General features: G+C 70.3%; 64 protein-coding genes, 2 tRNA genes and 1 pseudogene. 33 read left to right on the top strand and 34 right to left on the bottom strand.

The window, feature by feature from the left end:
• Positions 1–177: 177 nt before the first annotated feature.
• The 3 genes from rfaE2 to TsocGM_RS15445 all read right to left on the bottom strand — a co-directional run bounded on the left by rfaE2 (position 178) and on the right by TsocGM_RS15445 (position 3,686).
• Entirely contained in the window at positions 178–1,626 is a 1,449-nt protein-coding gene (gene rfaE2 / locus TsocGM_RS15455) for a D-glycero-beta-D-manno-heptose 1-phosphate adenylyltransferase (RefSeq protein ID WP_199756802.1), read from the bottom strand.
• A 119-nt stretch (positions 1,627–1,745) separates the two neighbouring features.
• Positions 1,746–2,693, bottom strand: coding sequence for an ADP-glyceromanno-heptose 6-epimerase (gene rfaD, locus TsocGM_RS15450; protein ID WP_126726361.1), 948 nt, complete (start codon positions 2,691–2,693; stop codon positions 1,746–1,748).
• 180 nt (positions 2,694–2,873) lie between these two features.
• Positions 2,874–3,686 (bottom strand): glucosamine-6-phosphate deaminase, encoded by an 813-nt coding sequence (locus tag TsocGM_RS15445; RefSeq protein WP_126726360.1) that lies wholly within the window; start codon positions 3,684–3,686, stop codon positions 2,874–2,876.
• 202 nt (positions 3,687–3,888) lie between these two features.
• On the opposite strand from TsocGM_RS15445, the gene TsocGM_RS15440 reads away from it, so the two are divergent.
• Positions 3,889–4,179, top strand: coding sequence for a hypothetical protein (locus TsocGM_RS15440; protein WP_126726359.1), 291 nt, complete (start codon positions 3,889–3,891; stop codon positions 4,177–4,179).
• Positions 4,180–4,201: 22 nt separating this feature from the next.
• Here the strand turns inward: TsocGM_RS15440 and TsocGM_RS15435 are convergent, their stop codons facing one another.
• The 6 genes from TsocGM_RS15435 to TsocGM_RS15410 form a co-directional block, all read right to left on the bottom strand.
• Entirely contained in the window at positions 4,202–5,152 is a 951-nt protein-coding gene (locus tag TsocGM_RS15435) for a PIG-L deacetylase family protein (RefSeq protein WP_126726358.1), read from the bottom strand.
• 244 nt (positions 5,153–5,396) lie between these two features.
• Complete coding sequence (locus TsocGM_RS15430; RefSeq protein WP_126726357.1) at positions 5,397–6,062, bottom strand: lysophospholipid acyltransferase family protein; 666 nt, start codon at positions 6,060–6,062, stop codon at positions 5,397–5,399.
• A gap of 146 nt (positions 6,063–6,208) precedes the next feature.
• Positions 6,209–6,892, bottom strand: coding sequence for a tRNA (guanosine(46)-N7)-methyltransferase TrmB (trmB, locus tag TsocGM_RS15425; RefSeq protein WP_126726356.1), 684 nt, complete (start codon positions 6,890–6,892; stop codon positions 6,209–6,211).
• 65 nt (positions 6,893–6,957) lie between these two features.
• Positions 6,958–8,259 (bottom strand): 3-dehydroquinate synthase, encoded by a 1,302-nt coding sequence (locus TsocGM_RS15420; RefSeq protein ID WP_126726355.1) that lies wholly within the window; start codon positions 8,257–8,259, stop codon positions 6,958–6,960.
• A 212-nt stretch (positions 8,260–8,471) separates the two neighbouring features.
• Complete coding sequence (locus TsocGM_RS15415) at positions 8,472–8,930, bottom strand: TIGR03067 domain-containing protein (RefSeq protein ID WP_126726354.1); 459 nt, start codon at positions 8,928–8,930, stop codon at positions 8,472–8,474.
• Positions 8,927–9,790: a fumarylacetoacetate hydrolase family protein gene (locus TsocGM_RS15410; RefSeq protein ID WP_126726353.1), complete on the bottom strand. Its 864-nt coding sequence runs from the start codon at positions 9,788–9,790 to the stop codon at positions 8,927–8,929. The genes TsocGM_RS15415 and TsocGM_RS15410 overlap by 4 nt, the downstream gene beginning before the upstream one ends.
• Positions 9,791–10,135: 345 nt before the next feature.
• Between TsocGM_RS15410 and kdsA the strand changes: the two genes are divergently transcribed.
• From kdsA to malQ, 4 genes are all read left to right on the top strand, one after another.
• A complete protein-coding gene (gene kdsA, locus TsocGM_RS15405; protein WP_233578926.1) occupies positions 10,136–11,020 on the top strand; it encodes a 3-deoxy-8-phosphooctulonate synthase in 885 nt (294 codons plus the stop codon).
• A 158-nt stretch (positions 11,021–11,178) separates the two neighbouring features.
• A complete protein-coding gene (locus tag TsocGM_RS15400) occupies positions 11,179–13,002 on the top strand; it encodes a tetratricopeptide repeat protein (RefSeq protein ID WP_126726351.1) in 1,824 nt (607 codons plus the stop codon).
• Positions 13,003–13,373: 371 nt separating this feature from the next.
• Positions 13,374–14,174, top strand: coding sequence for a sensor histidine kinase (locus TsocGM_RS15395; RefSeq protein ID WP_126726350.1), 801 nt, complete (start codon positions 13,374–13,376; stop codon positions 14,172–14,174).
• A 254-nt stretch (positions 14,175–14,428) separates the two neighbouring features.
• Positions 14,429–16,087, top strand: coding sequence for a 4-alpha-glucanotransferase (malQ, locus tag TsocGM_RS15390; RefSeq protein WP_126726349.1), 1,659 nt, complete (start codon positions 14,429–14,431; stop codon positions 16,085–16,087).
• 83 nt (positions 16,088–16,170) lie between these two features.
• On the opposite strand, the gene glgX is transcribed toward malQ, so the two are convergent.
• A complete protein-coding gene (gene glgX, locus TsocGM_RS15385) occupies positions 16,171–18,348 on the bottom strand; it encodes a glycogen debranching protein GlgX (RefSeq protein ID WP_126726348.1) in 2,178 nt (725 codons plus the stop codon).
• Between the two features lie 223 nt (positions 18,349–18,571).
• Between glgX and treY the strand changes: the two genes are divergently transcribed.
• Complete coding sequence (gene treY / locus TsocGM_RS15380) at positions 18,572–21,679, top strand: malto-oligosyltrehalose synthase (protein ID WP_126726347.1); 3,108 nt, start codon at positions 18,572–18,574, stop codon at positions 21,677–21,679.
• 205 nt (positions 21,680–21,884) lie between these two features.
• Here the strand turns inward: treY and TsocGM_RS15375 are convergent, their stop codons facing one another.
• The 4 genes from TsocGM_RS15375 to TsocGM_RS15360 form a co-directional block, all read right to left on the bottom strand.
• Entirely contained in the window at positions 21,885–22,565 is a 681-nt protein-coding gene (locus TsocGM_RS15375; RefSeq protein ID WP_233578924.1) for a sigma-70 family RNA polymerase sigma factor, read from the bottom strand.
• Between the two features lie 66 nt (positions 22,566–22,631).
• Positions 22,632–23,708, bottom strand: coding sequence for a 23S rRNA (adenine(2503)-C(2))-methyltransferase RlmN (rlmN, locus tag TsocGM_RS15370; RefSeq protein ID WP_126726346.1), 1,077 nt, complete (start codon positions 23,706–23,708; stop codon positions 22,632–22,634).
• A gap of 129 nt (positions 23,709–23,837) precedes the next feature.
• Positions 23,838–24,113 (bottom strand): hypothetical protein, encoded by a 276-nt coding sequence (locus tag TsocGM_RS15365; protein ID WP_126726345.1) that lies wholly within the window; start codon positions 24,111–24,113, stop codon positions 23,838–23,840.
• 920 nt (positions 24,114–25,033) lie between these two features.
• Complete coding sequence (locus TsocGM_RS15360) at positions 25,034–26,167, bottom strand: pyridoxal phosphate-dependent aminotransferase (RefSeq protein ID WP_126726344.1); 1,134 nt, start codon at positions 26,165–26,167, stop codon at positions 25,034–25,036.
• A 294-nt stretch (positions 26,168–26,461) separates the two neighbouring features.
• Between TsocGM_RS15360 and TsocGM_RS15355 the strand changes: the two genes are divergently transcribed.
• The 3 genes from TsocGM_RS15355 to TsocGM_RS15345 all read left to right on the top strand — a co-directional run bounded on the left by TsocGM_RS15355 (position 26,462) and on the right by TsocGM_RS15345 (position 29,391).
• Complete coding sequence (locus tag TsocGM_RS15355; protein WP_126726343.1) at positions 26,462–27,136, top strand: HAD family hydrolase; 675 nt, start codon at positions 26,462–26,464, stop codon at positions 27,134–27,136.
• Between the two features lie 132 nt (positions 27,137–27,268).
• Positions 27,269–28,165 (top strand): hypothetical protein, encoded by an 897-nt coding sequence (locus TsocGM_RS15350; RefSeq protein ID WP_126726342.1) that lies wholly within the window; start codon positions 27,269–27,271, stop codon positions 28,163–28,165.
• 5 nt (positions 28,166–28,170) lie between these two features.
• Positions 28,171–29,391 carry an FG-GAP repeat domain-containing protein gene (locus TsocGM_RS15345; protein ID WP_126726341.1) on the top strand — a complete coding sequence of 407 codons (1,221 nt, stop codon included), beginning with the start codon at positions 28,171–28,173 and terminating at the stop codon, positions 29,389–29,391.
• A gap of 271 nt (positions 29,392–29,662) precedes the next feature.
• On the opposite strand, the gene TsocGM_RS26540 is transcribed toward TsocGM_RS15345, so the two are convergent.
• The 6 genes from TsocGM_RS26540 to TsocGM_RS15310 form a co-directional block, all read right to left on the bottom strand.
• Positions 29,663–33,091 (bottom strand): Rne/Rng family ribonuclease, encoded by a 3,429-nt coding sequence (locus TsocGM_RS26540; protein ID WP_199756801.1) that lies wholly within the window; start codon positions 33,089–33,091, stop codon positions 29,663–29,665.
• 335 nt (positions 33,092–33,426) lie between these two features.
• The gene (locus TsocGM_RS15330) at positions 33,427–34,071 is read right to left on the bottom strand and encodes a TIGR03936 family radical SAM-associated protein (RefSeq protein ID WP_126726340.1); all 645 of its coding nucleotides are present in this window, start codon (positions 34,069–34,071) and stop codon (positions 33,427–33,429) included.
• Positions 34,072–34,256: 185 nt separating this feature from the next.
• Positions 34,257–36,158: a phosphoenolpyruvate--protein phosphotransferase gene (ptsP, locus tag TsocGM_RS15325; RefSeq protein WP_199756800.1), complete on the bottom strand. Its 1,902-nt coding sequence runs from the start codon at positions 36,156–36,158 to the stop codon at positions 34,257–34,259.
• A complete protein-coding gene (locus tag TsocGM_RS15320; protein ID WP_233578922.1) occupies positions 36,155–36,574 on the bottom strand; it encodes an HPr family phosphocarrier protein in 420 nt (139 codons plus the stop codon). Before TsocGM_RS15320 ends, ptsP begins: the two co-directional genes overlap by 4 nt.
• Before the next feature lie 74 nt (positions 36,575–36,648).
• A complete protein-coding gene (locus TsocGM_RS15315) occupies positions 36,649–37,119 on the bottom strand; it encodes a PTS sugar transporter subunit IIA (RefSeq protein ID WP_126726339.1) in 471 nt (156 codons plus the stop codon).
• A 129-nt stretch (positions 37,120–37,248) separates the two neighbouring features.
• Positions 37,249–37,629, bottom strand: coding sequence for an HPF/RaiA family ribosome-associated protein (locus tag TsocGM_RS15310; protein ID WP_126726338.1), 381 nt, complete (start codon positions 37,627–37,629; stop codon positions 37,249–37,251).
• A gap of 216 nt (positions 37,630–37,845) precedes the next feature.
• On the opposite strand from TsocGM_RS15310, the gene TsocGM_RS15305 reads away from it, so the two are divergent.
• Both TsocGM_RS15305 and TsocGM_RS27130 read left to right on the top strand, forming a co-directional pair.
• Positions 37,846–39,006: an L-lactate permease gene (locus tag TsocGM_RS15305; RefSeq protein ID WP_233578920.1), complete on the top strand. Its 1,161-nt coding sequence runs from the start codon at positions 37,846–37,848 to the stop codon at positions 39,004–39,006.
• A complete protein-coding gene (locus tag TsocGM_RS27130; protein WP_233578929.1) occupies positions 38,889–39,662 on the top strand; it encodes an L-lactate permease in 774 nt (257 codons plus the stop codon). The genes TsocGM_RS15305 and TsocGM_RS27130 overlap by 118 nt, the downstream gene beginning before the upstream one ends.
• 94 nt (positions 39,663–39,756) lie before the next feature.
• Here the strand turns inward: TsocGM_RS27130 and TsocGM_RS15295 are convergent, their stop codons facing one another.
• On the bottom strand, positions 39,757–39,984 hold the full coding sequence (locus tag TsocGM_RS15295; protein WP_126726336.1) for a hypothetical protein: 228 nt from the start codon (positions 39,982–39,984) through the stop codon (positions 39,757–39,759).
• A 326-nt stretch (positions 39,985–40,310) separates the two neighbouring features.
• Between TsocGM_RS15295 and TsocGM_RS15290 the strand changes: the two genes are divergently transcribed.
• The 6 genes from TsocGM_RS15290 (at position 40,311) to TsocGM_RS15265 (ending at position 48,323) form a co-directional block, all read left to right on the top strand.
• Positions 40,311–40,799 (top strand): metallophosphoesterase family protein, encoded by a 489-nt coding sequence (locus TsocGM_RS15290; protein WP_126726335.1) that lies wholly within the window; start codon positions 40,311–40,313, stop codon positions 40,797–40,799.
• Positions 40,800–41,041: 242 nt separating this feature from the next.
• On the top strand, positions 41,042–42,367 hold the full coding sequence (locus TsocGM_RS15285; protein ID WP_126726334.1) for a putative sugar nucleotidyl transferase: 1,326 nt from the start codon (positions 41,042–41,044) through the stop codon (positions 42,365–42,367).
• A gap of 67 nt (positions 42,368–42,434) precedes the next feature.
• Positions 42,435–42,755 (top strand): DMT family transporter, encoded by a 321-nt coding sequence (locus TsocGM_RS15280; RefSeq protein ID WP_126726333.1) that lies wholly within the window; start codon positions 42,435–42,437, stop codon positions 42,753–42,755.
• A gap of 140 nt (positions 42,756–42,895) precedes the next feature.
• The gene (locus tag TsocGM_RS15275) at positions 42,896–43,918 is read left to right on the top strand and encodes a DMT family transporter (RefSeq protein WP_126726332.1); all 1,023 of its coding nucleotides are present in this window, start codon (positions 42,896–42,898) and stop codon (positions 43,916–43,918) included.
• Between the two features lie 104 nt (positions 43,919–44,022).
• Positions 44,023–44,682 (top strand): 3-keto-disaccharide hydrolase, encoded by a 660-nt coding sequence (locus TsocGM_RS15270; protein ID WP_126726331.1) that lies wholly within the window; start codon positions 44,023–44,025, stop codon positions 44,680–44,682.
• 326 nt (positions 44,683–45,008) lie between these two features.
• Complete coding sequence (locus TsocGM_RS15265) at positions 45,009–48,323, top strand: sugar-binding domain-containing protein (protein ID WP_158633579.1); 3,315 nt, start codon at positions 45,009–45,011, stop codon at positions 48,321–48,323.
• A 145-nt stretch (positions 48,324–48,468) separates the two neighbouring features.
• On the opposite strand, the gene TsocGM_RS15260 is transcribed toward TsocGM_RS15265, so the two are convergent.
• The 3 genes from TsocGM_RS15260 to tyrS form a co-directional block, all read right to left on the bottom strand.
• Complete coding sequence (locus TsocGM_RS15260; RefSeq protein WP_126726329.1) at positions 48,469–49,422, bottom strand: lysophospholipid acyltransferase family protein; 954 nt, start codon at positions 49,420–49,422, stop codon at positions 48,469–48,471.
• A gap of 220 nt (positions 49,423–49,642) precedes the next feature.
• Entirely contained in the window at positions 49,643–50,710 is a 1,068-nt protein-coding gene (locus tag TsocGM_RS15255; RefSeq protein ID WP_126726328.1) for a Gfo/Idh/MocA family protein, read from the bottom strand.
• A 65-nt stretch (positions 50,711–50,775) separates the two neighbouring features.
• Complete coding sequence (tyrS, locus tag TsocGM_RS15250) at positions 50,776–51,993, bottom strand: tyrosine--tRNA ligase (RefSeq protein WP_126726327.1); 1,218 nt, start codon at positions 51,991–51,993, stop codon at positions 50,776–50,778.
• 181 nt (positions 51,994–52,174) lie between these two features.
• Between tyrS and TsocGM_RS15245 the strand changes: the two genes are divergently transcribed.
• From TsocGM_RS15245 to TsocGM_RS15210, 8 genes are all read left to right on the top strand, one after another.
• Positions 52,175–53,278, top strand: a complete 1,104-nt coding sequence (locus tag TsocGM_RS15245) for a CPBP family intramembrane glutamic endopeptidase (RefSeq protein ID WP_126726326.1) — start codon at positions 52,175–52,177, stop codon at positions 53,276–53,278.
• Between the two features lie 494 nt (positions 53,279–53,772).
• Positions 53,773–53,988, top strand: a complete 216-nt coding sequence (locus TsocGM_RS15240) for a hypothetical protein (RefSeq protein WP_126726325.1) — start codon at positions 53,773–53,775, stop codon at positions 53,986–53,988.
• Between the two features lie 402 nt (positions 53,989–54,390).
• Positions 54,391–57,597, top strand: coding sequence for an amidohydrolase family protein (locus tag TsocGM_RS15235; protein ID WP_233578916.1), 3,207 nt, complete (start codon positions 54,391–54,393; stop codon positions 57,595–57,597).
• Positions 57,598–58,039: 442 nt separating this feature from the next.
• Complete coding sequence (gene pilM / locus TsocGM_RS15230) at positions 58,040–60,511, top strand: type IV pilus assembly protein PilM (RefSeq protein WP_126726324.1); 2,472 nt, start codon at positions 58,040–58,042, stop codon at positions 60,509–60,511.
• Between the two features lie 181 nt (positions 60,512–60,692).
• Positions 60,693–62,483, top strand: a complete 1,791-nt coding sequence (locus TsocGM_RS15225; protein WP_126726323.1) for a hypothetical protein — start codon at positions 60,693–60,695, stop codon at positions 62,481–62,483.
• Between the two features lie 111 nt (positions 62,484–62,594).
• A complete protein-coding gene (locus tag TsocGM_RS15220; RefSeq protein WP_126726322.1) occupies positions 62,595–64,622 on the top strand; it encodes a hypothetical protein in 2,028 nt (675 codons plus the stop codon).
• 613 nt (positions 64,623–65,235) lie between these two features.
• A complete protein-coding gene (locus TsocGM_RS15215; RefSeq protein WP_126726321.1) occupies positions 65,236–69,306 on the top strand; it encodes a type II secretory pathway, component PulD in 4,071 nt (1,356 codons plus the stop codon).
• 514 nt (positions 69,307–69,820) lie between these two features.
• Positions 69,821–70,561, top strand: coding sequence for a YdjY domain-containing protein (locus TsocGM_RS15210; protein ID WP_126726320.1), 741 nt, complete (start codon positions 69,821–69,823; stop codon positions 70,559–70,561).
• Between the two features lie 26 nt (positions 70,562–70,587).
• On the opposite strand, the gene TsocGM_RS15205 is transcribed toward TsocGM_RS15210, so the two are convergent.
• From TsocGM_RS15205 to TsocGM_RS15190, 4 genes are all read right to left on the bottom strand, one after another.
• On the bottom strand, positions 70,588–72,354 hold the full coding sequence (locus tag TsocGM_RS15205) for an ABC transporter permease (RefSeq protein ID WP_126726319.1): 1,767 nt from the start codon (positions 72,352–72,354) through the stop codon (positions 70,588–70,590).
• Complete coding sequence (locus tag TsocGM_RS27665) at positions 72,351–73,145, bottom strand: hypothetical protein (protein WP_126726318.1); 795 nt, start codon at positions 73,143–73,145, stop codon at positions 72,351–72,353. Before TsocGM_RS27665 ends, TsocGM_RS15205 begins: the two co-directional genes overlap by 4 nt.
• 55 nt (positions 73,146–73,200) lie before the next feature.
• Positions 73,201–73,974: a hypothetical protein gene (locus tag TsocGM_RS15195; protein ID WP_126726317.1), complete on the bottom strand. Its 774-nt coding sequence runs from the start codon at positions 73,972–73,974 to the stop codon at positions 73,201–73,203.
• A gap of 311 nt (positions 73,975–74,285) precedes the next feature.
• Positions 74,286–75,998, bottom strand: a complete 1,713-nt coding sequence (locus TsocGM_RS15190; RefSeq protein ID WP_158633578.1) for an SUMF1/EgtB/PvdO family nonheme iron enzyme — start codon at positions 75,996–75,998, stop codon at positions 74,286–74,288.
• 163 nt (positions 75,999–76,161) lie between these two features.
• Between TsocGM_RS15190 and TsocGM_RS15185 the strand changes: the two genes are divergently transcribed.
• The 4 genes from TsocGM_RS15185 to TsocGM_RS15170 all read left to right on the top strand — a co-directional run bounded on the left by TsocGM_RS15185 (position 76,162) and on the right by TsocGM_RS15170 (position 80,621).
• Positions 76,162–78,249, top strand: coding sequence for a VWA domain-containing protein (locus tag TsocGM_RS15185; protein WP_126726315.1), 2,088 nt, complete (start codon positions 76,162–76,164; stop codon positions 78,247–78,249).
• Between the two features lie 155 nt (positions 78,250–78,404).
• Positions 78,405–79,166 (top strand): ISAs1 family transposase, encoded by a 762-nt coding sequence (locus TsocGM_RS15180; RefSeq protein WP_126726314.1) that lies wholly within the window; start codon positions 78,405–78,407, stop codon positions 79,164–79,166.
• The gene (locus tag TsocGM_RS15175; protein WP_126726313.1) at positions 79,106–79,549 is read left to right on the top strand and encodes a transposase; all 444 of its coding nucleotides are present in this window, start codon (positions 79,106–79,108) and stop codon (positions 79,547–79,549) included. Before TsocGM_RS15180 ends, TsocGM_RS15175 begins: the two co-directional genes overlap by 61 nt.
• 490 nt (positions 79,550–80,039) lie before the next feature.
• Positions 80,040–80,621, top strand: coding sequence for a DUF3124 domain-containing protein (locus TsocGM_RS15170; protein ID WP_158633577.1), 582 nt, complete (start codon positions 80,040–80,042; stop codon positions 80,619–80,621).
• 275 nt (positions 80,622–80,896) lie between these two features.
• Here the strand turns inward: TsocGM_RS15170 and TsocGM_RS15165 are convergent, their stop codons facing one another.
• Both TsocGM_RS15165 and TsocGM_RS15160 read right to left on the bottom strand, forming a co-directional pair.
• Complete coding sequence (locus TsocGM_RS15165; protein WP_126726311.1) at positions 80,897–81,079, bottom strand: PEP-CTERM sorting domain-containing protein; 183 nt, start codon at positions 81,077–81,079, stop codon at positions 80,897–80,899.
• Positions 81,064–82,308 (bottom strand): transposase, encoded by a 1,245-nt coding sequence (locus TsocGM_RS15160; RefSeq protein WP_126726310.1) that lies wholly within the window; start codon positions 82,306–82,308, stop codon positions 81,064–81,066. Before TsocGM_RS15160 ends, TsocGM_RS15165 begins: the two co-directional genes overlap by 16 nt.
• A 441-nt stretch (positions 82,309–82,749) precedes the next feature.
• Between TsocGM_RS15160 and TsocGM_RS15155 the strand changes: the two genes are divergently transcribed.
• Positions 82,750–83,955: a carbohydrate porin gene (locus tag TsocGM_RS15155; RefSeq protein WP_233578911.1), complete on the top strand. Its 1,206-nt coding sequence runs from the start codon at positions 82,750–82,752 to the stop codon at positions 83,953–83,955.
• Between the two features lie 91 nt (positions 83,956–84,046).
• Here TsocGM_RS15155 and TsocGM_RS15150 read toward each other — a convergent pair whose 3' ends face one another.
• Positions 84,047–84,721, bottom strand: coding sequence for a nucleoside deaminase (locus TsocGM_RS15150; protein ID WP_199756799.1), 675 nt, complete (start codon positions 84,719–84,721; stop codon positions 84,047–84,049).
• 457 nt (positions 84,722–85,178) lie between these two features.
• Between TsocGM_RS15150 and TsocGM_RS15145 the strand changes: the two genes are divergently transcribed.
• Genes TsocGM_RS15145 through TsocGM_RS15135 form a run of 3 tightly spaced genes read left to right on the top strand, consistent with a single transcriptional unit; the run spans position 85,179 to position 90,847 of the window.
• Entirely contained in the window at positions 85,179–86,459 is a 1,281-nt protein-coding gene (locus TsocGM_RS15145; protein WP_148114878.1) for an endonuclease domain-containing protein, read from the top strand.
• Entirely contained in the window at positions 86,456–87,547 is a 1,092-nt protein-coding gene (locus TsocGM_RS15140; RefSeq protein WP_126726307.1) for a hypothetical protein, read from the top strand. Before TsocGM_RS15145 ends, TsocGM_RS15140 begins: the two co-directional genes overlap by 4 nt.
• A 51-nt stretch (positions 87,548–87,598) precedes the next feature.
• Positions 87,599–90,847 (top strand): helicase HerA-like domain-containing protein, encoded by a 3,249-nt coding sequence (locus TsocGM_RS15135; protein ID WP_126726306.1) that lies wholly within the window; start codon positions 87,599–87,601, stop codon positions 90,845–90,847.
• Positions 90,848–91,175: 328 nt separating this feature from the next.
• On the opposite strand, the gene TsocGM_RS15130 is transcribed toward TsocGM_RS15135, so the two are convergent.
• The 3 genes and pseudogenes from TsocGM_RS15130 to TsocGM_RS26535 all read right to left on the bottom strand — a co-directional run.
• Positions 91,176–91,248 (bottom strand) — tRNA-Ala (locus TsocGM_RS15130).
• A 520-nt stretch (positions 91,249–91,768) separates the two neighbouring features.
• Positions 91,769–91,854: transfer RNA gene (locus tag TsocGM_RS15125), tRNA-Leu, on the bottom strand.
• 125 nt (positions 91,855–91,979) lie between these two features.
• Positions 91,980–92,177: pseudogene (locus tag TsocGM_RS26535) on the bottom strand (hypothetical protein); the annotation flags it as partial.

The raw sequence follows: 92,177 nt of genomic DNA, 5'->3' as shown, positions 1-92,177 counted from the left end.
AGAGCGTTGACGTACACGACGGGTCGCTGGGAGCAGTTCTGGGGCAGGCTCAGCCGGGAGGGATACCCGGTGGCGGCGTAAGCGAGTCCGGAGGGGCCGCGAACCACATCATTCGTCGGTCACACCCCATGGTGCCCAGGGTGCGGGTACGACGAGGACGGCGAGCGGCTGCTGGGATCAGGCCGACTCGGCGGTACGGAGGCGATCGGCGTCGCGGGAAGAGGCGAGGATGGAGGTGGTGCTGAGGCCGGGGACGAGGGGGATGGTGGCGACTCGGCCGCCGTAGGAGCGGACGAAGTCGGCCCCGACGATGCCGTCGGGGGCGTAGTCGCCGCCCTTGACGAGGACGTGGGGCTCGATCAGGCGGATCAGGTCCTCGGGGGTGGGCCCGTCGAAGAGGACGACGGCGTCGACGCAGGAGAGGCCGGCGAGGAGGGCGGCGCGGTGGTCCTGGCCGACGACGGGTCGGGTCGGGCCCTTGAGGCCCCGGACGGAGGCGTCGGAATTGAGGCCGACGATGAGGCTGTCTCCCAGGCGACGGGCCTGTTCCAGGCAGGCGAGATGGCCGGCGTGGAGGATGTCGAAGCAGCCGTTGGTGAAGACGATCGAGCGGCCGGCTCGGCGCTGGTCGAGGGCCCACTGGCGGGCGGCCTCGGGGGAGCGGACCTTGGGGGAACAGCCCCGGAGGGCCCGATCCAGTTCCGAGGCGCGGACGACGTAGCAGCCGGGGTGGCCGACGGCAATGCCGGCGGCGACGCTGGCGGCGCGGCAGGCGTCTTCGACCCGGGAGCCGGAGCCGAGGCAGGCGGCGAGCACGGCGGCCACGGTGTCGCCGGCTCCGGTGACGTCGGCGACCTCGCGGACCTCGGCCGGAAAGTGGTGCAGGCCGCCGGCGGTGGCGAGGGTCATGCCGTCGGCCCCTCGGGTGATGAGCATCGCCTCCAGGCCGAGCCGCTCTCGGAGTTCGCAGGCGGCCTGGCCGACCGAGTCGTCGTCGTCGATCGGCCGGCCGACGGCTCGACGGGCCTCGAGCAGGTTGGGGGTCAGCAGCGAGGCGCCGGCGTAGACGAGGAAGTCGACCTGCTTGGGGTCGACGATGCAGGGGAGGCCGCGGTCTCGGCAGGAGGCGATGGTGGCCCGGACCAGCGCAGGGGTGAGGGCGCCCTTGTCGTAATCGGAGAGGACGACCACATCCTGAGTATCGAGCAGGGAGTCGAGCCGGGCTCGGAGGGTGGCGCCGGCGGCTTGGAAGGCGGGGCGGTCGCCGTCCTGGTCAAGGCGGAGGAGCTGGTGCTGGCCCTGAGAGACGACCCGGGTCTTGCAGATCGTCCGGCAGCCGGGGGGGCCGACGAGGACGCAGTCGGCGACCCCGGCCTCGTTGAGCGCCTGGCGGAGGCGGTCGGCCTCGGGGTCCTGGCCGGCCGCTCCGGCGAGGGTGGTGCGGCAGCCGAGGCCGGCGAGGCTGGCAGCCACGTTGCCGGCGCCGCCGGGCCGGTACCACTCCCGGGTCATGCGGACGACCGGGACCGGAGCCTCGGGGGAGATGCGGGCGACGTCCCCCTCCAGGTAGCGGTCCAGCATCACGTCGCCGATGACCAGGGCCCGCACGCTCGACCAGTCGCTCACGGGAGTCGCTCCTCGCTGAGCCTCCTGGGCCGCCGGCTGCCACCGCCGGCCCGCCCGCCGGGCGGTTCCGTCCGCCTCGGCCCGATCCTCGCCGCCCCGGGATTCGGGGAGGAGCCCCGTCAGCAGGGGGGCGACGACGCGGCGACCAGCCGCGCGATCCCCTCCTCCAGCGAGGTGAACGGCTCCTCGTAACCGACGGATCGCAGTCGGGTCAAGTCGGCCTGCGTGAACGACTGGTACTTGCCCCGCAGCGTGTCGGGAAAGGGGATGTATTCCACCCTCCCTCGACCGAGCTGTTCGATCAGGATGCGGGCGATGTCGTTGAAGCTCCGGCTCTGGCCGGTGCCGACATTGAACACTCCCACCCTCGGCGGCCCCTCGGCAAAGAAGAGGTTGACCCGGGCCACGTCCCCCACGAAGACGAAGTCTCGGCGCTGCTCGCCGGGGCCGTAGCCGTCGGTCCCCTCGAACAGGCGGGCGACGCCGTCTCGGGCGAGCTGCTGGTGGAGCTGGTGGACCATGGACGCCATGCGGCCCTTGAACTGCTCGCGAGGGCCGTAGACGTTGAAGTAGCGGAGGCCGACCACCGTGGTCCTCAGGCGGGGCCGGGCGGCCTCGACGTAGCGGTCGAAGAGGAGCTTGGAGTAGGCGTACACGTTGAGCGGGTCTTCGCAGGCACGCTCCTCCCGGCAGACCGTGCCGGCGCCGTAGACCGAGGCGCTGGAGGCGTAGACCAGGGCCGAGCCAAGGTCGACGGCCCAGCGCAGCAGCTCCTTGGAGAAGGTGAAATTGTTATCCATCATGAAGCGGCCGTCCGACTCGGTGGTGTCGGCGCACGCTCCCTGGTGGAGGATCGCCTGGACCGGGCCGATGGACTTCCCCGACCGGATCAGGTCGCGGAACTCGGCGAGGTCCATGTAGTCGGCCAGGTCGCAGTCCTTGAGGTTGCGGAACTTGTCCCCCTGGCGGAGGTCGTCGACGGCGAGGATGTCCGAAATGCCCCGATCGTTCAGGGCGCGGACGATATTGCTGCCGATGAAGCCGGCGGCTCCCGTGACGATGTGCATGGCGAGGGGATCCGCGGGGGAGATGCGGGGCGAGGGTCGGCCGAGGCGCATCCCGGCCGGCCCGGGGGCGGCCCTCCCCGGGCGCGACCGACGGTAGCAGACGGGTTCAAGACCGTCAACGCGAGCCGGCGACCCGCCGCCGGTTGGTCCTCGAGGGCCCGGCCTCTGCCGACGAGCGGCTTACCGGCGGTCGAGGCCGGCGGCCGCCTCGGGGTCGAGCATCCAGGTCACCCGGGGGCCGGCCGGGCGGAGCAGCGAGCCGGGGACCCGAGCCGAGACCTCCCCGAGCAGCGATCCCGACACCGCTCCCGCCTTGTTCGGGCCGAAGGCCAGCACGAGGATCTCCCGGGCCGACCGGATCGGGGCGATCCCCATGGTCAGGGCCCGCCGGGGGACGTGCTCCTCGCCGCCGAAGTCCTTGGCGGCGTCGGCGATGGTCGTCGGGTGCAGTTTGACCGGGCGGGTGGGCAGGGCCAGGGCGCGGTCGAGGTCCAGCTCCGTCGGCTCGTTGAAGCCGATATGCCCGTTCCGGCCGAGGCCCAGGAGCTGGAGGTCCAGGCCCCCTTCGCCCTCGATCCAGCCGTCGTACGCCCTCCCGTATGCCTCCAGCGCGGCTTCCGGGACGGTGCCGTCGGGCACGTGGGAGCGGTTGGGGGCCAGGTCGACCCGGGAGAACAGGTGCCGGTCCATGTAGAACCGGTAGCTCTGCGGGTCGAGCGGAGAGATGGGGTAATACTCGTCCAGGTTGAAGGTCGACACGCCGGCGAACGACAGCCGGCCGGCGCGGTGCTCCTCCACCAGTCGATCGTACACCGGCACCGGAGTGCTCCCGGTCGCCAGGCCGAGCACGGCCTTGCCCGAGGCCGAGACGCGGTCCCGGATCACCGCCGCGATCCGGTCGGCCGCGGCCGAGCAGGCGTCGATCTTGTCGTCGAAGACCAGGACCGAGGCGCCGTCGATGGAGAAGGAGCGGGAGGGCTTGGGTGCGGGCATCGTCGTCGTGGGGTTCCGTGTCAACGGGGGGCATGGGCCGGTGTCGAGGATCGAGCCCGGTTCGGCGCGGGTTGAGCCAGCATACGTGCCGGGCCGCTTTCGAGGAAGCCCCGGCAGGGATCCCCTGGTATCCGCCGTCTCCTCGTCATAAAATTCGGTGGAGGATGCCGGGCCGGTTCCCGATCTCGACGAGGCAACGGCGATGGCTCGCCTAAGGATCCGCTATCCCTTGCCGGGAGACGAGCCCGGCCACTGGAGCGGAGAATTGCTGCGGGAGGGCGAAATCCCGGAGCTGGGCCAGGCCCTGGATCTCCCTGGAGACGAGCGTCCGCTCCGGCTTCGGGTCGTGGCTCTGCTCTTTCGGGCGACGTTGGCGGTCGTCGGCATCGACGCTGATGTCTTTGCCTCCTGCGTGGAGCCAACGTCGCCGCTGATGACGTCCTCGATCCTCTGCTCTGCGAGCGATTCCGAGCCAAGCCCCGACTCCGGATGATCGGCCGGGAGCGATTTCGGGCTCAGGCCGAGGCCGGGATCGCCTCCCGGATGGCCCTCGGGTCGAGGTGGCCGCCGAGCACGCCGAGGGCCACCTGGATCGGGTCGCTGGCCAGCAAGTCGGCCCGGGTCGGGTCGAACGACTCGATCCGGAAGAGCTCCACCCCCGCGGCGTGGTCGTCGGCCCGGGGCGTCCGGCCCCCGGCCAGGCGATGCCCCTCGGACCATTCCCGGGTCAAGGCGGCGTAGGCGCGGCCGAGGTGGTTGCAGAACTCGGTGTAGTCGGTCAGCTTCACCTGGGAGGCGTGGCAGTTGATCGCCCACTCCTTGGTGCGCTCGGCCTGCTCGTCGTAGGTGAAGAAGGCGTTGGGCTGCGGGAGCGGGCCCCAGGGGGTCCAGCCGCTGAGCACCAGCGTGTCAGCCAGGCCGGCGCCGATCAGGCCGATGGCCGCGAAGCACCGGGTCATCCGGTGCGCCATGTGGGCGTCGGTCGCCGGGGGGATGATCAGGGCCCCGGGGCGTCGCTGCTCGAACCAGCCGACGATCTTGTCCAGATCGGCTGCCGTCGGGCGGTAGCCGGGGCTGCGGTAGGCGTCCAGGTCCCAGCAAACGGGCTCGGCGCCGAGCACGTCGCACTCCAGCCGGAACTCCTTCTCGCGGACGGTGACCTTCTTCTGGTTGTTCAGCCAGGGGGCGTCCACGTTCCGTTCCCCGGCGAAGACCAGCACCTCGATCACCGGCAGGCCACGTTCGACGGCGAATTCATGCAGCAGGCAGGCGGCGGTGATGGCGCCGTCGTCCGGATGAGGGCAGAGCATCACCAGGGGTCGATCGGCCCGGACCGCCCTCCGGATCGGTTCGCGAACGTCGACGAGCTGGCCGTGAGCCCCGCTGGCCAGAACGATGCGGAGCAGGTCGTCGTAGACCGGCTTCCAACGGCTGCTCGAATCGGAGAGGGGGGACTCGGGTTGCATGGGCTCGCCAGGGCGTTGGGGCGGCGACTCGGCCGGGACGCCGATGTCCCGGGCGCCGCCGGGGCGGGCAGGGCGGGGCGAGAGGAGGTCCAATTTTATCAACTGTTCATGTGCGATGGGGCTTGGGTCGGCATTTCCGCCGCATCCATTGTGCGGCCCGCCCGCCCCGGAGTCAACTCGTGATCCGAGGCCCCCTGCCCTGTCTCGCCCGCCCGGCCCGGCCCGGCTCGGTTCCTGATCGCCGTCAGAGGCGTTCGACCCAGGCCTCGGCCTCCTCGGTCGCCCGGGTCATCCGGCGCTCGACTTCGAGGCGGTAGTGCTCGATGCCGTCCCGGTCCACGTCCGGCGGCACCGTCACTGGCGGCGGGACGACGCAGCAGGCGGCCCGGAACGGGCGGGGAACGGCGAAGCGGTCCCAGCTCTTCGCCCGCCAGGGGCGGTGGAAGGCCATACCGGCCCCCACGATCGGCCAGCCGGTCTTCGAGGCCAGGTAGATCATCCCCTGATGCACGTGCCGCCGGGGCCCCCTCGGGCCGTCCGGCGTGACGCAAAGGTGGCCCCGGTCGATCCGGGCGATCATCTCCCGGAGCGCCCGGGCTCCTCCTCGGGTGGTCGATCCTCGCACCACGCCGAAGCCCAGCTTGCGGACGACCCGGGTGATGTACTCGCCGTCGCGATGGTCGCTGATGAGGATCTGCATCTCCGGCCAGGCCCAGTAGTACGCCGGGAAAAGCATGACCTCGTGGAAGAACGCGTAGATGTAGCGCGTTCCCAGCCTCCGGGCGACCTCCGGGTTGACGTTCGGGTCCTCGTACCGGAAATGAAAGCGGCTCGACCCCACCAGGCGACGAACCGCCCACGCCCCGGCCGTCCCGACGGCCGAGAACAGCATCGGGTGCTGGATCTTCATCCCCTTCGGCCTCCGTGCCTGCTCGCGAGCCCGGTTGTTCCGGAGCGTCGAGCAGCCTAACCGATGGGGGAGAACCCGGCCAGATTAGCTGGAGCGGGGAGGGATCGCTGGGCCAGCTCGGGACGGGGAGCGACGCCCGGGGAGGATCAGCGGGCCGAGCCATCCAGCGTCGCTTCGCGGAGCGGAGGTTCCGGGGGCGATCCCCCCTGCCCCACCCGGTATCGCTCCCCGAAGAACGGCCTCCCTTCCTGACGGAACTTGTTGGCGAAGTTCGTTTGCAATTGCCAGGCGTCCCCCGCCTCGACGCGGGATTCGTCGATCGCCTCGAACGCCGGGTGCTCGCCGAGCACGTCGACGATCTCCCGGAAGTACTCCTCCACGTCGGTCATCACCCGGAGCTCCCCGCCGAGGCGGACGACCTGCGCCGCTCGGGAGACGAATCGCTCGTTGACCACCCGACGCTTGCGGTGCCGCTTCTTCCACCACGGATCGGGGAAGTAGACGTGCAGGACCTCGACCGAGCGGTCGGGCACGAACTCGTCGAGGAACTTCTGAGCGTCTCCGGCCACGACCCGGACGTTTCGCAGGCCCGCCTTCACCACCCTCGCCGCGGAGTGCAGCGCGTACTTCTTCGCCAGCTCGACCCCCACGAAGTTCGTCCCCGGCTGCTCCGAGCCGGCTGACGCGAGGAAGACCCCCTTGCCGGGCCCGACCTCCACCTCAACCGGGTGGTCGTTGCCGAAGAAGGTCGGCCAGTCGAGCGGAGGCTGCAACTCGTCCAGCGGAACGAACGTGCCCGTCGTATCGACGGTGATGCGGCGTCGGGGCATGGCGATGGAGGCGTTGGCCTGGCTTCGGGTCGAGTCAAAGCGAGCGCGGGGGGGGACCGACGATCCTACCGCGTCGCCTCGCGCAGCGACCAGAGCAACGCTCCCGGGCGAGATTCCCCGAGCCTGCCTTGCTCGGCCGACTTCGAGCAGCGTCGGGCATGGAGGGGGGGATTGGCGCGGGGGACTCGGGGGGTGCCGAGCGATCGGGCTCGGAGGCGGACGGTGGCGATCGCCTGTCGCATCGCGTCGTAGTCGACCTCGTGCACGTCGATCGGCCGGCCGACGCCGGGGATCATTGTCAGCGTGAGCCGGCCGCCGAGGTGCTGGCGGAACTCCTCCAGGCCGAGGAACAGGTGGTCGGTGTCGTCCAGCGCCGGGTCGTCCAGCGGCAGGCCGAGGTCCGCCAGGCAGCGGAGGACGCGGTCGGCCGCCGAGGGATCCAGCCCCAGGGCGATCGAGGAATAGACCGAGTCGATCGCCACGCCGATGGCCACCGCCTCGCCGTGCCGGAGCGAGAAGCCGCTGAGCGGCTCCAGCTTGTGGGCCGACCAGTGGCCGAAGTCCAGCGGCCGGGCCTCCAGCGCCTCGAAGGGGTCGCCCCCCCGGGTGATGTGGTCCAGGTGCATCCGCACCGAGTCCCGGATCACCGGCCCGGCCGCCTCCGGGTCGCGCCGGGAGATTCGCCGGGCGTCTCGACAGATGCGGTCGAACGCCGCCGGGTCCTTCAGCAGCGACACCTTCACCGCCTCGGAGAAGCCCGAGACGTAGTCGCGATCCGGGAGCGAGTCGAGCAGGGTCTCGTCGTTGACCACCGCCCAGGGGACGGCGAACGCCCCCAGCCAGTTCTTCTTGCCGAACAGGTTGACGCCGTTCTTGACCCCCACGCCGGAGTCGGCCTGGGCCAGCGTGGTCGTCGGCAGCCGGACGAGCCGGATCCCCCGGTGGGCGATCGCCGCCGCGAAGCCGACCGCGTCGAGCACCGCGCCGCCTCCGATCACGACGACGTAGCTGCGGCGGTCCAGGTCCGCCTCGTTGAAGGCCTGGAGCATCCCCTCCAGTCCCTGGATGTCGTTCTTGATCGCCTCGCCGCCGGGCACGACGATCGGCGATCCGACGACGCGGAGCCGGTCGGCGAACCGCTCGGAGAAGCAGCCAAGAGCCTCGATCAGTCCCGGCCGGGCCTCGGCCACGTGACCGTCCACCCAGAACTGCACCCGGGCCGGCCGATCGCCGGAGGGTTCGAGCAGCTCGGCGAGCACCTCGGGCTCGGCGCCGAGTACGTCCCGGGTGAACCGCAGGCGATGGACGAACGGGGCGGAGAACGGTACGTCGAGCCGCTCCTCCGAGGATCCGGTCGGGGTGGTCATCTCGCGGCGCACTCCTACGGCCGGAGGCGGCCCCTCGGCGGGGAAGGGCCGGCACCGGGCCTCGGGTGGTCAAGGGGGGGGAGCCGATTCGGATCGGGTCGAGGAGGGACCGATCGCACCCAGACCACGGGGTCGAGGGGCCGGGTGTTCAACACTCGTCGTTCATTATTTCCCCGGGAATCGACCCGGAGCAAGAGCCTGAAGGCCCCCGGTCACGGGCCCCTCGGTGCATCCGGACCCTCGGGGGCGAGCTTCCGGAAGGTCATCAGCGTCCTCGCGCTCCCCGGCCCGGCCTCGAAGGCGGTTGGGCGAGGGCGGCCGGGATCCGAGGTGCAGAGGATCAGCCGGCCGTCCTCGAACGAGTAGATCCCGAGCACCCGGTTCCCCCGGTTCGGTCCCCCTTCGGGGATCAGGTCGATCGCCTTGGGCTCGGCCTTGGGATCGAGCTCGAACCGGGTGGCCGCGAAGGGCTTTCCCGATCGCTTCCAGACGATCCGGTCCCCCTCGACCACCCGGATGATCTCCCGGATCGCCTCGGGGGGGCCGTCCTCGCCGTTGCGGATCGAGCGCTCGACCGCCCAGGTTCCCTGATGCCGGGCCAGGTCGTCCGGGAGGGACGCCTCGTCCTCCCCGGCCCCGATCAGCAAAACGGCCAGCAGGGCGGCGATCACGGACGGGCCTCGATCGGGTTCCGGAGCGTGCCGAGCCCGTCAATCTCCACCTCGACCACGTCCCCCGGCTTCAGCCAGACCGGAGGCTTCCTCGCCATGCCGACCCCAGGAGGGGTGCCGGTGAAGATCAGGTCGCCGGGCTCCAGGGTCATGATCTGGGAGAGGTAGGCGATCGTCTCCGGCACCCGGAAGATCAATTGCGCGGTGTTGGAGTTCTGCATCAATCGGCCGTTGAGCCGCAGCCGGATCCCCAGGGCGTGCGGGTCGGGAACCTCGTCGGCGGTCACAAGATACGGGCCGACCGGGGCGAAGGTGTCGAACGTCTTGCCGGCCATCCACTGTCCGCCGGGCTTGCGGAGCTGCCAGTCCCGAGCCGAGACGTCGTGCCCGACGGCGAAGCCGGCGACGTGCGCCATTGCCCGGTCGGCCGGGATGTCCCGCCCCGGCCGGCCGACGACGATGACAAGCTCGGCCTCGTAGTCGACCTCGTGGCAGACCTTCGGCAGCAGGATCGGCGCCCCGTGGCCGATCAGGGCGGTCGGGTACTTGCTGAAGAGGATCGGCTCCTCGGGGATCTTGGCGCCGGTCTCGATGGCGTGGTCCCGGTAGTTCAACCCGAGGCAGATGATCTTTCTCGGGTCGGGGACCGGGGCCAGCAGCCGGCTCGACTCCAGGTCGTAGCGGACCGAGCCTTCCGGGGCCGCCTCCCGGGCCCGGGCGATCCCCTCGGGCCCCTGGGCGATCAGCTCCCGGACGCTGCCCGGCAGGGAGGGGTCGGCGGCGTTGAGGTCGACGAGGCGGCCGTCGATCTCGGCGCAGGCCCTCGGGCCTTGATCGGTGGCGACGGTCAGCAGGCGCATCGTCGACTTGTCTCCCGGAACGCGACGAGAGCACGATGGAACCGGGCCCGTGCCCGGCCGGGTGGGTGGAACATGTAAGCTACACCGATCCCCCCTCCGGGACCAGGGGGCGACGGCCTCCGTCCTCCCTCTCCGTCCTCAGAACCGGGCTGGCCGCACCCCGACGGGCTGGTAAGATGCCCGGTCGCCGGGGCGGCCCGCCTCGGGAGAATTCCCGAGAGGCCCCGATCGCCTGGGCCGATCGCGGCGATGGCCCCTCCTCGGGGAGGAGGTCCGGCGGGCCATCTCCGAGAGCGCCCCACCCTTCGAGGCGAGAGGTCCGGGCCCCCTGGGAGGACTGCTGCCGTGGAACCGCTTTTCAACCCCGTCTCCATCGGCCCGACGACCCGGATCGGCCGGGGGGAGCGGCTGGCCCTGATCGCCGGACCTTGCGTCATCGAGCCGGGCGACCTGACCGATCGGATCGCCGACCGACTGGCCGGGATCGGTCGGGAGCTGGACATCCCGGTCGTCTTCAAGGCGTCGTTCGACAAGGCCAACCGCACCTCGAAGTCCAGTTTCCGGGGGCCGGGGGTCGACGAGGGCCTTCGCGTCTTCGAGCGGGTCAAGGCCGCCACCGGCCTGCCGGTGACGACCGACGTGCACGAATCGATCCAGTGCTCCCCCGTCGCCGAGGTCGTCGACTTGCTCCAGATTCCCGCCTTCCTCGCCCGCCAGACCGACCTGCTCCGGGCCGCCGCCGCCACCGGACGGCCGGTGAACGTGAAGAAGGGGCAGTTCATGGCCCCCTGGGACATGGCCCACGTCGTCGCCAAGCTCGCCGATGCCGGGGCCGCCGGCGTGCTGCTCACCGAGCGAGGGACCACCTTCGGCTATGGCCGGCTGGTCAACGACTTTCGCTCGATTCCCATCATGCAGGGCACCGGCGCGCCGGTCGTCTTCGACGCGACCCACTCGGTCCAGCTCCCGGGAGCCGGCCAGGGGGTCACGGCCGGCGAGCGGGAGATGATCCCCTTCCTCGCCCGGGCCGCGGTCGCCGCCGGGACCGACGCCCTGTTCCTGGAGGTCCACCCGAGGCCCGAGGAGGCCCTCTCCGACGGCCCGAACTCGCTCCGGCTGGACGAGCTGGAGGGCTTGCTCCGGACCTGCCTGCGGATCCGGGAGGCGATCGAGGCCGGGATCGAACCGCTTGGGGCGCCCGAACCTTCGGCCGGCGGCGGGCGTAGCTGAGGGCGGCGCGGCCGCCTCGCAACGCCCCCCGGCTCGCCGAGTCGCCCGCGATCAGTCACAATGGAGGGCGAAGTGTCCCGGCCCGTCCCCGGATCCGGGACCTCGGCCACTCCTCGCCCCCTCGTCGCAACGCGACGACGCCCCGGAGAGCGACCCCCGTGCGAAGGCGACACCCACGCTGGCCCGGCCCGATCGGCCTGGCAATGGTCCTCGGCGCGATCACCCTCGGCTGCGGCGGCAGCGACCGCGACCGTCTCCCGATCGTCCCTCCTCCCCGAGGCGGGGCTGATTCCCCGGCCGGGGCGGCCGACTCCGGCGGCGGCAGCGACCGCAACCCGCTCCGAGGCATGGCGATGGACCCCGCGATGCGGGAGGCCCTGCTGCGCAACGTCGTCAGCCTGCTGGAACGCGCCCCGATGACCCCGGGCGGCCAGAACATCGACATCGCCACCGCCAACCTCAACCAGTACTTCCGGAGCACGCCCGACGCCGAGTTCCTGCTGACCGACGCCGCCCGCTCCTACCTCACCGAGCAACTGGCCGACTCCCCCTTCCAGGTCAAGGAGTTCGAGGACCGGCAGTTCGGGCTCAAGGACGCCCGGCACATCGAGGACTGCCTGCTCTACCACAACATCGCCGCGCGGGTCGCCGGCGGGGGCACGACGCTCGATCGCGTCCGCCGCCTCTTTGACTGGACGGTGCGGCACGTCCAGTTGGTTCCCCCCGAGGGCCCCTACCCCGACGTGCTCATCGAGCAGGGGATCAAGCCGGTCCCCACCCGCCCCTACGACGTGCTCGTCCGGGGCTTTGCCTCGGAGATCCCCGGCGACGCCTGGGCCGAGCGCTCCTGGGTCTTCCTCGCCCTCTGCCGCCAGATTGGGGTCGACGCCGCGATGATCGGTTACGACGTCGAGGGGCGAGAGACCCCCTATTACTGGCTCTGCGCCGCCCTGGTCGACGGCACCCCCTACCTCTTCGACACCCGGATCGGCCTGGAGATCCCCTCCCCCGACGGCCAGGGGGTCGCCACGCTGGAGCAGGCCGCCAACGACCCGAGCCTCCTGGACGGCCTGGACCTGGCCTCCCCGCCGATCCCTTATGAAACCGAGGCCGCCGACCTGGGCACGATCCGGGTCTTCCTCGACTCCAGCCGGGGGTACTTCGCCCCCAAGATGCGGCTCCTCCAGAACGACCTGGCCGGCGCCAACCGGATGGTCCTCCATCGCGACCCGACCGAGCAGCGCGACGCTTGGACCGCCGCCCTGGGGGATCGGCTCGCGTCCGTCGAGCTCTGGGAGCTCCCCCTGACCGTGGAGTTCCGCCTCTTCACCGACGGGGCCTACGTCCAGGCCATCCAGTACGTCAACTACTACTTCGACCCCCAGTTCCCCCTGCTCGGCCCCCGGCTCCGGCAGCTCCGAGGCGACCTCGCCGAGGCCAAGCAGGAGTTCACTCGGGCCCGGTTCCGCCGGGATCTCTCCGAGGCATCGGCCCCGCAGCTCGCCCCCCAGGTCCGGCAGGAGATCCACGAGTCGATCGACCTGTACGCCACCTACTTCCTCGCTCTCACCCAGCTTGACGACGAGATGCCCGACCAGGCGATCAACCTCTTCGAGCAGGCGCTCCGCCTTCCCCCCCAGGACACGATCCTCGTCAAGGGCCGTCCGGCCACCCTGCTCCGCCTCGGCGCCGAGACCAACCTCGGCATGCTCTACGAGGCCAAGGGGGACGTCCGTCGCGCCGTCTCCCACTATGCCGCCAGCAACACCACCCCCCAGTCCCAGGGCAACCTTCTCCGCGCCAACGCCCTCGTCTTCGCCGACCCCTTCGGTCCGGCCCCCCCCGAGCCCGGCCCCGGGGCCGGCTCCCCGGCCGAGGAACCTCCCTCCGACGCCGAGGCCGATCCCTCCGTCTCTCCGAACGACGGCTCCTCCGGGCCGGACGCCGCTGCCGAGCCCGACCCCTCCCCGGCGGCTCCCTGAGCTTCGCTCCCCTCCCCCCCGGGGCTTGAGCCGGTCATTCCGGGCCGGGTCCGCTCCGAATCTTCCCGGAAGGGCGGCGGGGAGGCTGGGGTCGACACGCCCCCCGCATCCCCGCCGGGATCGAGGCTCTCGATCCGGAAATGCCCCTCTCCTCCTCCCCTGCCCTTCCTTGTTCCCTTCGTTCGCAGAGCGATTCCCTTGCCGAACCGAGCAGCCCTCGGGGCCCTGGCCTTCCCCTTCCCACACCCCGACCTGGCCTCCCGGCTGGATATCCGCCCTTTCCGGTGACGATAGAAGAATCGGCGCAGGCCGATCGAGGCCCACCTCGCCAGCCAGGTAGCCATCCAGCCCAGCCAGGAGGGCGACTCGCCATGCCGTCGCACCCCAATCGGCCCGAGGGGTCGCCGATCGACGCGGAGGCGCTTCGCGAGGAGGTCGAGGCCCTCCGTCGCCAGGTGGTCGAGCTCCAGCGGGTCAGCGCCCTGGGGATGCTCGCCGGGAGCGTCTGCCACGAGTTGAACAACGCGATGATGCCCGTGCTCAACTACGCCAAGCTCGGCCTCCGCAGCAAGGACCCGGACTACCGGGATCGCGCCTTCCAGAAGATCCTGGAGGGTGCCCAGCGCGCGTCCGCCATTGCCGGGGGCATCCTCGGCCTGGCCCGCCCCCGGGCCGATCGCCGCAGCGTTACCGACCTGGTCCGGCTGACCGAGGAGGTGGTGCTGCTGGTCGCCAAGGACCTCCAGAAGCACCGGATCGCCCTCGACTACCGAGCCGAGGGCCGTCCGTACTCCCGAACGAATCCGGCCCAGATCCAGCAGGTCCTGCTCAACCTCGTGATCAACGCCCGTCAGGCGATGCCCGACGGCGGCGAGCTTCGCATCCGGGTGGGCACCGACCCCGCCGGCCGCCGAGCCGAGCTGTCGGTGGCCGACACCGGTGTCGGCATCGCCCCGGAGGACCTCCGCCGCATCTTCGAGCCCTTCTTCACCACGAAGACCGGCCCCGATGCCAGCGGCCTGGGTGGAACCGGCCTCGGGCTCCCCGTCTGCCGGGAGATCGTCGAGGCCCACCACGGCCGCCTCCGGGCCGAGAGCCGCCCCGGGGCCGGCTCGACCTTCACGCTCATCCTCCCCACCTGCCCCGCCCCCGCCCGACAGGGAGCCGCCTGACGACCGCCTCGATTCGGTGGGGGCCGACGCGAGATCCGCCCCCCGATTCGGGCCCCGGCTCGCCTCGAGCGCGGGCGAGGGGGACCGGGCTTCGGCCTCCCCGATCGGTTCGGGCGCTCCTCTTGGGGAGCCGGACACCTAGTCCAGGAATCCCCCCGCCAGTACGATCGGGGGCGACCGCTGGCGACCCGCTCGACCGCCTCACCCGCCCGATCGAAGTCCCCAGACGCCCCATCCCCGAGGAGCCCCCCGAGATGGACCTCCCCCGAGCGAGTGGGATCCTGCTGCACTTGACCTCCCTGCCCGGCCGGTTCGGGATCGGCGACCTCGGCCCGGCGGCCGACTGGTTCCTCGACGTCCTGGTCGAGACCGGCCAGCGCTGGTGGCAGATGCTCCCCGTCGGCCCCGCTGGCGCGGGGGATTCGCCCTACGCTTCCCCCTCGTCGTTCGCGGGCAACCCGATGCTCATCTCGCCGGAACTGCTCGCCGAGCAGGGGCTGCTCACCCCCGAGGAGCTCGCCGACGTTCCCGAGCTGCCGGCCGACCGCGTCGACTTCGCCGCCGTCGGTGCCGCCAAGGGCCGCCTGCTCCGCCTTGCCGCCTCCCGGTTCCGGCCCGACGACGGGTTCGACGCCTTCCGCCATCGCGCCGCCGACTGGCTCGACGACTACTGCCGCTACAACGCCCTGAAGCGGCGTTTCGGCGGCCTCCCCTGGAGCGAGTGGGACCGCGAGCTCGCCGACCGCGTCCCCGACGCCCTCCGCCGGTGCGACCGAGAACTCGCCGACGAAATCGCCTTCGTTCGATTCGAACAATATATGTTCGAGCGTCAGTGGGAATCCTTCCGGGACCGCTGCCGGGCCCGAGGGATCGGCCTGATCGGCGACCTCCCCATCTTCGTCGCCTTCGACGGCGCCGACGCCTGGGCCCACCGCGACCTCTTCCGGCTCGATGCCAACGGCCGCCCCTCGCACACCGCGGGCGTCCCCCCCGACTACTTCAACGAACTGGGACAGGACTGGGGGAATCCGCTCTACCGCTGGGACTCCCATCTCAAGGACGAGTTCGCTTGGTGGTCCCGCCGCGTCTCGACCGCGCTCGAGCGGTTCGACCTGCTGCGGTTCGACCACTTCCGGGGGCTGGAGGCCTGCTACTCGATTCCTGTCGAGGCCGAGAACGCCGCCGACAGTCGATGCGGGTGGGAGCCTTCCCCCGGGCACGCCCTGCTCTCGGCCGTCCGCCGGGCGCTCGGGGGCCGCCTGCCGCTGATCGCCGAGGACCTCGGCGTCATCACCCCCGGTGTCGAGGCCCTGCGGGACGACTTCGGGCTTCCTGGCATGCGCGTCCTTCAGTTCGCCTTCGGCAACGATCCGCTGGCCGACGCCTACCTGCCGCACGCCTACATCCGGAACTGCGTCGCCTACACCGGGACGCACGACAACGACACCACCCTCGGCTGGTTCACCTGCCCCCCCGGTTCGACCACGCAACCGATCGAGGAGATCGAGGCGGAGCGTTCCTTTGTCCGGCGCTACCTTGGCCCCGGCTGGTCCGACGACGTCCCCCGCGGCTTCGTGCGCCTGGCCTGGGGATCGGTCGCCGACACCGCCATCGCCCCCTTGCAGGATGTGCTCGGCCTTGGCTCCGAGGCCCGCATGAACACCCCCGGGGTCGGCGAGGGAAACTGGGGCTGGCGATTCCGAGCCGACGCCTTCACCCCGGAGATCCGCTCCTGGCTGGCCGAGCTGACCGCCGTGTTCAACCGCTGGAACGGCCCGATCCCCCAGGCCTACCGCACTCGCCTCGGATCCTCCGGAGTCGAGGCGCCCGGCGCTCATGCCTCCGGGGACGACCCCCGCTCTCAAGCACCAGCACCGGCCGCCAGGACGCCTGATCCCGGATCGGGGCGCTGAGCCATCCTCCGAGGGCCCGCCTCCCGGGCCGATCCCTCGGGGAGGCCCCCGGGAGGACCGGCATGACTCGGACCGTATCCCGGTCAGCGGGCGATCAGGACGATCGTGCTTCTCGGTTGGACCTCGTACATCGGGTCGGGCAGGAACGCGGCCTCCTCCTGGGGGACGATGTCCGAGCCCTCCTCCAGCGAGGTGTCCACCACCCGGTACCAGCGCCGGCCCTCCTGGTCGGGCAGCTCCACCTCGATCGGCTCCCAGAAGGCGTTGCTGGCGACGTAGATTGGGACGTCCCAGCGCTCGTCGGTCTCGAACGCCTCGAGGGTCCAGGCGAGGAACCGAGAGGTTCCCGAGAAGTCCGGCTTTCCGGGCTTGACGCCGTGCCAGGTGATGTTGCGGAGGATCGGCGTCTCGTCCTCCTCGGCGGTCAGGTAACGCCAGCGCCGGACGATCGAGTGCTTCTTCCGGAAGGCGATGATCTGACGGGTGAACCGGTAGATTTCCCGGTGCTTCTTCAGCAGCTCCCAGTTCAGCCAGTTGTGCTCGTTGTCCTGATAGACGGTGTTGTTGTTGCCGAAGGCGGTGCGGCGCATCTCGTCGCCGTAGAGGAGCATCGGCGTCCCTTGGGAGAGGAACAGCAGGGTCAGGAAGTTCTTGATCTGCTTGATCCTGAGCCGCTCGATCTCTTCCTTTTGCTCGCTGGTCAGGTCGTCCGCGTCCTCGACGGGCCCCTCGTAGCCGCAGTTCCACGACTCGTTCTCGTTGTGGCCGTCGCGGTTGTCCTCGCCGTTGCGTTCGTTGTGCTTCTCGTTGTAGGAGACCAGGTCGTTGAGGGTGAAGCCGTCGTGGCAGGTGACGAAGTTGATCGAATGATACGGCGAGCGCTCGCTGTCGCTGTTCGGGGCGAACAGGTCGTAGGAGCCCGCCACCCGGGTGGCCAGCTCGGAGGCGATCCCCATGTCTCCCTTGAGGAACTTGCGCACGGCGTCGCGGAACTTGCCGTTCCACTCGGCCCAGCGCCGGTCGGAGAACGACCCGAGGCGGTACTGGGTGATCGACCAGGGCTCGGCGATCAGCTTGATCCGGGAGAGCACCGGATCCGTCTCGATCTCCTCGATGATCGGCGTCTTTCCCTTCTCGACCAGGTCCACGTCGATGGCGAAGACCGCCGCCAGGTCGAAGCGGAAGCCGTCGACGTGCATCTCCTCGACCCAGTAGCGCAGGCAATCGAGGATGAACTTGCGCACGACCGGGTGGTTGCAGTTCATCGTATTGCCGCAGCCGGTGACGTCGTAGTAGTACTGCGGCTGTCCGGGCACGAGCATGTAGTAAATGGAGTTGTCCAGCCCCCGGAAGCTGACCGTCGGGCCGTAGTGGTTTCCCTCTCGGGAGTGGTTGAAGACGACGTCGAGGATGACCTCGATCCCCGCCTTGTGCAGCTCTCGCACCATCATCTTGAACTCGTCGACCTGGGCGCCGAGCTTGCCGTAGTAGCTGTAATGGCTCTCCGGGGCGAAGAAGGCCATCGTGTTGTAGCCCCAGGCGTTGGCCAGCCGCTCTCCCGTGATCGGGTCGCGGAAGGGGCCGTCGAACCGCTCGAACTCGAAGACGGGGAGGAGCTCGACGGCGGTGATCCCCAGATCCTTGAGGTGGGGGATCTTCTCCATGAAGCCGCGGTAGGTTCCCTCGAAGTCCGTTTCGGACGAGTGGTGCCGGGTGAACGCGCGGACGTTCACCTCGTAGATGATCGACTCCTCGATCGGGATGTCGGGATGCTTGTCCCCCTGCCAGTCGAAGTCGCTGCGGTAGGCGATGCAGCGGGGGGCCCCGCCGACGTTGGCCACCTTGCTCCTCCTCAGGTGGCGGTCGGGGTCGTCGGGATCGCTGGCGTCGTAGCCCAGCGGGTCGCCATCGTTCCAGTCGAAGTCCCCGGAGACGGCCGGGGCGTAGGGGTCCAGCAGCGCCTTGCTCGGGTTGAAGCGTGAGCCGTCCTTGTCGGGTCGGTACGGTCCGTCGGCGCGATAGTTGTAGAGGGTGCCGTTGGGCAGCCCTTCGACGAACATGTGCCAGACGTCCCCCGTCTTGTTCACCTCCCGGGAGAAGGGGATGACCACGGCGGGGCTGTCGTCGGCGATGTTGTCGAACAGGAGCAGCTCCATCCGGGTCGCGCCCCGAGAGTGGATCGCGAAGTTGATCCCGTCGGGCCGCACGGTCGGGCCGAGGGGTTCCGGCTCTCCCGGGTGGATGTCCCTGATCGTCGGCATCGTCGGCGAACGGGCGACGGCGCGCCCGCCTCGGTGTAAGATCGAGTCCCGGCCAGCATCGCTGGCGACGCGAAGCCCCGGGAAGCCGGCGGCCTGATGGCCGGCCGCGCCCCGGGGCCTCCCGTGGCACACTCTAGCAGAACCCGAGCCGATTGTGCAGGCCCGCCGCGTAGCGGCCCCGCTCCCGGCCGCTCGACCCTGACCCCCGCGAGGCCCAGCGACGATGACGCCCCGCCCCGACGCCGCCGAGCTCCGACCGAATGCCTCCCCCCCTGACGCCGGCCCCTCCCCGGCCGACCTCGAGGCCGACGCCCTCTTCGCCGCCGCCGCTCGCCGTGCCGAGTCCCATCGCCTCCGACGCCCTCGCGCCACCTATCGCCTCCAGCTGCACCGCGGCTTCCGCCTGGTCGACGTCGAGGCCATCCTCGACTACCTTGACGACCTCGGCGTCTCCGATGCCTACTTCTCCCCCTATCTTGCCGCCCGCCCCGGCAGCACGCACGGTTACGACGTCTTCAACCACGGCGAGATCAACCCCGAGATCGGCGACGACGAGGCCCACGAGCGCCTCGTCTCCCGGATGATCGGGCTCGGCATGGGCCGAGTGGTCGACGTCGTTCCCAACCACATGGGCATCACGGGAGGCAACCCGTACTGGTTCGACCTTCTGGAGAACGGCGAGCAGGCCGAGTCCGCCCGCTACTTCGACGTGGACTGGGAGCCGGTCAAGGAGGAGCTCGAGGGCCGCGTCCTGCTGCCCATCCTTGGCGACCAGTACGGCAAGGTTCTCGAGGACGGCCAGCTGGTCGTCGGCCGCGAGGGGGGGGCCTTCCACCTCGATTACTGGGAGCACCGCCTTCCCATCGCCCCCCGCTCCTACGCGCTGATTCTCCGCCAGCGGCCCGACGAGCTGGCCGCCCTGCTGCCCCCCGACGACGTCCATCTGCTCGAATTCCGCAGTGTGATCTCCGCCATCGAGAACCTTCCCCCCCGGGACGCGACGGACGACGAATCCGTTGCCCGATATCGGGCCGAGAAGGAGGTGATCAAGCATCGGCTTGCCCGCCTCTGCGAGGAACGTCCCGAGCTCTCCGGCTTCATCGACGAGAACCTCACCCTCTTCCGAGGCACTCCCGGCGACCCCCGCAGCTTCGACCTGCTGCACGAGCTGCTGGAGATGCAGGTCTACCGGCTCGCCTACTGGCGCGTGGCGGTGGAAGAGATCAACTACCGTCGCTTCTTCGACATCAACGACCTCGCCGGCATCCGCACCGAGGACCCCGAGGTCTTCGAGACCACCCACCGCCTCATTTTCGACTGGGTCGACCGAGGGGGCGTTTCCGCACTCCGCATCGACCACCCCGACGGCCTTGCCGACCCCGCCGGCTACTTCTCCCGCTTACAGGAGACGCTGTTCGTCCGCTCCTGCCTCCGGGAGCTCGATCCGGACACCGACCCCGCCCACCGAGACGCCATCGAGGCCCGTCTCCGCGACCGCTTCCGATCCGCCGTGGCCGCCGAGCCCGACGGGCCGCTCGCCCGCCGCTTCCCCGTGGTCATCGAGAAGATTCTCAGCCGAGGGGAGGACCTGCCCGAGCGCTGGATGGTCGACGGAACGGTTGGATACGAGTATCTGAACACGATCAACGGGCTTTTTGTCGATCCCGACGGCCAGCCCACCATCGACGCCTCCTACGTCGAGTTCACCGGCGACCGGGAGCCCTGGGCCGAGGTGGTCTACGACGCCAAGCAGGTCATCTGCCGAGCCTCGCTCGCCAGCGAGCTGAACATGCTCGCCCGCCAGCTCAACCGCGTTTCCGAGCACGACCGCCGCAGCCGGGACTTCACGCTCAACGACCTGAGGCGTGCCCTCCGCGAGGTCATCGCCTGCTTCCCCGTCTACCGCACCTACCTCCGGCCTGGCGAGCCGATCTCCGAGCGTGACCGGGCCTACATCGACATGGCCGTCCACCGCGCCCGGCGGCGCAACCCCACCATCGACCCCTCCGTCTTCGAGTTCGTCCGCGCCGCCCTCCTGCTGGAGCACCCGGAGGGGATCTCCGACGACGAGATCCGCCAGCGAGAGGCCTTCGTCACCCGGTTCCAGCAGACCACCGGCCCCGTGACCGCCAAGGGGGTTGAGGACACCGCCTTCTACCGGCAGATCAAGCTCGCCTCGCTCAACGAGGTCGGCGGCGAGCCCGGCCGATTCGGCCACTCCCCTTCCTCCTTCCACGCGATGAACGCCCACCGCCTCTCCCGGTGGCCCGGCGGCTTCTCCACCACCGCCACGCACGACAACAAGCGCGGTGAGGACGCCCGCATGCGCATCAACGTCCTCTCCGAGCTCGCCGACGACTGGCAGACCCACCTCAACCGCTGGGGATACTGGAACAAGACCAAGAAGGTTGACGTCCAGGGCTCCCCCGCCCCCGACCCTCGGGAGGAGTACCTCTTCTATCAGACGCTCGTCGGCATCTGGCCCTTCGGCAACGGGGACGACGTGCCCGAAGGGCTTGTGGGGCGCGTCCAGCAGTACATGCTCAAGGCCATCCGGGAGGCCAAGGTCAACACCACCTGGACCGACCCCGACCCCTCCTACAGCGACGCCGTTTCCGGCTTCATCGCCGACGTGATCACCGGCGAGGGCTCCGACATCTTCCTCAAGGACTTTCTCCCCTTCGCCCGCCGAGTCGCCCGGATCGGCGTCATCGGCTCGATCGGCCAGGCCCTGCTCAAGGTCGCCTCTCCCGGCGTGCCCGACATTTACCAGGGCTGCGAGCTCTGGGATCTCGCGCTCGTCGACCCCGACAATCGCCGCCCCGTCGACTACGACCTTCGCCGCCGCATCCTCTCCTCCCTCCGCGATGCCCTCGCCTCGGGCACTCCCCGAGCCGAGCTGGCCTCCCGGCTGCTCGCCTCCCCCGACGACGGAGCGATCAAGCTCTACGCCATCTGGACCGCGCTGCAACACCGCAAGGCCCACCCCGACCTCTACGCCCAGGGGGTCTACCGCCCGCTGGAGGCCGAGGGGGAACGGAAGGCCCATGTCGTCTCCTTCGGCCGATACCGAGACGGCCGCTACGCCGCCGTCGTCGTCCCCCGACTTGCCGCCTCCTTGATGGGAGACGACGGCACCTGCCTCCCCGTCGGCCCCGACGTCTGGCAGGACACCCACCTCACCTTGCCCGACTCCGGCCTCCCCCGACGCTGGCGCAACCTCCTTACCGACGAGGTCGTCACCCTCCGAGACGGCGACGACCGCCCCACGCTCCCCCTGGCCGAGATCTTCCGCACCATCCCCTTTGGTCTGATGGTCGAGGATTCCTGAGCCCGATCCGGGGAGGGGCTTCCCTCCTCGGATTCCCGGGAAGGTACATCGTCGGCGGCCCGGCCAGGGGAGGGGGCCTCGCCCTCAAGGGTGGGCCTCCTCGACGGCCGGGGGGCCGGGCGCGTCGACGGTCGGGGTGATCGCCGGGAGGGGCACCATCCGGGAGGCGAGGGGGAGCCAGCACTCTGCCGGGCGTTTCCCCCGGTCAGGAGGTCGTCCGCTGGCCCGATCGCAGGTACGGCTCCAGTTGCGATCGCAGCTCCATCCGGGCCCTCGCGAGCAGCGACTTGACGGCCGCCTCCGAGCGGTTCATCACCGAGGCGATCTCGGCATAGCTCATGTCCTCGAACTTGTTCAGCAGGACCGCCAGCCGCTGGTCATCCCCGAGCATGCCGACCGCCTCGCGGACGACCTGCTCCAGCTCCGACTGCCGGAGCTGTCCCGAGGCGGTCCCCTCGGCGGCGGCCACGCGCTCGGCCGCCGGCAATCCGGGGCGGCTTTCGGTGCCGCCGTCGAGCGAGCCGGCCGGACGTCGGCCCTTGCCCCTGAGATGGTTCAACGCCAGGTTGTTGGCGATCGTGAACAGCCAGGTCGAGAACTTCGCCTGCGGCCGATACCCCTTGCGGGCCCGGTAGATCCGCAGGAAGACCTCCTGCGCCAGGTCCTCCGCGTCCGACTGGTCGCCGACCAGGTGGGTCAGCACCCCGAGCAACCGATCCTGGTAGCGCCGGACGAGCACCTCGAAGGCCCCCTGCACGTCGTCCCGCACCTGGAGCATCAGCCGGACGTCGGGATCCCGAGCCGCCAGCTGTTGTTCCTGGTCCTGGTCCTGGTCCTGGGCCGGGGTCGGGGTCGGAGTCGGGGTCGGGCCGCCGGTGGATGCCACGGGATCGGTCTCTCCGGTGTTCCGATCGGTCCGACGGGATCGGCGCGTCTGGCTCGGCGATGCGGTTCAGGGCTGGCCGATCAGCGCCACCGCCCCGGGCTCGGGCCCCGCGTCGGCCTGGAGCCGGCGCCGGAGCTGGCCGCAGGCGGCGTCGATCTCCCGCCCCTTGGTCTTGCGGACGCTCACGCTCACGCCTCTCCCGCTCACGATCCGCTCGAACCGCCGAACCGCCTCGGCCGAGGGCCTCCGGTACGGCAGGCCGGCGACGGGATTATACGGGATTAAATTGACGTGTGCCTTCCGGCCGCTCAAGAGCGCACCGAGCGCCTCCGCGTCCTCGGGGCGATCGTTCAGATCGGCGAGCAAGACGTACTCGAACGTCACCTGGCGGCCGGTCCGGTGGAAGTAGGCGTCGGCCGCCTGCATCACGGCGTCCAGCCCGACCTTCGCGTTGATCGGCACCAGCTCGTCCCGCAACCTTGGCGTCGGCGCGTGCAAGGAAACCGCCAGGTGATACTGCCGGTCCAGTTCCGCGAGTTTCCGCATTTTCTCCGGCAGGCCGACGGTCGAGATCGTCACCCGCCGCTGGCCGAAGTTCAGGCCCTCGGGAGAGCAAAGGCGGTCCAGCGCCGGGATCAGTCGGTCCAGGTTCGCCAGGCTCTCCCCCATGCCCATGACGACCAGGTTCGTCAGCCGATCGTCCGGCGGCAGCAGGTTCCGGAGGCGGAGCACCTGCTCCAGGATCTCCCCGGTCGAGAGGTTCCGCTCCACTCCCTTCAGGCCGCTGGCGCAGAAGACGCAGCCCATGCCGCAGCCGACCTGAGTGCTGATGCAGACCGTCCTGCGGTCGGCCTCCGCCATCAGGACGCACTCGATCGTCTTGCCGTCCCGGCAGCGGAGCAGCAGCTTGTCCGTCCCGTCGGGGGAGACGTGGTGGTGGGCGATCTCCGTCTCGAACACGGTCCACTCGGTGTCCAGCTCCGAGCGCAACCCCCTGGGCAGGTCGCTCATCCGATCGAACGACTCGGCCCGGTGGTCGAAGACCCAGCGCACGACCTGCCTGGCCCGGTAGGAGGGGTGGCCCCTTCCGGTCATCCAGGCGGTCAGTTCCTCGGCGGTCGCGTCGAGCAGCGCTCGCTTCATCGGCTTTCGGGGGAGGATGGTCCTTGATCGGGGCCTTCCCTGGATTCTACCGAGGGACGGCGACTCTGGTGTCACCACCGCCCGTCGACGGCCCCGCCCCCCGCTCCGAGGCGAGGCCGACGGTCGCCGTCAGGCCCGGACCGCGACGTCACCGTACTCCTTCTTGAAGAGCTGGTCGTAGGTCGTGGCGTCCTCGGCGTAGGAGGGATCGCTGGAGATGGTCTGGTAGGTCTGCTGCAAGGCGTCCTTGTCGGCCTGGGCCTTCAGGTCGCGCAGGTTGCCGGGGCCGGGGGGGTTGGCGACCCGTTCGGCCCGAAGCGACGACCGGATCTGATCGAACAGGCGATCGGCCCGGGGGGACATGCGGAACAGCTTGCGCATGATCTTCGCGTCGAACGTCTCCATCGCGGGGACCTCCTGGGGGAATCGAGCGGTTCGGTTGGGGAGCCGGGCCCGGGCCCGGTCGGCGATCGCCGGGGCCTCGTCGCCGAGGCGGTCGGCCCTCCTCTCGCCCGGGGGGTGGTTCGGATCCCTGGTCCCCCGGCGAGGCGGGAAAGGGGTCATCGTACCACGGGAAGTCGCGTCCCAACAGGCCGTTTCCCGACCGCCTTGTGTGTCCGCGAGCAAACACCCCTTGCGGCCCGATCCGGGATCAGGTCTGCTCACCTCATTGCGTTCCCTCCGGATGCGCTCGAACTGGACCGACGCGACGACCGGGAGCCCGGCCATGCCGATCGCGATCAGGTGCCCGGACTGCGGCTTCGCCGCCCGAGTGAAGGATCACCTGGGCGGCCGGGTGGTCGAGTGCCCGAAGTGCAAGGCGGGCATCGCCGTCCCAACGGCCTCGGCGTTGGTCTCCCCCTCTTCCCGAGACGCCCTCCCCCGATCGGCTCCCGAGACGGCCAAGGCCCCCCCTCCCCCGACGGCCGCTTCTCCTTCTCCGTCGAGTCCGATACCGGACGGCGGCTCCCGACTTCGGCCTCCAGCACCGCCGGCTCGAGGAGGCTGACGCCACTCGGCAGGAGCTGGAGGCCGATCCGCTTCCCCTTTCCCCCCACTTCGAGCCCTTTGAGGATCAGGCCGTTTGCCACCGGAGAGCCGGCCTCTCGTTGCTCGAATCCGACGTCCTCGTCCCCCGCCTCCCCGACCTCCCCTCCTGGCGATCCGAGCCCCGCGACCTCGACCCCGTCAGCGCCCACGTCGCCGGCCGAGTCCTGCCGGCGGTGGTCGCCGTCATCACCGCCCGGGGGGCGATGGAGCGGGCCCTCGGCCTGCATCAGGCGAACGAGTCTTACGCCAACGGCGTCCTCCGCGCTTCCCCGGCCTCACCTCGGGGCCGGGCCCCCCGCCTTCGCCATCGACCGCAGCACGCCCAGGCCCCGCTCCAGCGTGGCGTCGTCAACCGCATACGAGAGCCGGACGTGCGTGTCCCGCTTGCTGAAGACGTTCCCCGGGATGATCAGCAGGTTGTGCCGGATTGCCTCCTCCACGAACGCCGACGCCGACGGCCAGCGTTCCGGCACCTTCGGGAACGCGTAGAAGGCCCCGGTTGGCCGGGGAAGGTCGTAGAGGCCGGAGAGGACCTCGGCCACCCGATCTCGCTTGCGCCGGTAGGCGTCGATCTGACCGGAAAGGTCGAGCCCTGTCGCCCCGACCACTCCCGCCTGCAGCGGGCTCGGCGCGCAGACGAACGAGAATTGCTGCAGCTTCGCCATCTCCTGGATTAGCCGGGACGGTCCGTGCGCGAATCCGAGCCGCCAGCCGGTCATGCCGTAGGTCTTGCTGAACCCGTCGACCACGAGCACGTCCTCGTTAAACTCGGCCGGCGACCGGAACGGCTCGTCGTAGCAGAATGCCTTGTACACCTCGTCGCTGATGAGCAGGATTCCCCGCTCTCGGCACAGGGCCGCCAGCGCCATCAGCTCTGCGGCCGGAGCGACCACGCCGGTCGGGTTCCCCGGGCTATTGACAAGGATGGCCTTGGTCCTCGGGGTGATCGCCGCCTCGATTTTCGCCGTCGGGATGCCGAAGTCCGGATACGTCTCCACCAGCACGGTGGTCCCCCCGGCCAGGGCAACGAGGTTCGGATACATCACGAAGTACGGGTCGAGGACGATCACCTCGTCCCCCGGGTTCACCGAGCAGCAGATCGCCAGCAGCAGCCCTCCTGCCGTCCCCGAGGTGACGATCACCTGGCGGTCGTCGTGGCCGAAGGAGTGATCGACCAGCCGCTGCAATTCTCCGCGCAGCGTGGGGTCGCCCATCGTCACCGTGTAGGCGTTCTTCCCCGCCCGGATCGCCTCGCAGGCGGCCTCCTTGATGGGGTCGGGCACGTCGAAATCCGGCAGTCCGATCGACAGGTTGATCGGGTCGGTCATCTGCCTCGCCATCTCGAAGGCCTTGCGGATGCCCGAGGCCTCGATCTTCCCCATCCGGTCGGCGATCCAGGCGTCGTTCACGGTCGCTCTCCCCTCCTCCTCGTCCTCCGGCCTGACCGCCGGCCCCGCCTCCCCGACCCCGGGGCGACGACCGATCATTCTACGACGCCCCGCCTCCCGGATTCGACGACCCCGCGTTCCCGGCCAGGTCCCCGAGGCCTCTCCGCTCCGGTCCCGCTCCGGGAGCCGGCCGCTCGACCTCAGAAACCGCCGGTTCTCCTCTCCCGCCCGGGAGCGGCATCCCTTCTGCCATCCGGATAGAATGACACTCCCCGAGACCCTCCACTCCCCTCACCTCGGCGAGCCACCACGCCCATGCCCGAGCCCGACTCCCCCCGCGCGCTGCTGCTCGACTTCGACGGCACCATCGCCGACACCCTCCCCCTGATCTTCGACTCCTTCCGGTTCGCCGTCTCCCCCTGGGCCGAGCGTCTTCCGACCGACGCCGAGGTCGAGGCCACCTTCGGCCCCGCCGAGCGCTCCTGCCTCGCGGTCTTCGCCCCCGAGCACTGCCTCGACGAGGCCGAGGCCCGCTTCTTCGACCACTACGAGCGAGAGCACGACCGCATGGTCCGGCTCGTCGAGGGCATCGCCGGGGCGATCGAACACGCCCGATTCCGGAGCTGGAAGGTCGGTGTCTTCACGGGCAAGGGCCGCCGAGCCGCCCGCTTCTCCCTCCGGGCCCTGGGGCTGCTCGACCGCGTCGACTGCGTCGTCTCTGGAGACGACGTCGACCGCCCCAAGCCCGACCCCGACGGCATCCTCCGCGCCGCCGAGCTGCTCGGCGTCTCCCCCTCCCGGATCCTCATGGTTGGAGACAGCCCTGCCGACATTCGTGCCGGCCTCGCCGCTGGCTCCCTCACCTGCGCTGTCTCCTGGGCCGCCTTTGAGCCCCACCGTCTCGAGGCCGAGTCCCCCCACCACCGCTGTTCCCGGGTGGACGAGCTCATCACCCTGATCGACTCCCTCCACGCCGATCCTCGGGGCTGATCCGATCCCTCCCCTCCGGCTAGGATAGATCCGCGCTCGCACGGATCTCCCGTTCCCGGTCCGGTTCGCAACGGCCGTCAGCCACGGCATCCGCCATCCACCACCTGGCCCTCCGCCCCGCGAGGCCCCGCCATGCCCGTGCTCGACCGTGAGGAGTACATCGAGCAAGCCTATTTCTTCCGCGCCTTCCGCGAGCGACTGCTCGACGGCATCCCCGCCCAGGAGGTGCTCGCCCGGATTGGAGAGGAGCTGCTTTCCACCACCCGACTACCGATGGCCGTCGGCTTCATGCACTCCGAGGTCAAGGTCAGCGGCCTGATGGGCCCCGCCATGTGGCGGCTGACCCATTACTTCGCCCCCTTCCAGGCCTATGTGATCAGCAAGGCCGAGGAGGAGGTCTTCAACCGCTTTCCCATGGACCAGGCCCTGCTTGTCCTCGAGCGCGAGGCCTCCTACCGGGCCGGCGAGCCCTCCCCCGCCGGCCTGTTCGTCTACCAGTTCGAGGCCGTCAGCCGCAATCGGCTGGGCTACGCCGGCGGCCTCGACGCCATGGCCGCCGATCCCTTCTACAACGACGCCTGGCGCGACTACATCGCCCTGCTCAACGCTCGCCTCGGCGACGTCGACTTCGCCGACCTCATCTACTCGCGCTCCGCCTTCCTCGTCTCCCAGATGCGCCGCAAGGACCCGGACTACTCCCCGAAGTTCCCCATCCTCTTCGGCGAGAAGGAAGGCAAGATCGCCCGAGCCAACCACGGCCGAGATCCCCTCTACCTCTTCTCCGCCCTCCAGCGCCAGCTCAATTACCCCGAGGTCCCCCGCCCCAAGCGCCCCGACGAGGCCGAGACGAGGCTCACCCTCCTGGAGCAGCAGGTCAAGCTCCTGGAGAATCGCCTCAAGCTCGTCGAGGTCGACCTCAAGGGAGACGTCGACCTTTCCCAGTTCCGCGTGAAGCCCGAGGACACCGCCGGCGTCCCGGACCACTGGGGCCTGAAGGCCTCCGACCTCGATGACACCCCCGAGGACTGAACCCCATGCCCCTGGCCTCCCTGCTCCTCCTCCTGCTCTCCCCGGCCGCCCCGGCGCCCGACGACCCTCCCGCGATCCGCCCCCTGCCCTCCTTCGAGCGCATCGTCCTCGACGACGACTTCCCCGGCGCCTACCAGGTGGAGGTTGCCGACGTTGACGGCGACGGCCGCCTCGACGTCATCGCCCTCGGCGGCGGCTCCTGCGCCTGGTACCGGAATCCCTCCTGGACCAAGCACCTCATCACCGGCCCCGACACCACCCCGGGGATCATCTCCTCCGCCGCCGCCGATCTCGATGGCGACGGCCGAGCCGAGGTCGCCATCGCCTATGACTTCGAGATGAACGCCCCCCGCCGAGGAAAACTCGGCCTGGCCCTCCCGGGAGAGTCGGCCGAGGCTCCCTGGTCCTTCCGGACGCTGGCGGAGATCCCCAGCATCCACCGTGTCCGGTGGGCCGACGTCGACGGCGATGAGCGCCTCGACCTGGTCGTCGCCCCTCTCTTCGGGGCCGACGCCGCGCCGCCGGACTACCAGCAGGATCCGGCCCGCCTGGTCGTCTATCGCGACGTCGCTCCCGACCGGCCCCTGCCCGAGCCCGAACTGGCCACTCGGGCCCTCGTCCAGCATGCGATCGCCGTCGAGCGCCTCCCCGGCGCCGATCGCGATGTCGTGCTGTCGGCGAACAACGAGGGCGTCACCCTCCACCGCCGCCTCGACCCTCCCATCCTCCCCGCCGAGGAGCAGGAATTCCTCACCCCCCTGGTCCCCGGCCTCTTCGGTCCTCCTCCCGCCCGGGGGGCGAGCGAGGTCCATCTCGGCCGGCTTTCGGAAGATCGCGCCTTGCTCGTGACCATCGAACCCTGGCACGGCTCGATCGTCGCCGCCTACGACGCTCCGTTCGTCCCCCACCGCCGCTTCAACCGAGTCCCCGGCCCGTTCGGCCCTCGCACGATTCTCGATCGCACCCTCGATCAGGGCCACGCCCTCTGGCTCGCCGATGTCAACCACGACGGCTACGACGAGGTCTTCGCCGGCCACCGCGGCGATGACCATCGCGTTTCCGCCTACCACTTCGACGGATCCTCCTGGACCCGCACCGTCCTCGATCGCGACATCGCCGCCCAGGACCTCCGCGGGGGCGACCTCGACGGAGACGGCTCCCCCGACGTCGTCGCCGTCGGCGGCGCCACGCGCAACGTCGTCTGGTATCGCCCCCGATCGGACTGATTCTCCGGAGGTTTTGGATCGCGGGAGTCTGACATCCTGGAGAGGCTGGGGTCCCCGAGCACGCGATTCCCCTCTTGCGATCGAGTTGCTCCCCAATCGCCCGGGCCCGGCTCCCTGTCGACGACGACCGTCGAGCCGGCCAGGATGCCTCCCGAGTTGTCGCGTCTCGGCCGACCCGCATCGATCGACAGGCCGAAACGAAACGGGCCTCCCGGCGTCGAGAACGCCGGGGGGCCCTTCGCTCGTGTGGTTGGCTCCCGGGAGGCGGCCGTCAGCGCCGACGCCTCGGGGGAGGCCCGGCCGGCGGGTTCGGCGCCGGGAGGAACGGGACCTCGTTGCCGTGGGCGTCGACGATCTGCACGACGAGATGCTCCCGAACGGCTCCCGGGCTGGGGCAGACGTGGACGGTGACCGACGAGTTCGACTCCAGGGCGGCCAGCTCCTGGCGCTTGCGGTTGTTGAGGAAGGTGGCGACCTCCTCGCAGACCTCGACGCGGATGTGACGGATGCCGTCCTTGTTCAGCGCGAAGGCGATCAGCCGCATGGCGTCGATGGCCATGGATTCGACCGTCTTGACCAGTCCGCCGCCGCCGCAATGCTCGCACTCGTGGTAGACGGAGCGCTTCAGGCTGGGCCGGATGCGCTGTCGGGTCATCTCGACGAGGCCGAACTGGCTCATGCGGAGGATCTTCGTGCGGGCCCGGTCGCGCTTGACCGCCTCTCGGAGGGCGCGCTCGACGCCCCGGCGGTGCTTCTCCTCCCTCATGTCGATGAAGTCGTTGACGATCACCCCGCCGAGGTCGCGCAGGCGGAGCTGCCGGGCGATCTCCTTGGCGGCCCGGAGGTTCATCTCGTAGGCGGTGCGCTCGGCGTCGTCCTCGACCCGGAAGTTGCCGCTGTTGACGTCGATGGCCACCAGCGCCTCGGTCTGGTCGATGACGATTGAGCCCCCCTCGGGCAGGTGGACCTGCCGGCGCTGGATCTTGTTGATCTCCTCCTCCAGGCCGTACTTCTGGAAGAGGGGGACCTTCCCCTCGTAGAGCTTCAGGCGGTCGACGAAGCGGGGCATGACGACGTTGAGGAACTCCCGGGCCCGCTCGAAGGCCGAGGGCTCGTCGATCCAGATGGTGTCGATCTCGGAATTGAAGATATCCCGGATCGTACGGATGATCATGTCCGACTCCTGGTAGATCGGAGCCGGGGTCTTCGCCTTCTTGATGCGCTTGAGGATGACCTTCCAGAGGCGGAGCAGGTAGGCGAGGTCGCGGGCCAGGTCGCGCTTGGAGCGGTCCAGACCGGCGGTGCGGACGATGAAGCCGAGCCCCTTGGGCGGGTTCAGCTCATGCATGATCTGCCGGAGCTTGCGGCGCTGGCCTTCGTCGGCGATCTTTCGGGAGACGCCCACTCGGTTCAGCCCTGGCATGAGCACCAGGTAGCGGCCGGGGATGCTGATATAGGTGGAGAGGGTCGGGCCCTTGGTGCCGATCGACTCCTTGATGACCTGGACAAGCACCTCGTCGCCGCGGCGGAAGACGTCCTGGATGGGGGGCTTGACGGCGACCCGGCGGCCGCCTCGGGTTTCTCGGGTTTCGGGGGGGACGTCTCCCCGACGGGCCCGGGCCTCGGCGGCGGCACTGCCTCGGAAGCCGACCTCGCGTTCCAGGGAGCGGATCTCCTCGATCTCCCGGGCGATCTCCTCGAGCAGCTCGGGCTCGATCTCCTCGGTGTCGCGTTCCTCGTCCAGGTCGACGTCGCGTTCCTCGTCCTCCTCGTCGTCGCGGTCCTCCTCCTCGTGATCGACGAAGTCGAAGTCACTGGAGAGGGCATCCTCGCCGAGCCGAGCGGGGGGCTTCTCCAGGTCGGCTCGGGCCGCGGCGTCGTCGGGGGACTCGTCGAGGCCGGCCGCGAAGGAGGGTTCCAGGTCGCGGTCGCGGCCTCGGCCGCGACGGCGGCGACGGCGGCGGCCCCGGCGGCGGGAGTCGTCGTCCTCTCCCTCGGTCTCGCCGAACAGATCCCCTTCCGTCGGGGGGGCCGAAGCCTCCTCCGGCCCTCCGGCCGACTCGAAGAGGCGAGCCCGCTCGCGGCGGGGAATGTAGCCGGGTTCACCGGCTCGGTCGAAGCGGCGGGGCGGCAGGGCCGGCGACGGCTCGGGGGCCTCGGCCTCATCGGCCTCGGGGCCCGGGGGCTCGTCGGAGGGGCCGTGCCGAAGCTCCCGTCGGGGGCGGTCGCGGTCGCGGTCACGATCACCCCGGGAACGAATGGCGTCCCGGCCGCCTCGGGGACGGGGCTCCTCGGGGGCTGGAGCGTCGAGGTCGCCCCAGGGGCGTCCCTCGCCAGCGGACGGGCGATCGGCTTCGGGCTCGAGGTTGGTGGCGAGCTCGTCCCAGGAGTCTCCCCGTCCCCGACGGCGAGGGGGGCGGCCGCTCCGGGGGCCGGCGGCCGGGCGGCCGGGCTCCTCGGGTTCAAGGGCCTGGCGACGATCGCTCCGGGGCTCCTCCTCGACATCTCGAGGCTCGGGCCGGGAGGGGACGCGGTCGCGCTGGGTCCGGCTGGGGGGAAGCAGGTGCTCGTAGTCCTCCGGCTCGGGCTTCCGCTCGACCGACCAGCGGTACCGCTGCGACTCGGGGACGTCGTCCGGCTCGGGCGCTGGGGAGCGGCCGAGCGGGAGGGCGTTGTCGTCGGAGGGGACGTCGAGGTCGAGCCCGGTGCCGAACTCGCGCCGGCCTTCGCCCGACCTTCGGGGAGGAGGCGAAGGCCGCTCGGCCCGGGTCCGATCGGGCTCCGGGCGGTCGTCGGGCTCGGGCTCGGGCTCGGGGGGCAGCGGTCGCGGGTTGGGCGCGTCGAGGTCGTCGGCGAGGCCTTCGCCGAAGCGGCGGGGGACGGAGCGGTCGCGACGGCCCTTCTCGGAGAGGTCGGGGCGCTCGCGATCTCGGTCTCGGGAGCGACGCTCGCGGATCTTGTCCCGGCCCCGGCTGCGGCCCCGGGGTCTCGGGGGGGGCGAGGGTTCGTCCGCCTCGGGCTCGTCCTCGTCTCCGGAGTCGGCCCGGGGGAGGGCGTCGTCGAGGTCGCGGTCGTCGAACTCGGACTCGAGGAAGCGATCGCGATCGCGATCACGATCCCGGTCCCAGTCGCGATCCCGGTGACGTTCCGGGGGCTGGCGACGGTCGCCGATCGGCTCGTCGAGTTCGGGGGTGACGGCTTCGGAGCGGGCGGGCTCGTCCCGGGACCGGCTGCGGTCGCGGTCTCGGTCTCGGCTGCGGCGGCGAGGGCGATCGCCGTCGGACTCCCGGCCGCGATCGGCTCGGGGGCTGCGCGAAGGGGGGCGGCGGGGCTCCCCGCCCTCGTCTTCGAGCTCGACCGTTCCCTCGTCCTCGTCGTCGCCGAGGTCGAAGTCGCGGCGGGGGTCGCGGCCGCGGTCCCGGGCGCCGAGAACGGCGTCGTCGTCGAGCTGGTCGCGGTAGTAGCGGGGTTCGACGTCGGAGACGTGCAGGAACCCGTTGCGGCCGACGGAGAAGTCGACGAAGGCGGCCTGGATGGCGGGCTCGATGTTGACGATTTTGCCCTTGTAGATGTTGCCGGTGTAGTTCTCCAGGCTGGTGCGCTCGACGTAGAGCTCCTCGAGGACGCCGTCCTCGACGATGGCGATGCGGCACTCCTCGGGCTGGAGCACGTTGATCAGCATCTCTTTTTTCTTGCTCATGCCTCGGTCAGTCTCCGGGCGGGTGTGGGGGGGCCGGCCGGCCCGACCGGGGCCCGGCCCGACACGGGGCCTCCCCGGGCCTCGACGCCGCCCGACGGCGGCGGAGGCGGGGGGGGGCTCGGGCGGGTCGCGGTGCGGCGGGGTGTGCCGCGGCGGTGGTCGCGAGGGCCTCGGATGGTCTTGGCTCCGGCCGGGACGCCGCGGCGACTCCTCGATTGGGTCGCGGCGCGGGGCCCAGGCCCCGGGGGTGAAGGCGACGAGTTCGTTGACGACGATCGGTGAGTCGGTCGGGTGGATTGGGTCGATGCGGTTTGGGTCCGGCGCTGGCCGATCGGTCAATCGGCGGCCAGCGCCACGTCGGTGCGGACGAGCACGGCCCCTTCGGCCAGCAGGTCTCGAAGCCCGAGCACGTCGAGCACCTCCTCGGGGCGGGCCGAGCCGCCGGGTTCAACTTTCAGGCGGAGCCGCAATGCGCCGTCGTCCGGGTCGACGCTCGCGTCGAGCAGGAAGGGGCGCAGGTCGAGAGCCACGTCGCGGTCGGGCTTCCGGCGGAGGATTGGGCAGTGCTCTCGGCCGAGCAGTTCGGCGGCCGCGCGGGCGGCCGCCTCCCGGCGGGGTTCGGGAAGGGGGAGGCGGAACTCGACGGCCTCGACGCGGCCGGCCCGGGAGGGGGCGGGCTCGGCCTCCAGGAACTCCAGGCCGGGCGGGACGACGTCGGCGAGGCGTCGAAGCACCTCGGCCGGCGGCAGGGGCTCGGCGAGCTCCAGCTCCAGGACCTCGCGGCGGCCCTCGATCCCCAGCGCCAGGGCCGAGGGGAAGGCGTACTTTGGCCTTGGGTTGAACCCCTGGCTCTGGGCGACCGGCAGGCCGGCGCGGCGGAGCGCCCGCTCCAGGCAGCGCATCAGGTCATGATGGCTGACCAGCCGGAGGTCGCCTTGCTTGGCGAATCGGAGGCGGAGCCGGTGGGAGGGTTCGTCCATAGGGCCGGGAGGGCCGTTGAGGTCGGGGTCGCGCCCGGGGGCGGGGTTGGTCGGAGGCGTCGCGCCGGCCAATCAGTCGGGCCGGGAATCCGAGGGCGGCCACGAGCCGGGCCTCGGCGGGGGATGGCGAGGGGCCGGCCGGTCTCCCGGGAGGGGGCCGGCGGCGGGGAGGGGCCTCGGTCAGGTCAGGCCCCGTCGTCTCCGGCCAGGGCCGGGTCGTCGGGCAGGGCGCGGCGGAGCGCCCGCTGGAGCAGGTCGAGCACCTCGGCGGCCGAGCCGCAGCGGAGGGCCTCTCGGGCCAGGGCCCGGGCCTCCTCCGACCGGGCAGCCCGGATGACGCGCTTGACCTCGGGGAGCTGGTGGGGAGGGGTACTCAGCCGGTGGATCCCCAGGCCCAGCAGCAGCATCGTGTAGAGCGGCTCGCCGGCGATCGACCCGCAGACGGTGACCTCGATGCCGGCGTCCCCGGCGGCGCGCGCGACCATGTCGATCAGGCGGATCACGGCCGGGTCGGCGGAGGTGTAGAGGTCGGCGACGGTCTCGTTGGTCCGGTCGGCCGCGAGGATGTACTGGGTCAGGTCGTTGGTCCCGATGGAGAAGAAGTCCACCTCCTTTGCCAACAGGTCGCTCATGATCGCCGCGGCGGGCACCTCGATCATGGCGCCGACGGGCAGGTCGGCGCGGGCGGGGATCCCCTCGGCCTGGAGCTCGGCGGCCACGTCGCGCAGGGTGGCCTTGGCCTGTCGGAACTCGTCGAGGGTGGTGACCAGGGGGAACATCACCCGGACGTCGCCGCCGGTCTCGGCGGCGGCCCGGAGGATGGCGCGGAGCTGGGTGCGGAAGGTGTTGGGCTCGCGCAGCGACCGCCGCAGGCTGCGGAGGCCCAGCGCCGGGTTGGGCTCGACGTGCTGGGCTCGGCCGGGCTCGGCCTTGTCGGAGCCGAGATCCAGGGTGCGGATGGTGACCGGGCGGCCTTCAAGGGCGCGGATGACGGCGGCGTAGGCCTCGGCCTGTTGCAGCTCGCCGGGGGGGCCGTCGGTGCCGAGGTAGAAGAACTCGGTGCGGAAGAGGCCGATGCCGTCGGCTCCGCGTTCCCGGCAGGCGTCGACCTCGGCGGGGAACTCGATGTTCCCCAGCAGGTGGACGCGCTGGCCGTCGGCGGTCTCGGTGGGCAGGTCGGCCAGGCTGGCGAGCTCGGCGAACCGGGTGGCGCGCTCGACGGCCTGGCGGCGGTATCGGCTGAGGGTCGCCTCGTCGGGGTCGAGGACGACCAGGCCCTCGTCGCCGTCGATGATGGCCGACCGGCAGTCCCGGGCCTCATCCAGGACGCGGCCGAGGCCGACCACCGCGGGAATCTCCAGCGCGGCGGCGATGATGGCGGTGTGGCTGGTCCGGCCGCCCGACTCGGTGGCGAAGCCGAGCACGCGGCCGGGGTCCAGCGCGGCGGCCTCGCTGGGGGTGAGGTCCTCGGCCAGCAACAACAGGGGCTCGACCGGCGCGTTGGCCGGGGCCGGGGACGGGGGCTGGCCGGTCAACTGCTCCAGGATCCGGCGCTGGATGTCTCGGACGTCGGCCGCCCGGGCGGCGAGGTGGGCGGTGCCGAGGCGTTCGAGCCGCCGGGCGTAGCCGTCGAGGACGTCGAAAACGGCGTGCTCGGCGGCGATGCGGTCGCGCTCGATGCGGGCGGCGGCCTCGCGCCGGAGGCTGGGGTCGGCGATCATCCGGACGTGGGCGGCGAGGATGTCGGCGTACTGGGGGCCGAGCCGGCTGCGGGCGTCCCCCTCGGCGGCCTCGGCCTCGATCCGGGCCGACTCCAGGGCGCGGTCGAGGCGGCGGCGCTCGGCGGCGACGGCCGAGGCGGGGATGGCGCGCCGGGTCAGTCGAGGGCCTCGGGGGGCCAACACCAGCACCGGCCCGATGGCGACGCCGGGGCTGACGGCGATCCCCCGGAGGATCTTCATCGGGCTGGGAGCGGCGGGGGGGGCGGACACGTCGGGATCCCTGGGCGGCGCGGGGGCGATGGGCGTCGGGTCGGGGGCCGTCGTCGGCCCGACGTCGGCCGGTGCGGGGCGCGTGCCGGGCCTCATGGGTGCAGCTTCCCGGCCTGCCCGGAGTCGGCCTCGGCCGGCGGACAGGGGCCGGGGGGGGTGAGTTCGCCGAAGCGGGCGGCAACCAGCTCGGCCAGGGCGGCGACGGCGGCATCCGCGTCGGGGCCGAGGGCCTCCAGCTCCAGCCAGGTGCCGCACTCGGCGGCCAGGGCCATCAGGTCGAGGATGCTCTTTCCGTTGAAGTCCCGACCCTCGTGACGGACGCGGACCTCGGCGCGGAACTGGCCGGCCAGCCCGACGAACTTCTCGGCCGGGCGGAGATGCAGCCCATACGGGTTGGTGATCTCGACCCGGCGTCGTGCGAGGTGGGGGTCCTGAGTCATCGGCGATCCGGTCTGGCGACGGCCGCCGTCGGGGGCGGCGTGCTGCCTGGGGTCTGGAAGCTCACGGGGCATCGCGGCGACCCTCCCTCCGTGCCGCCCCACCGGCGGGCCCGGCAGGGCGGCCCCGCCGGCCCGAAGGCCCGGCCTCAGGGGCTGGCCTGGTCGGCCTCGTCGAGCACGTCGAGCACCTGCTCCCGCGTCCGGGCCTGGCGGAGGAAGCGGACGAACTGCTCGTCCTTGAGGTGCCGGGAGATGTTCTCCAGCGCCCGGAGGTGGTCGCCTGGCTGGTTGGGGGGGGAAACCAGCAGGAAGAGAATGTCGACCGGCTCGCCGTCCAGGGCGGCGAACTCGACCCCCTTGCGCGACAGCGCCACGGTCCCGATCAGCCGGTCGACGGTCGGGTGCCGGGTATGGGGCACGGCCACCCCCTGGCCGATCCCCGTGGAGCCGAGTTCCTCGCGATTGAGGATGGCGCGGGTGACGCTCTCCAGGTCGGCTTCGGCGAGCCGACCAGCTTCGCGGAGCCCGGCGACGATCTCCCGGATCGCCTCCTCCTTGGTCGTCGCTTGCAGGTCGACGGCGACGGCCTCGCGCACGACGAAGTCCGATAGTTTCATGCGGTCCTCCATCCGCCGAGGCGGCACCGGCCCCCGATGGCCCTGGCGACGCGGCGCCCCGGCACGTGCCCCGGAGCTCAGTCTGCTCGCCGGCCGGGGCGGCCGGCTCCCGGACGAGGGCTGGGTCTGTCAGCTCTCCCGGGGCGGCTCGGTCGATGCGGGAGGCTCGGGCAGGTCCGGCCGCGTCGGGGATGTGCCCCCGTGGGGCATCTCGTCGCGGTGGTCCTGGATCCGGTCCTTGTACCGCCGGATCTGCTGCTCGATCATGTGGACGACCTGATCGGTCACCGCCTCCAGGCCCGGTGCATCTCCCCGGGCCACGAAGTCGTGCTTGTGCTCGGCCGAGGCCACCATCTCCATCCACCAACCGTTCTTCTGGTGATCGATAATCACCTCGATCGCCATCAGCCGGTTGAAGTATTTAAGCAGCTTTCCGGCCTTGTCCTGCACGTACCGCTGCTGAGAGGGGTCGAGAGTCAGACCATGGCGGGTCGATAGTTCGATTTGCACCCGACTGCTCCTTGCCGCACGATGCCCGACACTGGTGGACCATCCGGGCGCGTTACAAAAGTAACCGCCCGCGCCTGCCGGGGTCAAGGGTGCTGCGGCGCCGCGGGGCGCGTGGCGGGGGGTGTCGTCCCCCGGGCCGATCCCGTATGCTCCGGTTGACCTTGCGCGGGTCGGGGGCCGGGGCCCCGATCCGCTCGACGACCGTTCGGGGGGCCGATGACGATGGGAGAGGTCTGGACGCAGGACTACGACCCGATGGGCTCCTGGCCGCTGTCGACGCTGGCGGCCGGCGTCCCGGTGCTGGTGCTGCTGGGGCTGCTGGGCTCGGGGAGGGCGTCGGCCTGGCAGGCGGCGCTGGCCGGGCTGGCCGCGGCCGTGCTGACGGCGGTGGGGGTCTTCGGTATGCCCGCCGAAATGGCGATTGCCGGGGCGGGCGTCGGCATGGTCTTCGCCCTCTTCCGGATCGTCTGGCTGATTACCGCGGCCGTCTTCCTCTACACGATCGCGGTCGACACCGGCCAGTTCGACGTGATGAAGGCCTCCATCGCGGGGCTTTCGGGGGACCGGCGCATCCAGGCCATTCTCGTGGCCTTCTCGTTCGGCGCGTTCATCGAGGGGGCCGCCGGCTTCGGGGCTCCGGTGGCGATCTCGGCGGCCTTCCTCGTCGGCCTGGGGTTCCGGCCGTTGCAGGCGGCCATCCTTTGCCTGGTGGCCAATACGGCCCCGGTCGCCTGGGGGGCGATCGGCACTCCGATCCGGGCCCTGGGAGAGGTGACGAGCCTGGATCCCGAGCTGCTCAGCGCCACCGCGGGGCGGATCCTGCCGTTCCTGTCGCTGGTCGTGCCCTGCTGGCTGGTCCGGATGATGGTCCCCTGGCGCCTGACGCTAGAGGTCTGGCCGGCGTTGCTGACGATAGGGGGGGCGTTCGCGGCGGCGCAGTTCGCCTGGTCGAACCTCGTCGGCTACGAGCTGGTGGACATCATCTCCTCGATCGCCAGCCTGGTGGCGGGGGTGGTCCTGCTGCGGTTCTGGAAGCCTCGGCGGGAGTGGCGTTTTCCCGAGGAGCAGGCCGGGAGCCCCGAGGGGCCCGACCCGGCCTCCTCGCCGTTCGAGGCGGTCGGCCCGCTGACCCCGGGCCGGGTCTTCCGGGCGTGGATGCCGTTCCTGCTGCTGACGGTCATGGTGATCCTCTGGGGGGTTCCGGCGATCAAGGGGAGGCTGGAGGCGTCCACGTCGTGGAGAAGCCGCCGATGCCCCTCCTGTTCGCTCCGCTGGAGGAGGCGGCCCCGGAGCGGGGCTGGCCGGCCGGGGTGCTGGAGGAGGCCGAGGGGAAGGGAGCGGCCTTCGTCTCCCGGGTGGTCAAGGGGGAAGCGGTGACGGGCCGTTCCGAGCCGATCGCGGCCGATTTCGAGTCGGTGACCTTGGACGTGGCCCCTGTGGCGTCGACCGGCACCGGGATCATGATCGCGGCCGTCCTCAGCGGCCTGATCCTGGGGCTCCGCCCAGTGGACCTGGCCCGACTCTTCGGCAAGACCGTCTACCGGCTGCGATGGGCGGCGGTGGCGATCCTTTGCATGCTGGCGCTGGGGTTCGTCACGAAGTTCTCGGGAATGGACGCCGTGCTCGGCCTGGCGTTCACCAGGACCGGAGCGACGCTTTACCCGATTTTCGGGACCCTGCTCGGCTGGCTGGGCGTGGCGCTGACGGGCTCCGACACGGCGAGCAACGTCCTGTTCGGCAACCTGCAGCGGATTACGGCCGAGAAGCTGGGGCTGGACCCGGTCCTGATGGCCTCGGCCAACTCGACCGGAGGCGTGATGGGGAAGATGGTCGACGCGCAGTCGATCGTCGTCGCCGCGGCCGCCACCGGCGAGCACGGCCGAGAGGGTGCGATCCTCCGGGCGGTGCTGGTGCACAGCCTGGCCCTGGCGATGATCGTCGGGGGGATTGTCTGGCTCTACGCCCACGTTCTGCCCGGCGCGGTCCCCTCCCGGCCGGTGGAGGCGCCGGCGGCCGTCGAGACGACGCGGTGAGTTCGGGGTCGGCCCTCCGGGCCGGAGGCCGTCACGAGGCGGCCCTCACCGGCCCGGGGGGGATCGATCGGACGGAGGGATGAGGGCGAGCCGGTCAGCTCATGCTGCGGCCGTGGGTGTACTCCTGATCGAGGAGTCCGGCTCGGGAATCGCCCGCGTCGGGGGCCTCAGCGGACCGGGAGACGGCGTCTTCCGGCGGCTCAGCGAGGAATTCGCCCCGGTCGGGGGCCTCGACCGGGTGATCCGGGAGGCGAGTCGAGGCAAGGTGATGGGCCGGGTCGTTGCGTCGGACAGCGTGGCGGTCGTGGTCGGTCGTGAACAAGGGACACCTCCCCGCGCGGCGCGGGTAGAACCAGGGATCCCGGCGGGGCGCACAGCGGGAACGTCTGCCGTCCGGGGAGGCGGTCCACCGTTCCCGTCGCGCTCGCCTGAATGGCCGGGATGCCCGCGGCCGGCCGTTTCCGATCGACCGGCCGCTCGCCTCCCCGACAAGGGGCAGGCGTCGGAACTCCGCCGGGACAGCTCCCATCTCCGCGAGCGAACTGGCGTGCGGGAGAGGATGGCGATGGGATCGTCGTGCCGGAATTCCCCACATGATTCTACGTCCCAAGAGGCGGGCGCCAAGCGCCGGACGAGGAGAATGCTCGCATGCGCATCGGGATCCTGTCCGACTCGCACGACCAGATCGACCGGACCGCCGCCGCCGTCGCGCTGCTGGCGGCGGAGGGGGCCGAGTCGCTGGTCCATTGCGGCGACCTGACCGGCCCGGAGGTCGTCCATGTGGTCGCGGCCTCGGGGTTGCCTTGCCGCTACGTGCTGGGAAATAACGACTTCGATCTCGAAGCGGTCGAGCGGGCGATCGCGGCGACCGGCGACCTTCTGCTCGGCTGGTCGGCCGAGTTCGAGCTGGGGGGCCGGCGGTTGGCGGTCACTCACGGGCACCTGTCGGGGGAGTTCCGCCGCCTGGTCCGGACCGCCCCGGACTACCTTCTTTTCGGTCACACCCACCAGCGGCTCGACGAGCGGGACGGGCCGACCCGGGTGATCAACCCCGGCGCCCTGCATCGGGCCCGGATCTGGACGGTCGCACTGCTCGACCTCGACTCGGATGTCGTACAGTTCCATCCGGTTCGATGACCGGGCCCGACATGCCGATCGTCCGAGGCATGTCCCCGGGGAACTCGGGCTGGCCGGGTCCCGGATCGCCGCTATAATCCCCGGCCGGGCCGGCGGGCCCTGGAGGTCGAAGCGGGACGCCCGACGGGCCGGGAGGCCGTCGGGCCGCCGGGGGAGGATGGCCGGCGATCCGTCCTAGGGCCGGTTCCGGCCGCCGTCGGGCGCGAACTGAGACGAGATCCGGCAACCGGAAGGAGCGACCGATGCGCCTTTGCCTCGTCGAAGACCTGGCCGTCGCCGGCCTGGAGCCCCTGACCCTGACGCGACCGGCCCACTCCCTTCGCCTGGGGGCGGGGACGCTCGGCGATCGCATCGCCCGGGCCTGGCGGGTCGGCCCGGGGCCGGCGAGGAGGGCGGCGGTGATCCGCCCGCATCTGCTGGGGATCGCCCGGGAGCGCGAGCCGCACACGACGCTCAACAGCCCCGAGTGGCTGGCCCAGGGGCCGGCAATCGTCGCCAACGCCCGATGGGTGCCGCCGGCCGGGTTCGACGGCCCCGGGGCCGGTCTGAACGCTCCCTGGCTGGGGCTCTGCGAGGGCCGGCCCGCCTGCGCCGTCGTCGGTCCGGAGCGCGCCGTGGCACTGGAGCCGAACCGGATTGACGACTGGTTCGACGATCTGCTGGCCAAGGTCGGCGGCGAGGAGGTCGGCGGCCGATGGATCGACCGCCCCTGGGATCTCGTCTCGCTCAACGAACAGGCCGTTCGAGAGGACTTCGAGGCCCTTGGCGGCGAGGGCGTGACCAACCGACACCTCCAGGCGATGGCCCTGGTCGGCCCCTCGAACCTGCTCCGGATTCACGAGTCGGCTCGGATCGACCCGTACACGGTCTTCGACACCACCAACGGCCCGATCATCGTCGAGCCAGACGTCTGGGTGCAGCCCTTCACCCGGATCGAGGGGCCGAGCGTCATCGGCCGGGGCACGCACCTGTTCCGAGCGAATATCCGAGGGGCGGTGAGCATCGGCCCGGTCTGCCGGATCGGCGGTGAGGTCGAGGCGTCGGTCGTTCAGGGGTATTCGAACAAGTACCACGAGGGGTTCCTCGGCCACGCCTTCGTCGGCGAGTGGGTCAACCTCGGCGCCATCACCTCCAACAGCGATCTGAGGAACGACTACGGCGAGGTCCTCGTCCCCCTGCAAGGGGACCCAATCCCGACCGGCCAGGCCAAGGTCGGCTGCTTCATCGGCGACCACACGAGGACCGGCCTGGGCAGCATGCTCAACACCGGCACGAGCATCGGAGTGATGTGCAACGTCTTGCCGGCCGGCTGGCTCTTGCCGAAGCATGTGCCGAGCTTCTCGGCGGTCCTCTGGGGCAAGGTCGCTCCCGGGTTCGACCTGGAGCAGATGTTCGAGACCGCCCGGATCGTCAAGGGCCGCCGAGGCCTGGAGTTCACCGAGGCGGAGGAGCAGCTCTACCGCTCCCTGTTCGAGCAGACCCGCCTGGAGCGGGAACGGGCCTTCCAGCGTTCCCTGGATCGCCGAGGAGACGCCTGGCCCGGCTCTTCCTCGGCCGCCTGCCGCTGAGTGGTGGCAGGCCCGACGATCGTCCTCCCTTCCAGACCCGTCCCGTCCCTTCCGTCCCTTGACCGACATGGCCTGGATCCTCCTTGTTTGCGCCGGCCTCGCCGAGGTCGGCTTCACCACGTGCCTGAAGCTGAGCGAGAACTTCTCGAAGCCGGTCCCCTCGGCCGGCTTCCTGGCCCTGAGCATCCTCAGCTTCGCCCTGCTGACCCGAGCCATTCAGACGATCCCCCTGGGGACGGCCTACGCCGTCTGGACCGGCATCGGCGCCTTCGGCACGGCGGCCATCGGGATCGTGTTCTTCAAGGATCCGCTCTCGCCCGCCCGGGTCGTGTTCCTGCTGGTGCTGATCGGCTCGATCATCGGGCTGAAGGTCGCCTCGACGGGGTGAGCCGACCGCGATCGGGCCTCCGCCGATATCGGCATGGAGGGATCGAACCCGGCGGCCTTGTCCAGTCTCCTACCATTGGGATTGTCGCGGCCCGCGGAGGGCCGATCGGGAGGGGACACGATTGAGGCGAGGTCCAGGCGATGTCGGGGCAGGATGACGGCGGCGGGTGTCCGAGTCGAGGCGAGGGCCGCATCGACCTCTCGGCGTATGTCTTCCTGGCCCTGATGGTGCTCATCGGCTCGACCACGGCGCTGTCGGCCAAGCTGGCGGTGCGAGAACTGCCGCTTCCCCTGGTGCCGGTCGTCCGCTTCGGCGTGGCGGGGCTCTGCCTCCTCCCGTTCGCCCGGAGGTCGGGGGCGCTGGCTCGGATGGTCCGGGAGGATCGAGGGCGGCTGATCGCCTCGGCCGTCTTCTGCGTCGGGCTGAACCAACTGTTCTTCCTGACCGGCGCCCGGCTGGCGCCGACGACGCACGTCGGCCTGATCTACGCGACCAATCCTCTGTTCGTGCTTCTGATCTCCTGTGCGATGGGGCAGGAGCGGATGCGGCTCGACCGCGTGTTTGGCGTGATGACCAGCGTGCTCGGTGTGCTTGTGATCGGCCTGGGGAACCTGCGGTCCGGGGCGGGGGCCGAGGCGTCCCAGGGGCTGCTCGGGGACCTGCTGCTGGTTGGCGCCGTGACGACCTGGGGGGCGTACATGGCGGTCAGCCGCCCGCTCATTCGCAGGCACGGGGCGATCCCCGTGCTGGCGGGGACGTTTCTGGTCGGGGCGCTGCTCGACCTGCCGATCTCGCTGCTGGTGATGGACTGGGACGGCTCGACCGCGCCGCTCGGCCTGCTGGCGATGGGCCGGGCCTCGGCGACGGCCTGGCTGGGTCTGGCCTACCTGACGCTGGTGGTGACGGTCTTCGCCCTGGGATTCCAGAACCTGGCGATGACCCGGTTGGAGGCGAGCCAGGTCGCCACGTTTGGCAACGCGGCGCCGATCCTGACGGTGGTCTGGGGGTACCTGTTCCTGGGAGAGGCGATCACGCCGTTCCTGGTGGTCGGCGGGGCGCTGACGCTCGGCGGCATCCTCTGGACGATCCGACCGAGGAGGGCTCGGAGCCGGGCCTCCTCACCAACAGCGGAGTATCCCCAGCCGGTGCCGTGCCCCGATTGATCCCGCCCCGGCCGGGGGTTCTAATGGGCGTCTTCGAGGGCCGTTGTGCGAGCGGCCCCCAGACACCTGACGCCCCGCCCCGCTCCGACCCCCGGGAGGCCGCGATGCCCCGCCTTGCGATCGTCCCCCTGCTGCTGTTCGCGATCGCCCCACTCGCCCCGGCCCAGGAGGACGGGTTCCGAGTGATTTTCGACGGCAAGTCGCTCGACGGCTGGAACCAGGTCGGCCCCGGCTCGTTCGAGCAGGTCGACGAGGGTTACAAGACCGTCGGCGGCATGGGCCTGCTCTGGTATGAGCCGGAGACCTTCGGCGACTGCGTCATCCGGGTTGTCTACAAGGCCGAGGACGGCCGAGACAACTCCGGCGTCTCCATCCGGATCGCCGAGAAGCCCGACGACCCGTGGTTCGCCGTGCACCACGGCTTCGAGGTCCAGATCTGCGACCAGGCCGACCCGCTGCACCGCACCGGGGCGATCTACTCCTACTCCGCCTCGACGGCCACCCCCGCGCAGGCCGGCCAGTGGAACACGATGGAGATCACCCTGGACGGCGAGGAGATCCGAGTCTCGGTCAACGGCGAGGAGGTCAACCGCTTCGATCCGACCTCCGACCCGATTCCCCCCCGCCGTCAGGACTACGAGCCCATCCGAGGCCCTCGCCCGACCCGGGGCTACCTCGGCCTCCAGAACCACGGCGACGGCGACGTCGTGTTTTTCAAGGAGGTCAGCGTCCGTCCCCTGGCCGGGGCCGACGCGAGCGATTGAGCCCAGAGCCCTGGACGGTGGACGGGTCGAGGGCCGGGGGAAGCCGTACCCGGTCCCGGGAGGCGTCCGACCCCCGGAGCGACCCGCCTCCGGCCCTCCCAGGGCATCGTTCCGTCCTCCGCTCGAGCCGGGCGGAGCCGGAGATCGGCCCGATTCGAGCGTTCGGTGGTCCGCCGGAGGGGCGGTTGGGGGCCACCGACCGCAGGCCTGCCTGCCTGAGGCCCCCGAGACGGACCTGTCGGAGGACCCGACGGAGGACCGATCGCCCCCTCTGAACCGCCGACCGATTGATGATCCGAACTGAGTCGCCCCGGAGCTTCCCGCCCATGACCCCGAGCCCGACCCGAGCCCTCCTCGCGGCGACGGTCGCCGCGCTGGCCGCGGCGTCCGCCTCGGCCGCCTCCCAGGACGAGAGCATCCCCCGCCCCGAGCACCCCGAGCCGCAGGCCGTCCGATCGGATTGGGCTAACCTCAACGGCTCCTGGGAGTTCCGCTTTGACCCCGACGATGCCGGGCTCGACTCGAGGTGGTTCGAGCCGGAGGCCGAGGGGTTCGACCGGGAGATTATCGTCCCCTTCGCCTGGGAGAGCCGGCTCTCGGGGATCGGCGAGGTCGACTCGCCCGAGATCGGTTGGTATCGCCGAACGTTCCGCGTGCCCGATGACTGGCCCGAAGGGCGTCGGGTCTGGCTCCGCTTCGGGGCGGTCGACTACCGGGCCGACGTTTGGGTCAACGGTACCAAGGTCGCCGAGCACGAGGGGGGCTACACGCCGTTCGAGGCGGACGTGACCGATGCGCTGGCCGACGGCGACGGCGAGAACGTCCTTGTCGTCCGAGCCTTCGACCCCACCGCCCGGAACCTGCCGACCGGCAAGCAGATCGACTGGTACACGACCGTCTCGGGCATCTGGCAGACAGTCTGGCTGGAAGCTCGGCCCGAGTCGTACATCGCCGGCTTCTTCATCCGTACCGAGTCGCTCGACCCGGCTCGGGTGGCGATCGACGTGACCGTCGGCGGCCCCCGGCCCGAGGGGGAATGGACCGTCTCCCTGAAGCCCGACGATCCGACCGTCGAGGCGGCCTCGGCCCGAGTGGCCGCACCCTCCCGGTCGTCCGAGGGGGAGCTGGCCTCGGCCCGGATCGAGGCCGTCGTGAGCCAGGCGAAGCCGTGGTCCCCCGAGTCGCCGCACCTGTATGACCTGGCGATCGAGTTGAAGGACCCCGCCGGCAACGTCATCGACTCGGTGCGCACCTATTTCGGCCTGCGGACGATCGCTCGGGGGACCTTCGGCGACGAGCCGTTCGAACGCTTCCTGCTCAACGGCAAACCCGTCTACATCCGGGGGGCGCTCGACCAGTCGTACAACCCCGACGGACTCTACACCGCCCCCAGCGACGAGTTCCTGCGGCGAGACGTCGCCTCGGCCCGCGTTCACGGGCTCAACTGCCTGCGCATCCATATCAAGACCGAGGAGCCGAGGAAGCTCTATTGGGCCGACAAGTACGGCCTGCTCATCATGCAGGACCTCCCCAACACCTGGGAGCAGGACCAGACCGCCCGAGACTCCTGGGAGCGCACGATGCGGGAGGCCGTCCCTCGCGACCGCAACCACCCGAGCATCTGGTCCTGGGTCGCCTTCAACGAGACCTGGGGCCTCGCCCCCTTCCCCTGGCAGTCCTACAAACAGGCGACCGAAACGCATCAGTGGGTCAAGGCGATGGTCGCCGCCATCCGGGCGCTCGATCCGACCCGACTCGTCGAGGACAACTCGCCCGACAAGCGCGACCACGTCGAGGGGACCGACATCAACTCCTGGCACTTCTACATCGACGACGACGACCGCGCCCGGGCCCACATCGAGGAGGTCGTCTCCCAGACCAAGCCCGGAAGCCCGTTCAACTACGTCCCCGGCCAAGTGCAGGGAACCGAGCCCCTGATGAATTCCGAATACGGCAACGTCTCGGCCGGCGGCGGCGACCGGGACATTTCCTGGGGCTTCCGCTATCTGACCACACAACTGCGCAAGCACAACACGATCCAGGGGTATATCTACACCGAGCTGACCGACATCGAATGGGAGCACAACGGCTTCCTCAACTACGACCGCACCCCCAAGGTCTTCGGCTACGACGCCTTCCTGCCCGACATGTGGGTCAACGAGCTGAACCAGGCCGACTTCGTCGGTTTCGACGCCCCTCCGGCGATCGTCGGACGGCCGGGGGAGACGGTCGAGGTGCCGGTCTTCATCAGCCATTACTCCGATCTGGACTTCGAGCCCGCCCTGCGCTGGTGGGTTCAGGGGGCCGATGATCGGGGCAACGAGCGGATGGTGGTGGCGCCCGAGTCCTTCCCCGCGCGCTGGGAGCCTTACGGCGTGACCTGGCAGGAGCCGATCCGGGTGACTTTGCCCGATTACCCCTTCGTCGGCGCCCTGATCCTGACCCTTCGGGATCCCCAGAATCGCCGGTTCGCGGCCAACTACGTCAATCTGGTCGTCCGTTCCGAGGACGGGGCGCCCCGGGTTTCCCGGAAGGCGGCCCTGGAGCGTGAGGTCACGCTGCGGTTCGACCCGGAGGACTACGCCCGAAGCCAATGGTCCGACCCCGCCAACGCTCCCGAGGGGAAGGTCTACGGCCGAGGCCACGGGTACTTCGAGTACCGCATCGCCGTTCCCCAGGCAGTCGCTCAGGCGAAGCCCGAGTCGTTCAACCTGCTCGTCGAGGCCTCGGCGAAGGCCGGTCGAGAGCGGGTCGACTGGCCCGATCGCGTCAACGCGCAGGACTATCCGCAGACCGACGCTCGCCCCTTCCCCAGCACCCTGGTTGTCTCGATCAACGGCGAGCCCCTGCCCGCTGAGCCGCTCGAGGACGACCCGGCCGACTCCCGGGGAGTGCTCTCCCACCTGGCCGGCGTCGAGCACGGCAGCCACGGCGCCCTGCTGGAATTCGGCGGTGAACTGCCCGAGGCCGCCCGCCTCGCCATCGCCGCCGGCGAGCCGCTGGTCCTCCGCTTCGAGGTCCCCGAGGACGCCGAGCACGTTGGCGGCCTGGCGATCTTCGGAGACTCGACCGGCCGCTACCCCATCGACCCGACCCTCGAACTCGTCACCGCCGAGCCCTTGCCCGAGGACCTTGGGGTCGATCCCTCGGTGCCGGTCGCGGTCGACTCGGCGGCATCCCGCCGCCAGGCCGTGCTGCCGACCGGCGAATCGGGAGCCGGGGCCTCGTGGTCCTACACCACCAGCGACCCCGGTGAGGGCTGGGCCTCCCCCGACTTCGATGCCTCTTCCTGGGCCTCCGGCCGCTCCGGCTTCGGCACCGAGGGCACCCCGGGCATCGCCGTGCACACCCGATGGGACACCCCGACCATCTGGCTGCGCACCGAGGTCGACCTGCCCGGGCTCTCGCCCGACGATCAGCTGACCCTCCGCCTCTTCCACGACGAGGGGGCCCAGGTTATCGTCAACGGCCGCCCCATCGTCTCGGTCGACGGGTACGTCACCTCCTATCGCGACCTGCTGCTCTCCCCCGAGCAGCGCTCCGCCTTCCGAGCCGGCCGGAACGTCATCGCCGTCCGATGCCGGCAGACCGGCGGGGGGCAGGGCATCGACCTTGGCCTCTCCCTGCTCCGCTCCGAGTAGGGGCCTCTGGCGATCAGGCCGCTCGACGTCGCGACGGCCGGGGAGCGGGGGTCGTCTCTCCCCCGGCGTCGAGCGCCTCCCGAACCGGGGTCGCCCCGACCCCGGCCATTCCGGGCCGATCGCCGGTCATCCAGCTCAACCGGCCTCAGGCCGCCTTCGGCTTCGCCTTCCGGGGTTGCGGCTGGTGCTTCCAGCGCCGGTGGAGCCAGAGGTACTGCGTTGGATCGCGGCGGATCATCCGCTCCAGGGCGGCGGTGTAGCGTCGGGTCAGCTCGGGGACGAGGTCGGGAGAGGCGTTCTCCGGGTCGGGGTCGATGATCTCCTCGACCTCGACGACGTAGCGGAAGTCGTCGCCGATGCGGCGGGCGCCGCCGACGACGATCGGAGCGTTGTACTCGATCGCCAGCAGGGCGATCGCCTTGAACGTCGACGCCGGCCGGCCGAAGAAGGGGACGAACAGCCCCTTGGGCCCGGCGTCCTGGTCGGCGAGCATCGATAGCAGGCCGCCGGACTCCAGCACGTCGACCATCGCCTCGCTCCCCCCCTTCTTGGCGATCATCCGCTGGCCGGTGCGCTCTCGGAAGGAGCGGAGGAAGCGGTCCAGGTGGGGGTTGTCCAGCGTCCGGGCGACCGAGTTCGGCGGGAAGCCGAAGGCGCCGAACAGGTAGCCGGCCATCTCCCAGTTTCCATAATGGCCGGTCAGCATGATCATCGGCCCGCCCTTGAGCAGCCGTTCCAGCACCGCCTCGTGCCCCTCCAGGCGGAGGTACCGTCGCCAGGTGGTCAGGCTCATCATCCGGGGGATGTGCAGCATCTCCATCACCATCCGGAGGAAGTGCCGGTAGACGCCTCGGACGATCCGCTCGCGCTCCGCCTCCGAATAGTCGTCGCCGAACGCCAGGCGGAGGTTCTCCATGGCCACCTCGCGATGGCGTTTGTCGATCCGGTAGACCAGCGCCGCGATGGCGTCGGCCAGCGCGTACGATTGCCGGATCGAGAGCCGCTGCGCCAGGAAGACGACGAGCCGGACGCCGAGGTACGTGGCGTAGTCGATCGCCTTGTTGCGGGGCTTCTTCGCTCGGGATCGCTTGGGGAACATCGGCGGTCACTCCGTTGAGCCGCGATGGGAGTCGGCCGGCGATCTCGTCCGGTCGAGGAGGTTGGGCGAGGCTGATCGGCCCCGCCTCGCCTCGGTTTGTGCTCGGGGTCATCCGGGCATCAAGCGGTGGTTGGGCTCGGGGATCGGCGGGGGCGGGAGGGGTCGGGTCGACCCGAGCCGCCCCAGGACTTGGAGGATCAGCGGTCGGAGACCTCCGGAATCAGTCGTCCGTCAAGGGCAGCGTGACCGGTTTCCCCCCCTGCTCTGCCGACCGGTAGATAGCGCGGATGATCTCGACCGACTTGCGCCCTTCGCGGCCGTCGACGAAGGCGGGGCGTCCCTCATCGATGGCGGCGAGGAAGTCGGAGAGCTGCAGGCGGTGCCCCTCGTGGGTGATGCCGCGGGGGTCGGAGCCGCCGCCGGTGGCGCCGGCCCGGGCCATGGCGGCGAGGATGTCGTTGTCGCTGGGGACCTTCTCCTGGAACTCCCAGAGGGTGATGTCGTCCTGTTCGATCCGGGCCGAGCCGCGGTCGCCGTGGATCTCGATCCGCTTGGAGAGGCCGGGATAGGCGCTGGTGGCGGCCTCGATGACGCCGAGGGCGCCGTTCTTGAAGCGGACGGCGGCGACGGCGGTGTCCTCCACCTCGATGCGTTCGTGGGCGAGCGTGGCGGTCAGGGCGGTGACGGTCTCGACCTCTCCCATGAGCCAGGAGAGCAGGTCGACGTTGTGGATCGACTGGTTCATCAGGGCGCCGCCGCCGTCGAGGGCCCAGGTGCCGCGCCAGCCGCCGGAGTCGTAATACTCCTGGGTGCGCCACCACTTGATGTAGGTGTCTCCCAGCGTCAGTCGGCCGAAGCGGCCCAGTTCGATTGCCTCCTTCAGCCGGGCGTTGGCCGGGGAGTATCGTGAGGGGAAGATGGTGCAGAGCCGAGTGCCGGCGGCGTCGCAGGCGTTGATGATCGCGTCGCAGCGGGCCAGGGTGATTTCCAGCGGCTTCTCGACGACCACGTGTTTGCCCGCCTTCGCCGCCGCGACGGCCGGGTCCCGGTGGGCGCCGCTGGGGGTGCAGACGCTGACCACGTCCAGCCCCGGGTGGGCGAGCATCTTTTCCAGATCGTCGTAGATGGCGACCTCTCCTCCCTCGGCCATGCCGACGATTTTCTCTCCCCGGCCGGGCACCTGGTCGAAGACGGCCACGACGCGGGCCCCGGGGATCTCGTTGATCGCCTTGGTGTGGTACTCGGCGATCATGCCGCAGCCGACGAGTCCGATGCCGTGTTCGGCCATGATTCGTGGTCCCTGTCCTTTGTCTGTCCTGCGAAGGAGTGTGGCGGCGATCGGGGCCGCTCGCGTCAGGAGCGCCGCACTCGGGCGATCTTCCGCTTGCCGACACGGACGATCAACCCGTCGGGGACGGCGATCGGCGCCTTTGGGTCGGTCACAGGCGTCCGGTCGGGGCCGATGGTGACGCCCCCCTGCTCGATGACTCGGCGGGCGTTGGAGGTGCTCGAATCGAGCTTGAGGGCGACGATCAGCCTGGGCATGGTGATCCGGCCGTCGGCGTCGAACTGGTCGCGGGGGACCGGGACCTCGGGGATCTCCTCGGGGTCCTCGCCGGCGGCACGGCGGCGGAAGGCGGCGGCGGCGGCCTCGGCGGCCTCGGGGCCGTGGTACTGGGAGACGATCGTCTTGCCGAGAACCTCCTTGGCGTCTCGGGGGTTCACCCCGGGGGCGAGCATCGCGTCGATCTCGGCCATCGGGAGGTCGGTCAGCAGGGTGAAGTACTGGCGCATCGGCTCGTCGGGGATGCTCATCACCTTGCCGAATTGCGTTTCCGGAGGCTCGGAGACGCCGATGTAATTCCCCAGGCTCTTGCCCATGCGCTGCTTGCCGTCGGTGCCCACCAGAATCGGCATCGTCATGGCCACCTGAGGCGGCTGCCCCTCGTCCTGCTGGAGGTCGCGGGCGACGAGCAGGTTGAAGAGCTGCTCGGTTCCCCCCAGCTCCACGTCGGCCCGGATCTCCACTGAGTCCCATCCCTGCATGAGTGGGTAGAGGCATTCGCTCAGGTAGACCGGCTTCTCCGACTTGAGCCGCAGGGCGAAGTCCTCGCGGGCGGAGACCTGGCCGATGGTCATGCGTCGGGTCAGGTCCAGGACGTCCAGGAAGGTCCACCGGGAGAACCAATCGCCGTTGTGGCGGACCTCGGCGCGGGAGAGGTCGACGATCTTGCCGACCTGGGCGAGGTAGTCTCGGGCGTTGGCCTCGACCTGTTCCTTCGTCAGACCGGCGCGGTGGTCGGAGCGGCCGGAGGGGTCGCCGACCAGGGCGGTGTAGTCGCCGATGATGATGACGGCCGTGTGCCCGAGATCCTGGAACTGCCGGAGCTTCCGCAGCGGGACGGTATGGCCGAGGTGGACGTCGATGCCGGTCGGGTCGATGCCGTACTTGACCCGCAGCGGGGTCCCGGTGCGGGCCGACGCCTCCAGCTTCTTGACGAATTCGGCCTCGGGGGTGATCGCGTCGATCCCCCGTCGGAGGAGGTCGAGTTGCTCGGCGGCGGGTCGCATCGGGGGCGCTAACCTGGGTCGGGGCTTGCGGATCGGGTTCGAGGGGGCCCCCGGGGCGGGGCGGGAGCGATTCTAGGCCATCGCTTCGGTTCGGACAAGGTGGCCCGATGGCCGGTCGGGTCCTACCATTGGAGGGTCGAACCTCCTCGTTCTTTCCCGCCTTGCCGGAGTGCCGCCGCCGATGCCGCTCGATCCCCAACTCGACGTTCCGATGCGATCGGCGCTCCTGCTCCTCGGCCTGGCGATGGGGGTGTTGCTGGCGATCTCCGCCTCCTGGGCGGTGGTCGCCGAGCGCTGGTGGTCGGGCCGGCCGATCGTGCCCACCCGGCCGGCCCGGGCGGTCCCCTGGGGGGGCCGAGAGGCCCTCTTCTGTTTCCTCGCCTGGCAGGTGGTCACGGTGATCGCCTCCGCGATTCTCCGGGGCCGTCGGGACGAGTCGGGGAATCTGGATCTGGTCGACGCGATGGCCGCCGTGTCGTTGGTCAACCTGACGCTGCTGGTCGTGCTGCCGGCGATGCTCGTCCTTTCCTGCCGGGCGAAGGCGGCCGACCTGGGCTTCCGCTGGGAGACGCTTCTGTCTGACGTGGCGACTGGCGTGGTGGCGGCCCTCTGCCTGGTGCCCCTGGTCTACGCGGTCCAGCTCGCGGCGATCTTCGTCTGGGAGCCGACGGCCCACCCGTTGCAGCAGATGCTGATGGAGCGCCCCTCGCCAGCGGTCATGGTGCTGGCCCTGGTCTCGGCGGTGGTGCTGGCGCCGGCGGCCGAGGAGCTGATGTTCCGCGGCATCCTGCAGGGCTGGTTGGAGAAACGGCTCGATCCCGCCCGGGTCCGGGAGGAACTGCCCCGGGTCGAGGATCCGGGGGACCTGGTCTTCCTGAAGGCCCCGGACGGAGGGCCGGCGGTCGCCGAAGTTGGGGAGGACTCCCCGGCGGGGAAGCGGGGGGCGAGCGCCCCGGTCGGCCGACCGAGGAGCCGGGCGGCGTTGCTGCTGCCGGCGGCCCTGTTCGCGGGAGTGCACTTTGGCCAGTGGCCGGCGCCGATCCCGCTGTTCGTGCTGGCGGTCGGGCTGGGCATCGTCTACCGGAGGACCGGCGGGCTGGTCGCTCCGATCGCGATGCATGCCACCTTCAACGGCCTGAGCACGGCGGCGATGATCGCCCTGCTGCTGCTGGTTCCCTCGGCCTCCCAGGACGAGGAGGCCGAGGCGATTCCCGTCCCGCCGGTCCCCTCCTCCTCGGCCGAGCTCGAGGCCGATCCGGTGGGGGCGGAAGCCCGACCGGATTGATCCCCACGGTTGGGCGTGCCCCGCGAGTGTCTCGAATTGTTGAATCGGGGTGAAGATCCCGGATTTCGCTTGCCGGGTCTCGGACACCAGATTAGGATGCTTTTATTCCGATTGAGGTGTCGGTGTGGCCCACATCCCTTCGAGCCGGCTGATTGAGCGATTCACACCGGATCCGGCGAACCAGCGGAACCCGTCGTGATCGGTGAAGTTCTCGGCCGATCGGGACGATAACACCGGGGCTTCTACCGGACTCGATCGGGATCCGGCGGCCCGCACATCCTCCTGGTCGTGCGCAGTGCGGGCGCCTCAGCAATGATCCGAACACCTGGCCCCCGCGGTGCTGGGACACCGCGACCGGTCGCCCGGCCGCTAGGGAGAGCGTGCTGGAACGCTGGAATTCGGGGCCCTCGCGGTGCAACGGATTGGTCTGGTGAGGTCGGGGCCGTCGAGCTTTCCGGCACCCCGGCCCCCTGAACCTGGAGCGATTCGATACGATGAGCGTGGTGAATTCCAAGAAGAAGACCGCACCGACGCATCACGGGTTCGAGTGGGCCGGGGCCATGGCCCGGATCCGTCGCGGCGGGGTCTCGGCCCGGAGCGGTCGCCGCTCGCTGCTGCTGGGCGCTCTGACGGCCTCCTACGCCAACTCCGGCCGCACGGGCCGGCGCTCCGCCGAGCCCCGCGGCACCGTCTCGACCGACCGCTCCTGACCGGAGCCCGAAGCGATCGGTTCGCCCCGATTGACTGCCCTGGGGATCGGACTCCCCTCGGGCGAATGGCCTCCGATCGGCTGACCGATCCGCTCGAATCACCCCTCGGCCGCCCCCCGGATCGATCCGGTGGGCGGCCGTTTCGATTTCGGGATCGCCCCGCCTTCTTCCTGGCCTCTTGGCGTCCTCTGCCGACACCGGCCGTCCGGGGGGCTGAGGGGGCGGCGGGTGGGGCGTCGGCGATCGGATGATGAACGAGGCCGACCGGTTGAGGCTCCCGGCGGCTCGCGGACGGAGGGACCGCCTACCCCCGGGTCGGCCCTGGCGACCCGGCGCCCTCGCCCCCATAATCGGGCGATCGGTGCCGGAACACCGTCAGGGAACGCTCGAAGGGGACCTCGGATGATGACACGACGCCGACGTTCGGCCTGTTGCCTCACGGTCTGCTGGTTCCTCGCCGCGCTGGCGAGCCCCCTCGCGATCGGTGCGGCGGGCGTTTCCGCCGATTTGGTGTTGAAGGGCGGTACCGTCGTCGACGGAACGGGGGCGCCGGCGCGATCGGCCGACGTCGCGGTTCGGGACGGCCGGATCGTGGCCGTCGGCCGGTTCGAGATCGAGCCCGGGACCGAGGTGATCGACGCCACCGGGCTGGTTGTCGCTCCCGGGTTCATCGACCTGCATACTCACTCCGACCGCTCCATCCTCCAGGATCCCACCCGGGCCAATCGGAACTACCAGGCCCAGGGGGTGACGACGATTGTCACCGGCAACTGCGGCGGCGGGCCGATCGACGTGGCGGCCTACCTCGACGCCATCGACGAGAACGGGGCCGGCACCAACGTCATCCACCTGGTCCCCCACGGCGCCGTTCGCGCCGAGGTCATTGGCAACGCCGACCGCCGGGCCTCCCCCGACGAGCTGGATCGCATGGCCGAGATCGTCCGCCGGGGGATGGAGGCCGGAGCCTGGGGGATGTCGACCGGCCTCATCTACATCCCCAGCCGATACGGCGACACCGACGAGCTGATCGCCCTGGCCCGCGTCGTCGCCGAGCACGGCGGGATCTACGCCAGCCACATCCGGGGGGAGGGGACCGGGCTGCTCGACTCGATCGACGAGGCGTTGCGGATCGGTCGGGAGGCCGGCGTTCCGGCCCACATCTCCCACCTGAAGGCCAGCGGCAAGGACGCCTGGGGCCTGGTTGGGCCGGCCTGCGACCGCATTGCCGAGGCCCGGGCCGCCGGCCAGCGCGCCTCGGCCGACCAGTATCCGTACGTTGCCTCCAGCACCTCGCTCGGTGCGATGGTCGTCCCCGACTGGGCCCTCCGAGACGGCGATGAGGCGTTCGCCGAGATCGCCGACGATCCCAGGCGCGGCGAGGAGCTCCGCGAGGAGATCCGAGCCGGCCTCGTCCGCCGGAACGGTGGGGAGGCCATTCGGATCGCCCGATACCCGAAGCGGACGGACTGGGTCGGCAAGTCGGTCGCCGCCATCGCTCAGGAGGAGGGCATGCCCCCCGAGGAGATCGTCGTTGAGATCCAGCGGAACGGCGGCGCCTCGGCCATTAGCTTCATCATGAGCGAGCAGGACGTCCGGCACGTCATGGCCCGCGACTTCGTGGCGACCGCCTCCGACGGCTCCGCCCACTTCCCCGGCGGAGACGACCGCCCTCACCCCCGCTCCTACGGCACCTTCCCGAGGAAGATCCGGTACGCGCTCGACGACGGCGTCATCAGCCTGGAGGCAGCCATCCGGTCCTCCTCCGGACTGCCGGCCGAGATCCTTGGCCTCCCCGACCGAGGTACGATCCGGGAAGGGGCTGTCGCCGACCTCGTCGTCTTCGACCCCGACGCCTTCCGGGACGCCGCCACCTTCGACGATCCAACGGTTCTCGCGCCGGGCGTCGTCCACCTGCTCATTGCCGGCACGCCCGCCATTTCGGGGGGACGCTTCATGGACACCCTGCCCGGCCGGGCCCTCCGCCTCCAGTCGGACGGCCCCGCCGACCTGATCGTCTCGGCCTCCCGCATCTGGACCGGCGATCCCGAGCTCCCCTGGGCCGAGGCCGTCGCCTGCCGAGCGGGTGAGATTGTCGCGGTCGGCTCGATCGACGACATCGCCCGGTATCGAGGGCCGAACACCCGGATCGTCGACCGCCCCGAAGGCTTCGCCATGCCCGGCCTGATCGACGCGCATGGGCACCTGCTGATGCTCGGCTCCTCGATCGAGGAGGTCGATCTCCGAGACGTGGCCGCGCTCGATGAAGTCGGGCGATTGATCCGGGAACGGGCCGAATCGCTCCCGGAGGGGGCCTGGGTCACTGGCCGGAACTGGGACCAGAGCCTCTGGCCCGGCGGCGAGTTCCCGACGGCCGCGATCCTCGACGAGGCCAGCCCGGATCACCCCGTCTGGCTCCGCCGCGTCGACGGCCACGCCGGCTGGGCCAACTCCGAGGCGATGCGTCTGGCGGGAGTTACCGCCGGATCCGAGGCTCCCAGCGACGGTCAGATCATCCGGGACGACAACGGGAATCCGACCGGCGTGTTCATCGACGGCGCGATGGGCCTCGTCGGCCGGGTCGTGCCCGAGCTGTCGGCCGACGACGTTCGCCGCCGCCTCCTGCTGGCCCAGGACGCCGTCCTCGCCGTCGGCCTGACCGGAGTGCACGATGCCGGCGTGCCGGCCGGGGTCGCCGCCGCCTTCCGACAGCTCGACCGCGACGGGCTTCTGAAGCTCCGCGTCTACGGCATGGCCAACCCCCCCGATGGCCGGGAGCTCGAGTTCGTCTCCAGGCCCCCCGAAGCCTCCGACCCGGACGCCCGCTTTCGCCTCCAGGCGATCAAGCTGTTCATCGATGGCGCGATGGGCTCCCGAGGGGCCCTGATGTTCGAACCCTACGCCGACGACCCTGAGAACTCCGGGCTCTACCTGATCGAGCCCGACCTCCTGCTCGAGGTGACGACCGCCGCCCTCCGCAACGGCTGGCAGGTCTGCACCCATGCCATCGGCGACAAGGGAAACGCCCTGGTCCTCGACGCCTACGAGGCCGCCCTGCAAGCCGTCCCCGAGGCGGACGACGCCCGGCTCCGCGTTGAGCACGCGCAGGTCGTCCGCCCTCAGGACGTGCCCCGGTTCGCCCGGTTGGGGATCATCGCCTCGATGCAGCCCGCGCACGCGAGCACCGACATGCGCTGGGCCGACGATCGCCTCGGCCCCTCCCGGGTGCTCGGCGCCTACGCCTGGCGCTGGTTCCGAGACGCCGGCGTCCGGCTCGCCTTCGGCAGCGACTTCCCGGTGGAGATCCCCAGCCCCTTCTGGGGGCTCTATGCCTCCGTTTCCCGACAGGACGCCCGGGGGCTTCCCGACGGCGGCTGGCACCCGGAGCACCTGCTCTCGCTGCACGAGGCCCTGCGCGGTTTCACCTCCGGCTCGGCGTTCTCGGCCTTCGACGAGCAGCGGCTTGGGCTCCTGAGGCCCGGCTACCGGGCCGACCTGACGGTGATCGACCGCGACCCGTTCGCCAGCTCGCCGCAGGAGATCCGGGAGGCCGAGGTGACCGAGACGATCATCGACGGCGAGGTCGTCTTCTCGGGGGATTCGCCCCGCTGATCCCGGGCTCGGGCGACCTTGCTCCCCCGGAACGCGCTCCGTATGCGTCCCGAAAGGCGGGTTCGAACGAGTTGCCGAGATGCAACGGCGCCGCCGCCCCCGGCCGGCCGTCCCCCCCGGCCCGCTTCTCGTATGTTAATGTTAGGCCTCCGCGGTCGGGCCGCCCCACCCCCAGCCCTTCTCGGGGGGATCGCGGCGACCGGAGGCCCCGGGGAACTCCCGGCGGTCGCCCGACGTCCAAGGGAACGACGAGGAAGGGGCCCCACCTCGACCGATTGACGACGTGTCGATCCCTCTGCTAGCGTGGGGCACCCTGACGCCCCGCCTCCCGTCCCGGGGGGCCGCGGACTCTCCGCGACTTTCTGCCCGACCTTCGACGCAACTATCACCCAGATCAAGGCTTCAGGCCGGAGCCGGTTCCGGCCCGCAGGAGAATGACCGCATGCCGAAGATCCAGCCCGTCTGGGCCATCGATATCGGCCAGGCCGCGCTGAAGGCCTTGAAGCTGGTGCCGGGCGAGACGCCCGATCACGTCATCGCCGAGGCCTTCGACTACATCGAATACCCCAAGATCCTCAGTCAGCCCGACGCCGACCCCGAGGAGCTGGTTCGCGAGGCGTTGGCCACGTTCCTCGAACGGAACGAGGTCAAGGGGAATCGCGTCGCCATCGGCGTCCCCGGGCAGTCGGGCCTGGTGAAGTTCATCAAGCTTCCGCCGGTCGACAAGAAGCGCATTCCGGACATCGTCAAGTTCGAGGCCCGCCAGCAGATCCCCTTCGCCCTGGAGGAGGTCATCTGGGACTGGCAGGAGATCGCCACCGAGGGGGACGAGGAGTTCTCCCAGACCGAGGTCGGCCTCTTCGCCATGAAGCGGGAGATGATCCAGCGCGCGATCCTTCCCTTCACGGTCGCAGGGATCGAGGTCGACATCGTCCAGATGAACCCGATCGCGCTGTACAACTTCATCGCGTATGACCGGCTCCGCCCCCAACTCGCTGGCGAGGCCGACGCCGAGGGGGAGGACGTCCCCGCCGAGGCCAAGGTCGAGCCGGCGATCGAGCCGGGCGGCTCGATCGTCCTGCTCGACATCGGCGCCGACCACACCGACCTGATCATCTCCGACGGCGAGCGCATCTGGCAGCGCAACGTCCCCATCGGCGGCAATCACTTCACGCGGGCGCTGACCAAGGAGCTGAAGCTTACCTTCGCCAAGGCCGAGCACCTGAAGCGCAACGCCACCAAGGCCCCCGACCCCCGCGCCGTGTTCACGGCCATGCGCGGCGTCTTCAACGACTTCTCCAGCGAGGTCCAGCGCTCGATCGGCTTCTACGGCAGCGTTAACCGCCAGGCCAAGGTCGTCAAGGTCGTCGGCCTGGGCAACGGCTTCAAGCTGCCGGGGCTGCAGAAGTTCCTGCAGCAGAACCTGAACATGGATGTGGAGAAGCTGGAGCACTTCCAACGCCTGGCCGGCGAGGAGGTCCTCTCGGCCCCGCAGTTCCAGGAAAACCTGCCGTCGTTCGCCGTTGCCTATGGTCTGGGGGTCCAGGGGCTCGGTCAGGGAGGCCTGCGGACCAACCTGCTGCCGGGGGAGATCGCCCAGGCCCGGATGATCCGCGCCAAGAAGCCGCTGACCCTGCTGGCCGCGGCGCTGATGCTGCTGGGCTTCTCCGCCCTGTTCCTCGGCGACTACCGCGCCTTGGCCAAGGTGAAGAACCCCGACTTCGAGTCGGCCGTGGCCCAGGCCAAGCAGGTCAAGTCCACCGGCGACGGGTTCAAAAGCTCCTACGAGGCCGATAAGGGCCAGTTCAACACCCTCAAGTCCCGGGGCGAAACCCTCGCCGAAACCAGCGCCGACGGGGCCGACTTCAAGTCCCTCTTCCAGATCCTCAGCACCTTCATCTACGACCCGCGCGAGGATCCCAGGTTCAAGGATGTCGACTTCGACTCCCCCGAGGGCCGCCGCCTGCTCGACCTGCAGCGTGTCCACATCGACGCCATCCGCCCCGTCTTCAAGCTCGACCTGGCCGAGTGGTTTAACGGCCCCGAGCTGAAGGACCGCATGAAGAACACGATGCACCCGTACGACCAGGAAACACCCCCCGAGGGCCCCGGCTGGGTCATCGAGATCATCGGCCACCACTACAACCCGCTCGTGCTCCGAGAGCCGGGCACCGGTCCCTACTTCTTCCTGACCCAGCGCGTGCTGCCCAACTTCTGGGGTGTGCCCATCCGTCGCCTCGGCTTCTCACATGCCGCCCTGGCCTGGATGCTCACCGACGACCAGTGGACCAGCGAGAAGGCGCTCGCCTCCAACAGCCTCCCCACCAACGCCCCCACCCTCAAGCACTCCGTCGCCGCCCCGACCGGCGGCGCGGCGGGCGGGATGGCCGGCATGATGGGCATGGAAGCCATGATGCCCGGCATGGAGGGCATGGAGGGCATGTACGGCGGTCGCGGCATGGGCATGGAAGGAATGGAAGGCATGATGCCCGGCATGATGGGCGGGATGTCCGGCATGATGGGCGGCATGGAAAGCATGTACGGCATGAGGGGCGGCCGAAGCTCCGCGTTCGGCCGGATGCCCGGCATGGGCAACGAGCCGGAGATGGAGTACCTCACCCGGACCGACTTCGTCATCTACGTCGTCTGGCAGCCCCCCACCGAGGAGAAGCCGGCGAAGGAGCCCGCCGAATTGATCAAGGCCCTCCGCGAGGCCGAGGACAAGTACAAGGGCAAGATCCAGGCCCCGGACCTCGAGGACCTGAAGGCCTTCGAGGAGGAGTCGGCCGCCGAGTCGGAGCAAAGCCTCCAGCAGTTGCAGGCCCCGGCCGCCGGCGCCGAGACGGCCCCCGCCGCCGGCGCCGCCACGACGGCCCCCGCCGAGGGGGGCACGCCACCCGCCGAGACGCCCTGACGACCCCGAGCCCGGTCGGGCCGCCGCCCCCTTCTCCTCGGGCGGCGGCGGCCCCGGGTCTTCCGAGGCGGATCCCGGCGCGGGGACTGCCCGCAACCGGCCGCCCTCGCCCCCCGTCGTCCCTCGCGAATCGACCCGGTCCCTTCCCCACCGACCACCTGAGGCCCCCGGAACCGACCCCATGGACGCCAAGGAAATCCTCCGCCTGATGATCCGGAATCGCTTCTGGATCGTCCTGGGCATCGCCTTCCTGCTGCCGATCATCGGCTATTTCGTCACCGCTGGCACGGTGAAGTCGGAAACCGAGGCCAAGGCCAGCGAGATCAAGTCGGCCAAGGAAGGGGCCCAGGCCTATACCTCGGGCGCGGTCATCAATGGCCAGTATGCGGAGTTCACCAAGGAGAAGATTGAGCTGATCGAGGAGGACGTCCGTGAGGCCCACCGGCGCCTCTACGAACGGCAGGCGCCGCTGCTCGATTGGCCCGAGGAGGTTGCCCCCGAACTGACCGCCTGGGGCCGGGATATCCCTGAGGACATCCCGCCCAACGTCCTGGATGGCGTGTCCTACGTCTATACCAAGGTCTACGACAAGTACGCCGAGGAGGTGTACAAGACGGTCGACCCTTGGGACCCCGTCACCGGTGAAGGGATTGTCGTCACCCCACCGCTGGAAACCCTTCTGGCCACGGTCACGTTCGATGTCAACAACCTCCCCTCGATCACCAAAATCTGGCAGTACCAGGAGAACCTCTGGGTCCGCCGCTCGATCCTCGAGGTCATCGCCCAGGTCAACCGGAAGGCCGGGGCCACCGACTGGGAATCGGCTCCGATCAAGCAGATCAACCGCCTGGAGGTCGGCAACTCCACGGCCGTCGACCACCGCACGGCGGCCGAGGGGTACGAGCTGAAGGATCCTCCCGAGGTCACCAAGGGGGGCCAGTCCCTCGAGCCGGAGAAGCCGGCCACCGCCTCGAGCGGCATGCCCGGCATGGCCGGCGGCATGGCCGGCATGGAAGCGATGATGGAGAGCATGATGGGCCGGGGCGAGTACGGCCCCGGAAGCGGCATGATGGGCGGCATGGCCACCAAGAGCGGCGAGCCCGTCAAGTTCCTCCAGCCCGAGGGAGTCGAGGACCTCTTCCGCGACTACCCGGCCTACGTCTCGGTGCTCATCGACCAGAACTCCATCCAGAACTTCCTGGTCGAGTTCGAGAACTCCCCGATGTCGATGCGCGTGCTTGAGGCCAACTGGACCCGCCCCAAGACCCGGGTCCAGCCCCCCGTCAAGGGTCAGGGCTTCGCCGGGTTCGGCATGGGCGGCTTCGGCCTCGGTCAGGGCGGCGGCCTGTACGGCATGATGGGCATGGAAGGGATGATGCCCGGCATGATGGGCGGTATGCCCGGCATGGAGATGATGGGCGGCTACGGCCGCGGCATGGGCATGGAAGGCATGATGGGAATGGGCATGGAAGGGATGATGCCCGGCATGATGGGCGGCTACGGCCGGAGCGGGATGGGCCGCAGCTCCCTGAACCAGCCCCGCTCGAAGGTCCGCCGCGACCTGACCAAGCAGGAGAAGGACGCCGGAGCGGAGGCCGAGCCCGAGAAGATCACCATCTACGACCCGTATTACAACATCGTCGAGCTTCAGGTCTACGTCCAGGCCCGCTTCTACTACCCGCCCGCCCCCGAGGAGACCCCCGAGGAGGGCAGTCCGGGCGACGTCGCCACCGACCCCCTCTCCGCCGAGGAGTCGACGGAGCCGATCGTCGGCGACGACACCTCGATCGAGCCGGCCCCCGCCGCCGAGGAGGAGGTTCCCGCGGCGACCGACCCGGCCGACGGTCCCGACGCCACCCCGGTCGACCTGGCGCCCCAGGACGCACCCGCCGGGACGGACGCCTCCTCCCCGGCCGACGTCGAAGCGGCCGAGCCCCCGGCCGAGCCGGTCGAGCCCGACACCCAGCCCTGATCGGCCCTCCCATCCGGGCCGGGCAGCGCCCGGCCCCTCGCATCCCCTCCCCGCTCATCTCGTCGCACCGACCTCGACCCGAGCCAGACCGGTTTCCGCAGGAGTCGTCCCATGGCCAACCCGACGGTGGAGAAGCTCAAGTCCTTCGGCCTTCGGTTCGCTGACAAGGCGGCCGTGGCCCTGACCGCCGTGCTCTGCCTGGTCTTTGTCTTCCTCGCCCTGAACAAGGAGACGATCGAGACCACACCCGACGAGCTCAATCGGATCGCCCAGTCAGCCCAGCAGAACATCAACCAGCCCCAAGACGAAAAGACGATCCTTGAGCGCATCGAGCAGGACGGCATGGACCTTAAGGAATCCTTCGGCGCCGCGATCGCCGCCCGGGAGAAGACCAAGGTCGACGTCCGCCAGTTCTCACTGGCCCGCTCGTTCGTCAAGGCCGAGCCCGGCGCCGGCCTGATCCGGGACAGTGTCAAGGACCAGTTGCTCGCCCCCTACGACCTGGTCGCCACCGCCGGTCGCGGCGGCATCCCCTTCGCCGCCCGGGACAGTGCCGGCAACCTCCTGCCCCCCGATCCTGAGGAGCAGAAGCGGCAGCTCTCCGGCATGTACGGCATGATGGGCGAGGGCTCCGGGATGTACGGTGGCATGATGGGGGCCGGCGGCACCGCCAAGAAGAACGTCCGCCAGGAGCAGCTCACCAAGCGCCAGGAGCAGGTCGCCAGCGCCCGGGAAAAGGCCGCGATCGCCGGCGGGGTGACGGTGCCCGCCGAAGAGGAGGAGGAATCCACCTCGATGCTGGTCGACTTCAAGACCGAGGTCCGGGGCCAGCGTTGGGTCGCCATCGTCGGCCTGCTTAATAACAAGCAGTTCCGCGAGCGATACGCCCGCGCCCTGAAGATTTCCGAGGACAGCCCCGAGTCTCACCCCGACTACAAACGCATCGAGATGGAACGCCAGGCCTTCAACCCCGTCACCGGCGACTGGTCGGATTGGACCCTGGTCGATCCTGAGGAACTCGAGCGCCGTTCGGCGGACATCGCCTTCGAGGAAGAGAAAACCTTCGAGATGACCCCCGATGCCGTCCGCCTGCCCCCCATCGTCGACTTCCTCCCCTACCTCGTCTCCGGCTACTGGTCCGGAGTCCACCACGGCCAGCTCATCCCCCCCGAGAAACTCCGGGAACTCTTCGCTGAGGAGGAGGATCAGGGAGCGAACAACATGGCCATGATGGGCATGATGGGGATGGGAAGCAGCATGATGGGTATGGAGGGGATGGAGGGCATGATGTCGGGGAGCCGCGGCATGATGGGCAGCGGCATGATGGGCAGCGGCATGATGGGCAGCGACATGGACGAGATGGCCATGATGGGGATGGGCATGGGGATGGGCATGGGGATGGGCCGGGCCGCCGGCACCGGGCCGGAGTACATGACCGACGAGGAGATCATCATGGTCCGCGGTCTGGACTACACGGTCCAGCCCGACACGACCTATCGCTATCGCCTCCGCGTCGTGGTCGCCAACCCCAACTACAATCGCGATGACGTTGCCCACGGCGTCGACAACACCTCCCGCGAGTTCGCTGGACCCTGGAGCGAGCCGACCGAGGCGGTCAAGGTCCCGGCCGACGTGTCGATCTACGTCATGAACCCGGCCCGGGGTTCCGCCTACAGCGAGGACACCGTCAGCTTCGACGTGGTCGCCTGGAATCCCGACACCGGCGCCCTGGCCGTCAGCAACTTCCCCACCGCCCCCGGCCAGTTCGTCGGCCATCCCAAATCGGTCCTGGTGCCCGAGGAGGGAGAGGACGAACCCAAGAATCAGCTCATCCCCTTCCAGAGCCGGGAGCTGGTCGTGGACACCGTCGGCTCGCAGCGTCCGGTCCAAAACCTCTCAGCCGGCGGTCGGCCACTGACCGGAACCTTCGAGATCCCGGCCGTCGTCACCGTGCTCCGGCCCGACGGCACGATCGCCCTGCACAGCCAGGCGGTCGACGCGACCGACGACCAGCTCGCGTTCATGAAGGAGTCCTACAACCTGTCCATCTCCCCCGAACTGAACAAGAAGGCCCGGGGCAACAACATGGGGATGATGGGCATGATGTCTGGGATGATGGGCGGCATGCCGGGCTCCTGAGCCCCCCGAGCCGCTTTCGACCTCCCCGATGGGCCGATCGGCCCCCGTCGCCTCCAGGCGATGGGGGCCGATTCGTTGCGCCGCGGCCATTTTCCCGGAAGACATTGAAGATTCCGGGCGATCGACACGATCCCTACAGACGGAACTTCGCCGGATTCGGCGTGCCCGGAACGCACCGAGCCATCGGCTCGAGACGGTCGGGGGCGCCGGTCGGGCTCGGGGCCAGGGAGGCGTTTCCTCCCGGGTGCCGGGACCCGGATCCGGCGGGACGCGAACGGTCCGGGAGGATGACGGAGGCGCGGGTTGGGTTGAGCGAGGCCGTCGGCGCGGGCCGCGGCCGTCGGGGTTGACCGGCCGGGTCGATTGCGGTAGCAAACCGGCTCGTCACTCCCTGTCTCGGCAGTCGCCGGTCGCCCCACACCTCGACAGCCCATCGCAGCCGGATCGGAGCAGGGTGCAGCCGCCGGGTACGCACCGGCCGGGACGCCCCCCCAGGGGAGGCGGGCCGGCCGTCGGGCCTCGGCGGCCTTCAATCCCCCGCGTCGGAGGCCACGCACGGACCGCCGCCAGGGAAGTCGGCGGTCGTCTCCGGCCGCGGCGAAAGGAGGTCGCGTTGGGAAGGCTCAGAACACTCACGATCCTGATGAGCATCGGGGTCTGGTCGGCCGCCGCTCTCGGCGCCTACCAGGAGGGCGGACCGTCGCCCGGCCCCGCGTCTCGCCCGCCCGCCCCGGTGCCGCCGGTGGAATATCTGCGGGCTGGCGCCAAGCTCTTCAATAACGGGCAGTATGATCTGGCGGCCAGGTATCTGAAGGCCGCCCACGACTATCGCGATCAGCTCTCCCAGGAGGAGGCCGCCCGGCTCGACGAGTACTTCCGGGCGATGGAGGTGGTTTCCGGCCAGCCGTCGTCGCCGGCCCCGACTGTCGACGGCAGCGTCTCCCAGGCCCAGCAGGCGTCGGCCCCCCCGGCCGCGGCGGAGGGGCCGGCTCGCTCGGCCGGCTTCGCCGCGGGGGTCGACCCGAGCACGTCGATTCGGGACTACCCGACCGACTCCAAGTCGGCCGCCCGCTGGCTGCTCGTCTCGGCCCGAGAGGACCTCGCCCGGGGCGACTACGACGCCGCCCAGGCCAAGGTCGACAAGGTCCGGACGATGGACGTCAAGTGGGGCCTCTTCGACGAGGTGACCCCCAACAAGCTCCAGAAGGAGCTGGACAAGGTCCGGCCCGACGGTGCCTCCGGCGCCGCCGCCGCCTCGGCCCCGCCGGCCGGCGACCTCGGCCAGCGGAAGGACGCGGCCCGCTCCCGGCTGGAGGAGGCCCGCCAGGCCCTCTCCGCTGGCGACTACGACCGCGCCCAGGCGATCGCCAGCGAGGTCGGCTCCTGGGGCCTGAGCTTCGGCGTCCTCGAGGATAGCCCCGAGAAGGTCATCGCCGCCGCCCGGGCCCTTCGGGTCCGCCAGGCGACCGGCTCGGCGAACGATCAGTCCACCTACGACCTGCTCGTCTCCGAGGCCCGCGCCCTGCTCCAGCAGGGTCGGCTCGACGAGGCCTCCGAGAAGGCCCGCCATGCTCTTCGGCTGAACGTCGTCCCGACGCTCGACGCCGACCGTGCCGAGGCGGTCCTGCACGACGTCGAGATGGCCCGATCCGGCCAGCCGATGTACCTCCCGGAGCCCTCGGCCGGCGACTCGGCCGTCCGGATGGCCCAGCACACCCCGGACGATCCGTTCGCCGGAGCGGCCCCGGCCGCCGAGTTGCCCGGCTTCGATGAGCCGGCCCCGGCGGTCGAGTCGGAGCCGGCCGGCCTGGCCGTCGCGGTCGGCGAGGTCCCTGCGGAAGAGGCGGGCGACCCGGCCTCCGTCGCCATGGAGCAGGCCAACGCCCTGCTGGCGGGCGGGAACTTCGCCGCCGCCCGAGAGGCGATCGACCGGGCCGTCGCCGCTGGCGCCGGTGCCGAGGCCGAGGACCTGAGGGCCCAGATCGGCCTGGCCGAGCAGGCCGCCTCGCTGCAGCTCTACGACGCCGCCCTCGCGGCCGTCCGCGAGCAGGAGTTCGAGCGGGCCCGAGCCCTGCTCAACGAGGTCGCCGCGATGCCCTCGGCGCTCGACGCCGAGATGGCCCAGCGGGTCCAGGACCTGCTCATGAGGCTCCCCCAGGGAGCTGACGCCGCCCCGGCCGGCGGCCTGGAGGCCCAGCTCGACGCCCAGACGATCGAGGCTCAGCGGCTCAATGCCGAGGTCGGCACCAAGGTCGCCGAGTCCCGTCGCCTGATGGAGACGGAGCCGGACAAGGCCATCGCCCTGCTTGAGGAGACCAAGGCTTCGGTCGAGGCCGCCGGCCTCTCCGCCCCGGTCGCCCGCACGATGATCCGACGCCTGGAGGTCGCCATCGAGCTGGCCAAGCGCGACAAGTTCGCCGTCGAGGCCAAGCTCGCCGACAAGGAGGCCCGCGAGGACGCCCAGCGCACCAAGCTTCGCGTCTACGAGGCGGATATCGCCAAGCAGAAGCAGATCGCCGAGATGATGGAGAAGGCCACCGCCGCCCAGAACGACGGTGATTACGCCGCCGCCGAGGCGTGGGCCGAACGCGTCATCGCTCTGGACCCCAACAACACCGCCGCCGTCGCCATGGCCACCGTCATGCGGGTCCGCCGCCACTACGAGGAGGACCAGCGCATCCGGGACGCCAAGGAGGAGGGAGTCCTCAACGCCTTCCACGACGTCGACTCCGCCGCGGTCATCGATGGCGACGTGCTCAGGAACGGCATCGCCTACCCGCGCAACTTCCTGGAGATGACCAAGGACCGCGGCAAGTACGTCGACCCGGTCCCCTACAAGGAGCCCGAGACGCTGGAGGTCGAGAAGAAGCTCAATGAGCCGATCTCGATCAACATGCCCAACGGCACCCTGGGCGAGGCGGTCAACTTCCTCCGCAACTACACCGGGCTGAACATCGTCGTCGACAACGTTGCCCTGCAGGACGAGGCCCTGACCGAGCAGACCCCGGTCAACAACCTCATCCTCAACAACACCAAGATCAAGACGGTCCTCCGCCTGATGCTCGAGCCGCACGGCCTGAGCTACAAGATCGAGGACGGCGTCCTGATCGTCACCACGCCGCAGTCCAAGAGCCGCGTCTTCCCCCGGGTCTACTCGGTGGCCGACCTGGTCGTCGCCCCGCCGAAGAACCCCAAGCCGCCGGCCGAGATCATCAACCCGATCGCCGCGGCCAACCAGCCCGGCAAGGTCAGCGGCGAGGCCACTCCCGCCTCCCTCGACACCACCTCCGGTGACACCGGCGGCATGCAGTGGACGATCGAGGACCGCAAGGAGGACTTCGGCCCACTGATCCAGCTGATCACCACCTCGATCGCCCCGGGCACCTGGGAGATCAAGGACCCCAACACCGGCGCCTCGGTCCGCACCGGCTACGGCCTGGGCGGCGGCTTCGGCGAGGGCGGCGGCCTGGGCTTCGAGGACGAGGAGCCGCCGATCGGCTCGATCACGCCGTTCTTCCTCAACCTGAGCCTGATCATCCGCCACACCTCGGAGGTGCACGACCAGGTCATCGACCTGCTCCGTCAGCTCCGTCGCCTCCAGGACCTGCAGGTCTCCGTCGAGGTCCGGTTCATCACCGTGAATGACAGCTTCGCCGAGTTCATCGGCGTCGACTTCGACTTCTCGATCCAGTCCGACCTGTATGGGCCCAAGAGCAGCTTCGTGGTCCCCAACCCGGCGGCCGTCCCAATTGCTCCCGGCCCGGGCGGCGGCGGCGGCGGCGGCGGCGGCGGCGGCGGCACGGCCACGGCGGTGCCCCCCTACCTGGTCGACCCGGCCCGGGACCACTCGCTCGGCAACCGGCAGCCGCTGGTGCTCGGCGTCGGCAACGCCCAGCCTGGAACCGGGGCCCTCAAGTTCACCAATGACCTGCAGATTCCCGTCCTGCAGGACAGCTTCTCCCCGGCGAGCCTGATCTCCAACCTCGCCAACCTGAACGCCGGCACCAACTTCGGCATCTCGTTCCTGAGCGACCTGGAGGTCTACCTCTTCCTGCAGGCCGTCCAGCAGAACACCCGGTCGAACGTGGTGCAGGCCCCGAAGGTCACCACCTTCAACGGCGCCACGGCCACCATCGGCGATCAGACCCAGCGGTTCCTGGTCACCGGCCTGACGCCGCTGGTCAGCAACGGGGCCATCGCCTTCCAGCCTCAGATCACCCCGATCCAGGACGGCGTGACGCTGAGCGTCACCCCGGTCGTCACGGCCGACCGCCGCTACGTCCGGCTGACCCTCTCGCCGTTCTTCCAGGTGATCCGAGACGTCCAGCCCTTCACCTTCGGCTCGGGTGCCGTCGGTGGCGGTGGCCTGGGCGGCGGTGCGGCCAACCTGCAGTCGACCATCCAGCTGCCGATCGTCGCCAACACCTTCGTGATCACCACCGTCACCGTCCCCGACGGCGGCACGGTGCTCATGGGCGGCGTCAAGCGGCTCCAGGAGCAACGGCTGGAGTACGGCACCCCGGTGCTCTCGAAGATTCCGACCATCAACCGGCTGTTCCGGAACATCGGCATCGGCCGGACGACCGACAGCCTCATGCTGATGGTCACCCCGAGGATCATCATCCTCGAGGAGGAAGAGGAGCGGATCGGCATCCCGGCCGTCCCGGTCCAGGGCCTCCCCTGATCCGGCCCCGGCCTGCCCGACCGCGGGCCGGGTCGATCGGATCGCATCGCACTCGCCTTGCGACGCGGCCCGGCCCTCCCGCCAACCTTCTTCCCAACGCGACCCGGCCGCCGGGGGGTTCTCCCCCCGGCGGCCCTTTCCATTTCCTCCCCGGGGCGATAGCCTCGATCGAAGACGCGCCTGATGGCCGATGACGGACGGCGGATGGTGTTGACGGATCCCCCCGTCGGCACTCGCCGGAGGACGGATGGCCGATGAGGGGCAAGGGACGCCTTCGGCGGCGCCGAGGAGCGTTGCGGGAGGGCGGGCGCGGGCGGTCCGCCCTCGTTCTGATCGTTGTCCTCTCCCGGTGCCAATCCTGACTCCCGACGATCGCTGATTGCACCCTCCCGCCCCGCTTCCTTCCGCCTTCCCGGATCCATCATCATCAAGGAACGGTCGTCTGCCCTCCAGGTACAGGCATCAACCGGTCGCAATCCGAGATCGCCCGGCCCACTCCACCGGAGCTCCCGAGATGTCCCCCCTCCGCTCCCTCGTCCTGGCCTCCGCGCTCTTCGGCGTCCTCCCCTCCCCCCCGGCGTCCGCCCAGCTGCCGGTCGACGCTCCCAAGACGGATGACTACACGCCCCCGGCCGGCTACCGACCGCTCGGACCGAGCCTGTGGTTCGACCCCGAGGCCCGTCGGCTCGTGATGCGAGCCCAGGTCGTCAAGCGAGACGGCTTCCTCGAGCACCTGCTCTGCCTGCGCAACACCAAGGAGCACGAGGCCATTCTCGCCACCGACGCCACCCCTCGGCTCATCCACGCCGGCCTGATCCTCACCGGCGTCGAGCCCGGCCACCCCGTCCGCTACCGGCCCGACTTCCAGCCCCCCGAGGGACCGGCCATCGACATCACCGTCGAGTGGACCGAGGGCGGCCAGGCCCGATCGGCCGACGCCCGCTCCTGGATCCAGGACGAGGCCACGGGCAAACCGTTGGAGCTGCGCTGGGTCTTCGCCGGCAGCCTGGAGATCGAGCGCCCCGGCCTCGACCAGCCCCTCTACGGCGCCGACGGCGGCGACCTCATCACCGTCGCCAACTTTCCCGAGGCGATCCTCGACCTCCCGATTGCCAGCACCGCCGAGGACGCCGCCCTGAACTACGTCGCCAACACCCCCGTCATCCCGCCGCTGGGTCAGTTTGTCACACTGATCCTGAGCCCTGTCGACAAGCCGGCCGCCCCGGCCTCGCCCGGGGCCGATCAGCGGGACTGAGGCCGGACTTCGCGGAGGACGGCCCCTCAGCCGCGAACTTCGGCCTGATCTCCCGTCGCGTTCGCCTCCTCCGCGGGAACGAAATCCTTGGCTCCCTCGGCGATTGCCCCCCCCTCGGGCCAGGCGTCGCCGGGGACGATCCGGCCGGCGAGTCGGTCGAACCGGGCCCGGGACTCCGCGACCACCGCCGCCGTCACCCCCACGAACAGCGCCAACTGGAACAGCAGGTAGGCCGTCCCCCCGCCGATTGGGAACCAGGGCGTCGGCGTCACCTGTAACCCCACCTGCGACGACACCACCCAGATCAGCACGAACAGCAACGCGCCCACTCCCACCAGGATCCCCGCCAGCATCGAGAGCAGGGCGATGGCCGCCAGCCACGAGCCGATCGTCACCGCCATCGCCGTCGGCACGGTCGCCGATCCGAGCGACGCCCTCACGCCCACCGCCGCCATGAACGCGGCGATCACGATCGTCCAGGCGAGGTTCGAGGCGTACTGCCACGGCGACATCGCCTCCACCCCCAGCGCCAGCGACCAGGCCAGCAAGGTCGCCAGGAACAGCCATCGCAGCGCGTGCAGACTGCCCAGCAGCTTGCCGAAGACGATCTCGGACCCATCGAGGGGGCTGGTCAGCAGCGCGTCCCACGTCCCCCGCTCGCGTTCTCCGGCGATCGCCACCGCCGCCCTCAGGCCGACGGCCCACTGGATGAACACGCCGAAGAAGGTGGCGGGGTCGACGACCGCTTCCTGTACTCCGATCAGCCTCAGGCTCGCCAGCTCCACGTCCCCGAGCCGGATCAGTGCATCCAGGTATCGTCCGACTGTGATGGTGCTTGCCAGCACCAGGTACGCCACCGCCAGGTAGCCGAGCCACCTCCCCAGGCCGCCCAGGCTCCCCTTGTGCTCGATGTAGATCTCCTTCCAGAGCATCGGCCGATCGCGCAGCGGCCGGACCCTCCCCCGTCGCTGTGCTCGTCGTCGGTGGCGGCCCGAGTCGCCGTCGAGCCACCGCAGGCTGTTGGGCCGCAGCCGGCCGATCGCCACCCCGGCGCCGATCCCCCCCACCACCAGCCAGGCGAGCATCGATCCCAGCGCCGGCCCCGGGGCGTCCGCCCAGGTCAGTGGCACGAGAGGGCCGAACGGGTTGAGCCGAGCCAGCGCCGGGATGTTCGCCCCGGCGGTCGAGGCGATCGGCCCGAGCAGCGTCAGCAGGAGGCCGATGGCGTACGTCCCCAGCAGCGCCTCCCTCCCCCTCCGAGAGACGACCGCCACCCCCGCCGTCAGTCCCCCGGCGCCGACGGCCAGTGCCGGCCCGTAGAGCAGCATCGCCAGCATCGGGCCGGGGCGGATCGCCGCCAGCGCCCCGACCAGCACCAGCGGAGGCACGATCGCCAGCAGGACCATCAGCACTTGGGACAGCCGCCCTGCCAGCCGGCCGAGCACGATCTCGAAAGCGTTGACCTTGGTCGTCAGCAGCAGGCCCATCGACCCGCGCTCCTGCTCCCCGCTCAGGCTGCCGGCCAGCACCGCCGGTCCGAGCACCAGGGCGATCACCGTCTCCAGCCCCACCAGCGCCGTCAACGCCCCCCGCAACACGCCGAAGGGTGAGAACTCCGGGTCGATCGCCTCGTTCCAGCTGATCCACCACCACCAGAGGACCGTCAGCACGACGGCCGCCGCGACCAGCGCCGCCACCGATCGCGCCAGGAAGAGCCAGCCGCGCCGAGACGCCCGTCGGCACTCCGGCCCGACCAGCGGGCCAACCAGGATCGAGGCCAGGGGGCGGCTCACGGTGTCGCGACCTCTCTCATGATGGCCTGGGCCCGGTCCTCGGCCGACTCGCAGGCGGCCCGCACTCCCGGACGGGAGAGCACGACGAGCGAGACGATCGGGTAGATCGAACCAACCACGAGCATGAACACCCCCCAGGCCGAGTAGATGATCGCGTAAAGCTGCGTCATGTTCCCCATCCCCGGCGGCGGGCCTCCCCCCTGGGAGGCCATCATGTCGCCGACGCTCTGCCCGATCACCCGAGAGAGCGCCGGCACCACGACCGCCAGCCAAATCCCCTGCGACACCACCAGTCGTACCAGCTTCAGCCCCGCCACCCAGACCGACAGCCGACGCCCCCACTCCACCCGTTGCACCAGCAGGACCCCCGCGCCCACCATCAACAGGTTCAGTACCAACCCCGAGGCCGCGTCGACCAGTGTCCAGGCCACCATCGACCCCATCCGGCCGCTCATCAGCATGATGTCCGCCTGCGGGGGCAGCTTCGGCCCGAGCCGCTCCAGCCGGTCCCGTTCGGCCCGGTAGATCTGCTTCGCTTGCTCCGCCTTGGCCTCGGCCTCGAGCGCCGAGAGCCGATCGAGCTGCTCGTCCAGTCCCCGGGCGGCCCGATCCTTCAGCACCCGTTCCAGATCGTCGTGCGGGCCGACAACCATCCCGTTGAACGCGGTGCCGGCGAGCATCAACACCGCGTAGGCCAGCAGGACGGTCCCAAAGATAATGTTCAGCACGCCGATGACCCGGGCCGGCCTCGGCCGAGGTTTCACCGGGATCTGGGATCGGACGTCGTCCATCGGCTCGGACTCCTCTCGGGGCTTGCCCGGGGCCAATCGTCGGGATGGGGCCGGTTCAGGACGCTCGAGGCCGGGCCACCGCGGCTCGGACCCCGGGCCGGGAGGCGACGACCAGGACCGCGATCGGGTACAGCGCCGCCAGGCCGTTCGCCGTGGCCGAGGACACCGTGAACAATCGCTTCATCCCCTGCTCGTAGCGGCCCATCACCTCGGCCAGCTCCGGGGGAGTCTCCTCGAGGTTCTCTTCTTCGAGGAGGAGTTTGGTCATCCCGGCCGACCATCGTTCGGCGATCGTCGGAGCCTCCCTCGCCGAGGCGACCGCGAAGACCGCCAACGCCGGGAGCAACAGGCCCGCCACGGCCACCGAGAGCGACCTTCCCCACCTCCTCAGCTTCCACAGGCCGATCCCGGAGGCGATCAGCAGGAGGTTCAGGACGAGCATCACCCCCCCCTTGGCGAGGATGCCGTTTCGGATCCTCGGGGTGTCGAGGAAGTCGAAGCTGAAGGGCATCATGTTCGGCGCCTGGTAGGCGTTCAACTCCATCCGGGTCCGCTCCGCCTCGATCACCTCCCGCTCCTCGTCCGACTCCGCTGCCTTGAGCCGCTCGTCGAATCGGTCACGCTGGCCCTGCATCGCCTTGTCCAGTTGCTGTTGCTGTTGCGACTCGGCCCATTCCAGTAGGCGGCCCAGGGCCGGTAGCGTCAGCACCACGCCGACCTCGTAGCCGACCCCCAGCAGGAACAGCACGCCGAAGACGATGTTCAGCAGCCCCAGCGACCGCGCCGTCAGCGGTTCCGGGCGGGCATCCGTCTCGAAGTCGGTGGCCATCGCGGTCGTCCTCTCGTCGTCGGGAGCAGGGTCGATCGGTCCTTGAAGCGAGGACGTTTCCGGATCGACTCCGGGTGCCAGGGCGGTCGTCTGCCCGCTCGCGCTCCGGAGGGCCGACATGACCGGGCTTGGGGTCCTCGGAACGCTGGCCTGGGCGAGTTCTGGGGCTGGAGCTTCAAACGGCCACGGGCGAGGGCGGGCAGGCCTCCCGTGGCCCAAGGCTCCAGGGATCGAGCGCCCCTGAGTCGGGAGCGGGTCGGAGGGGTGTTCGCCTCCCGGGTGCGATCATTGTGGCGGAAGATCGCCTCGCGTCAGGGCCCCACCGTCACCGTCGCGATGTCGGTCACCAGCGCCGCATCGGACGTCGACCCCGCTGGAGTCCCGAGGCTCAGCGCGACCCGGGCCGTTCGACCCGGGCCGAGCAGGTCGACGGGGATCGACGCGAGGACCGTCGGACGGCCCGGCTCGGCCGATCCGAGCCGGTGGGCGAAGTGGGCGCCGGTCGGCCCGTAGACGTTCAGCCACCAGTCCGACCCGATCACCGGCAGCGGATCGTGCCACGTGATGGGAAGCGGGAGCCGAAGCAGCCTCCTCCCCAGGGTTCGGACGGGAGAGGCCGGGACGGTCGGAGCGCCGATGGACGCCAACCGCCCGGCCGACCGTGACGGCACGCGGATCTCATCGACCGCCGCCGCCAGAAACCAGAGCGGCCGCAGCGCCTCGAGCGCCCGCTTCCGATCCGCCTCCCCGGCAACCGTCCCCGACAGCGTGGACGTCGCCCGGTCGGGGTCGAACGCGACGGCGACATCCTCTAGCCCCGATTGGCCGTCGAGGACGGCCCGGATGAGCGCGGCCCCGGCCTCGGCGTCGAGGGTGAACGCCGGCCGGACGCCAACAAACGGGTCCGGGCCGGTGGAGGCCGGGTCGTCGACGATCGTCGGGTCGAGGGCCGCTCCCGGCTCGGTCCGGAAGTGGCCCCCCATGCGGACGAACGTCGAGCCTCCGTCCTCGCCGGCCGAGGCCCATTCGGCCACGTTGCCGAAGGAATGCCGGAGGCCCCACTGATTCGCCCCATACGCCCCGCCTCCCGCCGTCGGGGGGACGGTCGTATCCGACTCCTCCCCCGGCTCGGGCCCGAGGAAGTTCGCCCCCTCGGGGAAGACGGGCACGTTTCCCCACCAGAACTCGGTGTCCCTGCCCGCCCGGGCGGCGACCTCCCACTCCGATCGGGTCGGCAGCCGGTAGGTGACTCCCGCCGGATCGTTCTCGGTCAGGGCGCCGAGGTACTTCTGGGAGGCGTCGGGCGTCAGGTTGATGGCGGGCTGGTCGGGGGCATCGAGCGAGAATTCGTCGGAGCGCCCGGCGTTCGGGTCGAAGCCGGGCAAGCGTTCGGCCACCTGCCGGTTGGTCGCCTCGGTGGCGGCGATGAAGAACCCGGACCGATCCGGGGTCCCGGCCACCCGGACGAATCGCCAGCCGTCTGGCCCCGGGTTCGGAAGCGATCCGGCCCCGCCGGGCTCGATCTCCAGCGGCCGTCCCCAGCTGAACGGCCCCGAAGGCTCCCGTCCTCCAGCAGAGGAGGGGCTCGGGAACTGGTCGATTCCGGCCACCAGCGGGTTGCTCCGCAACGCCCCTGACACCGGGTCGATCAGCGCCACCTCCACCCGAACGGCCTCGGGCCTGAGGTTCCGCACCGCCCCGGCCGGCACCGGGGCCGAGAGCACCGGCGCCGGCGGGCCCTCGGTCGGCAGCAGCGGTCGGCGCTCGACCCGCCCGCCGGGCAGGGTGATCCGCCACTGGTATCGGTCCCGCTCCCGAGACGCCTCCGGCCGCCATCGCACCGAGGCCGGCAGCAGGAACAACGCCTCCCCCGGGCCTCGATTCGTGTCGATCGCCATCGCTGGCCCGGCCCAGCCGGTCAACGTCACCGGCCCCTGGGGAGCGACGCCGGCCGCCGCCGATGCCGGTGCCAGGGCGATGAGGATGAGGCCGAGCAGCGGTCGGATCGTCGGCAAGGGCGTCACGGTGATCCTCCGAGCGGTCAGTGCGATGGGGACGGCCGGCCGGGGGAGTGCCTGGTGGAGTTGTCCCCCCTCGGATCCTCTGTACCATACAGACATACCATGACGGACAGTCCGGCGAATCATGCCGGTCTGTCCCGGATCGGACGCCGGCAGGGGAGGGACGATGCCGCCGCTCTACCGGATGCCCGTCTTCTACCTCGTCCTGATCGCCCTCGGCGCGATCTCCGGCCTCGCCCGCCTGATTGGGGGAGCGGCCCCCTCCCCGGGCGAGTCCGCCGTTGCCTCCGACACCGCCGCCATCCCCCTCTCGGTTCCCGAGGCGGCCCCCCCGGGAACCGATCCCGGCGACGAGGACGACTCCATCCTCCGCACCGGAGAGGGCCTCCGCCGCAAGGTGCTCGTCCGGGAGCTGGGCCTCCGCCCCCGATCGTCCCCCGACCCGAAGGCCCCGTTCGTCGGCCCGACGCTGGAGTACTACGCCATCCAGTTTGTCTTCGACGAGGCCGACCCGCCCACTCCCGACGCCCCCCGCTTCCTCCGAGTCGGCCCCGCCGAGGGCCCCCCGATCGGCTGGGTGCCGGCCGACGCCGTCCTCTCCTGGGATACCCGGCTCATGGCCCGCCCCACCCCCCGGGTCGGCCGCCCGCCGCTGGTCATCTACCGGGAGCGTTCCTGCCTGCTCGACGCGATCGCCGATCGCGACTGCCCCCGCCACGACGGCCCTTGCCCCGTGGAGGGCGAGGAGTCCGACGGCTCGGCCGATCCCGAAGGGGAGGCCCCCGCGCTCGGGCTCCCCATCCTCTCCAGCGTCTCGATTCCCCAGCCGGATGGCCGCGACCGGACCATCTTCGAGGTCGCCAGCCTGGTCGCCGACCGCTCTCCTCCCCCGCCTCCCCCCGCCGAGCCTCCGGAGCACCTGAGACGCCTGCTCCGCCGGGTCGACATCGCCTTCGTGATCGACACCACGGCCTCGATGCAGTCCTACATCGAGGCCGCCCGCTCGCTCGCCGCCGACCTGGCCGCCGAGGCCGCCCGGGGGGATGTCATCCTCCGCCTCGGGCTGGTCGCCTACCGGGACCACCACCCTGGCTTCGGCTACGCCACCCGGGTCGTCTGCCCGCTTGCCCACCCCGACGCCTTCCGGGCGGCGCTCGACGGCATCGACGCCGCCTCCCGAGGAGACGGCTCGGTGGCCGAGGCTGTCCTTGACGGGGTCGCCGCGGCCCTGCCCGCTCCCGAGGGAGAGCCGATCGGCTCCGCACCCCACCTCTCCTGGCCCGTTGGCCGCGAGGGGGACCTGGCGACCAAGCTCCTCGTCCTCATCGGCGACGCTCCCGACCACGACCGTGATGCCTCCCGAGCCGAGGCCCTCGCCCGCCTCGCCCGCGACCACCGCATCACCATCGCCGCCGTCTCCATCGCCCGAGACGACCTTGCCGGAGACGAGCCCGACCGCTACCGATCTCAGTGGGAAGCGCTCGCTTCCGGCTCCTTTCGCCCCCGAGATCCGCGAGCCGGTTTCACCGAGCCCATCCCCCCCGTCCTCCCCTCGCTCGCCGACGCCGGGGCGCTGGTGCCGACCCTCCGGGCCCTGATCGCCGACCGCTTCGAGTACGCCCGAGAGCTGGCCGCCCTGCTCTCCGCCGAGGCCGAGGGCCGGCTCCGCGACTATGTCGATCGCCGAGGACTAACGCTCGACCAGATCGCCCCCGTGCTCGTCGACCTCCACGGCGGCCTCCCCCGCCCCGAGCCCAAGCCGGATCCCCGCCTCGACGGTGTCCGCGCCCCCTCCGTCCGCTCCGGCTGGATCGCCGAGTCTGTCGCTGGTCACGACCTCGTGACGGTTGAGATCCTCATGACCCGAGCCGAGCTGGACGGGCTGATCGAGGAACTCTCCCAGTTCCAGCAGGCCCTCCAGGCCGGCGCCACCGACCTGACCGACCTGCTCCGCATCGGCACCGCCGCCGCCTCCGGTGAGACCGCCTTCCTCGCCGCCGACCGCGGCTCCCGCACCTTCGCCGAGCACCTCTCCCGACGCCGAGGTCTCCCCCCTGCCCCTCCCGACAGCCTCCTCTCCCGCTCCCAGGCCGAACTGCTCCAGGCCGATCCCCCCTATCGCGCCGCCGTCGAGCACCGCCTCTCCGCCGCCCTCTCCGCCCTGATCCAACGCCGCAACGCCCGAGACTGGGACGATCCCGACCGCACCGTCTCCGGCATGGCCCTCGTCCCCTACGGGCCGATCGACTTCTGAGGCGGGATCACGTTGAGGACCTGCCTTCGGGCCGAGGAGGACTCGATCGCGACCACCTCTCCTCTCCTCACCTCAGGACGATTGCAAAGTCTTCCTTGGTTGATTATCCCTTGCCTTTGGAAGGACTTCCTGTTCCCGCCCGAGGGCTGCCCCCGATGACCGCGACACCGGCTGACTCGCTGCTGGCCGCCTTCGGACAGCTGACCGACCCGCGGCATCGCCGCGGCGTCCGCCACCCCTTCGCCTCGCTGCTGGCCCTGACGTTCCTCGGCCTGCTCTGCCGCCAGCCGGACTTCGCCGCCATCGCCCGCTGGGCACGCCACCACTGGGACGAGCTGGCCGGGCCACTGGGCTTCACCCGCGACTCCGCCCCCCATCAGACGACCCTCAGCCGGGCCGCGGCCTGCTACTCGGTCGCCGAGTTCCGCGCCGCCCTCGCCGGGTGGCTGGCCGGCTTGCTGGGCGAGGACGAGCTGGTCGCCGCCGTCGACGGCAAGACCAGCAAGCAGGCCCACGTCGCCGAGGGCCGCCCGATCCATACGCTCAACGTCCTCGCCCACGGGGTGAAGCTCGCCCTGGCCGATTGGCCGGTCGACGGCGAGAAGAAGACCGAGCCGGAGGTGCTCAAGGCCCACCTCGACGAGCTGTTCGCCGCCTACCCCGGGCTGCGCGTGCTGACCGGCGACGCGTTGTTCTGCCAGCGGCCGCTGGCCCGGGCGATCGTCGAGGCCGGCCGGGACTACGTGCTGGCGGTCAAGGACAACCAGCCCGAGCTGCACGAGGCGGCCCGCACCGCCTTCACCGCCGCTACGGCCGAGACGGCCGCGGCGACGACGCGGGAAAAAAACGCGGGGAGGTGGTCACACGGCGGCTCTGGTGCGATGCGGCAACGGCCGACTCTGCCCGCGAGGCGCTGAGCTTCCCCGGGCTGCAGGTGCTGGTCCGGGTCGACGGCGAGACGCGGCGGCCTGACGGCGTGACGACGCGCGAGACGCGGTACTTCGCCGCCAGCCTCGACCCGACGCGGGTCACGCCGGCGCGGCTGCTGGAACTGGTGCGGGGGCATTGGGAGGTCGAGAACGGGCTGCACTACGTCAAGGACCGCTGGTGGGACGAGGACCGGCACACCTGCCGCCGGCCCGGGCTGGCGGCCGGCTTCACGAGCCTGTTGACAGCGGCCTTGACGGTGCTGCGGGCCAGCGGGTGTGCCGAAGCGGCCGGGTCGATGCGCGGGGCCGCCGACGCCCTGGGCTGGGATGTCGGCCGGGCGATCAACCTCCTGACGGGCTCAGGCTTCTGACTTTGCTATCGTCCTGCTCCTCACCTCTCCTCCCAGCCCTCAAACAGTGTCCTGCTGTGCGGCATGGTTCCGCAGCGCGGGGCCGGGTGGTGTGTTCCTCCGCTCGAGCAACGGCCGACGCGGCTGGGCACGCCGCCTGGACCCGCCCTGCAAGGAATGCGGCGGCTGGCCGGGCGCGCTCATCCGGTCAGGAAGCCCTTCGCGGATCGCCGCCGGAACGACAGACCGCCCGGGCCTCCCCGTCCTCTCCTGATGCGAGACTCCTCGCGCCATGCGTCATCCTGCATCCCCCCTCCTCCCGTCGCCTTGGGGGATGGCTTGCTCGCCCGTCACCCGTCGCCCGTCGCCCGGCGCCCGGCGCCCGGCGATCGTGAGCGATCGGCCTCTGGCCCGATCCTCCACTCCCCTGCCGCTTGACGCCGCCCCCTCTCCCGCCAATGATCCGGGCGAGTCACATCCCCCGCCCTTGCTCCCGCCCCAGGAGCCGACCATGCCCCGCCAGCCCCGAATCCGATGCTCGATGCCCTTGCCGGCGCTGCTCCTCGCGCTCGCCCTTCTCCCCTCCTGCGGCGGTCCCGGAGAGGGACCGGGCCTCCCCTCCTCCCGGTTCCATGAAGGCCTCCTCCTCCCCGAGGCGGCTCGCCACCTTCCTCCCGACTCCCCCGTCCAGGCGGTCCTCTCCCGCACCGTCTACGTTCCTGTCTACTCGCACGTCTACCTCGACGACCCCCGAGAGGTCTATCCGTTGGCCGTTACGCTCAGCGTCCGCAACACCGACCCCGCCACCCCGATCGTTATCGCTTCCATTCGATACTTTGATACCTCCGGCACGCTCGTCCGAAACGACCTCTCCCAGCCCGTCCGGCTTGGCCCCCTGGCCACGGCCGAGGTCGTTGTGCGCGAGCGCGACCTCTCTGGCGGCTCCGGCGCCAACTTTCTCGTCGACTGGCTCGCCGAGTCCCCCGTCAGCCGTCCCGTGATCCAGGCCGTCATGATCGGCGCCGCCGGCAACCAGGGCATCTCCTTCGTTTGCCCCGGCGTTGACGTCTCCTCTCTCCCTCCCGACTCCTGATCACATGGCTGATGTTCCGGGAATTCTTCATTCTGATCTTTTATGGAACATGTCGTGTTCTCTGCGTTTTGTGTTGACTCCTCGCCGTCCATCTTTAGGGAGAGGACGGCGCGGCACACCGCCCCTCATGCGGCAGACCGGCGGAGACGTCCTTGTCTCCGCCGCCGCGAGGGGATCCTCCGCGTCGTCTGGACCGGACGACGAGTCGGTCGGGGAAGCCGAGGACCGTCGTGATCTCCCTTCGGCGACCCGCGGGGCGCCGCTCGGCTTGGCCCTCAACCGATCGGACGCGCCCTTCGCCGCCAGGCCGCCCGGCCGATCAAGACGGGAAGGCCGAGGCCGCACAGGGCGATCGTCGACGGCTCGGGCACGGCCTGGATCCGGATCGTCGCGATCAGGTCGCTGGGAGCGAGTTGCTGGCTGATGTTGTAGCCCGGAATATTCATCCCCTGCCGCACGCTGCCCCTCCGCCCGGATGAGTCGAGCTTGAGCCGAACCCCCGGGCGTTGACGACGGACCTTCCCCCTCCCCGGGGCGGTGATAACGGTATTGGTGGCGGTACGAGGGGAGACCAGGGGCGGAGCGGCAATCCCGAGGGGGATCGCGTCGGCGGACCGCTCACCGCCCGGCTGACCTGCAGGAAGTCCTCCAGGTGCGGCCAGCTCTCCGACAGCCGCACCACCACCCGCCGCGCCCGCGTGATCACCACCGCCGCCACCTTGATCAGACGCGTCCGCCACGTGCACGCGAAGCCCTCTCCCAGCGGGTCCCGCCGACGCCGCCTGTTGAAGAACCGCTTGCGGTCCGGTGCGTCGAGCGCCTCGGCGGGGACCTCCGCCGGCAGTCCCAACTGCTCCGGTGTTGGCGGGCCCTGCACAACCGCCTGCCGTAGCCGCACCAACAAGTTCAACGCCGCCGTGTGCAGGTACAGCCGGAAGAAGTTCGCCAGGAACCGGTGGTCACTCAGCCGGTCGGCCGCCAGCTCGCTCTTCAGCTCCTTGTTCCGGTTCTCGCTCTCGCCACGCATCACGTATTCGTCGTACACCGCCTGCGGCAGCACGGCAGAGCCCGGGCGGTTGATCACCACCGCCCGGCGGTTGGTCCCCTGCGCGTGCGCCTCGACCTTGATGACGACCAGTTGCGGCGTCGGCCAGCTCTCGGCCTGGTAAATGACTGGCAGGAACGACCGTTGCTGCTGGCCGTGCGCCGGGTCGTCGAAGGCGTCGAGGTCGAGCGTGAGGTGGTGCGGCGGAGTGTCGAAGGACTGAATGAACAGGTCCACGAGCACGTCGCGGAGCCGCCAGAGATCGGGGATGGAGACGGCGTTCTCGAACCGCGAGAGGGTGGGCTGGCTGGCCAGATCGTGGTCCCCGGGAAGGCGGTCGGCGAGGAGCTTGAAGACGGGGTCGGTCCGCAAGGTGTCGTGGTCGTTCTGGTCCTCGTCGTCGGCGAGGATGCCGTAGACCCGCTGGCGGACCATGCTCAGCAGCGACTGCTGGGAGAGCCTGGGGTCGCGGGGGTCATGCAGCGCGGTGGCGAATTGCTCGGTGAGGCGGATGCGGTCGTCGAACTGGCGGACAGGCAGGAGCCCGGCATCGCTGGTCAGGGGCGCGGGCGAGACCTCGATCTCGACGGGTCGAGCGGGGAGGAAATCGAAGGACAACAGCGGGACGGACTGTACACTCATGAGGGGCCGCCGTGCTCGCTCGAACGTGTCTTGTGTCAACACGTTAGACGCTGCCGGGGGCCTCTCCGTTGGGGCCGGTCTGAATAATCTGGGTTAAAGGAGATGCTGCTCAAGCCTTAAAACCGGCATGAACGATAAATGGCCAAGACGCGAGCTGTCGGGCGGCTGGGCGAGCGCCCCATCGGCGATGACGGCGGTCGGTCCGAGACTTCGAATTCGAACCCTTTCGCGATGCGGGGCTACGAGATGCGGAGAGTTTGGACCGCTCCGATCGCTGTGCTCCTGGCAGTCGGTGTGACCGCGGGTCAAGAACCCGACCGCCCCGCATCCCCGACGGCCGAGGCCGCGACGACACGGCCCGGGCCGGGCGACCCCGAGGCGCCGGCCGGGTCGCAAGCCGGCTCGCTGCCCATCAGCTCGAACCCGGCGTCCGTCAATATCGTGACCGGCACCGGCGCCCTGGGACGACTCCTGGGCATCGACGAGGATTCCGGCGTCCAGTTCGGCGGCTTGTGGATCGGCGACGCCAGCGGCGTCCTGGTCGGCGGCCGAAACCCCGGAGACTGGGGCCTCAACAGCCTCACCATCTTCGACCTAAACCTGAACACCGACAAACTCTTCGGCTGGTCGGGCGGTTCGTTCGGCACCCAGTTCCTCCAGTTCAGCGGCCAGCCGACCAACATCCTGGCCGGTGCTTTTCCGGGCTTCGACTCGCTCGAGGTCACCCCGCCCCTGGTCCGGCAGGAGCTTTACCAGCTTTGGTATCGGCAGGCCCTGTTCAACGACAAGCTGATCGTCCGCATCGGCAAGATGGTCCCGACCTTCGACTTCAACAACGTCGTGAAGCCCGTGCCTGTCAGCGACCCCACCGCCGCGATCCCGGCCGTCTCGGGGCTGGTCTATACGCCGATCTTCGTCAACCCCACGATGCTGGGAGTCATTCCTGGCTACTACAACTCGGCCACCGGGATCACGACGACTCTCGCCCCGACCGAGTCGCTCTACTTCAATTACGGCGTCTACGACGGCAACCTCGCCAACCTCCGCCAGACCGGCCTCGAAGGCCCTCACTTCAACGGGTATTACTTCCATATCGGCGAGGTCGGTTATGCGTATCGGCTCGGCGCGCAGCGCAAGCCCGGCAACTTCGGCGTCGGCGTCTGGGGTCAGACGGGGAAGCTGGACTCGTTTCGGGGCGGGAAAGAGGACGGTGCCAACGGCGTGTATCTGTTCGGCTCACAGCGGCTCTGGTTCCGCAAGCCGGATCTCGACAGCAGCGGCGTCAGCGGCTTCTACCAGTTCGGCGCCAACAACTCCGATGCCCTGCTGGCGCGGCAATATGTGGGCTGCGGCTTGACCGCCTTCGGTCTGGTCCCTGGACGCCCCGCGGATACCTTCGGCGCCGGCCTGGCCTGGACCTGGATGACTCGGGGCGACCGGGCTGGCCACGTCTTCTTTCCCAGCGTGCCGGACGATGTCCCGCTGCAGCTCGCGCCTAGCCAGTTGATGATCCAGGCCTACTACCAGATGATGCTGACCGATGGGTTTTTCTTCCAGACAGCGCTGACGGAGATTCCCAACCCCGGCCAGAATGCGGCAATTCCCAGTGCGCTGGCCATCTCGTTCCGGCTGCTCGTCCTGTTCTGATGAGATGGAAGGCCGCCCGCCCGCATGAGGAACCGGAGACGGATATTGCCCCGCTCCGGCCACCTCGGAAAAGAACGGCGCGGACCGGTCCTCAATAGTCAACCTTGTCCTTGCGGGCCTGGTACTCCTTCCACACCTCGACGGCCTCCTCGCGCAGCAGGCTCTGCTCGGAAATCGCCCGGTCCTTGACCGGCTTGGCGAACTCGGCATAGATGAAATCGTCGTCGAAGTTGCCATACTTCTTCGAGTCGGCGACGACCGCGCCGTAGATGATCCCGTCCACCGCGGCCCAGTAGGCCGCGGCCAGGCACATCGGGCAGGGCTCCGACGAGGTATAGAGGATGCAGCCGTCAAGCTTGGGCTTCTTCAGCAGAGCGCAGGCCTGACGGATCGCGTGCATCTCGCCGTGCCAGGTTGGGTCGTTCTGGGCGACGACGTGGTTCATCCCGTCGGCGATCACCTTGCCGTCCTTGTCCACGATCACCGCGCCGAAGGCGCCGCCCGTCTTGTATTCCACGCCTGCCTTGCGGGAGTTGGCGATCGCCCGCCGCATGAACTCCTGATGCTTCTCCTTCGGGAACCGCGCCATGATCTCCTGGGCAGAAATCCTCGGCTTGTCGCTGGGGACCTGGATGACTCCCAGAGCCGTGCGAGGGCTCGCGAGCTGGAGCGTCCAGACGGTCCCGATGATCAGGACGAGGCCAAGGACCAGACCGAGCGTGACGCGGCCGGTGCGGGTGGCGAGAACCCTGCGATCTGCATTCATCGTGTGACCTCATGGGGGTCTGAAGACTGGGCGAGACACCAGATGAATTCGCCTCGAGAACGAGACGTAATCCACGACCATTGTTCTCTTCGGGGAATACAATACACCTTCTCAGGTCCATAAGAAGCCAGTAACGGAGAATCCTGCCTAGGCCTTCGGCAGGATGCTTCGGTCCTCGTTGTCGGCCGGAGGCCGACCTCTACTGCTGTTCGGGGCGGAGCGCATCTCGTCTCCGACGGGGGGAGCCTCGGTGGCTTCGAGCGGTCGGATCGGGCATGGGCCTCCCGGGAAGGAGTGTGCTGTCGACCGACGCCAGGAGAGCGCGACCCCTCCGACTGGCACCCGATGGCGGAGCCAACGACGGTCGGCCGGGCCGGGCCCGACGGGCATCGCCATGCGGGCAGGATCGGATCATGGTAGAGTAGGGACGCGAGGGGTTGAGGATGGGTCAATTCCGATGCTCCCGGGTTCCGGTGCCATGTCGGATCGAGTGCCACCCCCCGAGCTCGAGCCCAAGCCCGAGCAGGACGACGCCTCCCGGCTGGACCTGCATGAGCGGCTTCGGGCCTCGGGCATCCCGACGCTCTCGGTCCTGGCCGGGCCGCCGAGGCTGGCAGCCGCCCTGGTCCGCCGCTGGGCGAGGGGCCGGGGCCGCCCCGTCGTCCGGGTGGACCGCTCGGACCGCCAGGCGATGGCCTTGGCCTGGAGGGAAGGGATCGGCTGGGGTCGCGATCCGGTCGACCTCCTGGCCGATCGGCTGGCCCCCCGGCTCGGCCGGACAGCGGAAGGGCTGGCCGATCGGCTCCGGGGGATGACCCGGTTCGAACGCGAGGTGTTCGTGCGCGGCCTGCCCGACCCCGAGGGCCCCGACGACCCGATCCGGGCGGCCCGGGTCATTCTCGACGACGGGAACGAGCCCCGTTCGGATGACCCGATCGAGGCGATCCGGGCCGCCTCGGCCTTGCTGCCGATCCTCCCCGGGGAGGCCCTTCCGGTGGTGCTGGTCGTCTCGGATCGCTCCGGGACCGAGGAACTCGACGCGGAGGCGGCGGAGGCCGTCGCCCTGGTCGAGGCCGAGCCTCGGCTGACCCTTTGCTGGGCGGTCGCGCCCGGCCGGCTCGATCATCTGCTGACGGGGGCGGCGGCTGGCCGGGTCCGGGATGTCGTCCGAGCCGGAGTCATCCCGATCGCGTCGGCCGGCGTCGAGGAGATCGGCCGACTCCTGGAACGCTCTTGTCCCGGGGCGTCGGCCCGGTTGGCCGGGCCGATCCGACGCCTGGCGAGCGACGGCGCCCCGCCGACGCTCGTCGGTCGGTTCCTGGACGCCGTCTCGGGCCCGGGGCCCGGAGCCGGGCCGGCCGGGGCCGACGCCTCCCGCAGCGCGGCCGAACGCTTTCTCTTCGATCGGCTCGAGTCGCTCCCCGAGACCGCCGGGCTGTTCCGGCTGAATGCCCGACTGCCGATCCCCTGGGGAAGCCGGGCCGACATGGAGGTCGACCTCTCGGCCGCCTCGCTCGGGATCGCGCTGGAGATCGACGGCTACTTCCACTTCAATGACGCGGAGTCCTATCGCCGAGACCGGCGCAAGGACCTCGCCCTCCAGCAGCACGGCTACCTCGTCCTCCGCGTGCTGGCCGACGACGTGGTGCCCCGTCTGGAAGACACGCTCGACACGATCCTCGACGCGGTCGCTCGCCGCCGCGCCGCCTCCCCCGACCCGGAGGGCCCGACCCCGTGACGACGCCGCAAGCGTTCCCCCCTGTCGACCTGCTCGTCCTCGCCCGAGTCCTCGCCGGAGGTGAGAAGGGGGCCACGATTTCAACTCTGACGAAGGACGTCGGCGCCCTGCTGGAGCATCGCCTCGCCCGGCCCGCGATCCAGGACCGGATCACCCGATCGCTTGACGCGATGGCCGCCCGGGGGCTCGTCGAGCTTGCCCGGACGAAGAAGGGGACGATTTCAAAGGTCGTCCTCTCGGACGCCGGGCGGCGATCGGTGCTCGAGGCGCTCGGCTACGCCACCCGGCCCTCCCGGCTGACCTGGGATGCCCTGAAGAAGGGCCCGCTCGCCGCGATGGCGCTGGGGCTGCCGATCCCGAAGGGGGAGGAGCTGAAGAACTTCTCGACAGACCCCGGCTACAAGGCCGCCCTACTGCGATCGGTGCGGACGCTGCCGATCGACCGGGCGTTCCCCTCGAAGAAGCAGGCGGAGAACGCGCTGTTCTGGCGATTGCTGGGGATCGAGTCGGACAAGGAGTTCACGGTCGCGAACATCAAGAATGCCCTGCTCGGCCGAGAGCTGGGAGCGGCCGTTTCCAAGCCGGACCAGGGCATCACCTTGTTGCTGGCCCGGGCGGTTGGTGCTCGCCGGGCAGACGGCAAGGAGCTCCGCCTGGCCCCGCTGCGGGCCTGGATCGACCGGATCGAGGCCGCGGCCGGGGCGGGGAATGGAGCGGTCGAAGTCTCCCCAGCCCGACCACCCGAGGTCGAGCCCGATGGGGGCGAGGGGCCCACCCCGGTCGTCTCCCGGCCTCCGCTGCCGATCGAGGAGTTCGCCCGTCGCGTCTTACAGGCCGCCCGAGACTGCCCGACCGGCCGCTTCGGCGAGCACAAGGTCTTCATCGCTCACGTCCGACGGGCGCTGGCCTCCGATCCGGACTTCAATGGCATGGATGACGGAACGTTCAAGCGGCGACTTGCCCAGGCGAACAACGCCCGATTGCTCGACCTGACCCGGGCCGACCTGGTGCCGGCGATGGACCCGCGCGACGTCCGCGAGTCTGAGGTCGAGTATTACGGCGCCACCTTCCACTTCATCCGCATCTGATCCTGGATCGGCTGCGGCCCGGCCCACCTCGACCGAGAGGACTCGCACGCCATGGATCGCCCCGCCCTCCCCCAGGCTGACGGCTCCCGTGTTGCCGCCTTTTGCTCCGGCGTGTTGCCGGGCCTCTTCCACGCCGTCGCCTACCGCAACGACGTCTTCCGCCCCGACCCGTTTGACGTGGAGTCGATCCACGCCGAGGCCCGAGATCGGTTCCGGGACCTGGTCGGGCATGCCTCCGATCCGTCCCGGGGGTCGACCGGCCGCATCCAACTGCTGCTGGGAGAGGCCGGCAGCGGCAAGACCCACCTGATGCGAGCCTTCCGAGAAGCGCTGCACGGCGAGGGCCGGGGCTACTGCGGCTACCTGCAGATGACCTCGGCGACCGACCACTACGGCCGCTACCTGCTGCATAACCTGATCGACTCGCTGGAGCGGCCGTATCACGAGCGGCTCGACCCGAGGTCGAGCCTGCTCCGGCTGTCGACCGCCCTGGCCGAGAGCGTCCCCGGAGTCCCCGCCGAACTGCTCGACCGCATCCGAGATGGCGAGTCCGACCCGGGGGATCTGGCCGCCGCCGTGGACGAGTTGACCAATCGGATCGTCTTCGACGAACGCTTCGACCGCATCGACTCCGACCTGGTGACCGCGCTGCTCTACCTCCAGGCCGACAACCCCCGGGTCAAGTCCCGGGTCGCCCGCTACCTGCGCTGCGAGCCGCTCTCGGAGCGCGACCGCGCCCTGCTCGGTGGGCTCGACTCCCGCTCCTATGACGACGCGCCGCAGCGGCTGATCGTCAAGCTCGCCGAGCTCATGCTCGTCCTGCATGAGGCCCCGCTGGTGCTCTGCGTCGACCAGCTTGAGGACCTCTTCGACCTCGACCGGGCCGGCGTCCGCTTCCGCCGCTCCCTGGCCACGCTGAACGACCTGGTCGGCCGCATCCCGTCGCTGATCGTGGTCATCGCTTGCCTGGAAGACTACTTCATCCCGCTGAGGGAACATCTTACCAAGCCGATCATCGACCGAATCGAACGCGACCCCGATCCGATCCGGCTCAAGGGGCTGCGCGAACGAGATGAGGTTGTCGCCCTCATTTCGTCCCGGCTGCGTCACCTGTTCCAGGAATGCAACATTCGGTGCACAGAGTATCTGCCCACCGCTCCAATCCCTGACACGCTCATTGACCGCGTGACGGGTATGCGCACCCGGGATGTGCTGCAACAGTGTCAGGCATATCGCGAACGGTGCATGCTTGCCGGTGGGATCGTCCCCGACGACTCCGGGCCGTTGCCTCCTCCGCCCCCAGACGGGGATGTCCAGCATCTGGAGCAGGCCTGGAACGACCACCTTTCCTCCTTCTCGGACGTGCTCCCCGACGACGAGGAGGGGCTGGCGGAGTTGCTGGCCGGTGCGATCCGGCATTGCTCCGATGCGGTTGAGACGGGCCACGCCTTCGAAGCCAGCGTCAAGGGCTCGACGATCGCCGTCTCCTGCTCGGCGGCCGGCGAGGTCCTCTGGCGATTGCGAGTGGGCGTCTGCAACAAGTCGGCCAAGGGGGGCGGGCTTGCCAGGCAGGTCGAGCAGGTCGATCAACTCGCCGGGAAGGATCCGGCCGGCACGACGCCGGTCCTGGTGCGCTCCACCGCGTTCCCGGGGAACCCGGCGACGCAGATCGCCCGGCAGATTGGGGAGTTCCTCTCCCGAGGCGGCCGACGGGCGGTCGTCGAGGACGTCGAGTGGCGGGCGATGGCCGCCATGCCGTCCTTCCGTCGGAAGTACGCGGACTCTCCGGTGTTCACGGCCTGGCTTCGTCAGTCTCGGCCGATCAGCTCGCTCCCGTCCCTGCGGACGATCCTTGGGCTCGACGACCTGACGCCGGTCGCGCAGCGGGAGTCGACCGTTCCGGAGCCCACCGCGGGCGATCTCCTGCACAACGGGGCGGGATCCTCCCCGGGCCTCGCCGGGTCGGACGGTCCTTCGGGGAACGGGAGGCCCGCACCCGGCCCGCATCCGGTCGAGGAGCTCGGGGCCATCACCCTCGGCGTCACCGAGGGACGGCTCACTCGCCCGGTGACGCTCGACCCGGAGGTCCTGACCCGGCACGCCGCCTTTCTCGGCGGCACGGGCAGCGGCAAGACGACACTGGCGCTCAACGTCGTCGAGCAGCTTTTGCTGCGCGGGATTCCCACGATCCTCGTCGACCGCAAGGGAGACCTCTGCGGCTACGCCCGGCCCGAGATATGGTCGTCCCCGATCGACGACCCCGAGTTGAGCGCCCGCCGCGACCGGCTCCGCGAGCAGGTCGACCTGGCCATCTACACCCCGGGGGATCCCTCCGGCCGGCCGCTGACGATCGACGTCGCCCCCGCCGATCTGGCCGAGGCCTCCTCGACCGATCGCCTCACCGTTGCTCGTCAAGCCGCCACGGCGCTGGCCGGGATGATGGGCTACGGTGCCGGGAGCCGCCACCAGACCCGCCTTGTCATCCTCTCCTGCGCCATCAACGTGCTCGCCCAGGTCCAGCCGGGGACGCCGATCACGCTCGACCTCTTGGCGGACTTCGTCGCCGAGCATGACCCGGCACTGGTCAACGCGATTGGCAACCTCGACCCGAAGCAGATCCAGGGACTGACGCAGGACCTAGAGGTGCTCCGCCTTGGTCGGGGGGCCTTGCTTGGTTCGGTGGGGGAGCCGCTTCGAGCCGAGGCGCTTCTCGGGCTGGGGACCCATACGGTTCCGGGGAAGACCCGCCTGAGCGTCATCAGCACGAAGTTCCTCGGCGACCAGCGCGACCTGGAGTTCTGGGTGTCCCAGTTGCTCATCGAGCTGGGCCGCTGGGCGGCGCGCTCTCCCTCGAAGCGGCTGCAAGCGGTCGTCCTGTTCGACGAGGCCGACCTGTACCTGCCGGCGGTCCGCAAGCCGGCGACCAAGGAGCCGCTGGAGAACCTGCTGCGTCGGGGCCGGTCGGCTGGGCTCGGCGTGCTGCTGGCCTCGCAGAACCCCGGCGACTTCGACTACAAATGCCGGGACAACGTCCTGTGCTGGTTCCTCGGGCGCATCAGCCAGGACGTTTCGATCGCCAAGATGAAGCCGCTGCTCTCCGCCTGCCGTGGAGACATCGCCTCCCGGCTTGCCGGCCAGGAAACCGGCCAGTTCCAGTTCGGCCGCGAGGGGACGGTCGTCGCGCTGCGGGGAGCCCGCTCGGTGCTGGTCACCGAACAACTCCCCGAGGGGGAGATCCTCACCCTGGCCCGTCTCCCCGGCCCGCGATCCCCGACCGAGCCCGCCCCAGCCCGGCACTGAGATCGGCGCCGGGGCCCGGAACTCGCCCTGGCCTCCTGCCCTCGGCGACCCTCCCCGCTTGCCTCGCGGACGATCACGAGGCCGACGGGCGAATCGGGGTGAGGAGCGCCTTGGGGACCCTCGGTCGTCTCGGCGCTGCCATCAACTGGCGAACCAGCGCCGGGCCTCCGCCTCGCTGGCCTCCCCTCCGGCGGGCGTGCGCAGACCCCCGTCGATCCTTACCACCCAGCCATCCTGAACCTGTCAGCACCAGGGGCGATCCGGGGTCCGGGCCATCGTTGCCTCGGGGACTCCGTATCGCGCTGTCCCGTGCCTCATCGTAAATCAGTGGAGCGGAAGGGGATCGAACCCTCAACCTCAGCATTGCGAACGCTGCGCTCTCCCAATTGAGCTACCGCCCCGATTCTGTAGGAATGACTGGTTATTGCGTTGCTCGGAAGGGCCTCCGCAGGACCTGAGGAATGGCCGTGGTGGCATGCCGGTTTGTGTCGGCCGGTGGGTGATTCCTGGACGAGGTCGGCATGGTTCGTGGAGTATACCGGCCGGGGATCGGTGATTGAAGAGCGCTTCGGAACTTCGATTGACGGGCTGGTTCCCGCCGCCCGTCTCCCCGGGTTGTCTTAAGTGGTCGCAAGGACGCAAGCCCGCGCCCGAGGAGCGGCAGTGGTGGGCTCGGGGCCGCCGGCCGCCGAGGGACGTTGAGTGCGGCAGGCCACGGTTTCGTCCCGGGCGATGAGGAGGTTCCCCCTCTGTCGTGGTGAGGGGGCTCCGCCTTGAGCTGTGCCGGCGAGCGGTGAAGCGACTTGACCTCGCCGCAGGGCCTCTGTCGATCGGTGCTGGAGAGCCCGATGCGGCGCTGGAGGCCTCAGACTACCGGATCCTGGAGAGCATTGAAACGACGCACGTCGTTGCGATGCAGAGTGCCGAAGAGAGGACTCGAACCTCCACGGGGTGTTATCCCCACTAGGACCTGAACCTAGCGCGTCTGCCAATTCCGCCACTTCGGCTGTGGGGGTCGTCGTTCGACGAGGAGGAAGAAGCCGCTCGTGAATGACGAGGCCTGATGGAGATGATGATACCGAGGTCGGGGGCGGGACGCAAGATCGAGGAGGCGAGATTGGAGTGAAGGGGATCAGCCGATCCACTCTCCGGTTTCGTTGGGGCGGGGGAAGCAGGGGGCGCCGAGGGCGAGCGCGCGGAGGTCGGCCGGGCTGAGGCGGCCGTCGCGGAGGGCGGAGCCGACGAGGACGGCGTCGACGCCGGCCCGGCAGAGGCGGTCGAGGTCGGGGGCGCCGGCGACGCCGCCGCCGGCGACGAGAAGGAGCATGGG

Origin of the sequence: Tautonia sociabilis, from assembly GCF_003977685.1 — a bacterium.
Taxonomy (GTDB): Bacteria; Planctomycetota; Planctomycetia; order Isosphaerales; family Isosphaeraceae; genus Tautonia; species Tautonia sociabilis.
This window is presented reverse-complemented; position numbering and strand designations above follow the sequence as displayed.

Excerpts from the sequence above, each read along its gene's own strand:
- TsocGM_RS15395 (WP_126726350.1), top strand. The coding sequence starts at position 13,374 with ATGCCGTCGCACCCCAATCGGCCCGAGGGGTCGCCGATCGACGCGGAG.
- TsocGM_RS15160 (WP_126726310.1), bottom strand. The coding sequence starts at position 82,308 with ATGAGTGTACAGTCCGTCCCGCTGTTGTCCTTCGATTTCCTCCCCGCT.
- TsocGM_RS15145 (WP_148114878.1), top strand. The coding sequence starts at position 85,179 with ATGCTCCCGGGTTCCGGTGCCATGTCGGATCGAGTGCCACCCCCCGAG.
- TsocGM_RS15280 (WP_126726333.1), top strand. The coding sequence starts at position 42,435 with ATGGCCTGGATCCTCCTTGTTTGCGCCGGCCTCGCCGAGGTCGGCTTC.
- malQ (WP_126726349.1), top strand. The coding sequence starts at position 14,429 with ATGGACCTCCCCCGAGCGAGTGGGATCCTGCTGCACTTGACCTCCCTG.
- TsocGM_RS27665 (WP_126726318.1), bottom strand. The coding sequence starts at position 73,145 with ATGGACGACGTCCGATCCCAGATCCCGGTGAAACCTCGGCCGAGGCCG.
- TsocGM_RS15255 (WP_126726328.1), bottom strand. The coding sequence starts at position 50,710 with ATGGCCGAACACGGCATCGGACTCGTCGGCTGCGGCATGATCGCCGAG.
- TsocGM_RS15220 (WP_126726322.1), top strand. The coding sequence starts at position 62,595 with ATGGCCAACCCGACGGTGGAGAAGCTCAAGTCCTTCGGCCTTCGGTTC.
- ptsP (WP_199756800.1), bottom strand. The coding sequence starts at position 36,158 with ATGAGGCCCGGCACGCGCCCCGCACCGGCCGACGTCGGGCCGACGACG.
- TsocGM_RS15445 (WP_126726360.1), bottom strand. The coding sequence starts at position 3,686 with ATGCCCGCACCCAAGCCCTCCCGCTCCTTCTCCATCGACGGCGCCTCG.
- treY (WP_126726347.1), top strand. The coding sequence starts at position 18,572 with ATGACGCCCCGCCCCGACGCCGCCGAGCTCCGACCGAATGCCTCCCCC.
- TsocGM_RS26540 (WP_199756801.1), bottom strand. The coding sequence starts at position 33,091 with ATGAGCAAGAAAAAAGAGATGCTGATCAACGTGCTCCAGCCCGAGGAG.
- pilM (WP_126726324.1), top strand. The coding sequence starts at position 58,040 with ATGCCGAAGATCCAGCCCGTCTGGGCCATCGATATCGGCCAGGCCGCG.
- trmB (WP_126726356.1), bottom strand. The coding sequence starts at position 6,892 with ATGCCCCGACGCCGCATCACCGTCGATACGACGGGCACGTTCGTTCCG.
- rfaD (WP_126726361.1), bottom strand. The coding sequence starts at position 2,693 with ATGCACATCGTCACGGGAGCCGCCGGCTTCATCGGCAGCAATATCGTC.
- TsocGM_RS15240 (WP_126726325.1), top strand. The coding sequence starts at position 53,773 with ATGAGCGTGGTGAATTCCAAGAAGAAGACCGCACCGACGCATCACGGG.
- TsocGM_RS15315 (WP_126726339.1), bottom strand. The coding sequence starts at position 37,119 with ATGAAACTATCGGACTTCGTCGTGCGCGAGGCCGTCGCCGTCGACCTG.
- TsocGM_RS15265 (WP_158633579.1), top strand. The coding sequence starts at position 45,009 with ATGACCCCGAGCCCGACCCGAGCCCTCCTCGCGGCGACGGTCGCCGCG.
- TsocGM_RS15345 (WP_126726341.1), top strand. The coding sequence starts at position 28,171 with ATGCCCCTGGCCTCCCTGCTCCTCCTCCTGCTCTCCCCGGCCGCCCCG.
- glgX (WP_126726348.1), bottom strand. The coding sequence starts at position 18,348 with ATGCCGACGATCAGGGACATCCACCCGGGAGAGCCGGAACCCCTCGGC.
- TsocGM_RS15260 (WP_126726329.1), bottom strand. The coding sequence starts at position 49,422 with ATGTTCCCCAAGCGATCCCGAGCGAAGAAGCCCCGCAACAAGGCGATC.
- TsocGM_RS15235 (WP_233578916.1), top strand. The coding sequence starts at position 54,391 with ATGATGACACGACGCCGACGTTCGGCCTGTTGCCTCACGGTCTGCTGG.
- TsocGM_RS15420 (WP_126726355.1), bottom strand. The coding sequence starts at position 8,259 with ATGACCACCCCGACCGGATCCTCGGAGGAGCGGCTCGACGTACCGTTC.
- TsocGM_RS15355 (WP_126726343.1), top strand. The coding sequence starts at position 26,462 with ATGCCCGAGCCCGACTCCCCCCGCGCGCTGCTGCTCGACTTCGACGGC.
- TsocGM_RS15320 (WP_233578922.1), bottom strand. The coding sequence starts at position 36,574 with ATGCCCCGTGAGCTTCCAGACCCCAGGCAGCACGCCGCCCCCGACGGC.
- TsocGM_RS15185 (WP_126726315.1), top strand. The coding sequence starts at position 76,162 with ATGCCGCCGCTCTACCGGATGCCCGTCTTCTACCTCGTCCTGATCGCC.
- TsocGM_RS15270 (WP_126726331.1), top strand. The coding sequence starts at position 44,023 with ATGCCCCGCCTTGCGATCGTCCCCCTGCTGCTGTTCGCGATCGCCCCA.
- TsocGM_RS15440 (WP_126726359.1), top strand. The coding sequence starts at position 3,889 with ATGGCTCGCCTAAGGATCCGCTATCCCTTGCCGGGAGACGAGCCCGGC.
- TsocGM_RS15195 (WP_126726317.1), bottom strand. The coding sequence starts at position 73,974 with ATGGCCACCGACTTCGAGACGGATGCCCGCCCGGAACCGCTGACGGCG.
- rlmN (WP_126726346.1), bottom strand. The coding sequence starts at position 23,708 with ATGAAGCGAGCGCTGCTCGACGCGACCGCCGAGGAACTGACCGCCTGG.
- TsocGM_RS15170 (WP_158633577.1), top strand. The coding sequence starts at position 80,040 with ATGCCCCGCCAGCCCCGAATCCGATGCTCGATGCCCTTGCCGGCGCTG.
- TsocGM_RS15275 (WP_126726332.1), top strand. The coding sequence starts at position 42,896 with ATGTCGGGGCAGGATGACGGCGGCGGGTGTCCGAGTCGAGGCGAGGGC.
- TsocGM_RS15410 (WP_126726353.1), bottom strand. The coding sequence starts at position 9,790 with ATGCGCCTGCTGACCGTCGCCACCGATCAAGGCCCGAGGGCCTGCGCC.
- TsocGM_RS15180 (WP_126726314.1), top strand. The coding sequence starts at position 78,405 with ATGACCGCGACACCGGCTGACTCGCTGCTGGCCGCCTTCGGACAGCTG.
- TsocGM_RS15435 (WP_126726358.1), bottom strand. The coding sequence starts at position 5,152 with ATGCAACCCGAGTCCCCCCTCTCCGATTCGAGCAGCCGTTGGAAGCCG.
- TsocGM_RS15225 (WP_126726323.1), top strand. The coding sequence starts at position 60,693 with ATGGACGCCAAGGAAATCCTCCGCCTGATGATCCGGAATCGCTTCTGG.
- TsocGM_RS15245 (WP_126726326.1), top strand. The coding sequence starts at position 52,175 with ATGCCGCTCGATCCCCAACTCGACGTTCCGATGCGATCGGCGCTCCTG.
- TsocGM_RS15135 (WP_126726306.1), top strand. The coding sequence starts at position 87,599 with ATGGATCGCCCCGCCCTCCCCCAGGCTGACGGCTCCCGTGTTGCCGCC.
- TsocGM_RS15305 (WP_233578920.1), top strand. The coding sequence starts at position 37,846 with ATGACGATGGGAGAGGTCTGGACGCAGGACTACGACCCGATGGGCTCC.
- TsocGM_RS15290 (WP_126726335.1), top strand. The coding sequence starts at position 40,311 with ATGCGCATCGGGATCCTGTCCGACTCGCACGACCAGATCGACCGGACC.
- TsocGM_RS15210 (WP_126726320.1), top strand. The coding sequence starts at position 69,821 with ATGTCCCCCCTCCGCTCCCTCGTCCTGGCCTCCGCGCTCTTCGGCGTC.
- TsocGM_RS15365 (WP_126726345.1), bottom strand. The coding sequence starts at position 24,113 with ATGGAGACGTTCGACGCGAAGATCATGCGCAAGCTGTTCCGCATGTCC.
- TsocGM_RS15430 (WP_126726357.1), bottom strand. The coding sequence starts at position 6,062 with ATGAAGATCCAGCACCCGATGCTGTTCTCGGCCGTCGGGACGGCCGGG.
- TsocGM_RS15350 (WP_126726342.1), top strand. The coding sequence starts at position 27,269 with ATGCCCGTGCTCGACCGTGAGGAGTACATCGAGCAAGCCTATTTCTTC.
- TsocGM_RS15150 (WP_199756799.1), bottom strand. The coding sequence starts at position 84,721 with ATGAATGCAGATCGCAGGGTTCTCGCCACCCGCACCGGCCGCGTCACG.
- TsocGM_RS15330 (WP_126726340.1), bottom strand. The coding sequence starts at position 34,071 with ATGGACGAACCCTCCCACCGGCTCCGCCTCCGATTCGCCAAGCAAGGC.
- TsocGM_RS15285 (WP_126726334.1), top strand. The coding sequence starts at position 41,042 with ATGCGCCTTTGCCTCGTCGAAGACCTGGCCGTCGCCGGCCTGGAGCCC.
- tyrS (WP_126726327.1), bottom strand. The coding sequence starts at position 51,993 with ATGCGACCCGCCGCCGAGCAACTCGACCTCCTCCGACGGGGGATCGAC.